The organism is Bartonella sp. CL70QHWL (assembly GCF_042194855.1).
GTDB lineage: Bacteria > Pseudomonadota > Alphaproteobacteria > Rhizobiales > Rhizobiaceae > Bartonella.
Genome location: NZ_JBHINJ010000001.1, coordinates 230,686 through 329,801, shown reverse-complemented (window position 1 = coordinate 329,801; position 99,116 = coordinate 230,686). Strand labels below are relative to the sequence as shown.

Here is a 99,116-nt window from a genome sequence, read left to right as displayed (position 1 = left end):
ACTCAAACTATCAAGCGTTGCCAATTCTCTCGCAAAAGGCATTACATTTGGACATCTATGGAGACATAGAAACTAGATGAGATAAAAAGCAATGGTTCCCGTAACAGACGCCCTTAATACCCATATGACAAAATAACAAGAATATCCAATCCTACAGTAAAAAATATTCGCACTGAAATTGAGCTGTTTTTATAAATTAAAATGGAATAAAAAAGTAAAATAATTACACACAACGTACTTTACTTTATGTTCAAAATAATAATAATGACAACAAATATCAGGATGTATATAACAATAAAAAGAGTCATATTAAAATGAAGTCGATCATTCTTGTAATTTTGATTGCAAACCTTTTATCGGCTTGTGCATTAGCACCAAAGCTAAAACAGCCAAATGATAGGAACCGTGTGCCTATTAATAAAACAATCCCTGCCGAAATTAAGCGAGGAGACAGATGAAAACAAAACAAGCAAAACCAGTGAAAGCCGAACAACTTAGAAGTTATTATGAAGAAAGCCGTGGCTTAGAACGTGATCTTATCAATGAATTTATAAGGTCGCGCAGAACGGCATGGCGTGTCGCGAGTACTGTGGGTCTTTTTGGCTTATTCGGTATGATATGTGGAGTTGTTGGATTTTCTCAACCAGCTCCAACTCCCTTAGTATTGCGCGTTGATAATACGACGGGTGCAGTTGATGTTATCTCAATCATGCGTGAACACGAAGAAAGCTATGGTGAAGTTGTAGATAGGTATTGGCTAAACCAATATGTGCTTAACCGCGAAACTTACGACTACGATACCATTCAACTGAACTATGACACAACCGCACTTTTAAGTGCGGCATCTGTTCAACAAGAATATTATAAAATCTATGATGGAGAAAATGCACGGGACAAAGTGCTTTCCAACAAAGCACGTATCACAGTTAAAGTACGATCAATCCAGCCTAATGGACTCGGTCAAGCAACTGTACGTTTTACGACTCAGCAACTTGACAGCAACGGTGCTGCTACTGGACCAAAACAGCACCAGATTGCAACAATTGGTTACACCTATATCGGTGCACCCATGAAATCATCTGATCGATTGCTTAACCCCCTTGGTTTTCAAGTAACAAGTTACCGTTCTGACCCAGAAATACTGTTGAATGATTAAGGAATTGATTGTTATGAAAAAACTTGCGTTCGTTGTTCTATTGTCTTCGTTTTCTTCTCTTTATACGGTACCTGTGCAGGCGCTCAAAAGTCCATCAAATTCACAATATGATCACCGCATTCGCTATATAACATATAACGAAGCCGATGTGGTTCAAATTGAAACAGTTCTTGGTGTGGCAACACATATTATTCTTGAAGAAGGTGAACAGTATATAACTCATGCCTTTGGCGATTCTGAAGCCTATGCCTTTGCTCATAAAGGGCGGCATATTTTTATTAAACCAAAAGCAGAGCTTGCCAATACCAATCTCATCGTTGTAACTGACAAACGGAGTTACAAATTCCGACTACAGTTTCGGAATGACCGTGCGGGATCAACTTATGAATTGGCTTTCCATTATCCCGATTCAAACGATGAAAAGTCAGAAGAAAACAATCGACGCCTTGCGATTGAACGTGGTTTTCACCAAAGCGTCAACGGCTATAATCTCAGTTATACCATGAGCGGTCACCAAGATATTGCTCCGATAAATGCTTGGGACAATGGGCGCATTACTTATTTCAAATTTCCCGCTAACATGGATATGCCATCGATTTATGTCGTAGATGCTGAAGGAAATGAAAGCTTAATACCACGCACCGTTATCGGCAGTTCTAATGATATTATCGCCGTTCATAAGGTCAATCCTAAATGGCTCATACGGCTTGGTAAACGCGCTCTAGCTGTTTTTAATGAAGCCTATGACCCCAATAGCGGCGTACCAAACACAACAGGGACAGTATCTTCGGTGGTTTATCGTATCAATAAAGGAGGAAAATGATGTTTGACAATAAGGAAGGAGAGGGAAAAGGTACAAAACTGGACAACGTCGAGCAAAAACATATTGAAGGTGCCTATGGAGGGTCCGAACTAGGTTCTGAACGTCGTCCGACAATTCCAGGTACCCGTGCATTGTTAGTGGTAGGACTTATTGTCATAGTAACGATACCGATTGCATTGACTTGGAAAGCTTTTACAATGCGTAATACCGTGGAAGTTGAGGAAGAAAAACCACAACAAATAGTACAGCAAATTATACCAAACTACGTCCCTCGGATTATAGAAGAGCCAAAGACTGTAGAAGAAGCAGAAAAATCAACACAAATAGAAGATTCAAACCTAGATATTCCACCGGCCTTGAGTAAGCTTCTTCAAACAGCCATTCCTCCACATATGCTCCAAGATTCTGAAGAATTAGCACGCAAACGTATGCTCAGTTCTAGCCTTAACAACGGTGGTAGCGAAGGATCTACAGATACGAATAATAAAGCATCGAATAATGATACAGGTAATGGCGCATTATTTGATAACCTTCAGCCCGTGCGTTTAGGTCAATCACATGCGATGCAACTTCGTAACCGTGACTTTTTGATTACACAAGGAACGCAAATAGATTGTACGTTAGAAACAAAGATCATTACATCACAACCCGGAATGACGACGTGCTATTTAACACGCGATATTTATTCCACAAGTGGACGTGTTGTTTTGCTTGACCGTGGTTCTAAAGTCGTTGGTTTTTACCAAAGTGGCATACAACAAGGACAAACGCGCGTGTTTGTGCAATGGTTACGCATCGAAACGCCTTCTGGTGTTGTTGTCAATCTTGACTCACCAGGCACAGGTCCTCTAGGTGAAGCGGGTATTGGTGGCTGGGTTGACAGACATTTTTGGGAGAGATTTGGTAGTGCAATTATGGTAAGCATTATCGGTGATTTAGGAGAATGGGTAAGAGGAAAAGTTAATAAAAGCAGCAAAGAAAATAAAGAGAATTCACAAAATAAAGATGCTCAGAATGCTGAATCTATAGCAATCGATGTTCTTCAAAATTCCATCAATATCACACCAACACTTTACAAAAACCAAGGCGAACGAGTAAATATTTTTGTTGCTCGTGATCTGGATTTCAGCAATGTCTACAGTCTCGTCACACGTTAACCCGATACAGAAAGATCAAGCAGTTTTTCAGCTTCTGCAACCGCTTGATTGTTTCTTAGAAGATCCCACGATCACTGAATTATCGATTTGCCGCCCCTATGAAGTATGGACGAAAAGCTTTAAGGGTTGGCAAGTACATAGCGTACCAGAGTTAACAACCACTTTTTTGCAAACGCTTATTACAGCTATTATCGTTTATAACGGTATGGCTCCCAGAAGTATTAATTATGTGCTCTTGCCTGGTGGACAACGTGGTACAATTATACAAACACCAGCTGTTGTTGATGGTGCTCTTTCCTTTGTAATTCGTAAACATTCTCTTGTAGTTAAGACGTTAGAAGAACTCAAAGAAGAAGGGGCATTTGACGATTTTTCTGATGTAAGTTTTAATAAGCCTTCAGCAAAAGAAGCCAATAACTTGTTATCGAAGCAGGACTTCACACGGTTGGAACCATTTGAAGTTCAACTTTTGCAACATAAACGTGATGGAAAAATTCTTGAATTTTTACAAGAATGCGTCCTTCACAAACGCAACATTATTATTGCAGGTAAAACAGGATCTGGTAAAACAACATTTGCCCGCTCTTTAATTGAAAAGGTTCCTGTAGAGGAGCGTATTATCACAATTGAAGATGTTCATGAGCTTTTTCTACCCAATCATCCCAATCATGTACATATGATTTATGGTAACAATGTAGGCCGTGTTTCAGCTGAAGAGTGTCTAGATGCGTGTATGCGTCAGTCGCCCGACCGAATTTTTCTCGCTGAATTGCGAGGCAATGAAGCATGGGAATATCTCAATTCGCTCAACACTGGCCATCCCGGATCGATTACAACGACGCATGCCAACAGCGCTTTGCAGACATTTGAACGATGTGCCACCTTGATTAAAAGATCAGAAGTTGGCCGGCAACTCGAGTTAGAAATGATAAAAATCGTTCTCTATACAACAGTTGACGTAGTGTTGTTCTTTAAAGATAGAAAACTCTCTGAAGTCTTTTACGACCCAATTTTTGCTAAATCAAAAATCGCTTAAGGGGAGCTTCCTCTCTCGGTAAGATGATACAAACAAACAATAGCCGTAACTAATTGTTACGGCTATTTATTTAACTTTTCCTATTCTCTTTTCTTTTCCAATGGATCTTCTACACTCTTCATGAATAAAAGAAGAAAAAAGTTAATAGACAACAACTCTACGAGAAAAACAAATTATACATAAGGCTCTCTCTATTCTCTTACCTTTGATCATTCTTCCCATTTATCTTTTGAAAAAGTATGTTTAATGCAAAAAAATAGCTATAAAATAAATATTTCAACAAAAGAAAAGAAGAAATTTTGATTCGCATATCAATGAAAGCTTCGTAAAACAGGTCCTTTCAATCATAATAAATAATTATCGTCATCAAGACCAAAACTTATCGTTTAAAAATTCTAAGCGCTATTTTCAAGTGATTAATAAATATGTTTTTTCACCAAACAATCTCCAGATACGGAAAACCTCATACGAAATAAACTATCATTTCGATTTAGCATCCATAAACCACATTCTATTTGGTAATAAAAAGTATAGTGGCATATCGACGTCTTCTTCGGACGAAGAAAGATTCTTAACCTACGGCTGTTCGTAAACAACTAAATTTCTCTTAAGCAAGCTTTGCTAACCATATCACGTAGCTTATGTCCCCATCCTAAAGAGGATATCCATAGACTACACAGGTAAGCTCTACTCTCTGAATATTCCTGCTCTCTTCTCTGCACCTCAAAAAGCAAAAATTCCTAAAAGCACAGATATACAATCCCTCTTCTTAAGCCACGTCACATTGATTTATAAAGAGTGTTCATTATTTTGCGTGTTGGATAAAAGATCTTAATACCGTAAGATTCTCTCATTTCAAAGCTGTCTATTAACCAAAACCATGCTCTTGCACATTACAAGCGAATAAAGCCGTATAGAATGAAACTGTAGAAAAAAGCACTAAAAATACCTTTTATAAACCATCCAAAATGCCAAAAACTGTCGCAACATTGGGAGTTTGCAAAGTGTCTAATGGCACCCAACTTGCTCTTTTATGAAGTGTAAAAATGGAGATGCTCTATAAATTTTATATTATTCATCGGAGCTTTACCATTATACCATCCACGAGCACTGTCGCGAAATGAGCTGGGGCTCCTTAAAGAAAGGTTTCTTTAAAACAAGCGCATAAATTGACAAGCCAGGTGTATTTGGGTTGGGGCGTTCTGTTTTGTATAAGGATTGTGATCTTATTAAAAAACGAGAGAAACAAAAGCGTGAAGCAATGCATAATCTCTATTATTTAAAAGACATTACTCTAGATACTTTTGAAAGTCATAAAACTGAACTAAAAAATGACGGCAAAATAGAAACTGGTTTGCACCTTTACAGCTTCATATTCTCCTCAAATTAGGAGGCTGTATACCGATTTCAAAGATTACGCCAACGAGAGATACGTAATACTCTTAACTCCCATCTGGTAAGTAAAAGCTGCAACAGCAAAAGCTTTTTTAGAAAAACAACGCCATAAAGTCATTAATGAACAGGCAATGAATTGGAGAAATGTTCCAGATTTTTATCAAACACTCTGCAAAGCAACAATAATGATACAACTGGCTTTGCGTCTGCTTATTCTTACAGAGGTTTCTACCATCCCTTGCATCAATTCGTGAAAATCAGATTGAAGGGGATATATGGACAATTCTTGGCTTGAGAATATAAAAGGTCTGCGTAATACTACAGGAGATTTCAGCATACCCTTATGATCAGAAGCATTAAAAATTTTAAAACAAGCGTGCTTGTTTTTTCGCAATGATTTCTTTTTTCTGCAACCGGTCGTGGTCCTTATTAATGTGAGTTTCCTATCACAATATATAAGAGAGATTAGTCTGAAAACCTGTCCACGTAAATTTCGCTCTAGTTTACGTAATTGGCTAACAGACTCCACCTATCACACCTCAAAGGTGAAGCTTTTTACACGCACTGAGCTGCAAATTATCCGCCTCCTCGCCTAGCAGATTTCACCTTCTAACCACTTTAATTACCACATCCTAAATAAGATAGTGTTTTACAGCACAACAGAATAAATATCAAAACAATGACCGATTATACCGTTAATACTTGGACACCTCTCTTTCATGTTAAGAAATATCTTTTATGCTAAAAAATAAAATAAAAAACACTTTTACTACTTAAATAACTTTCTTCAGCATATATACAAGAAAAAATGAAATCCCCTAACATAATAAATGAGACCTAAACCTAGAAACCTCTATTTTTTATAGATAAAAACATATAAAATCAAAACCTATGAAACTCATAAAAACACAACATGTTTTCTTTGATGATTGAATTCATTCAACTCAAACGAACCTATAAACATCCCTATTCCACATTCGCAACACGTGTTCTTAGAATTCTCACTAGCGTTTTCTAAATTTTTGGAAAAAACTATAAATTTGATATTTTTTAAAAACGTCTTATTTTCTCTTTAATGAATTTAAATCTATGACGTTACAATAGTTTTAAATTACAGCCCCCTTAACTGTATGATTATCTCTACACAAAAGAGAGGGATTTTACGTTCTCCATTTTGAGAACTATAAATTTTGTTTTTTAATGCGATTAACAATAAAATCTTTAAAATAAAAAATATGACCTTTATATATAATGCTTTTATCAAAAATTCCTAATCCATGAATATTAGCAATGTTTTCGATATTATAATAAATGTGTCGTAAAATGACGAACTATCATAATAATCACTCCTGTGTATTTCATTTAAATAATTTACATGCGTTTAATGTTTGTATCAGCATTTATTTTTTGTTCTATATTTATACAGAGTTATCATTTTTTATAAAAAATGATTAATTGAATCTGCATCAAAATATAAATTATGATAATAATTTAATAAAAATAAAAACACATAACATATTGATTTTATTGTTTTTACATAGAACGCTATTTAAAGTATAGTCTACCCAAAAGACTATTGCCTTTTTAAAGGCAATAATAACTATGCTAACCGCCTCATAGAAGCCAATAAATTTTTAGAGATTAAGCCTCAAAGAGGCACAAAAAACACGCACAATTTTCTATTTTTCTTTTTACTGTTCGTTAAAAGGTCAGTTTTCAAAGATAATATTCAACTATGAGTTTTCTGCTCAGCCATTGCAAGAATTGCTTAACTTTTTAGGGATTACTTCACTTTTAGAATGATTATAGCTACTGCGCCCCCATAAGCAGCCGATCTTCTTTTAGAGATTTAATTGCTAAAAGGAGATACAATTTTCCACCTTGCGCTTTATTTTCATCAATCAGTAAATTTTCAAAGGCGGCGTTCAACCATGAGTTTTTTAATTTCAGCAATCGCTTTCGCTGGATTTAGTCCCTTTGGACAAGTTTGCGCACAATTCATAATCGTATGGCAACGATAAAGGCGGAAAGGATCTTCTAAATTATCAAGACGTTCACCACACATCTCATCACGTGAATCCGCAATCCAGCGATAAGCTTGAAGCAAAACAGCGGGACCCAAATAACGATCACCGTTCCACCAATAACTTGGACATGAAGTCTGACAACACGCACACAAAATACACTCATAAAGACCATCGATTTTTTGGCGATCGGAGTGACTTTGTAACCATTCTTTTGCAGGTTCAGGAGAAACTGTTTGTAACCAAGGCTCAATAACTCGGTGTTGCGCATAAAAGCGATTCAAGTCAGGAACCAAATCTTTAACAACCGGCATGGAAGGCAAAGGATAGACTTTAATGGGGTGTTTTACATCATCCATACCTTTGGTACAAGCCAATGTATTGGTTCCATCAATATTCATCGCACATGAACCACAGATGCCTTCACGGCAAGATCGACGAAGTGTCAAAGTTGGATCAATGTGGTTTTTAATAAACAAAAGCCCATCAAGAATCATAGGACCACAAGCAGAACGATCCACATAATAAGTATCTAAATGAGGATTTTCCTCATCATCAGGCGACCAACGATACACGTGAAATTCCGTCAGCTTTGTAGCACCTTCAGGTTTAGGCCAAACCTTTCCCGGTTTTACTTGAGAGTTTTTGGGAAGCTTAATTTGTACCATATTTCATTCTCCCCTTAATAAACCCGTTTTTTAGGTGCAATGCGCTTTAAATCGATCCCACCATCAGCTTCAGATGTTAATGGGTCCACATGGACAGGTCGATATGATAATGTCACCTTACCCTCTTTTGACAAATGTGAAAGCGTATGTTTACGCCAGTTTTTATCATCACGCTCTGGATAATCTTCACGAGCATGAGCGCCACGGCTTTCTAAACGTGCTTCGGCAGAATGAACAGTCATGATTGCATTCGCCATGAGATTTTCAAGCTCTAATGTTTCAACCAAATCAGAATTCCATATCAGAGAACGATCTGTGACTTTGAGATCCGACAATTCCCCCCAGATTTTATTCATCCGCTGACATCCTTGTTGCAAAGAATCTTCTGTACGGAATACTGCCGCATCTTCTTGCATCGTGCGTTGCATTTTTTCACGCAATAGAGCTGTTGGTATCGCCCCTTGTGCAAAACGTAAACGATCAAAACGCGCTATAATTTCGTCAACAGCTTCTTCATTGAGGGGTGGAATTTCTGCATTCCGATCAATAACTTCACCCGCGCGAATGGCAGCAGCACGACCAAACACCACAAGATCAATCAACGAGTTTGACCCCAAGCGATTAGCCCCATGAACAGAAGCACATCCTGCTTCTCCTACCGCCATCAGCCCTGGTTGAATACGATCAGGCGAATCAGCCGTTGGATTGAGAACTTCCCCGTAGTAATTGGTAGGAATCCCACCCATATTATAATGGACCGTTGGCAAGATGGGGATAGGCTCTTTTGTTACATCCACACCTGCAAAAATCCGAGCTGATTCCGAAATTCCCGGTAAACGCTCGTGCAAGATTGCAGGATCAATATGGTTGAGAACCAAATGAATATGGTCCTTCTTAGGTCCAACACCACGTCCTTCACGAATTTCAAGTGTGATACAACGCGAAACCAAATCACGTGAAGCCAAATCCTTAAAGGAAGGTGCATAGCGCTCCATAAAGCGTTCGCCTTCAGAATTGATTAAATAGCCTCCTTCACCACGAGCTCCTTCTGTAATTAAGCAGCCAGAACCGTAAATCCCTGTCGGATGGAATTGCACAAACTCCATATCCTGAAGTGGCAATCCAGCACGTGCGATCATTCCACCACCATCACCCGTACAGGTATGCGCCGATGTCGCGGAAAAATAAGCGCGTCCATAACCACCGGTTGCAAGAACAACCATTTTAGCAGAAAAACGATGTATTGTACCATCATCGAGATTCCATGCCACAACCCCCGTACAAACCCCATCCGTCATGATGAGATCGAGTGCAAAATATTCAATAAAAAATTGCGCATTATGCTTTAAGCTTTGTCCATAAAGCGTATGCAAAATGGCGTGGCCTGTACGATCAGCGGCTGCGCAAGTACGCTGAACAGGTGGACCTTCACCAAATTGTGTCGTATGTCCACCAAAAGGACGCTGATAAATTTTGCCTTCTTGCGTCCGCGAAAAAGGAACGCCATAATGTTCTAATTCATACACAGCAGCAGGAGCATTACGCACCAAATATTCCATTGCGTCGGTATCACCCAACCAATCAGAACCTTTCACGGTATCATATAAATGCCACTGCCAATTATCAGGTCCCATATTTGAAAGCGATGCAGCAATTCCCCCTTGTGCTGCAACCGTGTGTGAGCGCGTTGGAAAAACCTTCGTAATACAAGCTGTCTTTAATCCTTGTTCCGCCATACCAAGCGTTGCACGTAATCCTGCACCACCTGCCCCAACAACAACAACATCAAATTTATGATCTACAGTGCGATAAGGGGCGTTACCTGCTTTAGCGCCCAGAGATGATCCTGTACCCGCCATATTTGTTTAACCCCCTAATGCAATTTTCAAAAGAGAAAAAATAATAATACCACCTATGAGAAAACAAAATAAAATATTTAACGTCAAAAAGAATATCCGGAAACCTTCACGTGGAATATAATCTTCAATCACCACTTGCATACCAAGTTTCATATAATAAAGGACCGAAAAAGTCATCAATCCCATCAAAATAGCAACAATAGGATGTGCAAGTCTTGCACGCACAATGCTATAGTCCTTTCCCACAAGCGAAAGAATAAGAACAATAAAAAATATCAAAAGTGGTAGATTGATAAACCCTGTCAAACGTTCCAGCCAAAAATGCTCTGTTCCTTCATGAGCACTGCCACGCCCCCGTACTTTTCCAAGTTCCGTTCGAAAATCTTTTTTCATATCTCTTTTCACCCCCAGCTAAACAACGGTATATCCAATAATCCAAATCGAAAAAGTAACAATAAGAGAAATAAACACTGTCGCCCAAGCAGTGACTGTTGCCTTTTCTTTTGCCAAAAGGCAAGGTTTCAGATCCCAAACAATGTGGCGAACACCACCAACCATGTGATGAACCCCTGCCAAAGTATAAAGAAACAAAATACACAATCCAAACCAAGAACTATAAATCTCGTGAACCGTTCTGAATGCCTCCTCCCCGCACGCAATAGCAATTAACCAAACAGCAAGAAAAACCGTTCCAACATAAAGTGCCATACCCGTAATGCGGTGTGCAATGGACATAGCCATAGTAATTGTCCAACGATAAATACTTATATGAGGGGAACGAGGGCGCTCTTTTATCCTAGTTGTCTCTGTCATAAAATATCCTGACCTGGTTTTTACTGCAACCGCAATGAACGAGAAAGTTCGCGCAAAACGACTAAATATATTCTCTCGTTTTCACTTGTTTGGCATCTCAAGATACCGATACTACAGGTCGGTTGTCTCAAATAACGGATTAAAGGTCACGCATAAAAAAACCGATTACTCCACGGATATGATCCGCAAAACTTGCTTTAATCTAATACAATTTTATCTTCACGTCAAAGGTCTAACATCTTTTCTCAAATATAAACAGGCATTTTTTCAGATTAAACTTATCCTTTTGAGTATCCATGATATATGCAATGGTATCTTAAATTGCACCCATGATTAAGGATAAAAAGAGGAAAAAATTGATAGATTAAACATTTTTATGTCCCCTCCAAGCCTTTTAAAAGGCAAAACGAATCACGAAAGACACAAATAAGCGGCATAAAAGCCGCTTTTGCATAAAGTTTAGCTGATATAATCTTTACTCAGCAACTTTCTTTTCAACATCTGTGCTGACAGATGCTGCTTCTACTTTCTCAATAACCTTTTCAGCTTTTTTCCGATAATCTCTCTTTTCAGCGATACGCGCAGCTTTACCTCTCAAACCACGAAGATAATAGAGTTTTGCACGGCGCACTTTACCACGGCGCACCAGCTCAACACCTTCAATCAACGGAGAATAAACAGGAAACACCCGTTCCACCCCTTCACCATAAGAAATCTTGCGTACTGTAAAGGTCTCATTCAACCCACCGCCTGAACGTGCAATACAAACACCTTCATAAGCCTGAACACGCGTCCGCGTACCCTCCGTCACACGCACCATGACACGAACTGTATCTCCTGGCTTAAAGGCTGGAAATTGGCGCTTTTCTTCAATTTTTGCACATTGTTCAGCTTCAAGTTGTGCGATAATATTCATTTCTTTTATCCTTCATGTTCTTTATCGAACAGTCAGAGCGCTCAACTCTTACCAAAAAAGCCTTTATTAAGAATAAGGAGCTCTTTAGGCTATGTCTTACACAGGAGCGAATACACCATTCCTTCATTTTAATTTTGGAACTACAGAAAACCTTTTATAAAAAACTCTCTAAAAAGAGAGCCATGCAATACACTACCTTATCATATGAATCAAGTTTTCTGATGATTTTTATCATAACGCGCATAAAGATCAGGGCGACGTTGACGTGTTAACAATTCGGCTTGGCTTTGACGCCAATCTGCGATCGCTTTGTGATGACCTGAGAGCAATACAGGCGGAATACCCCGCCCTTCGAAAAGAGAAGGGCGTGTATATTGCGGATGTTCCAGCAAGCCATTTTCAAAACTTTCACACCTTGCAGAAGCTGCATTCCCCATCACTCCAGGCAGAAGACGTATAATAGCATCTAAGATAACCAATGCGGCTGTTTCACCCCCTGAAAGAATATAATCACCAATAGAAACTTCTTCTAATTCTCGTGCTTCTATGACTCGCTCATCAACCCCTTCAAAACGTCCACAAACTAACGTTACACCCGTATCACGAGCCAAGCTATGCGCGTAAGCTTGGTCAAAAGGGCGCCCACGTGGACTCATCAACAATCTTGGCGAATCCTGTGGACAACAATCAAGAGCCGCCGCCAATACATCCGCCCGCATTACCATACCCGCCCCCCCACCAGCAGGTTTATCATCAACGCTATGGTGTTTGTCTAAAGCAAAATCCCTAATCTGCACCGTCTCCAGTGACCAAATTCCGCGCTCTAAAGCTTGCCCTGCTAAAGAATACCCTAAAAAACCAGGAAACATTTCAGGATAAAGGGTTAAAACGCGCGCCTGAAACTTCATTTTATTTCTCATCCTTATTTTCTTAAACAGACTCTTAATAGCAAAAATAGCACAAACAAGATTTTTAACGCTATAGCGTTAAATTGAATCTCCTTGATCTGCGCTTTATTCAATACGATCCTTCTAAATACTTGCACTAAAAAAGACTCTAAAAATTCAGAACTATTTCGAGATAAAGTGCTTACAATATCTGCTCAAAAGTGCATTTTTAATATTTCCACACATTCCACTTTTTATTGACGAAATTCATCTGTTATTTTTTCCTTCATCTTTATTTTTAGATTCAAGCTATTTCCTTTTTATCATTGTCTCCCCCATCAATTAAACCAGCGGCCATGGGATCAACAACAAGAAAACCAGAATCCATACAAATTTCTGGTACCGCCGCCTTACTAAAGGGAATAAGGACTCTTTTACCTGTATTCAAACGTATTTCAAGCAAATCACCAGCCCCGAAATTAAAAAAACCACACACTTCACCTAAGATTTTTCCCCCACAATCTTGGACACACAAGCCTATTAAATCGACTTGATAAAACTCATCCTCCATCAAATCATCAATTAATTGATCACGCGTCACATAAAGGCGAATACCTTTTAAAGACTCAGCCGCATTACGATTTTCTATCCCTTTAAAACGTACAATCGCCTTATTTTTTTGTATGCGAAGAGTTACAATTTCATAAGAACGCCCCATATCATCATAAAAAGTGCTGTAAAACTTGAAACGCTGTGGCTCAGCACTTAGAATTTTAACAAAAACATCTCCTTTTATACCATGAGGCATACCAATAATGGCAAGATAGACTTTATTTTTAAGCTTTTCTTTATTATACTTCATACGAAAATATTATCTCTCAAAAATGAACCCTTCAATCTTATAGTTTTCTATTCAATCTTGTTGCCATATGAGACAATCTTCTAAAAGACCTTTCTTGGTAACAAAAACAAATTAATAAAGGAGAAAGTCTTATGGCAAATATTATGCTATTTTACAAAGATATCACGCCAATCAACAAAGTTTCCCATAAAAATCTAAAATTTGCTCCTCCAAGTGATATGTCTTTTGCCAAGGATACTCACTGGGTTCCTTTAGCAAGTACTGAATATTTTCAAGCAGCACTAGACTATCCTATTTTATTTATGTGCGCCGAAGATGAACAAAAAAAACGGCACTACACATCCGCAGCTCTTGTCGGCCTTTCTAATGACGAAAATGACTATATCGCTTCTGATAAAAGTTGGAAAAACAATACTTATGTTCCTGCTTTTGTCCGTCGCTATCCTTTTGTTTTGGCACAAATTAGCAATGAAAAAGAACTTTCTGTTTGCTTTGATCAACAGTCAGGTATGTTTAATGAAGTTGCAGGAACAGAACTTTTTAATTCCGACGGCTCTATTTCTCCTTTTATGGAAGAACGTATTCGTTTTCTTGAAAGTTTTAAAATCGCTATGGAAAAAACCTCTGAGTTTATTGATGCTCTTGTAGAAATGGATCTTCTAAGCCAAAAATCTATCAATGTGAAAAACGATAAAGGTCTCTCAGCTCAATTAGAACATTTTTGGGTTGTTGATGAAGAAAAATTGAATAAATTATCAGCAAGCCAACTTGCCAAACTTCATAAAAATGGCTTTTTAGGATTAATTTTTGCGCATTTGATGTCAACGCACAATCTTGTGAAAATACTCTCTCTCAAAGGTGAAAAGCAACTTATCAATCGTGAAGAGCAACCCCAAAACAAGAATGGTCATTCTAACGATGAAAAATCTAAAAAGAAAGAAACTCTCAACTAGATAATGCCTATCAAAAACGACAAGAGAAAAGATGAAAATATTCCTCTCATTCCAGCAGACCATGCAATTTTAAACGCAAGGAAAAATTGGTTAGAGTGTCTTACCCAAACACGTCGTATGTCAGCACAAACAGTGCAAGCCTATGAACGTGATACGCGGCAATTTTTGTCTTTTCTCTGTCAACACTTAAGTCATACACCAACCCTTACAGATCTTGCTCATTTACGCATCAGTGACTTGCGTGCTTATCTTGCTTATCGGCGTACAAACAATGTAAGTGCTCGTTCTTTAAGCCGCGGAGTAGCAGGCATCCGTTCTTTTTTCAAGTACCTATCACGTGAAGGAATCGTCAATGTTCCGGCGGCTCAACTTATCCGAAGCCCCAAACACCCAAGATCGCTCCCAAAACCTTTAGCGATCAAATCAGCACTTCACATAGTCAAACAAGAAAACCAGCTAGAAAATGAACCTTGGATTAGCGCTCGTAATGCGGCTGTCCTCATGCTTCTCTATGGCTGTGGAATGCGAATATCAGAAGCCTTAAGCCTCACACCAGAACAATTTTCTGATCCTGAAAAAACAAGTTTATTTATAACAGGAAAAGGTGGAAAAACACGCCTTGTTCCTCTCATCAAAATTGTTTACGAAGCTGTACAAAATTATCTCAAATGTTGCCCATATCCTTTAGTGGATAACCAACCCATATTTCGCGGGGCACGAGGCGGTCCCCTACAGCCCGCCATTATTCAGAAAACTGTACGCAACTTACGAGCAAGCCTTGGTTTACCAGAAACTGCAACGCCCCATACACTGCGCCATTCTTTTGCCACCCATCTTTTATCACGGGGGGGAGATTTGCGCACGATTCAAGAACTTCTTGGGCACGCTAGTCTTTCCACCACACAAATCTATACCCATGTCGATACAGACCATTTGTTAAAAATTTATCAAAAGGCCCATCCCCGTTCCTAAAAGTGTCTCATCAAAAAATTAGAGTGTTTCAACCTCAAGTGCCAAAGCATGAACACAAGTAGCTAACTCTTCTTGTAAAACTTTATAAATCGCTCGATGTATTTCTACGCGTGTCATATTAGAAAAAGAAGAAGATAAAATTTTCACTCGAAAATGTGTTTCTCCTTTACCATCAAAAGCATGTTCATTATGAGAATGCCCCTCATGAAGATGACTTTCGTTAATCACTTCAAGCTTTTGCGGATGAAAAGCATCCTGAAGCTTTCTCTGGATTATTGTTTCTATAAACATTTTTCATTCCTCAAACAAAATGAACGTGCAAAAATACACCTTTTTCATAATAGAATAAGTGTGAAAACAAATTTTTCAAAAGTCAATTCTTGTAAAATTAATCAATTTTGCATAAACCAATAATATGACAATAACATCTAAATTATTCGATTCAATTCGCATAAGCTCAAATAAAAAACAAAACGCTGAGCCAGAAGCACAACAGTGTCAGTGGGAAGGTTGTGAAAAAACAGGGGCCCATAAAGCACCAGCAGGTCGAAATCACGAAGGACAATATTTATATTTTTGTATTGAACACGTACGTGCCTATAATAAAAATTTTAATTACTTCTCTGGTCTTAGCAATAAAGATATCGCAAAATTTCAAAAGGATGCTCTCACAGGACATCGTCCGACATGGCCTACAGATCTGAGCAATGGTACATCGAAAAAAACAGCCGCTAATTATGCAAAGATTCGCTCTGGAACAGCTGCCTATCAAAATCGTATGCGCGATCCCTTCACGCTTTTTACTGGGCAGCATTCAAGCAATAAATTCTCACGAAAATTAAAGCCCTTAGAAGCAAAAGCTTTTGATACACTGGGACTACAGGCAAACGCTTCAGCAGAAGACATCAAAATGAAATATAAAGAATTGGTAAAAAAGCACCATCCTGATTCCAATGGTGGTAATCGTGCTTCAGAAGAGCGCTTTCGTGATGTTTTACATGCTTACAATTTGCTAAAAAAGTCTGGTTTGTGCTGAAAACATGCGCTTATATGAGTCTATTTTCATTTAGACCATCATTATTTGCGCAAAATGTTATTTTTTTTGCAAAACATTATAGAATACGTAAAAAATCTTTCTTCAATATCTAAGGCTCTCATTATAGAGCATTGCATAAATACTCTAACTCTTGTATCGTTTCTAATGAATAAATAGCATCCTCTCCCTTCCAGAAACACAATGACAAATCTTACCGTTGAAAATTTGCCCGATATTACACTTTGTGCTCGCGATCTATTTCATATTGAAACAGATCTGAAAGTCCCTGCTTTTAGCACAAAAAGTTCCCATGTTCCTGATATCGATTCTGATTATCTTTTTGATCAGCAAACAACTTTAGCGATTCTCGCAGGTTTTACCTTCAACCGCCGTGTAATGGTTTCTGGCTATCACGGTACAGGGAAATCAACGCATATTGAACAAATTGCTGCACGTCTCAATTGGCCTTGTCTTCGAATTAATCTCGATAGTCATGTAAGTCGTATCGATCTTGTAGGAAAAGACGCTATCGTTTTAAAAGATGGCTTACAAATCACTGAATTTAAAGAAGGCATTTTGCCATGGGCTTATCAAAATAATATTGCTCTTGTTTTCGACGAATATGATGCGGGGCGTCCCGATGTTATGTTTGTCATCCAACGCGTTCTTGAAACCTCTGGAAAACTAAGCTTACTTGATCAAAGCCGAGTCATCTCTCCACACCCAGCCTTTCGTCTTTTTGCAACAGCAAACACCATTGGTCTTGGTGATACAACTGGTCTCTATCATGGTACCCAACAGATCAATCAAGCTCAAATGGACCGCTGGTCTATTGTTACGATACTCAATTATTTACCCCATGATAAAGAGGTTAATATCATTTGTTCAAAGGTCAAATCCTTTCAAACGACTGAAGGAAAAAAGATAATTTCACAAATGGTTCATGTTGCTGATATGGTACGCCAATCTTTTATCAATGGAGATCTTTCAACTGTCATGAGTCCACGTACCGTCATTACTTGGGCAGAAAATACAACGATTTTTCAAGATGTCGGCTTTGCCTTCCGATTAACCTTTCTCAATAAATGTGATGAACTCGAACGTGCCACTGTTGCAGAATTTTATCAACGCGCCTTTGGACAAGAGCTTCCCGAATCACTCATTCATGGTGTTTCGCCTTAAGGAATCTGTCACTCATGGCTACCGATATTGGCGACAACAAAAATCCGGCAAAAGATTCTTCCAACAACACTCTTAATATTGAAGCTTTTAAAAAAGCACTTTCCACCTGTATGCGTGCAATTGCAGGCACAAACAACCTTGAAGTTTCCTTTAGTCATAACCGACCATCTTTAAGCGAAAGTTGCGCGCGTTTACCAGAATTACCTCAATACGCAACGAATAAAGACATCACCATTACCCGCGGATTAGGTGATTCCATGGCTCTGCGCAAAGCATGGCATGATAACCGCATTCACATGCAATTTTCTCCACTAGAATCAGAAGCACGTGCTGTCTTTGATGCCTTAGAACAAACACGTGTTGAAGCAATTGGTACTTTAGCCATGGAGGGGCTTGCAAAAAATCTTGATATCATGCTCGCCGATAAATACAAAAGAGCCCATTATCATAAGATTAGCAACCAAAGTGAAGCCCCCATCCAAGAAGCAATTGCACTTTTATTGCGTGAAAAAATAACAAAGCGCGCAGCTCCAAGAGAAGCGGGTCCTGTCTTAGAACTGTGGCGTCAAGAACTCGAACAAAAAGCAGCAGCAGAACTCAATGAACTCCCACATCATATTTACAACCAACAAGATTTTGCACAGATTGTTCGCCAAATGCTTGTTACACTCAAAATGACAGTGCAACAAGCTGAAGCTTCTAACAGTGAAAACAATAAAAAATTAAAAAATGCGTGTGAACCTCAAGACCAAGGAGAAGAAGAGAGTAAAAACAAAAAACACGCTCAAAGTGAAGAACAAACCAGCACTGAACAAGAAAGTGATGTGCAAGATGACGGAAAAACACAAGCGACACAATCAAACAACAATGATCAAGCTGACGGCGAGCAAAAAAATGGACCTTGGCAAGAAAAGCCGAGCAAACCCAAACACCTTTTTTCTGATTCGGAACAAATGGAAAGACTTGGCAATTATAAAATCTTCACCCGTCAATTTGATGAAATTTTGGAAGCAACAGATTTTTGTTCTGAAAACGAGTTAGATCACTTACGCCGTTATCTTGATAAGCAAATCAATCATCTCCAAAACATCGTTGGACGTTTAGCAAACCGTCTCCAGCGCCGCTTGATGGCGCAACAAAATCGCAACTGGAACTTTGACCTTGAAGAAGGATATCTTGATACAGCACGGCTTCCACGTCTAATTATTGACCCCATGCAACCCCTTTCTTTTAAAATGGAAAGCAACACCCAATTTCGGGACACAGTTGTTTCACTTCTCATTGATAATTCTGGCTCAATGCGCGGACGTCCCATTAGCGTTGCTGCAAGTTGTGCTGATATTTTGGCACAAACTCTTGAGCGTTGTGGTGTCAAAGTTGAAATTTTAGGTTTTACCACCAAAACTTGGAAAGGGGGCAAATCGCGCGAACAATGGCTTACCCAAAACAAACTCCATAATCCTGGACGCCTCAATGATTTATGCCATATCATCTATAAAAGTGCTGATACCCCATGGCGTCGCGCACGACGCAATTTAGGTTTGATGATGCAAGAAGGATTATTAAAAGAAAATATCGACGGAGAAGCTTTGATTTGGGCTCATCAACGCCTTTTATCACGGCGTGAACAACGTCGCATCCTCATGGTCATTTCTGATGGCGCTCCTGTTGACGATTCGACACTATCGGTCAACGCCAGCAATTATTTAGAAAAACACTTACGCGCAGTGATTCAAGAAATCCAAACACACTCCCCTATCGAACTCATTGCCATTGGAATTGGTCATGACGTCACACGTTATTATCAACGTGCTGTAACAATTATGAATGCTGAAGAACTCGCCGACGCCATAACAAAACAATTAGAAATACTTTTTAGTGATAAAAGAACTCATTTTCATAAGAAATAAACCTGCCTTAAATCAGCAACGATTACATTTAAAACATTATCTCTATCATTAAACCATCGGAATTTGATGACTAACAACCTGAGAAGATAATCCCACAAATTGAATATCGAACTTTAAAGAAGCTTCTACTTTACTGGATGCATTATGAATCCTAAAAGAAATGCTCCAACCATCTTCAAAAATTATAATGAGTTTGTTTTTACTTTCTGGTTTTAGTGCAACTGATAAAACTTTTCTTGGAATTTTTCATTTACGTCCATATCCCAGAGTGCCCTTCAAATTAAAAGACTGAATAATTACCCGTTTTTGTCTCGATCTTGTGTTATTTCATTATATTTAAATATTGAAATACACGTATATAGAAAAATATCTCCACTAGACATAGCTCTAAAGTGCTGCTCTCACAGAAAATATAATGCATAGACTTTCACCTTCAGTAAAACAAAAAGATAAAAGTTGTATTTATTATACGCAAAAGAAGAATCATCCAAAGAGGATATTTTAAACACTAAGAATTATTTTATAAAAGAATCAGCATAAATGGATTCATAGCGATTTTTGCCGAAAAATCGCTAAAGCAAGCGAGAGCCAACCTGTTCCTAACCTTCCCAAAACAGTACTCACCACGGGTGATCTATCAACATAAGCTCCCATCTCCTGGATAAAAGAAAAAATCTTTACTCACATAAAATATAAGAAAAACACGAAAAAAAGAATATTACTTCATTCACGAAAAAGAACACACCATTATATATCTTATCCGCACTCCTACTTTAAAGAAACATTCCTCCTTGCTTCCAAGCTTATTTCACGACAGCGCCCATATATGGCATAATGCAAAATCCAGAATCATCCTTTACTTTACAAGCTACAAGCCAAAAGCAAAATCCTACTTTCAAGCTTCCAATGTTTTTAAGATAAATCAATATACTTCCAGCGCCTAATATTGCACTTCTATTACATTAAAGCTCTTCATAAGAGTATTGCTTTCTCAAATGACGTTGTCCGCACGCCAATTCCTCTTATAACATAGGCAAGCAAATGATTTTTATTAACTCAATATAAGAGTATTTAAAACGCGTAAAATTTTATGATATTGAGCTCTTTCACTCAAATGAAAAATATAAGTTATCATTTTAAATCAATCTATTAATAAACATCAGTTGCAATTTCTGTCACATTTAATCATTTGTAAAAAGTATATTAGCCCCTTCTCAAACAAATGACTTTATCTTTTCCTCACAAGAGAATTTTGAAATAAAAAACGCGTTTTGTGTTGGAACTCTTACTTAAGTTGGCAAATGATAAAGTATCCATTATAAATAACGTGCCACACCAAGCATAGCGTACAATTTTCTTGGCTTCATGAAAAAAAGACAAAAATCATTATTTATGACAAACAAAAGAAGAATCATCCTTTGAATGACTTTGATAAAGAGGAAGCTTTACAATATTAAGAATTGTCCCATAAGGAATCAACATCAACAGGCTCATAATAATTTTTACCGAAAAATCACCAAAAGCAAGCGATAGCCAAACTGGCATGCCTATCCCTCCCAAAACAGTACTCTCCACCAGTGAACTATCAGCATACCCTGTTATCTTATCAAGAACAGAAAACGAGCTAGAAAAAGCAAGAGCAAAAAACAGCACTGTATCCAAAGCTGAACCAACCAACGCTGCTGCTAAAGGTGCTTTCCACCATGTTTTACGTCGTAAAGGAGTAAAAACAACAATATCAAGGAGTTGCCCAAATAAAAATGCAAAACTAGAAGCAAGTGCAAGCCGTGGTGTCGCCAATATCCAAGAAACAAAGACCCCCGCAAAAAAACCAGCATAGACCACACGCCGCGCCGCAGATGGACCATAAAAACGATTGGTTAAATCATTGATCAGAAAAGCAAATGGATAGGTAAAAGCCCCATAAGTCAACAGCTCATTTAAATCAAACCAATAGACAGGATATTGAACCAAAATATTAGAAGCCGTAACAGCAAGGCACATTGCAAAAATAGAAAAAACAACATACCTTTTCTTTTGCTGTTCTAATAAAGGACCGCTTAAAGACATTTTTTTAACCTGGGATATGGAACCAATAAAATGAAACGATCAACCTGCAAAAAACTTAACTTCTAGAACAGAAAACCGAAATCAAAGCGTTAATAAACCAAAAAGAATAGCGCTAACAATTACGCTGCTTGTTCAGCCTTTTGCTCACCTTCTTGCTCAGCTTTTTTCTTAATGATTTGGCGTTTTAGCAAACGCGCACGTTGCGACAACTCTTTATCATCTGCTTTAACTAAAAAACCATCAAGGCCACCACGATGCTCAACAGAACGCAATGCACTTGCTGAAATACGCAAGCGATAACTTTGCTGTAACACCTCTGAAATCAATGTCACATTGCAAAGATTTGGTAAAAAACGACGCCGTGTCTTATTATTCGCATGGCTAACATTATTACCATACAGAACCGTTTTCCCTGTCAATTCACATGCACGAGACATAAACTTCATCCTTAAACTCTAAGAAACTTTCAAATCCCCATACCCAAAGGACACAATGAACGCAAAACACGCGCAATGCAACCTTGAACGGGCATCATTGGGAAGTTTCTTTCTAATAGGGGGTCGACAACAAAAGGTCAAGTCTTTTATAAAACCTTTTTCATCTCTTGTTGGCTCATTTTTCATCTTTTTCCTCAATAAGACGTGCAAATTCTGCCAAAAAGCGTACAAAATGTTTTTTTTAAATACATACCATGTTAGAATAAAAGCCTATTGTCCCGAAAGGAAGCATAAATCATGAGCAAAAAAGGGCCCCCCATGACAAAGCTTCAGGGAAATTCTTGCCGTTTTTCTTCTTTTTTATTTGGAACTTTATGTATTTGTTTTTTTCTTCTCTTCAGTGCATTAGGTATATGGCAAGTACAACGGTTAAACTGGAAAACAAATCTTATCACCAGTGCTAATCAGCGCATTCATTTACCCCCCATAAAAGCCCCCAAAAAAAATCAATGGTCAGATGTTACTTTTGAAAAATATGAATATCAACCTGTTGTTATCACAGGAAAATTTTTAACAGATAAAAATATCTTAGTCACTGCTGCCGCTCAAAATACTACAGGCTATTGGGTTTTGACTCCTTTACAAACTGCTGATAATACACTGATCTTTATCAACCGTGGCTTTATCCCCATGGATGAACGTAATAATTTTCAAAACTCAGAGAAATCGCATACAAATGCCTCATCTCAGCAAAATTCTACCACGGACACAGAACAAACAATGATTATAGGTTTATTACGCATGAGTGAAAAAAATGGATTTTTCCCACGTAAAAATAATCCTGACAAAAATTTATGGTATACGCGCGATCTCCCCGCTATGGCACAAAAACTTGGTTTGTCCACTGTTGCTCCTTATTTCATTGATGCCAGAAAAACATCTCCACAAGCAAATCTTCCCGTCGTTGGTCTTACGATTATTCATTTTCGAAATAATCATCTCGTTTATGCAATCACGTGGTTTATTTTAGCTGCTGGTGTGTTAGGAGGTTTTCTTTTTCTGCTACGGCAAAAAAACTAAAAAAATACCTCTTCCATCTCAAGTAACAAAAATTTTTAGAATCTTGAAAACTGATAAAGAGAATAAAATCTACCAACTTTCACCTTTGTTAAATAAAGATCATAGGCATACAATGGATCTTTATACCATCCACAAAAGATTTACGCGACACTCTTTAAAAAATCATCATAAAACGAGGGTTTATTCATTAAAAATGTAATGCCCAAAAATGTGAAGCAATGCATTATCTCCACTCTATAAAAAATTCACTCTTAAAAAACATTGTCATAAACGCTTTTGAAAAACATAAAGCCAAATTTAAAAATGATAGGAAAGATAGGCACTCATTTTTGCCTTTATAATTTTATATTCTTGTTTCATTAGATTGTTTCCCATTTCAGAGATTATTCCAATTGATATACGTAATACTTTCGCCTTCATATAGTATAAAAGCTAATATAGCAGAGAACATACGGAGGCATTTTTTGTTTCACAACTGCTATGAAGATGAGATGTTGAGTTATAAGCAACAAAAAAAACATTTAATTTCTCAACGCGACTTTTATACCTATCACCACACCTCAAATGAGAGGTTTTTACAGGATAATAGAAAAAGGTGAGCATCCTATATTCTAAAAAGACAGTTTATCCTTTCAGTGTATTTTGCTAAAGGCTTATGCTATAAACGTATAAGCGTGTTTTACTAGAATTTTAACTCTTTCATTTTTAAGGCTTCTGTTATGGGTGTTGTTGCCAAAAATTTTCCCATACCTGATCTTCATCGGGTTCGTCGTGTTCTCTTTTCTGTGTCTGATAAAACGGGTGTGGTTGCTTTTGCACAAGCCCTTCATGCTACTTACAATGTTGAATTAATTTCAACAGGAGGAACAGCAAAAACCCTCATAGCAGCTGGTTTACCCGTAAAAGATGTTGCTGAAGTTACCGGATTTCCTGAAATAATGGATGGGCGTGTAAAAACACTCCATCCTTTGATTCATGGTGCTTTGTTAGGGGTAAGAGAAGATCCTAGCCATAGGGAAGCTATGGAAAAGAACAGCATTCATGGAATTGATCTTTTGGTGGTGAATCTTTACCCTTTTGAAGAGACGATCCTATCGGGAGCCGATGGGCAAACGATTCTTGAAAATATTGATATCGGTGGACCGGCGATGATTCGCGCCGCGGCAAAAAATTATGCTTATACCGGTGTTGTAACAGCGATAAAAGATTATGATTCGATTCTAGCTGAATTAAAGCAGCATAATGGATGTTTAAGCTTATCTATGCGTCATCAGCTAGCAATGCGCGCTTATGCACACACCGCTGCTTATGATACGGCAATAGCATCGTGGTTTGCACGGGATTTAAAAATTGAAATTCCATCATGGCAGAGTTTTTCCGGTCATCTTGAAAGTGTTATGCGCTATGGGGAAAATCCACATCAACAGGCAGCATTTTATCGCAATAATGAAAAACGTTTTGGTATTGCAACAGCAAAACTTTTACAAGGCAAAGCGCTTTCTTATAACAATCTGAATGATACAGATGCAGCCTTTGAGCTTGTGGCAGAATTTGATCCGCAAAAAACCGCTGCTGTCGCTCTTATTAAACATGCCAATCCTTGTGGTGTTGCGGAAGGAGAAAATTTGAAAGAAGCTTATTTGAAAGCTCTTATGTGTGATAATGTATCGGCATTTGGTGGAATTGTTGCTTTAAATCAAACCCTTGATGAGGAATGTGCTGAAGAAATTGTTAAAATTTTCACAGAAGTGATTATTGCTCCTGATGCCACAATGGCGGCACGTGAAATTATTGCCCAGAAAAAAAATCTTCGTTTGCTCATTACAGGTGGAGTTCCTGATCCACGCTGTGGAGGACTTCTTGCGAAAACACTTGCAGGAGGCATTTTAGTGCAATCACGTGATAACGTGGTGGTGGATGATCTTAAATTGCAAGTAGTGACAAAGCGGGCACCAACTCAAGATGAAATGCGTGATCTTCAATTTGCTTTTCGTGTAGCAAAACACGTTAAATCAAATGCTATTGTGTACGCGAAAAATAGCGCAACAGTTGGAATTGGAGCCGGACAAATGAGCCGCATCGATTCAGCAAAAATTGCTGCAAGTAAAGCCGCAGAAAGTGCGCAAAGAGCAGGCTTAACAGAAACCCTTACAAAAGGATCTGTTGTTGCATCAGATGCATTTTTTCCTTTTGCAGATGGTTTATTAGCAGCAGCTGAAGCAGGGGCAACAGCAATTATTCAACCAGGAGGCTCCATGCGTGATGAAGAAGTTATCGCCGCTGCTGATGCACAGGGTTTAGCAATGGTTTTTACAGGAACACGACACTTCCGCCATTAATAATTTTGCTGATTCCCTCTTCGTATGAGACAAATGTTTCAAGGAATTTTTCATAATCATCGTATAACTATTGAAATGGAAGCAGTTATTCAATCCAAAGAATCTACACGTGAAGAAGTTTATCACCGAAGAAAATGCACATAATTTAGCCATTGTTTAGGGAAAGAATATTGTTCTTGTTGATATTTTTAATGGTTGCCCTTTCACATGAGGAAAATGTTAAAGGGATGTTATCTTGTATGTAGATGCATACCTGTTATGATATTATAACACAACTCTTTTTAGTAATATGCTCTATCCTTAAACTAAAGAGTGTAATGAAAAGTTTGAGTAGAGGATATGAATATTCTACGTTTTTATAGTAATTGGCGCCGTTATCGTCGAACCGTTAATGCGTTAAGTCGTCTTTCAACATATGAACTCAGCGATCTTGGAATTTGTCGAGGTGATATTGATTCAATTGCACGACGTTATTCGCGTAAATCTTTATGAAAGTTGTTTGAGATATTTGAGAGAATGCTTTGCTCTGAAAAAGCGTGCATTTTGTGATTTGTTATTACGCCTTCATTTTTAAGAGCAGAAGAGTTGTTTTTCTCAGCCATTGCTGTGTATTGTTTCTCAAATTTTCAGTGTTTCTGTGATATACAACATTTGATTTATAATGATAATTTAGCGTTATTCATATTGAATTAGAACTCCGAATACCGTGAGATTCTTCCATTTCAAATCTATGTATGTTGAATCAACCAAAACCATTCGCCTGCACGTTACAAGCGGGGAGAGCTGTATGGATAAAAACTATTAAGAAAAGGCTAAAAATGCCTCTTATGAACCATCTCTAGTGCCAAGAGTTGTTACAAACATTGGGCACTGATAAATAGTGTGATAGTGCCGAACTGCTCCTTCATAAGCATAAAGATGGGGGGTGCTTAATGGATTTACCGTTATACCCATCACGGGCATCGTCGCAAAATAGGCTTGGAAGCATTAAGGAATTTTTCTTTAAAATGAGTCCGTGAATATACAATACAATAGCGCTCTGTTTTTCGTGAGGAGTGTAGCCCTATTAATGCAACTCTCTCAGAGATAAATATTGATCCCAACAGCACACTTAAAAACTTATCGAAGATACGCAACGGCTTAATTTTCTCTCCATATCTTTAAAGGATCAAAATCTTTAACTAGTACTCATCTGTCAACAATGGTCTTTCAAAAAACTTTTTTTCTGGAGCCAATCCCTTTTAGCATCACCTCATGAGATTCTATGAGCAAACCTTGCCTAAAAACATCCAACCCATACTCTAACAAAACTCTTCATGTATAAAATTGATATGATCTTCAAATTTTGAGAATATTACCACAATAAACGATAATGTTTTGCGACACGCAAGATAAAACGCAATATACTATGGGTTGGAATAATGTTCTAATTTTTTATCAAACGCTTTACGGATAAAACGCCAACGAACTTTTTCCTGAAATGCTGGACGAAAATATAAAACAATCTGTTGTGTCCGTTGTGGACCTGTTAATTCTGCAAAATCAATCGAATCTTCAAGACAAATATCTGCGTCAGGCGATATAAAATACCATACTTGTTCGCTCTTCACGTTCTCATTCTTTACGGCTAAACACACACGTTCGCCATCATAGTTAACTTCAACTTGTGGATGAAGATGAAACCGAACAGCAACATGATTTTTTTCATTTTGCACACTCTTGTGTCTCTTTCCCCCTTTATTGGGCATAAAAAAGCGATCAAAACCCTCAATCATATCTCCATTTGTCGCCAAAATAAGACCACGCTCATGAATAAGATTAAAGGGTCGCATATAACCATTATGACTCGCAATAAAACCCGTCTTCTCTGAATCCTCTATACGGCACACTTGAACATCTGTTGGTCCATCAAACAAAAATGGCGCGCCATTTTTCTTTTTATGATAAAAAGCACCCACTGAACAATCATTAAGCGTAGCTGTTGAATGTGCTGCAGTAACACGCCCTAAATGTCGATAATCTTCCCTCCCATCAGGATTAACACCGGTATTGATAATAAAACGGTGCCCTTGTGAAGACATTTCAAAAGACAAACACCCCGAACAAGCCTGCTGTGCTACAGAGCGGGGTGGAAACTTTCCTGTATCTGCAAGCACTGTTGTTTGATTGGCTTTTAAGCGCTGAAATCCTGAATAACGGGCATAACTAAAAGGATGGCCTCCTGTTTCATCAAGCTCCAAAAGTGATGATAACCGTTCCGATACAAGGGGACCAACCCCATTAAAATGGGCCAACGTTTGATCCTCATGGATAAAGAATCGTAAAGCTGGCAACATACGCTCAACAGAATCAATCAAAATACGGGGTGCTGTTTCATTGCTACGCATAAAAAGATGCCGTAACGACAATAAATCCGATAACAAATTCAGCAAAATAACAGGACTACGGGAAATATGCCCACCATCAACTAGGATTTGACGGGAAAGCTCCTCTATAAGTGTGGTTTGTACCTTTTTTTTCACTGCCGCAGAAACAGGCAAAGCAAGAGATGCGAATGTCAAAGCCACTGCTGCTTGTAAACGTTGATCATTGTGCTCCATACTACAAATTGTTACGCGCAAATAACGAAATTGCAAACCAAGTGCACGTAAAAAGCGTTTTTCAAACCGTTCACTTGCCCCTTCTAACAACATTTTCGAATGACAAATCCATGAAATCAAGCGCCGCGCCACAACAGGATCACTCCAAGCAAGCCCTTTTACCTTCTTACCAGCATGGTCAAACCAGTCTTCTAAAAGAGAGCGTGCATGTGCAGAAGCTAAATCACTTCCTGCTGCCTCCATATGGCGCAACCAATGAAAATCATGTAGAGCCGCTTCCCATTCTAGCGTTGGTGGAACCAATGAAAACGGAGAAACAGCACCAGAATGAACAATGTGACCAGCAAAAGCAAAACGACCATGATAAAATTCATGCGCCATCATCGGATCAGCTACATGCAAATCCATGGGATGCGCTAAAATTTTATGAGGACGAAACCCTGAAAACCGCCAACGAAACAATGGTCCAACCCATAAACGCCGCATAACATTCTGTATCGTATCGATACAGGCTGCCACTTTTACCTGAGGAGCTTTTACCGCAACCGCCAAAATTTTATCTCCATTTATGCTGAATCAAATACAATTTCGACCATTTTTGTAAATGAAGCGTTAATTAAGCAATTTTTCGTAAGCGCGCAGCAAAAAAACCATCCATTCCTAAAAATACGGTTTTCTCAGCATCAAAATTTTTATGACAAAAATCCGCAGGCGTTGTCCGTAACATCCCCCCACAAAGCAAATGTTCCAGTGCTCCCATTTCCTCTGGATAAATAGGGTCTAAAACAATGTCATTGCGTGTCGATAAAATTTTTTCAATAAGATCTTCACCTTCTTCTCTTGCCAATGAACAATTGGAAAAAACAATCCGTCCCCCCTCCTTTACCAAAGAAATTGCTGCGACAAGCAAATCATATTGCAACGCCACTAACTTGACGATATCTTCCCTCGATTTCGTCCATAAAATATCCGGATGACGACGGATTGTTCCTGTAGAAGAACAAGGAGCATCAAGAAGAACTGCATCAAAAAGCTGTGTGGGATAGAAATTTCTCACATCGCCCTGCCAAATGTGAACTGAAAAATGAAGCCGTTCCATATTTTCTTTTAAACGCTTTACGCGGTTAGCAGAAAGCTCAATTGCTGTCACCTCTGCCCCTTGCAAAGCCAATTGTGCTGTTTTTCCCCCAGGGCTCGCACAAAGATCAGCAACGCGTTTACCCTCAATACTCCCAAGTAAACAAGCAGGCAAAGCTGCTGCAAAATCTTGGACCCACCAAGACCCTTCACGATAGCCTGGTAAATCAGAAACAGAACACTCCAGACGCTTCAATCGAACAGAACCATTGGGCAATACCACACCGCCAAGCCTTTCAGCCCATCCACCACTATCAGATTTCACTGTCAAATCGAAAGGAGGTTCCACACTTTGAATTGCGATAATCTGATGTGCCTTTTCTGTTCCATAAGCTGATATTAAAAGCTGTCCAAACCACGCTGGCACACCTTCAATGGTAGGAACTTGTTGACGTAAAGGCTCTGCCTCACGTGCAACATTGCGCAAAAGAGCATTCACCACCCCTGAAAAACGGCGCATTCGAGGATCAAGTTTCGCCACACGCACAGCTAAATCAATAGCCGCATGATCGGGAATATCAAGATAAAGAATTTGTGCAACACTGATATGCAAAAGATGCTGAAGTGAAAGTGCTTGTGAAGGCAAAGGACGCGCCAAAAAGCGTGAGAGAGCCGCCATAATCTGCCTTCGATGACGCAATGAAGCTGTTAAAATAGCCCGACATAACAAACGATCTCGTTGTGAAAGCTTCAAATATTGTGGATGTCCGTGTTCATTATCCGTCAAACCAGACAGAGGCGTGTACTTATCAACTACCGCCCCCAAAAGACGCACACACACCTGTCGAACAGCTAATCCTGGAACATTTTTTTCAGACACATGCCCCGCTTTTTTGTGTTTCAAACCACCACCTTTATATTATTGCTTCCTTAAAAACTCCCTCAATAACTCTATGAACGAGATCTTTTTGAATTTTCATAACGAAGCCAAGAAGGACGTTTTGTAACACGCTGAAAAGAACTATTTTCTTTCTCACCTAATGCATGAGCCTGACCACTATGAAAATCTCCATAGTTCATCCCGCTGCTTTTTTCATGTATAGCGTCTTCTTTATTCCATCCCACACTTTTGGCAAGAGCCCCTTTCATCTCTTCTGCTTGCTGATAAAGAGCAGCAATACGATTTGCAGTTGCTGGATGTGTCGAAAAAAGACTATCCGCTCCCTCACCGCTCAAAGGATTAATAATAAACAGATGCGCGGTTGCTGGATTATGCTCTGCTTCTTCATTATATACCCCACGTCCCCCATCAGCAATCTTACGCAATGCCGAAGCCAACCATAAAGGATTACCACATATTTCAGCCCCTCTCCGATCCGCAGCATATTCCCGTGTACGGCTAATCGCCATTTGCACCAGCATCGCTGCAAAAGGCGCCACGAGCAATGCAATAAATCCTCCAATTGCCCCAGCGCCATGAGAATCTTCTGAAGAGTTACGCTGTCCTCCCATAAAGAAAGCAAAATTACCAAGCATTGAAATTGCCCCTGCAATCGTTGCGGTCAGAGTCATTGTTAACGTATCACGATGCTCAATATGTGCGAGCTCATGCGCCATAACGCCGGCAATTTCCTCAGCGCTTAACCGCTCTAACAACCCAGTACTTGCAGCAACAGCTGCATTTTGCGGATTACGTCCCGTTGCAAAAGCATTTGGCTGTGCATTCTCAATAACATAAACCTTTGGTTGAGGAAGAGAAGCCTTTTGTGCTAAATCGCTTACAATCTTATAATAAACTGGTGCTGAATGCTGATCAACTTCACGCGCCCCGTACATGCGTAAAACGATTTTATCTGAATTCCAATAAGAAAAAAAGTTTAAACCACTTGCCATCAAAAGAGCAATGACCATGCCACCGCCCCCTCCAACAAGATAACCAACTCCCATAAAGAGAGCAGTTAAAAAAGCCAAAAGCATAGCTGTACGCATTATATTCATTACTCAAAAAACTCCATGATAAAAGTCAATCAATACTATATGATGGTGTTTTCTTTCTGCTTCTTCAATGGAATAGGTGTAAAATGAATAAAAAAGATGAGAAAACAAGCAAAAAAAATGCAACTGTCGTTAAACAGCAATCTCTTTCTCCCGCAGCACAACGCGCCCTTAAAGAAGCTGAAGAAAGACGAAAACGCGCAGCAAAAAAAGAACAACCTTTAGAAAACGGCGGACGCGGCGGCAAAGACCCTTCCCGCTATGGAGACTGGGAAATTAAAGGCCGCGCCATTGATTTTTAAAACCATTGATTTAAAAAAAACGGCGCAATTTAAACAAGCAGCTTTTTAATGAAAATCCGTTTTTGATAGACAAAAACGGATAATATTTATTTTTCTAAAGCTTTTAAAAACACATTGATTAAACAATCATGCTTCTTATGCTGAAGCAGATTCTGCTTCAGCCGCTGCCGCTGCTTCTTCTGCTGCTTGCTTTGCTGCTGCTATACGTTCTTGTGCTTTTTTACCCGGTTCACCTTTATGTGGATTATTACGAGTTGGACGCTTTTTCAAGCCAGCTGCATCTAAAAACCGTAAAACGCGATCTGTTGGTTGAGCCCCTTGCCCAAGCCAATATTGGATACGTTCTTCATTAAGTTTCACCCTCGGTCCATCTTTAGGCAACATTGGATCCCATGCACCAACACGTTCAAGAAACCGCCCATCGCGCGGACTACGAACATCTGCAACGACGATATGATAGTAAGGACGTTTTTTTGAACCTCCACGGGACAAACGAATTTTCAATGCCATATTTTATCTCCTATTGTCAGCTCTGGCTTTCGTTTAAATTGACTTTTTTTGTTTTTTGCTCTTCAGCAATAACTTCATGATGACTCACAACTTCTTTAATAATAAATTTTAAAAATCTTTCAGCAAAATCAGGATCAAGATCACTATCCATAGCCAATTGCCGCAAACGCGCTACCTGATATTGCTCACGCAGAGGATCTACTTTAGGCAAATCATAACGGGCTTTTAAGCGCCCAACAGCTTTCGTACAACGAAACCGCTCTGCTAAGATATGAATCAAAGTTGCATCAAAATTATCAATGGATGCTCGTAAATGTGCCAATTCGTTTAATACTGTTTCCTGCATTATATTCCTTTCCCTCTTTACATCTTATTTTTTCTTAGGATGCTGAGGAAAATTTCCCCCATCGACAATGCCATTGGAAAGACCAGGAAAAGTAGGTCCACGCTTGGGAAGTCCGGGCAAGAGCTTCCCTCCATTACCATTTTCAATTTGCTTTTGAAGCGTTGAGAATTGCTTTGGATCCAATCCCGACAAATCCGGCATAGCTGGAGAATCCCCTCCCAAGTTTCCCATACCACCAAAACCCATTTTGGAACCAAGGCCTCCCAACATCTTTCCCATAAAACCACTTTTTCCTTTACCACCCATGGCTTTCATCATATCAGCCATTTGGCGATAAATCTTCAAAAGTTTATTAATATCAGCCGCCGTCGTACCAGACCCCTTAGCAATTCGTTGTTTGCGGCTATGTTTTAAAAGCTCTGGATTCGACCGCTCTTTGGGTGTCATAGATGAAATAATGGCCAATTGACGATCAAACAAACGATCATCAAACCCCGCAGCCGCAATCTGCTCTTTGACTTTCCCCATTCCTGGCAACATGCCCATAATACCGCCCATTCCACCCAGTTTTTTCATTTTCTGCAACTGTTCTGCAAGATCATTCAGATCAAATTTTCCGGCTTGCATTTTTTTTGCAAAAGCAGCAGCTTTCTCATGATCCATTGTTTCAGCAGCTTTTTCAACCAAAGAAACAATATCCCCCATTCCGAGAATACGATCAGCAATACGACTGGGATGAAATTCTTCTAAAGCATCTATTTTTTCACCAGTTCCAATTGCTTTAATTGGTTTACCTGTAACAGCACGCATAGAAAGAGCAGCGCCACCACGCCCATCACTATCCATCCGTGTTAAAATAATCCCCGTAATCCCTACACGCTCATCAAAAGAACGAGCAAGATGAACGGCATCTTGCCCCGTCAAACTATCAGCCACCAACATAATCTCATGAGGAAGGGAACATGCTTTAATTTCAGCCAATTCGAGCATCAAAGCTTCATCAATATGATTACGTCCTGCTGTGTCAAGAAGAAGCACGTCATAACCACCTAATTTAGCAGCCTGCACGGCACGTGATGCAATATCAACGGGCAGCTGACCCGCAATAATAGGCAAGCTTGCAAGTTTTGCCTGCTCTCCCAATTGGCGCAATTGCTCCTGTGCAGCGGGACGGCGTGTATCTAATGACGCCATGAGAACTTTTTTATTGTGCTTATCAGTAAAACGTTTTGCAAGCTTTGCTGTTGTAGTTGTTTTTCCGGAACCTTGCAAACCAGTCATCATGATAACAACTGGAGCTGGTGCATTTAAATCACTCAGAACGCTTTCATTTCCAAGAATATGAACCAATTCATCATGAACAATTTTAACCACCATTTGGCCTGGTTTAATTGATTTAACGATTTCGGCCCCAACAGCTTTTTCCCGAACTCTATCGGTAAAAGAGCGCACAACATCAAGAGCAACATCAGCTTCCAATAAAGCGCGACGAATTTCACGCAGCGCCTCTACAACATCCTGATCCGATAAAGCGCCACGTCCCGTCAAATGAGACAGGATAGAACCAAGTCGCTCTTGCAAGGATTCAAACATCATTTACCTCATTGTTGCATAACAAACAAACCACAATAGCATCCGAGAACGCATCGCGCCGTCGGATGTTGACCTCTGAGATCTCTTTATACCCTTAAACTGGGGTCTCAGTCGGTGGCTCCAAGTTAATTTTGTCACTGAAAGCTTGCTCCTTCAAACAATAAAACCCCAGCTTTGTCAAGTTTTATCATAAAATATCTTTTTATACGAAGAAATAAAAACAACAAATACTATACTTCAAAACTTTCAACTTCAACACGCATAAAACAACCTGTTTCCTGTTCCATGCTCCATAATTTTCCGCTAGAGATATCAAACCAAACCCCATGCAATGTCAAAAAACCTTGATCTTTGCGAAGCTTAATCCACGGAAACGTCTCTAAATTTCTCAACGAATGGCGAATAGAAAGCTGCTCTAATGCCGTCTGTTTTTCTGGCCAAGACAGCGACTTATTATTCAAAACGATTTCTGCTGCTGGTGCTAAGAGACTTATCCATTGACCGATAAAATCATTTGATAATAAAGATTTATATGTCTCATTAAGAGCAGTACGAATGCCTCCACAATGGGCATGACCAAAAACGACAATATGTCTCACCTCAAGCAATTGCACAGCATATTCAAGAGCTGCTGATGTTGCGTGATATTGGTCATCAGGAGAAAAAGGAGGAACCACATTCGCCACGTTGCGCAGGGTGAAAATTTCCCCTGGCTTAGCATCAAAAATCATTTCTGGTACTGCACGCGAATCACAACAAGCAATGACCAAAACTTCAGGTTTCTGCCCCTCAATCGCCAATTGCTGATAATCTGCTATTTTATATAAAAAATGATTGTTTATAAAGTTTTGGTAACCACTTAAAAGTCTTTCTGGTAAACGCGCCATTCTCTCTTTACTTTTGCTTCTTTTTTTACTTTCATTTTGTATATTTTAAAAAACAAACTATTAACATACAAAAATACTAAAAGTGCCCTTTCCTTGAAGCAAAATATTTCTTTAAAGTGCAAAATATTACTAAAAAATAGCAAAAACAAACTCATTCTTTCCAAATAAAGAGCTATTTTCTTTAGAAAGAAGGTGTTACAGTATATAAAAAATATAATGGTCTGCTTTTAAAAAGAGAAGAAAAGACTCCTTAAGAGCAAAAAGGGAGAGTGAATGTGTTGCAACAAAAAAAAACAGAGACAAAAAACACCCAAGATAAAATAGAACAAATCCTTTTTGCCCAAACCGATAAAGAAGATATTGCTTATTACGAAAATGAAGAACTTCAAAAAGCCACAGCCATCGCGGTAAAAGCTTTTAATCTTCATCAGACGGGAAAAAATACCATCTGCTTTGAGCAAAATTTAACCCGTAGTAACAGACCTATAACCGTTATCACGCTTGTCAATGATAACAAACCCTTTCTTCTTGATTCTATTTTAAATGTTTTTAATCAACACAAAAACCATATCTATTTGATTGCACACCCCATTATTGATTGTGCTTCTGGAAAACGCATCAGTCTGATGCAAATTCACATCGAGTCATTAAACAAACAGCAAATACAAAAACTTGAAAATGAACTCACCTTAGTTCTTGAACAGGTTAATGCTGCTGTACAAGACTGGAAACCTATGCTTGAAGAAGTTGAAAAGCAGATTCATGCCTACCAAATAAGTCTTCCCCCACACTACAAACAAGAAGGCGAAAAAGCTATTGAATTTCTTCACTGGCTAATGGACGATAATTTCATTTTCCTTGGTATGCGCACTTACAACTTCATCAAAGACCAAAAACCCCTAAAATCCTTTACAGCCAGTAATATTGAACTTGGTATACTCACGGATGCTTCTATTCATATTGTTGACGATAAAAGCATGAAAGAACCTCCTCAAGAAGTTTTATCCTTCATGGAAAGCGATAATCTGTTTATCGTGACAAAAGCGAACAGCCGCTCCAAAATTCACCGTTCTGTTTGGCTCGATTATATTGGTCTTAAAATCTTTGATAAAGAAAACCAACTCTGTGGAGAATTACGCATTGTAGGGCTTTTTACCTCCTCAGCTTATACACGTTCTATTTTGCAAATTCCTTTCTTAAAAGAAAAAGCCCGAACTATTATTCAACGACTTGGACACAATCACGCCGATTATTCAGGAAAAGCACTCATCAGTGCTTTAGAAACCTATCCAAGAGATGAAATGTTTCGCTCTGATGTTGATACATTGACAGAAAACACTAAGCTTATTCTACAATTAGATGAGCGCCCACGTTTACGGGTTCTTGCCCACACTGATTCTTTTGGACGCTTTGTTTCTATCCTTGTCTACGTACCGCGTGACCAATATAGCAGCAGCTTGCGTGAAAAAGTTGGCGAACATTTTGTTGAGCTTTATAAAGGTGACTTTTTTGAATCTTATCCGCTATTTTTGGAAAGCACCCTTATACGTGTCTATTATATCATCCATCGCAAAGGAAACGAAACTGTTCCCCTTCATGAGCGCTCCACACTTGAACAACATGTACGTTCGATTGCACGAAGTTGGGAAGACAGGGTTCAAGCCATCGCTCTTACCCAGAAAATAACAGAGCAACAAACACGTCTAGCCAGTGAATTCCCCAACAGCTATCGTGATTTATTTTCAGCTGAAGACGCTATTAACGATGCCGGACATATTCTAAGTCTTCATGATGAAAAGCCCCTTTTCGTGATCTTTTATCACGCACAAAACAAAGAAAAACAGTACATTTCTCTTCGGCTTTTTCACCGCCATGAAGCTCTTGCCCTTTCCAAACGTGTACCACTCCTTGAAAATATGGGGTTTCGCGTTATTGCTGAACAAACCCTTGAATTACCAGATGGCAATGGGCGCTCTGTGTATCTTCATGATATGCAGCTGGAAAGTACTTTCCAGCGCTGTATCGATTTTGAAAAAGACGGGCAAAAACACGCCGAAACCTTTGAAGCCATTTGGGCACAAAATGCTGATAATGACGGCTTTAATGCTCTCACACAAACAGCTGAGCTTGATTGGCATGAAATTGTTATTTTGCGCCATTATGGGCGCTATCTCCAACAAGCTGGAATTCCTTATTCGCAAGATCGCGTTGCCCAAACTTTAAATGCTTATCCTGACATTACCCAAGATCTTTATGCTTTATTTCATTTAAAATTTCATCAAAGCCATACAGAAAAAGAACGGGAAAAAAACCAACAAGTTATTCAAAAGCGCATTGAAGAAAAATTACGGAAAGTCTCTGGTTTAGATGATGACCTGATCTTACGCCGTTATTGTAACCTTATCGAGGCGAGTTTACGAACGAATGCCTTTACGCCTCTTCCTGATGGAAATCCACGGCGTATTTTAGCCACCAAATTAAATCCACGCCAGATTGAAGGTTTGCCTGAACCGCGCCCTTACCGAGAAATTTTTGTTTATGGACCAGAAGTTGAAGGGGTCCATTTGCGTTTTGGACCTATCGCTCGTGGCGGCATTCGTTGGTCTGACCGTGCATTAGATTATCGCACCGAAGTGCTTAGCTTAGTCAAAGCCCAACAAGTTAAAAATGCAGTTATCGTTCCTGCAGGTGCAAAAGGTGGATTCTATCCCCATCGGCTTCCCCAAACAAATGACCGTGCTGTCATCATAGAAGCAGCACGACAAGCTTATACAGACTTTATCACAGCTTTGCTCTCCATCACAGACAATCTGATTAACGGCAAAATAAGTTCTCCCCACAATGTCATCTGTCATGATGACCCTGACCCCTATTTTGTTGTCGCGGCAGACAAAGGAACAGCAACTTTTTCTGATACAGCCAACGCCATCAGCCAAGCAAATCACTTTTGGCTCGATGATGCTTTTGCCTCTGGAGGCTCAGCAGGTTACGACCACAAAGACATTGGTATTACAGCTAAAGGTGCATGGGAAGCCGTCAAAAGACATTTTAGAGAATCATTTAATCACGATATTCAAACAACGCCCTTCACCTGTGTCGGTGTTGGCGATATGTCTGGTGATGTCTTTGGCAATGGAATGCTGCTTTCCAAACAAACAAAATTGATTGCCGCTTTTGATCACCGCGATATTTTTATTGATCCAGATCCGAACATAGACGAAAGCTATGCAGAGCGTACGCGTCTCTTCAAACTGCCTCGCTCAAGCTGGCAGGATTACGACCAAAGCAAATTATCAAAGGGCGGTGGTATCTTCTCACGAAAAGAAAAAACCATTACTCTCTCACCTGAAGCATCACAAGCCATTGGTTTCGAAAAACAAACAGGAACACCCTTTGAAATTATCTCTGCTCTTCTCAAAGCCCCTGTTGATCTTTTATGGTTCGGTGGCATTGGTACTTATATCCGTGCTGCAACAGAAAACGATGCCCAAGTAGGTGATCGTGCAAATGATGCAATACGCATTACCGGAGAACAAGTGCGTGCAAAAATTATTGGCGAAGGGGCTAATCTTGGTGTTACACAACGTGGACGAATTGAATATGTCTCAAATGGTGGTCGATGCAATACGGATGCCATTGACAATTCTGCTGGTGTTAATTGTTCTGATATTGAGGTCAATCTCAAAATTGTTCTTGCATCAGCACTACGTGCCAAAACGTTAACCCGCGAAGATCGCAATAAGCTCTTGAAAAAAATGACGCCTCAAGTCGAGCAACTCGTCTTGCGCAACAATTATCTACAACCTCTTGCGCTTTCTTTGGCGGAAAACCAGAGCACTGCTGATTTGCCCTATCAAATACGCTTTATGCACGACTTGGAACAAAAAAAGCTTCTAGATCGCAGAGTTGAAATACTCCCTGATGAGCAAATTTTACGACAAAGAACAACCCAAGGCAAAGGTCTTCTCCGTCCAGAACTCGCCGTTATTTTTGCCTATGCTAAATTGACCTTAAAAGAAGAAATTGCTAATAGCCCCATTGTTGATGATCACTATTTCAATACAACCTTGCTGAACTATTTTCCAACCCAAATTCAAGAAAATTTTAAGAAGGAAGTTATTAACCATCAATTGCGTCGTAATATTATCGCAACGCTGATTGCCAACGATATTGTAAATCGTGGAGGCCCCACTTTTGTTAATAGACTACACGATGCAACAGAACAAAAGACTGAAAATATTATTCGCGTTTTCATTGCTATCCGCGATGGTTTCGAAATTCCTCAATTATCTGAGCAAATTGATAAGCTTGATAATAAAATACCCGGTCTTGTCCAAAATAAATTCTACGCAGCAATGACCCCAATGCTCTTTGAAACAACCAATTGGGGTTTGCACAACATAGATCTCTCACGTCCATTAGAAGAAATTGTAAAAACAATAAAGCAAGCCCGTAGCGTTATTGAAAAAGAGCTTATGCATTCTCACGGCAACGATATTAAGCAAAAGATTGAAGAAAAAGCATTACACTACAGCGAAGAGGGAGCACCAAAAGCATTAGCGAAACAATTAGCCCTCTTGGAAGCTGCTTCAACAATATGTGATATTTCTTTAATTGCAAAAAAAAGCAACAGTGATCTTATTAAAACCGCAGAGATCTACTTTTCACTTGCGCAAATCATTCGTATAAACCGCATTAACGAAGCAAGTCGTATAATCCCTGTAGTAGATTATTATGATAGTATGGCTTTAAGCCAAGCCAAAGAAAATGTTTCTGAAAGCTTTCGGCAAATCGTTATGAAAATCCTCAAAAATTATGGAAAGAAAAAAGATCCTTTTGACACTTGGAAAAAAACAGAAGAAGATCATATTCACAACATTACAAACCGCATTAGCGCCCTTATTGAAAATGATCTCAATATTTCTCGTTTTACTTTTGCAGCAGGATTGATTTCTCAACTTCAAAATATTGGCTTTCAAACCTAAAGCAAATACAAAACGACCCACTCAATCTCCCGTTCTATCCCACCACCACGACAAACCAACTAAGACAGAGCAGAAGTTTGCATTTTAGACATAACACCAACAATAAAAATCTCGCTATTTATCACAATAGAATTGTTTGCAACAATTTCAAAAAAACAGTAGGATTGATTTCTCACCCTAAAAACATAAACTTTCAGACTTAAAAGCAGTACAAAACAGCTAAGCTTTTGCTCCGTTCTATCCCCCCATGACTAATCAGCAAGGGAAGAACGAAAGCCCTATCCTGCATTTTTAGACAGAGCACTCAAAATAAAAAATAAATTCAGATTTTACTGTCAAATATCCTTCATCATAAAAATATAATATATTGATTTACAATCATAATTTTATCATTTTTATGATAACTGATAATCCGATATTCTAAATTTGTCTCATTTAAAATCTGTTTATATTCAATCAATTAACCCCATTTCCCCTTGCATATTGCAAATGGGAAAGCCGAATAGATAAAAACAGTAAAGAAAAGACTAAAAATGCCCCTCATAAACCGCCTCAAATGCCAAAATCCGCAGTAACATTGGGAGTTAGCAAATATAATATGATGGTGTTGCCCCAGCTTATTACTCCATAACCGAAAAGATGGTAGCCCTTAATGGCTCTATCGTTATACCATTCATAGGCGACATCGTAAAATAAGAAGTACTGAGAAATATTTTTTTAACAAATGCGTAAATATGCAATACAAATATATTCTGTTTTACGTGGAAGACATATAGCTTCATTAAAAAACATCAGAAAAAAAAGGATAAGCTTAATCTATCATTTAAAATGATATAACTGTAACTGCTTTTGAAATGCGTAAAATCGAATAAAAAATGACAGTAAAGATGGATGTTGATTTTCCCTTTACAACTTCATATTCTCCTCCAACTAGGCTATTTACTTATTTTAAGAGATTACTCCCAAACAGATATATGCAATATACTCATTCCATATATAAAGAAAAAGGTTCCTAACAAGCACCACACCACCTGTATAAAAAGGCAATTCAGCATACTTTAAAATGCCACTTTTTCCATACAAACACTGTTACTATATGTAGTTTGATATAAGATTTTGTACTAAGTGAAAAGAGGTTGGACGAATTAGGAGTAGGTGGTAATTTTTTATTTTTATAGCTATTTTTTTTACCATTAAATACGCATTTTGTTAAAATAGATTTTGACACTCTAAAATTGCAAAAAAGTATGAAAATCAGAAAAAATCGAAATTTTGTGGTAAAAATTAAAAAAGGCTTTGGTACAACACCTAAAGCGGAGCAAGACGACCAAGTTTTAAAAAGCCTAATTTTACCCACCCATTGTTAATGAGCAAGGAAAGAACGGGAGCGCCGTCCGCATTTTTAGGCAAAGCACCTAAAATAAAAAATAACGCTTGAAGATTATTGGTTTGCGCGGGAAATAAGCGCTGCAGAGTGTCAAGAAGCTTCATAGACTGAATAAGGACAAGTTCAAATTTTGCTGTCAAATATCCTTCATCATCAAAAGAAAAAGGTCCACTAATACGCACTGCACCACCTGTATGAAAAGTCAATTCACCTTGCTTTAAAAGTCCACTTTTTCCATACAATCGCTGTTGCCAATTTTTTTCTTCATGTTCAAACAGAAGAGAGGCATCATTTAAAATCCATCTCAAATTGCCATCAATTTTAGGAATATCAACAAAAGAAGATTTTAAAAAGGGAGAAGCATCAAAACCGTCAAAAGTTATATGTCCCGATAAATCATTCTTTTCATGTTTAAGATCAAGTCGAAAAAATTCTGCCGTTATTTTTGGGGAAGCTTCTTTTGGCTCTAACGGCTGAATAATCACGTTATGCGTATTTTGCAAAGATGCCTGATCTTCAATATTTTCTTGTGTCGTTTTTTTATCTGTCGTTTGTGCTCTTAATGCTTCTTGAAGCTTTTGATCTTCAGGGGAAGAGGAAAAAGGTGAAATCTCAAGCCCTTCAGCTATAAACTTCAATGTCTTACCCGTTTTCCAATAAGGTTCTGTTTCAATCATCAAATTGCGCCAACTGGATACTATGGAAGTTTTTCCAGAAAAAACAATTAATGCAGGGGAATGAACATTAAACTCGACCAAATGAGGTGCATAAATTGGTGCACCAGCTATCAAACGCCCCGTCGATAAAGAAACCCCATGTAAAGGCCAAGAAAATTGAAACTTGTCACAAACAACACCGACACGTAAAGGATAACCATCCTTGTGCACATTCTCACATACCGCCACCATATTATGGGAAGATATTTTTGTGAATATATCAGAAACATAGTCTTCTATTTTACGTGAAAAAAAAACCAGAGCGCGCTATAAATAAATACCAAAGCAAGACAAAAGAGCCCACAAATTAAATAACTCAAAGAAAAACTTTTTTGTGATGATGGTATTTGAAAGGATTTAGACAATATTCAAACTTTCTTTATCTCTTAACTTCCTCCCCACCCTAAAAAGGATAAAGATTCCCAACCACGGTCAGTTTATACACAATCCAACTTCTTAATCGACCGGATTTTATCTACTGGTCACTTCAAGAAGTCCCTATACATCGTTCTAAAGTACAGTATCTCATAAGCTCAACAAACAAGATTTTCTTAAAAAACCCTTTACACCCTTTAACAAAAAACACCTCATGTGTAAAGTTTTACATAGATTTTCTACCTCTGCCTTAAACCATACTGTTTTACAGCACAAAAAAATGATAATGAATAGTGTTTCTTAACGATAAAACCATTGAGCACCCCCATCTTTACGCTTATTGAGGAGCAAAGCCAGCACCATCATTATATTTGGCTACCCCCACAATTTTGCGATAGCCCTTGGCACTTAAGACAGTTCATAAGAAGCATTTTTAGTCTTTTCTTATACAGTTTTTGCCCACACGCCAGCCCTACTTGTGACAGCAAGCAAGAGGTTTTTATTGAGTCAACATACACAGGTTTGGAATGAGAAAACCTTACGATATTCGGGGTTCTCATTCAATATGCAAAACAGTAAATTATTTATATAAATCAATGCGTTGTCAATAATCACACAAGTACGGGCGGTGTACAAAAAATCTGGTGTAATGCGCTTTCAAACCATTGGCTCAAAGCTCGATCATAGATTAAACGACCTTTCAAATGTGCACAAGCAGGTTGAGCACCTTTTTCAGTCAATTTATGTGCCGAACGCACGACCAAACGCCGCATCATAGCGCGTGTAAACTCAGCATGAAACTGCAAACCCCATGCATTGTTTCCATAACGAAAAGCTTGTGTAGGATATGTATTCCCTGTTGCCAAAAGCATTGCCTCTTTCGGTAAATCATAAATACCTTCATCATGGAAATGGTAGACCATTTCTGGCCAATTCATCAATTCCTTCCCTTGTGGGGTTGCTTCTAGTGGATACCAGCCGACTTCAACAGTCCCATCACTTCTTGTACCAACGCGCCCCCCTAGATTTCGCGCTAACATTTGTGCTCCAAGACAAATACCCAAAAAAGGCTTATTTTCCTTTAGTGATAACGAAATCCAATCAATTTCCTCACCAATATAAGCTTCGCTGTCATTCACACTCATCGGCCCCCCTAAAATAACAACACCGGCATAATGCTCTAATGTATCAGGGAGTTTTTGTCCAAAAATAGGACGATAAATATCAAGAACAAAACCTTTTTGTTGTAAAAATTTTCCCAAACGACCAGTATAGGTAGACCGCCGATGAATAACGACAGCAATCCTTGGTTTGTTATTTTTTTGTTTTTTATCAAGACATCTCTGATTTAAAAACATTTTTTAACCAATCACCTCTGCTACCAAGCAAAACTTTATTTTTAAAGCATAAGAGAATAATTTTATTGGAAAAGACTAACGATATTTTTTCTTCTAGGTCAATTGTTTCTTCTGAGAAAACATTCGTATTATCACATTGGTGCAATTTAAAATAAACGAAACTTTTTCCTCGATAAAGATGTGTCTTCTTCTGTTTTAACCCCTGGATCATCAACATTTAAATGAATTTGACTGAACATTTTTACATCTTGTTCTTTTATATCTTGTTTCTCCACCTGCGCATTATGCAAAAGAGAATTATCTATAGGTGTTAATTTTTCAAGCTTCTTATCTTCAACATCATCACTTTTTCCCATAACATACTCTTTGTCTTGCTTTTTCGGCACAATATTGTCCGCCTCTAATGTGAGAGAAGGCATACAGGGAGGCGCCTTCCATTCAAAACAGCCCAAACGTCCACTGATTGGAGAAACCGCTGACCAAGAAGAAAAAATGGACCCATCACACATCCATACTGGATCACGTTCAGCACGAAGTGCTAAAGAAAGCCATTGACGCACAGCACCTTGATTGTTTCCCTGTGCCTCTTCAATATCTGCCAACAATAAATAAACACTTTCCCGTGGATGACATTGTAATGCTTTTTGTGCCTTCTCTCTTGCTAATGCTGTTTCACCAGCATCCAAAGCTGCTTTAGCAATAAGGAAAGCCGACTCAAATGCATCTTTATTATAAGAAGCAAGTGTCTTAGCCCTTTTCAATCGCCCAATGGCTCCTTCTTCTCTTTCAAGATAAAGCGTCCCCAAATCAGGATGAGGATTCTTTTGCCAAGCCGCTATAATCATTTTATCCGCTTTACGCGTTTCATTTAACTTATAAAGAATATCAGCAGCAATAACTATTATTGGAACAAAATCAGGCGCCAATTTATGGGCTTTCAAAATAGCTTCACGTGCTTGTACAGGATGTGTATCAAACAAAGAAAGTGCCTGCCCACTTAGTAGTAAAACCTGTATATGCTGCCGCTCTGGAGTCGCGCGAGCAGAACGCGGGAGAGCTTTTTGCGTTCTTTCAAAAACAGTAAGTGCCTTATCCCATTTACCTTCAGCACTTAACCGATCAAGCACCGCCTTATGCGCCCATAAAAGTGCTGGCGATAAGGTCAGTGCCTCTTCGGCATATTGTTGCGCTGCCTCATAAGCTTTACTCTTCATTGCTTCACGAAACAAACCATAAAGTCCAACCAGTTTTGTCGGATCTTCCTTTCTCATCTCTTCATAAAGACCAATGGCGCGAACAGAATCATTTTGTAAAGACAAGGTTTGCGCTTGTAAGAGTTTTACCAATGGCTCTTGTTTTCCTGCAAGATATTTAGCAACCCGTTCTTCCATTTTTTGCGCAACCATACTATCACCAGCAAAAGTTGCAAGAATCCCCTTTGAAAGAGCTTCGTAACCACGCTTTTGATGGCGTTTATAAAAATAATTGGAAAGAGCACTCGGTATGGAAAAAAAGAAAGATAATAACCACCATAAAAGCACCAGCGTTATAAAAAACAAAATAAGCACACTTAACACTGTAAGAAATGAAGCAGAAAATCTGAAATGCAAAAATGTGAGAACAAAAATACCATTGTGATTAGCAACCCACGTGAAAGCTAAACCGAGGATACAAACAACAAAAATATAAATAAAAACACGTATCATCTTGGGCCTATTTACATCTTTGTTGCTTTAAAAGATCCTTGTTGCACAGACAATAACAATTGCTGCAACAACTGTTGAATAGCAATATGTCTTTCAAGCTGCTTAACAAAATCCATTGAAACATCTTTTGCACTTTGAGGCAATGATTGCCATTCGCTCAAAGCCTTTTCGTAATCACCAGCTTGAATGGCAACTTCCATGCGTGCCGCAATAGCCTCCAGCGTTGTCCCTTCAACATTTCCAATCGGTCGCGAAACAATGAGCCCTTTTATCCACGCTAAAATTCGGTCAAAAAAACCAGCATCTGACGCAACAAGATTTTGCGTACCAACAATTGCATCGGCAACATGAGCAAAATCAACTGAAAGTTGTGCTGAACTTGGAAGACCCACAGTAGCTGTTTTTTGCAACACATCAAGTCCATTAATTGAAGGCGATAATTGTTGTAATAGCTTTAATTCATTATTATAAGATCCACCACGCTCTACAGCATTTTTTAATGAACTAATTGCAGTAAAGAGCGCGGTATCTATTTCTTTTTTCTTACTATTTTTAACAGCAGTTTCTTCCTGTAGTGCTTCTAACTGTTGTTTTAACGCAGCAAGATCATTTGCATTGCTCTGCCCAACAGACAAAGCCGTCTCTATCTCTTTCGACTCTCTAACAAAAGTTTGTACAGTTTCTTCAAGAGCTTTTACTTTTTCCTCTAAAATCGCAAAAGCTTTTTTGCTTTCTTCTTTCGATAGTTCATCATTTTTCGTTGTTTTAAACTGTTGTGATGAAAAAGAAGACAGCTCTGTTTTTAACGCATCGATTTCTTGAAAGACCCGCCTCAATTGTTCCTTTGTGTCTTCACCTTGACTTTTTGCGGCTTCAGCAATCTGCAAAGCTTTTTCTCCTCCAGCAGAATTTTCCACAAAAGGAGAAGGAAAAAAACCAGCCCATTGAAGCCCCATAAAAATTCCCAAAGCAATGAATCCTCCCAAAATCCCAGAAAGGGACAAGAAAAGCCAAGTTGTACTAGAGGTACTTTTATCCTGACCTTGCATATTCTGTTTTTCTCGCGCATGAGCTTCTACAGAATTGTGGATTTTTCCCTCTGAATCATGGGGAACAGCTTCATGTTCAATAACTGGTTTCTTACGGCGCGTACCAGCATAATGTGGTTTAACTTTTGGTTTTGAAGAATCGACCATCTCTGTCACTTTTCGTGCACACTTTTTTTAATGATAAAATAATAAAATGAAAAAAGTTTTAAAAACGCAGCTTTTCTCAATAATATTTACAAGTATCGCCTTTAATAGACAAGTTTTTAAAAAAACATTTGCATTTTATACTCGAAAATACAGCTTTATTTTTTAATCAACGATATCATAAAATTCAAAGAAATAGAAAAAATAATTCTAAGAGAAATACTTTCCATCTTTTTCTGTTCATGGTACGCACGCAAGAAAGAAGCTTCAATATAAGGTTTTGTTTAAAATGCGTCTGCTGGGAATAGAAACAAGTTGTGATGAAACGGCAGCAGCTGTCATTGAATATAACAATGAATCAAACAGCCGAATTCTTTCCAATGTTGTTTGGAGTCAAATTGATCACCATGCACCTTACGGCGGTGTTGTTCCTGAAATTGCTGCTCGTGCCCATGTTGAAGTTCTTGATCATTTAATTCTGCAAGCACTAACAGAAGCAAACACAAAATTAAAAGATATTGATGGCATTGCAGCCACCAGTGGTCCTGGTTTGATAGGAGGATTGTTGGTAGGCGTTATGAGCGCAAAAGCACTCTCTCTTGCCACTGGCAAACCATTTATTGCGGTAAATCACTTAGAGGGACATGCTTTAACAGCTGTGTTAACGCACAACGTCAGCTTTCCTTATTTATTACTTTTAGTTTCAGGAGGTCATACACAAACAATCATTGTTCATGGAGTAGGCAACTACCAACGTTTAGGAACCACCATTGATGATGCATTAGGAGAAGCCTTTGATAAAACTGCAAAACTTTTAGGTCTTCCCTATCCTGGTGGACCAGCACTTGAAAAAGCAGCTTTATTTGGTGATAAAAATCGCATTCCCCTTCCACGACCTTTAAAAGGTGAAAAACGGTTAGATTTTTCTTTTTCCGGACTAAAAACTGCTGTTCGACAAGCCGCAACAGCCATAGCTCCCCTTACAGAAAATGATATTGCAGACATTGCCGCAAGTTTTCAAGCCGCCGTGACCGATACAGTACATGATCGTATTCACCTAGCCCTACAACACTTTGCCCACCAATATCCTCTCTCTCATGATCAAGAAAAGCGTTCTCCTGCTTTGGTTGTCGCAGGCGGTGTTGCCGCAAACCAAGCCATTCGCTCTACGTTGCAAGAACTTGCCCATCAACATGGTTTTGAATTTATAGCCCCTCCTCTTTCCTTGTGTACCGATAATGCTGCAATGATTGCTTTTGCCGGTGCACAAAAACTCGCACGAGGAGAAACAAGCTCTCTTGACATTGCACCCCGCTCACGCTGGCCATTAGATGAAAAAGCCGCGCCCTTGATCGGGATGGGACGCCGTGGAACAAAAGCATAATAAAATTGACGTCCCACACACACCTTAAAGAACGAAGATTTCTACTCAATCCGGTTTATAGATAGCCCGAATTCTCTATCGAGCAGATTCCAACCTGCTTCCCATTCACACAATTCACTTAACCCAAAGCTCGACACGTAAACCTAAATATTCACCACATATTCTGAAAACCTTCATGTTTCAAGAAACTGCCTTATATCATTACATTTCAAATGACGGTATTTTACAGCATAATAAGATCTACTCTCTCCCACGAAGCATAGATATGAATGCCATTCGTTGACCTCTTCATCTTTGACCATTCATTCGTTTCATTATCATTGTAATCTTAAAGCTTTTTAGAACCAATTTTCTTCATTTTTTCCCAAAAACTCTTATAGTGACCGCATTTCAAACCATAGCTGAAAAGATAAGAAAAGAGCAAAATACCTTTATACAACATGAAATATCAATGGAGCGCGTCTCTCTATTTTGAAACAAGAAAAAACAGATAATAGCCGTTCTTTACCCCATTTTAAAAATCATCGTTGATGGTATTACAAAGATACTTATAAAAATGCATAACAATCTATGAAAAAGGAGAACTCATGGCTTATTGGCTTTTTAAATCTGAACCCCATAAATGGTCATGGGAGATGCAAAAGAAAAAAGGAGTTAATGGCGAACAATGGGATGGTGTACGCAATTATCAAGCCCGTAATAATATGCGCGCTATGAAATATGGCGATAAAGGTTTTTTTTATCATTCAAATAAAGGTTTAGAAATTGTAGGAATTGTAGAAATATGTGCTGAAGCGCACCCTGATTCTACAAGCTCTGATCCACGCTGGGAATGTGTGGACATCCGTGCACTTTGTGACATGCCAACACCTGTTTCATTAAAACAAATTAAAGCCAATCCCAAACTAGCAAATATGGTGCTGGTCAAAGCCAGCCGCTTATCAGTGCAACCCGTAACAGAAGATGAATGGAAAGAAGTCTGTTTGATGGGCAACCTTAAGGAGGAAATGCTTTTATCTTAAAACAATAGTTTTTTATTCATTAACTCATATAAAAAGATGCTTCGTAGCGCAGAAGAATAAGCTCAACACATCCTTCTGTTGAGGTATTCTTATGCTAAATGCATAAATATGATATTTTTTTGTCATTTTTTATCCTGCACTCTTTCTCAATACAGTCTCCTTCCAAATTACACAAAAAGCCTCTTTATGATGCATCTTTTCGGCATTGCTAAAGGCAAAGCTTGCTCAACGATTATAATAAGCACCACCACGAACATAACACACAGCCCCCTTCACACACAAATGCAACAAAAAAACAAAACTGAACGTGGATAAAAACAATAAAAACGATCGTGAAGTTCTCCTAAACAGTGCATATGTGCTAGGTGTTGCACAATTCTCTTCACGCTTAAAAAACGCATCATATTGCGTGTTCATTGTTTTGCATGTTGGACGAGTGCGCCTCATGCCGCAGGATTCTCTCATTCCCAACCTGTTTATATTGAATCAATCAAAAGCTATTTGCTTGCACATTACAAGCGGAGAAAGTCCTGTATGGATAAAAACCGTGAAAGAAAGGACTAAAAATTCCTCCTATGAATCGTCTCAAGTGCCAAGGACTATCCGCAACACCCACGAGCTGGCAAAGTGAATGATAGTGCTAGCTTGTTTCTCCATAAAGCGTAAAGATGATGACACTCAATAGCTAAAACACGTTCTAGAACATAAAAAACGCTTCCAACCAATACGTAAAATACTCTGCAGACGGAATATCTTCTTTTCAGCAAGCAACCATTAGAAATTATAAAAGTTTATTTTTTAGAAACGCTCTTTTTTAATTTTTCTCTTTTAATTTTTCTTGCATGAAATCTCATTTTTCATGAAACTATACCAATCAGTGCATCAACATGCCTATAAGGAACAACATGAACCACTATACTCTTTTAATCGTTGAAGATGATGATCTACGCCCCATTTTAGTAGAACAATTGCAAATGCATCAAGAGTTTAAAATTTTCCAAGCAAAAACAGCAGAAGCGGGAATGAAAATAATCCAAGAAGAAAATATTGATCTCACTATTTTGGGACTTCAACTTCCTGATCTTGATGGTTGCAAAGCAGTTAAACAATTACGCTCCCAAGGATTTCGTGCCCCCATTATCATGATAACGAATTATGATACAGACTGCGATAATATTTTAGATCTTGAAACAGGCGCCAATGATTATGTGACAAAACCCTTTCGCTTTGCGGTGTTATTAGCGAGAATTCGAGCACAGTTGCGCCAATATGAACAAAATGAAGACGCAACCTTTCATATTGGTCCCTATACTTTTAAACTAAGACAAAAACTTCTTCTTGATCAATGCAACAATAAAATCTGTCTCACAGAAAAAGAAGCAGCGATCCTTAAATGTCTCTATTATGCCAATGATAAAATTGTCAGCCGTGAAACATTGTTAGAACAAGTTTGGGGATATAATGAAAATATTGTCACCCATACTTTAGAAACCCACATCTATCGTTTGCGACAAAAAATCGAAAACGATCCCTCCAATGCACAAATTCTCATGACAGATCAAAATGGTTACCGTTTAAATCTTTAATTCGAGATTTACTGTTTCAAAAATAATTTTAATATCCTAAATGAAAACAGAAACGAGATGAAAAAAACTTCGCGTATAATTCAAATGCTATTACATAAAACTTACTCTTATCTGTACTCTTATAACAAAATATATAACATTATGAATAAAAAACGAAATATTCAACATGAGAACCAGAAACAAAAATGCTTTCAAACCTCACGATATACTTTGTAACTTCTGTTTCACATACTTTTGTTCTTTCTAAAATTTTTAATATGTTCCGCATATAAATAATCGTGATATCTTTTAGCAACATTCTTGATCATAACTATCATCTTTAGATGAGTGCTATTTATGATTATTTTTTTCAGAAAAACCGCTCCACGCAATGCTTTATCTCATATTCACTAGCCTAAATTGAGAGATGTTTTTTATCTTTATAGTTTTCCTCCATTCTTTATGATTTTATCTCCTCTTAAGAGGTTGTATAATTAATGATATAACGCTAAATGTTTATCCTAACGATAAAGCCACTGAGCACCACCATCTTTACCCTTATAAAAGAACAAGCCGGCACCATCACACACTTTGTTAGATTTCAATGTTGCAGAGGAGCCCTTGACACTTGAGAGATGGTTCATAAGAAGCATTTTAATCCTTCCTTGTACAGTTTTTAACCACCATGAACCATATTATGCAAGATCCCTTGGACTCTGCTATTTTTATGCTTACGAAGATACCAGCATTTTTTCTTTTAAAATGTTTCCACTATTCATGAAATATGGTTCAGTATATAGATACTTGAGATTTTTTATTCACATGCCAATTCCACATATAATGTACAAAAGAATATTTTTTAATTGTAAATGCAAAAAATTGAAATAAGAGAATCCTTCTATATTTGCGGTTCTTATGCCAAAGGCAAAATGATTAATTATCTTTATAAATTAAAATATTTCGCACTTGTGGTGATAACGCAGGAATAAAAATACGTCGCGACTGACGACGCTGTACGAGCAAACCCTGATAAACACGTTTTTGTGCCTGACACATTAAGAGTCCACCAAAATAAGGCAAAAGATAGCGTGCAAATGGCTCATAAAAAAATGAGAACAACCGCGAAACATAACCCGTAGAGGGCATATAATGTACAATTTCTTGTATTGGCCCAGAAACAAAATTTGTTTTTTCAAACAAACGAGTAATTTGTTGCCGACTATAGGGTTCGCCATAACCAAAGGGCGTAGTAATATTGCGCGCCCAAAAGCCAGAGCGATTAGGTACAATAACGATCAAGTGGCCATTGGGTGCTAAAACACGCCATATTTCATTCAACGTTTCAAACGAATTTTCTGTATATTCTAATGCATGTACCAATAAAATACAGTCAACTGACGCATCAGGAAGTGGCAAATCTTCTTCAAAAACAAGCGCTGTAGCAACTTGCTCAGCACAAGGCCAAGGCGAAGCACCCTGAGAAGCTGGCATAAAAGCAAAACATTGTTGGGCACGTTCACGCAATGTAGAAAGATAAGGAAGCGCATAACCCAACCCCATAATCCGTTTATCCGTAAGATCAGGCCACCATAAATTCAATTGGTCACACAGCGTCTTTTGCACACGCAGCCCAAGTGCAGAAGCATAAAAATCTTTCAGCGTAACGATATCCAACTCAACATACCATGTAGAAACAAATTTCAAACATTACAGATTTTCATATACCAAACTTATATGGACTTCTGCTCTTTTTCCGCAATAGCGAACATTTTAATATTTCATATTTTAAACTTAAATGATCAAAAAATCAGTACAGCAGGATAATTATTGCCTTACAAGCACTTTAATCATTTTTTGGGAGATGAACTCCATAGAGGTTCTTCATACACTGTTTTTGACATCAATTAAGAAAAAAGCCAACATTGGTTAATTAAAATGAAGCAATCTTTCAAGATAGTTTTTTTCTTCTTCTGAAAGATGCTCTTTACCAAGACGTTTGCGAATTTCATCCAAAATCTGCCGCGTACGCATTTGATCACTTTCTTGTGGTAGTGCCTCACCTTCTTGTTCTTCATCTGTTTTTGAAGAAAGTGGACGTCCTAACGGATCTTTAGGACCAGAATCAGCATTTTGATCATCTCCCGTTTCTTTGAGTGTTTCGCGCATTTTTTTCAAAACATTTTGTGCACCTTGCCTCAAAGATTCCAAAGCATCAGACTGATTTTGTATAGATACCTGATGATTTCCATTATCAAGAGCATTTTCCGCAGAATTCATTTTTTCTTCTGCCCTTTTCAACGCGCCCCCTGTTTCAAATCCTTGTTCTGATAATTCTTTTTCTAATGTTGATAATTCAGACTGCAATTCAGCTTGACGTTTTTTTAAAGATTTTTTTTGTGTTTCTGGCACATCTTCTCCGCGTTTTTGTTCCATCTCTAACTGATGTGTTTCATTGAGAATTTCTTGCTGACGACGCATTAAATCTCCAAGCTGGTCCATCTTTTCTTTCATTTGTGCAGATTGGCTTTTTTCTCCCTCATTTTGATTGCCTTTTTGCACATGCAAATGATCAAGCGTCTGTTCAACTTCCGCCAAGAGTTGTTCAGCTGCTAAAGAAGAGCCCGTTTTAGCCATTTCCTCAATTAAATTTAGCTTTTCTTGTAATGTAGATTCAGAAAGATTAGGACTTTTTGAGCTTTTAGAATTTTTAGAAACTTGACTATCCGGTGCTTTTTCAGCCAAAGCACGAATATACTCATCCATAGCTTGACGTAAATCTGCCATAAGCCGTTCAATTTCTGCCGCTGAAGCACCATAACGCAGTGCATCACGTAAAGCAGCTTGTGCTTGTTTTAACTTTTTTTGCACGGATTCAAGCTGATTATCTTCAATACCCAAAGCAATTTGCCATAAATAATCCACCACATCGCGCAAATCCTCGTCTGTTTGTGCTAAAGAAAGTCTTGTCCACGCACTTTGTAGAACAATAAAATGCGATGCATTTTGCAACCCCTTTTCTGGACGCACAAGCAAAGCAGAAAGCATATCCAATACACGCTCTTTCACAGAAGCATCAAGAGCTAATAGACGACGCAATTCAACCACTGCGCGTGCAACAGGATTCGAAAAAACACGCTGTGGTAATATCATAACAAAAGTTTTGCTACGCCCTTTCTGCCCCGCACCATCTTCTGCCACCAAAGTAATTTTGACTTGCGAACCTGCCCATGGATGCGCTGATATATCCTGCACCATTCGCATTTTCCCCTTTCCACCACGCGGAAGAAGAAGCTCTATTTCCGGAGCATTATAAAGAGAAGAAGCACTTTTATTCTGAGGAAGAAAAGGCTCTATTTCAACAAAAGCCTTTGTCACACCATAATCATCATCCACCACATATCGTAATTCCAACGATCCCGTTAAAATCCTCCCTGGTTTTTCTAACCAATGAATTGTCGGAAGCGTGTCCTTAATTATCTGCAAATGCCACTGCTGTTTTTTACGACGTGATGATACAAATAAATTTATTGAATGCTTTAAATGTGTTTCAAAATGAACGATTGGATCATTCAAAGCTGTTTGTTCCGTTTTCTCTAAAAACGAAACTTCCCTCCCATCTTCTACAGACTTTGCTTTTACTGTAATACCAGCTCCATTGACAACACGCACAACAACATTACTCCCTTCAGGGATTTCTAGTTGTGTTTTCTCATCTTTTGTCAAATAAATCGGTGCCACACCGGTATAAGCTGGGGGTGTTACCCAAGCATCAATCCGCATGAGTTTTTCATCAACGACAGGACGAAAATCAAAGGCATCAGCCAAACGCCCCCCTTGTGAACCAAAAGAAAAACTAAAAGCGCACACAAAAAGAAGAGCACACAAAGCCCTCAAAGCCAAAGGATCATAATCCGCACTATTAAGAGAGATAAATCCAGTTTTTAAATGGTATAATTGCTTTACCATTCGGCGTTGATGTTCACGCCAAATAACAGCACTAAAATCTTCATCATTTTCAGAACATAAACGATCTGTCTGAATATTCAAAGGCTGGTGTCTAAGATCATTGACGCGTTCAAGGCGGCAATTTACTTCCCGCATTGTGGGAAACCGAAAACGAATAAGAAAAAACAAACTTGCCCCAGCACAAACAAGTATAACCCCAAGTAAGAGCAAATGTGACCAATAGCCCAAAATGCCAAAAAGTCCCAACCAGCTAAACGAACAAAAGAGACTAAGAACGAGGAAAAATGGCAACAACCGTACCCACATCCGTTCAAATGAAAGGATCCCCCACATCAAAATGCGCACACACAAAAGCTTCATTGCAAAACCTTTGATGTTTTTATTTTTCATAAACAAGCATTTATCCCCTTTTATCGTGGTGCATTAAGATCATAAACCCCATACAAAACAATTTCTAGAAAATAAATTGTTTCATCAAAGTTTAGTAAAAATAAGACCCAAAATATTTAATAATGCTCAATCTAATTTGGGCTCAATCCAATCTGGAATATGATCACAGCCTATCAATTGTTCATAATCAAGGCGTGGACGAATGACTGCATAACGTGTATCCTGAACCAAAACTTCCGGCACCAAAAGTCGACTATTATAAGTGCTTGCCATCACTGCGCCATAAGCCCCTGCTCCTGTTAACATCAAAACATCACCCGCTTTCAACACTGGTAAAGAACGTTCCAAACCTAAATAATCACCAGTTTCACAAATAGGACCAACAATATCAGCATTAATCAGAGGGGCATCTACTGGTGTTTTTTTCACTGGCATTACATTTTGCCACGCATCATAAAGCGTTGGACGCATGAAATCATTCATCGCCGCATCAACAATAACAAAATTTCGTCCTTCCCCCTTTTTTAAATACACAACCGATGTTACCAACACACCAGCCTCACCAACAATACTACGCCCAGGTTCTAAGATAATATTAATCCCTAAAGGCGCAATATGTTTCTTTACCAGTGCTGCATACTCAAAAGGAGAAGGTACTGGATGCTGCTCATAACCATAAGAAATACCAAGCCCGCCCCCAATATCGATATGGGTTATCGCATAACCATTATTCCATAATTGACGCACAAAATCTGCAACAATAACAAATGCATCTTCAAACGGTTTTAAATCACAAATTTGACTGCCAATATGGAGATCAACACCACACACATGAAGACCGGGCAATTGGGCTGCTTTTTTATATGCATCACCCGCCAAAGACAGTGGAATACCAAATTTATTCTCAGACTTACCTGTTGTAATTTTCTTGTGAGTCTTAGCATCCACATCAGGATTAATACGTAAAGAAATACGAGCCGTTTTTGAAAGCGCAGCAGCCCGCGCCGATAATTGTTCAAGTTCTGGCTCTGATTCAACGTTAAAACAATAAATATCTTGTGCAAGAGCAAAATCTATTTCTTTCACTGTTTTACCAACACCAGAATAAACAATATTCTGCGCAGGAATACCAACAGCAAGTGCACGCCGTAATTCCCCTTCTGAGACCACATCAGCTCCCGCTCCATTGTTAGCTAAAAGTTGTAAAACCGCTTGATTGGAATTCGCTTTAACCGCATAAGCAATTAAACTCGGCATATCATGAAATGCATTCTGATAATCTTTAAAATGTGCAACGATTGCGCTAGCTGAATAACAATAAAAAGGTGTTTCAACTTTCCGCGCAAGTTCCAAAAGCGAAAGACCTTCAGCGTGGAGCACACCCTGATGATAAGAAAAAAAACGCATAAAAATCCCTATTGTATCAACCTATCAAGAATAAAAGGTTTATCTGTTTTGCCTTGAGGAACAAAAGTTCCTTGTGAAGAATTCACTCCTGTTGAAGGAGGTAACTCTAATGACCCTTTACGCCCACACCCAACGATACCCAAGCCCCCCAAAAGGACAATCATCACCCCCTTTAATATAATTTTCATCTGTCCTCTTTCCTCATCTCGATCTCTTTTTTACCTTTAAAATACAATCACTCAAGCGCTCACGAGACGCTTTTTCCAATACGCAATTTGCCGAAAAACCTCTGAAGGCGCTGTTCCCCCAAAGCTTTTGCGACTTTCAACAGATTTTTCAACGGTCAAAACATCAAAAAGTGTCGCATTGATATCAGGACAAATTGCTTGAAGTTCATCTAATGATAAATCATGGAGGCGACACTGTTTTTTTTCTGCCAATGCCACAGCACACCCTGTGATATGATGTGCTTCGCGAAAAGGAATCTCTGATTCGCGTACAAGCCAATCAGCAAAATCTGTAGCTGTTGCATACCCTAAATCCGCTGCTTGTTTCATGGCTTTTTTATTCACTTTCAAATCAGCAATCATCCCTGTCATTGCTGCTAGTGATAATTCCAAACTCCAAGCCCCATCAAACACATATTCTTTATCTTCTTGCATATCCTTTGAATAAGCAAGCGGTAATCCTTTCATCACCGTTAACAATCCCATAAGCGCACCATTCAATCGACCTGCTTTCGCTCGTACTAACTCTGCCGCATCAGGATTTCTCTTTTGTGGCATAATAGACGAACCCGTTGAAAAAGCATCTGATAAATGAATAAAACAAAACTGTTCACTTGACCAAAGAATTATTTCTTCTGCTAAACGTGAAAGATGTGTTGCACAAAGAGCGCCAGCGCTTAAAAATTCCAATGCAAAGTCACGATCTGAAACACTATCAATTGAATTGCGTGTAGGTTCGCGAAAGCCTAGCGCTTTTGCTGTCATAAAACGGTCAATTGGAAAGCCTGTCCCCGCTAAAGCAGCCGCTCCTAAAGGCGATTCATTCATTCGCTCAAGAGCATCACGCATCCGCGATAAATCTCGACCAAACATTTCAACATAAGCCATCATATAATGACCCAATGTTACGGGTTGAGCCAATTGTAAATGCGTAAAGCCTGGCATAAAGGTATCAACATGTTGTTCTGCGCGAATAAGTAATTGCTCTATCAATCCTTTTAAAGCTTGTGCTATCTTTTGCGTTGCTTCACGTACCCACAAGCGAAAATCAACAGCAACTTGATCATTGCGTGAACGCGCCGTATGCAAACGCCCAGCTACAGGACCTATCAATTCGCTCAGCCGCGCTTCAATATTCATATGAATATCTTCAAGCTTTCGTGAAAAAACAAATTTACCGTCTTCAATTTCTTGGCGAATAAGTTTCAAACCATGAACAATTTTTTCATAATCTGATTGTGAAATGATTTTCGTTTGCGCTAACATAGCTGCATGAGAAAGAGAACCTTCAATATCTTGTCGATAAAGTTTTTGATCAAAATCAATAGAAGCATTAATTTCTTCCATAATTGCAGCAGGGCCTGCCGCAAACCGACCACCCCACATTTGGTTCTTTAACTTCTCATCTGTCATATTCTGAAAACACCCATCCAAAGGACAAAATTATGATTTTTCAAATTTTCATCAGCAAAAAAAACAATAAAAAAAGGCAACTTTCCCTTGCATTCTTTATCATTGCATTGAGTTTATACGCAACCATAAACTACGATACCAAAAGAGAGTTTTTTCTTTTCAATTTCATTTCAGCAGCACAAGCACAAGAAATAAACATTAATAAAGCACGAGCAGAAAAAATGATGGCGATACGAAAAGCAGCAAAAGGCTTTTTTAGCCACATACGATTTGCTGATACGCCCTCAGATATGAATAAACTCTCTTTCAAGGATATTCTAGGAAAAGAGCACACACTCAGCGAATTTACTGGAAAACCAATGCTGGTCAATCTATGGGCTATTTGGTGTGCACCTTGCCGCACAGAAATGCCTGAACTTGCGCAATTAAAACGTGAATTAGGTGGAGAAAACTTTGATGTCATAGCTATTAATATCGATAAAACTGCTTCTCCTGAAAAAATTCAGCAATTTTTACAGAATATTCATTCAGATAATTTGCTTTACTATCGCGATGAAACAATGGATATTTTCAACAATGTTAGAAAACAGGGGCTCGCTTTAGGACTCCCCATTACATTGCTCATTGATAAAGAGGGATATCTCATTGCTTCTTTCAATGGTGCAGCTCCATGGGCCAATGACGATGCCAAAGCACTTATAAAAGCAGTCATTAAAGAAGCCCTATAACTTTAATAACCGCGTCTTTTTAAACGTTGTATAACAAGATCCAGTGCTGACAAAAAAGCAGAACGGTCTTTACGAGAAAAAGGACGGGGACCACCTATTATACTGCCCTGTCCACGCAAATCTTCCATCAAATTGCGCATCGCCAAAGCCTGACCAATTGAATTTACATCAAAAATACGCCCCGTTGGCGAAAGACAAAAACCCCCAGCTTGCACAACCCGTGCTGCTAAAGGAATATCACTGGTAATAACGATACTTGCCTCATGCACATGTTCTACAATCCAATCATCAGCACCATTGAATTCACCAGCAACGACCACTCTTTCAATGAGTGCTTCATCTGGAAGGGACAAAGAACGATTTGCCACAACAAATGTCTTAAGCTGATAACGATTCATCACACGATAAACTTCATCTTTTACAGGACAAGCATCCGCATCAATCAACAAAGTGATAGCAGGCTTTATTGGGATATTCATACCTTGGCTTTCAAGCAATAATAAGCTCTTTCATTCATCTGAATGTTGCAAATCCTTGCGATAAAACATTATCGCCGCGTTTATTTCTCCTCCCAAAATAAAAATTGCACTCAATATGTAGAGAAAAATAATAGCAACCATAATAGATGCCAACCCTGCATAGGTAGAAATATAATCAAACATCGTTAAATATTGCGCAAAAGCGATAGAAGCCATAAACCATATAAACATTGTCACCACTATTCCTGGTAAAATATCTATAATTTTCCGCCGCCCTGCTGGAAGCCATTTATGAACAATCAAAAGACTGATAAACAAAATAACGATTGCAACTGTATAACGCCATACACGAATAACAGCAATATATTCAGTCATAAAAAAAGAATGATTTTGCATAATTTTGATCAACAAAGGCGCCAGAATCAATAAAAAACTAATCACAACAAGACCAACAGCTCCAAGGATTACAAAAAACAGACTTTGAAAACGACAAAATAACAAACTCCGTCGATCAGTAACACGGTAAGCTTTATTTAAAGCCGTACGCAAAGCCTCTATCCCATTAGAAGCAAAATAAGCCGCTCCAATGACAGAAAGCGTCAACACACCTCCTCGATGAATGGTTAAAACATTGACAATTTCCTGAGATAAAGGCTCTGCAATAACATCAGGCAATAACTGCACCAGTGCTTTAATTTTTTGCGGTGTATAGGTAAAAGCCCCTAGAAAACGAGCAAACGATGTTCCAAAAATAAAAAAAGGGAAAAATGCTAAAAGCCCCGATAGCGCAACATGGCTTGCAAAAGCACTCCCATTATCACGCCAATAATGACTTACTGCGTCACCCAAAATACGATAGCTATACCAAAAGATATTTTTTAACAAAACTCAATACTTTCTGGTAAAACTCTTCCTCAGTCTATTTCAAGTTTTATAAAAATCATCAAAACTCTGCAAATAAACATTTTGCAATGTTGCAATATAAAGGTCAATAATCAATACGGTCAAGCCCGACTTTATACCAAAACAAAAACAATAACCCACTCTATGAAGTTCTACAACGACCTCATTTTTTTGTTACTTCTACAGATCAGTAACCTCTTCTGTACATCATATGCCCTATAGAGAGCTAAGCAAGATGATCGTGCACACATAAAACCTTTTGAAGTCATGATTATCTGTATCGGAGCAATCGCCCCTCCTTTTTATTGCAATCTATGACTGAATAAAGAAAAAACTTCTTATCGATTTCTAGAAAAAACCAACGAAATTCAACAAAACCCCCTTGCTTTTATTCACCCTTTTTTAGAAACACTCTGACGTCCAAAATCAGGAGCATCAATTTCCTGTCCAGCATCAATAATATTGCGACGTACAGCACGCGTACGTGTAAAAAAGTTAAACAGTGTCTCACCATCTCCTAAATGAATTGCCCGTTCTAAAAAAGCAAGCCCCTCACTAAAACGGCTCAACATTTCTAAAATAGCATCCTTATTATGCAAACAAATATCTCGCCACATAACGGGATCAGAAGATGCTAAACGCGTAAAATCACGAAAACCGGAAGCGGAATAAGCAATCACTTCCGAATTTGTTACTTTTTCTAAATCACTCGCTGTCCCAACAGTATTATACGCAATCAAATGGGGTAAATGTGAAACAATAGCCAAAACAAGATCATGATGCTTAGGTTCCATCTTTTCGACACGCGCACCACAAGCTTCCCAAAACGCTGTTAATTGTGCGACAGCAGCAGCATCGCTATCCGCAAAAGGCGTTAAAATACACCAACGATTCATAAATAAATCAGCAAAACCAGCATCCGGTCCTGAATATTCCGTTCCAGCAATTGGATGCCCTGGAATAAAATGAACCGTTTTTGGCAATAAAGGTGCCATTTCCGCAATAACCAACGCTTTCGTAGAACCAACATCACTCACAATCGCTCCAAGTTTTAAATGATCACGAATAGTTTTTGCCACTTCTGCACTAGCTCCAACAGGAACAGAAAGAATAACCAAATCTGCTCCTTCAACAGCTTTTGCATTATCTGTCGTATAAAAATCCCCAAGCTCCAATTCACGCGCTCTTTTCAGGGTTTCTGGACGACGTGTTGCAATAGAAATCTGAGCCGCAAGATTTTTCTTTTTAATCACTCTTGCTAAAGAAGACCCAATCAGACCGATCCCAATGAGTGCTATTTTTTCAAACTGAATATGGAGCATCTTTCACCTTCTAAGATTCTTTGCAAATGGCAATAAAGACAATTGTAAAATCACAATTTTCTTGTTTGTTTGTTCAAGAGTTATGCGTAAAACATTAAAAACGACAACTAGGGAATAAAGAATAACGCAGCTTACCAATTATCACCTGCGCAAGCTGACAACAGATCACTTTACCTAGAAAACACATAAAAAATAAATGACGAGAAATCTAACATCACGCTCTAAAACTCCCTCTTAATTACTGATCAAAGCGCATCACCGAAACAAAATAAAATGCACTCTCAATTAGGATAACAACGACTCTACATAAAATCCCATCAGTTTACTTTATCTTACTAATTTACTCACAAAAAAACACATCAAAAGCGTAAGCAGACACTAACTCTTCTCCAATTATCCCGATACGTTCATTAATTTGTACATTAGACCTATATAAAAACGTATTACGACTCCACCTACAACATCAACATAAGTTTCGCGAATATTGAAAACACCGTAAAACAACGCATACCAAAAGATACCATTAAAAACATTTTCCTCTCCCGATTCCGGATACCATAAATAAAATAAATATGAGAAAAACACGCCCTCTCAATAAAGAAAAAGTTTGATAACAAAAACACTGAACATCCCTTTAATGGAATCACACCCCTCGCGTAAAATAGAACGCCCTAAATAGAATAGATTTGGATTACAAATTCATGCGTTTGTTTTAAAAAGGCATCTCGCTCCCCAGCCTATCTCACGACAATGTTCGTAAATGTTATAACTATAAATCCATTAAGCACGACCCTCTTTACACTTAATAAAACACTATTATTATATTTTCCTACCCCCAATGTTGCAAAAAACCTTGGAATTTGAGAGCATTCATAAGAGGCATTTTTAGTGCTTTCTTGCACAGTTTTTATCCACACGCCCCCACTTATGACGTGTAAAAGACATTGTTCTGATTGATTCAATATAAAAAATAATAAATTATTAATAATAAACAATGGCTAGCTTTGTTTATGAGACACATTCATTGCTAAGATAATCATCTCTGTATCAAACATAAAAGTTTCCCCATAGGTGCTGTCGTTTTCATCATAATCTATTTTGACCTTCTCCTCATCCCACGAAGATTCTTAATTCATACAGATCTGCACACCGTTCATTTTCTTGTCTAAAAGATTCCTCTGGCTCACTATTTTATGTGATTCAATTAATCTATAGTATATTGATTTATAAAAATAATAATTTTTTTCAATTTGAATCATAACTTCGAATACTGTAAAATTCTTCCATCACAAACCCTCTTATCAATTAAAATCTCTTGTCTACACATCACAAGAAGACATGTGAGCAAAATGATGAAAAACGCTCTCTAATGCTAAAAACTGTAGCAACATTAGAGGCTAGCAAAGTATATAATGAGTGTCGACTTGCACTTTTATTAAGCGTAAAGATAGAGTTGCTCTATGGGTTTTATATTCTTCACAAGGAACTTTACTTCTACACCATTCATAAACACCGCCGCGAAATAGATATGACGCGCATTGAAAAATATTTCTAAGAAAGCGTATGAATCTACCATACAAGTGTCTTCTGTTGTTTGAGATACTCTGTTTTACATGGGGGTGTTACTCCATTAAGACTCTATGAACCAACCTAATATTCACCAAATATCCACACAAAAAAACATCGAATACATAAAATTTGATATGAGCCTCGTATCACTACTCTAAAAAACAGTACTTTACGATACAACAAAATAATAAAACTGTTTCAAAATGGCCTTTTGAAAATAAACTATTTCTTTTGAAGAAAAATTTCTATCAAGCTTTCAAGCTCCTAAAATGCATCCTCAAAAATACAAGTTCCACCAACCTCTACTTGATAGCATAACAGTTTTAATTGCTGAAAATGCCTCTGTGGTATACCAAAAATAAAAAATCATTATATTTCTAGGCGGTTAAGCTGCCATCTGGCGTCGTGCAATAATTGTAAGCCCTAACAAAACTTGACGAATGATAGCTTCGCCCAAAAGTGGATTTTTACGACTGTCTAAAACAGCACTCTGAATTCTTTCCATTGCATAAGAAATTTGTTCTAATTTCCAATATTTTAAAGCTTGTTCAACGATCTTTTTCCGTTGAAAAAAAATGGGAGGACGAGCTTCAGAAACCACCGTAAAAGGCGATTTTCCTTCAACCTCTACCTGATAACGCAATAGCTGTAATTGCTGAAAATGCCTTTGAGCTGTACTCAAAATTAAAAAAAGTGCCCCATGCACTGCTGCATGTCGATTAAAATGCACTTCAAAGCCTGATATATCGCCCAATAAAAGAGCATCAATGACTTCATCTTGAGAAAGAGCACTGACATCGCTTACAACAGCTTTCACATCTTCAAGAGTAACGTGAGCATTTGCAGCGTAAAGACAAAGCTTTTCTAATTCACCTCGTGATACAAGGCGATCCGCCCCTAAACTTTCATGCAACCATCTACGTGCATCCAAAGAAATAGTCTTCTTAAACTGTCCTAAAACCTCATCAATCAAACCGTCAAGAGAACGCATATCATCGGCAAAACAGGGCAAAGCCATCGCTTTTGATGCCGTTTCAACAGCATTGCGCAACCCTGTTCCTTTTTTTAAATCCCCTGATTCAATGAGTATAAAACAAGCTTCTGGTGGCTTCTCAATTAAAAGTTTTAAAGCAGCAAGAAAACCTTTTTGGTTAGCAGCATTAGAGATCCATATCAAACGATCTCCCCCAAAAAGCGATAACGTACGCGCTTCATTTTCCAAACGCGCAGGATCTTTATCAATTTCAGCAGCATCCAAACGAATTGTCGAAAATGGATCTTCTATTGCTACCTGTGTAAGTTTTGCAAAACATTGTGCACGCTCACAAACAAGACCACGATCTGGCCCATAAATGAGAACAATAGGAAAAGCACGTGAAAAACGCGTTAAAAACTGATCAACTTCATGTGCTTTTTTCTGAGCCACACTATTAATCCATTAACAGTTCATCATCATCAAGAACTTCCCCGCGAACTTTCTGAAACATGCCAATTAAATCATTGACATTCAAGCCCTTACGCTCTTCATGACAGACATCCAAAATCACTTTTCCACCATGCAACATCAAGGTGCGATCGCCATAATCAAGAGCCTGACGCATAGAATGAGTCACCATGATAGTCGTTAATTTTTTCTCTTCAACGATTTTTTCAGTCAACCGCATCACAAAATCAGCCATTCCAGGATCAAGTGCTGAGGTATGTTCATCAAGCAATAAAACATCCGCATGTGCTAACGTTGCCATCACAAGACAAACTGCTTGGCGTTGCCCACCTGATAAACTATCCATAGGATTATGAATATATGCTTCAAGACCAATGCCTAATTGAGCAATTTTCTCTCGAAAAAATTGCCGTTTCTCATAATTTAAAGCCGCACGCAAACCACGACGACTTCCTCGAAGAGCAGCAAGAGCCAAATTTTCTTCAATTGTTAAAGAACCACAACTTCCCTCTAACGAATCTTGAAAAACACAAGCAATTTTTCCAGCGCGTTCACTGACTGATTGCCTAGAAACATTTTGTCCATTGATAACCACTTTCCCTGTTGAAGGAAGCGTTGCACCCGCTAAAACACTGAGCAAAGTTGATTTACCAGCACCATTTGAACCAATAACCGTAACAAAACTACCCTGATCAATTTTCAGGTTAATATCAATTAAAGCCTGTTTTTCCAAAGGTGTTTGCGGTTTAAATGTGACCCCAACATGAAAAAATTCAATCACGTTTACGCCTCCTCCAATAGCGTGGCACAATAAGGGTTAAAATAACCAACAGTGAAGTAATCAACTGAAGATCTGTCGACGTATCAATACCAATTCCATTTGCTTCAAATGCAAATTGCACCGCCACACGATAAAGCACAGACCCTACAATACAGCTGATTATAATCCAAAAAATATTGCGCGTACGAAAGAGAGTTTCACCGATAATCACGGCTGCCAATCCAAAAACAATTGTTCCAATTCCACCGGTAATATCTGTTGCAATCGCAGTTTGAATATAAAGAGAACCACCAAGTGCCACACACGCATTGGAAAGCCCCATTCCAAAATATATCAATGCTGATGTATGAACACCTTGCGCCGTCGCCATGCGTGGATTAGCTCCCATTGCACGCATAGCAAGACCAATTTCACTTTCCAAAAAGCGCCAAATCAAAAACGCCATAACGAGCAACACAATACCAACGAAAAGAGGGCGCACAAAAATATCAGACAAACCAAACAGATTATAAAAGGGCGTTAACGCCGTATCAGCAAGAGCTAAATTAACATTAGACCCTCCCATAATTCCCATAATACGAAGATTAACCGTATAAAGTGCCGACATTGTTAAAATAGAAGCTAAAAGATTCAAAATGCCAAAACGCAAATTCAACATAGCCGTTAATAAACCAGCCACCATACCTGCACAAAAAGCACATGCCATAGCTGTCCATGCATTGAAACCCAAGAGAATCAAAACACCACAGACACAGGAACCAAGAAGAAACGATCCATCAACTGTTAAATCAGGAAAATCTAAAACCCGAAATGAAAGATAAACCCCTATAGCAACAAACGCATAAATAAGGCCTAATTCCACAGCACCAGAAAACGCAAATATATTCATGTAAAAACAATCTCCATGAAAACTTAACGTATTTTTATAGGATCAACACTTTGATCAATAAAAGTTATTGAATCACTTTTGTTGCACGGTCAATAACTGCCTGCGGAATAACAATCCCTGCTTTTTGGGCTGCTTTCAAATCAATTCGAATGTCATTATTAGCTGCCTGTACAACATCAATATCACCAGGTTTTTCACCCTTTAGAATACGCACGACCAATTTTCCAGCATCAACCCCTACATCATAGAAATTCACACCTTGCGTCATAAAAGGCCCGCGCCCGATAGTATTAGCATCAACAGTAAATACAGGCATATTGGCTTCCTCTGAGACCTTTATTGCACCTTCTAAAACAGATAAAATCGTATTATCAGCAGGAACAAAAATAATATCGACCTTACCGATTAAAGCGCGTGTTGCTGCCTGCACATCTGAAGGCTTTGGTGCCGATGAGGGAATAATTTCAATTCCAGCTTTTTTTGCTACATCCTTTAACGTTTTAAGTGTCGAAACAGAATTTGCCTCAGAAGCATTATAAAGATAACCAATTTTTTTCAAATCTGGTTTTACTTCTTGTAAAAGTCTAACACTTTCTGCAACATCTATACGATCAGAACTCCCCGTCATATTACCGCCAGGTTTGGTAAGTGAAGAAACGATTTTAGCTCCGATAGGATCAGAAATCGCTGCAAAGACGATAGGAATTGTTTTTGTTGCCGCAAGCATCGTTTGTGCTGAAGGCGTGGTAATTGCTACAATAACATCGGGTTTATCACCAACAAATTTACGTGCAATTTGCGTTGCTGTTGAAATATTACCCTGCGCTGATAAAAAGGTAAGTTGAAAATTTTCACCTTGCTTATAACCATTTGCTGCAAGCACATCTTCCACACCTTTACGAACAGCATCCGCAGCAGGATGGACCATAATTTGCGTTATTGCAACTTTAACGTGTTTAACTTGGTCATCGGCCTTTGCAACACTGTTCATCATAAAAACAGTTGCAATGATAATCCCTAATATATTTATTCTCTTCAACATTATATTCCACCCCTCTCCATGCAAAAATTAAAAAAGGAATAATTTATTACTGAAGAATTTTCTAAAATCAATCTTTATTTCATTTTATTTAAACATGGACAAAATAAATCAAACTAAAATGATATTTTTTTGTTGCAATTCGTAGAAGCCTACGCCATACAGACAAGACATATATCGAATCGGTAAGCGGGTGTAGCTCAGGGGTAGAGCACAACCTTGCCAAGGTTGGGGTCGTGGGTTCGAATCCCATCGCCCGCTCCATTGAATTTTGTATTTATTCGTTCTTGTATGGAGTTATAGCTTGTCATCGGTTGTTGTAGCTGTATGTATCTTGCCAGCAGGTTTTGTATATTTTTCCACTCGGTTTTGTATCAATTTACTTTTTTCAAAGTTTTTCTAAGATTCGTAATTTCTTGTGAAGCATCTATTGGATTGGGGCTTAGATCTAAGATAATAATTTTTAACTTAGACGGATTTTTTACAGCCCCCGTATAAAAGATTAATTAGAAATGATGAGCAATAACAAGAAAAACAAATGTTAAACAAATCAAAAATTGACTTATCATTAGAGAATAATTTTTGTTCAAAAGTACGTTTTTTACCAAAATTGTGCCCTAAAATAAAGGTTGTTGATTTTTAAAATGGCGTTTCTTCTATTAATTCAACATTTGCTTCAGATACATTCAATATTATCTCTGCTAAAAATTTACAAGAAACTATACCTGTAGAGCAGACAAAATCTATAATCGCTTTCTTGTAATGCGCAGAAACTACCTTTAGCTTGGTGGGTTGGACCTCATTCGTCTCATTATAAAGTTGATGAAGTTCTCTTATCTATTAGCTTAGAGCATGTTGAAACAGAGGTAGGCATGGCAGCTTTAGCGCAAGATATAGACTCACATGTTACTTCTATGCCGGATAACTTCAAAATCAAGGAAGTTGAATCACTTCAAGATTTTAGAGATTATGGAAATGTTATGGCATCAGTCTTCGAGCCTTTTGATGAAGAAGCAGTTATATTTTATGAAACAATAGGCCGTTGTTATAAATAAAGACTCTGATGTAGAGATGTTCGTTGGTTATATAAATAACAATCCTGTAGCAATATGTTTTTGTATTAAAGCAGATGGAGTTGGTGGAGTGTATGATATTGTCACCAATCCAGATTTTCAGAAAAGAGGTGTTGGGTCATTCATGACAAAAATTGCTATTGAGCATTTAAAAAGAAAGAAATGTCATGTTATTGGTATGCAAGCCTCTCACGAGGGAATTGGCATTTATAAAAAATTGGGCTTTACAAACTTTGGTGAATTTAAAATTTATTCCAATAAACACATGATCATTGAGTGATGAATTCTTTTTTGCTCATCAACTAAAAGAATTTATTATTTTCAGCAGAGCTCAAATATGATCAAGCAATCGATACAACCAAGGAAGCTTGGCCAATCCCCTTTACTACTGATAGTGAAAAGCTAAAATCATTACAAATATAATTGTTTTAAATGACTCACTCAAATTTTCTTATTTTCTTACTTTGTCTTAAATAAAGATATCTATCACAAATCTAAGTTGAATAAGTGTAAATTTTTTATATGATCAATAATCTACTGTTTGTTACTGATAATTATGAAGAACTCGAAAGCAAATATTTAGAACGACAGTTGCATTATAGTTTGTTAGATGGTTAGTCTGTTAGTTAATTAATAGAAAAAATTTTCGCTTTATAAAATAACCAAAGGAGCTTAAAAAAACTTTCAAAGAGCATTTAAAGGTCCTTTATGTGTATTGTTTCTTTTTTATATCACAGTTGATGATCAGAAATTTCTCACGCTAATTGTATTATTTTTACACGAAATAAACTATTTTCACCTATTATGTAGAGTGAATTAAGTTTTTGGGATTTCTAGCACATCATTTGAAAGACAAAAGAAATTTTCCCTTGTACTTGTGCAAACAGCGTGGACATCATTTGGTAATCCTCTTGCTTGAACAAATTCTTATCCAGAATAATCTTAAACACAAAAATAAATTAATAACTTGATTTATAAAGATAATTTATCATTATTCATATTGAGCAAGCGTCTCAAATATCATAGGACTATCTCATTTCAAATCTCTATACATTAAAATCACTCACAATCATCTGCTCACGCATAACAGGCAAAATTGACGTATCGATAAAATTCACTTGAAGAAAGGAATAAAAACTCTTCTTCTGAACGCTCTGAAATACCAAAGATTATCGCAACATTGGGAGCTAAAATAGTATAACCCCTTTCACCTTAAAACGTAAAAATGGGAAGCATAATAGTTTTATACACTTCATAGAGGCTTCAGACCATTCACGAACATTATTATAAAATGGATGTTACACACCTTGAGAGAAATCTCTTTAAAATAAACATGTGAATTAACAATATAAGTGCATTCTATTTTACATGAGGAACGTAACTTCAATCAAGATAAGGTAACATAAGGTGTTGAAACCGTCATAGCGCACAATAAAATCAGACCATTTTAAATGTTTAATGGTAACATCTGCTAAACAACAGAATAAAAATTCAATTTTGAAAAGATTAAACCATACGCTACAGGTCTATTGAAACTCCGATTGTACGATCGACTATCTTCTCGCTAAAATTTAATCACTATAAATATAAAAACCTTAAAACCCGCTCTAAATGCGTGAAAGTTTCTAGATCTTGCTGTATTAAATATTGAAACTCCTCATGGCTACTCATCTGAAACGCCAATAATTCCATAAAGCAGTTCCATAAAAAGGATAATGACGTTGTAATATCCGAAAAAAATTTACCACATCACCTGAAAGATCATTGATAATTCCATCAGAAAGCATCAATTTCTATTTAGAAAACCCTATCCATGCCGACAAAAAACTCTGTAAATGTTAGATATCTTCAATAATTTTGATAACGATTTTGGCTCATCCTGTTTTGCCACCAATATAAGAAACAGCAAATATAGTGGGATCAGCCAGCTTTAATATTGGTCTTTCCCTCTATCCTTTTTTCTATCAAATCCTGATTTTACAATTCCTTTCTCTCTCTTTTTTTATACTCAAAATTGCCTCTGAAACAGGATAGATTAATCGTAAAAAATATATAAAAGAAACAAATTATAACATTTTTTTCTCATCCTTCTTAATACAAAATAACTGTTAAGCTACAATGCGCTAACACTTATAGTCATAAGTCCAAAACAGCATATAATGACGAAACAAATTCATAGAGTGAAGATTTTTCACTATCAATCGTTGTATTAATCTTTCCATAATGCATAAAAATGATGAAGCGGCCCTCGCCCTTTCCCTACTTTTAAAGCATCTGAGGCAGTTAAAGCGCCATGCAAATAATCTTTTGCTTGTTTAACAGCGCAATCCAAAGGTTGGGTAGGTAACAGAGCTGCAATGGCAGCAGAAATGGTACACCCTGTCCCATGATCATGAGTGGTTGAAAGACGAGAGGCTTCAAGTATAACAAGGTTTTCACAATCACAATAAAGATCTGGACTAGAACAATCGTAATTTTCTGTACTATTTCTGGTAAGCGTATTCAAATGTCCCCCTTTTAACAAAACTGCACGACACCCTAGCGCCAAAAGTCGTGGAGCATATTGATACATAGTCTCTAAAGACCATTGCACTTCACATCCCAATAACAATGCAGCTTCAGGCAAATTTGGCGTGATCAAAGTTGACATCGGCACAAGAACATCACGCATAATTTCAATTGCATCAGACTTTAAAAGAACATCACCACTTTTTGCAACCATAACCGGATCAAAAACAATGAAACGCGCTTTATGATAAGCAAGACGTTCTCCAATAACCTGTGCAATCTGAGCATTTGCAACCATACCAATTTTAACAGCATCAACATGGATATCCTCAAAAACAGAATCAATTTGATCTGCAACAAAAGAAGCATCTAATGCCTGAAAAGAACGCACACCCTGAGTATTTTGTGCAACAACAGCTGTAACCACACTCATACCATAAGTTTTCATAGCTGAAAAAACCTTCAAATCCGCCTGCATTCCAGCGCCACCAGAAGGATCTGTTCCCGCAATAGATAAAATCCGTGGAATAAAAAGTTTATCTTTTTGTAATTCCATCAACCTCTTTCCTTCTGTTTTTAAATATCGGAAAATGAGTTACCGAAAAATAGATGCTTGAAAAAATATAAAGAAGATGTTTTCTCATGTGAATTATATTATATACGAAGTCTTCTTATAGATATAAAATGGAAAATGTAGTGCTTATCCTTCGTTCTATTCTTTTTACGTTCGCTTTTTATACAACAACTTTCATACAAATGATTCTTTACGCTCCCGTTTATTTTTTAATGCCCCGCAAAAAGGCATGGATTGTCCCTAAAACATGGGCGCGCGTTACTCTCTTTTTGCAAAAATACATCGCAGGCACAAGTTATGAGATTGAAGGTTTAGAAAATCTTCCCAAAGGACCCTACATCATTGCTCCAAAGCATCAATCGGCTTGGGAAACTTTCAGTCTTGTTCCCTATTTTGATGATCCCACTCTCATTTTAAAACGTGAATTGATGTGGATTCCATTGTTTGGCTGGTATATGGCAAAAACGCAAATTATCCCCATTAACCGCACAACACCCATCAAAGCCTTAAAAATGATTATACAAAAAGCAAAAGAGAAAGTAAAACAAGGGCGCCAAATCTTGATTTTTCCCGAAGGAACACGCCGACAACCCGGTCAAGAACCAGATTATAAGTCAGGAATTGTCGCGCTCTATAATGAATTAGGACTTCAAGTTGTTCCTATTGCACATAATGCGGGTTTATATTGGCCACGCAATAATTTTCGCCGCTATCCTGGAACAATTCGTGTCCGTATTCTTCCCCCGATAGAGGCTGGTTTAAGCAAACGTGATTTTCTAGATCAACTTGTCCAAAAAACTGAAAAAGCGTGTGATGAACTGCTTCTCTTAGCAGCTCAAGATCCTACCCCTCCTCCTATGCCACCATACGCTGTTCAGAAACTTCAAAAACTAAATCATCATGAAACAATGCACTGATTGATAAGAATAATGCATCACTTTGTATATTGAGCGGAGTATAGGAAACAAAAATATAAGAAAGATACTTCAAACTTTCTAATTCAAAATTATAAAACACATGTACATGATAAGAAATAATCAATGTGTAAATTTTTTTGAAAAAGAATTCTTCCTCTCTTTAAAATCATTTAAATAACTTATATCTCATTGATTTATAAGGATATTTTAGCGTTATTCAACTTGAATGAGAACCCTGAATACCGTAAGATTTTCTCATTTCAAATCTACTCTAGGTTGAATCAATTAGAATTATTTTCTTGCACATTACAAGCGGGGATACCTCGTGTGAATAAAACGATACAAGAAAAGATTAAAATACTTTTTACGAACCGTCTCAAATACCAAGGGCTGTCCTAATAGGAAAGCAAGAAAAATGTATGATTATGCAGATTCGTTCCTTCCTAAGAAACATCAATCCCCCAAGAATCTGAAATCTTGTACAATCTTCATTATTTAAAAAGTATTTCTTGAGATACTTAAGTCATCAAACCAAATTCAAGGGGAAAATAAAAATGAGTGTTGTTTTTTATCCCACATACACAACGGATACAGCAATTAACCATCTTTCCTCCCTATCCTAGACTTAAAAGCTTTGTGTGCTACATTAAAAAAATTCTAAATAACGAATAAGAGGGAACTAGATTTAAATTAATGCAACGTCTCTTCTATAATTTATTTTTTTCTGTGATTTTGAGTTTATCCAGCGCTGTTGCTCTAGCGCAGCCTTTTATTTCTGTTGATGTTACAACGAGGCGTATCTTAAAACATAATCAAGCTTTTGAGCGTTGGTATCCTGCTTCCTTGACAAAATTAATGACCGCTTATGTTATTTTTCGTGCCATGAGCCGAGGGGAAGTTTCACCAAACAAACATATCACCATCAGCGAATACGCCGCAAAAGCTCCCTCATATCGTTCAGGCTATAAAGCTGGTTCTGTACTCACACTTGATACAGCCTTAAGTATTACCATGGTTAAATCTACCAATGATTTAGCCATTGCCATGAGTGAAGCTATTGCGGGTTCACAGAAAGATTTTGTACGTAAAATGAATAGCGAAGCTAAACGTTTAGGCATGTTTGGCACCCATTTTGCGAACGCAAGTGGTTTACCAGATCCTCAAAACTACTCCACGGCACGCGATATTGCTCTTTTAGCCGTTCAAATACGTCGAGAATTTCCACAATATGCTCATTATTTTTCTATTCCAGCCATTGATTTTGGTAATAATCGAAAAATCCAACATAACTCAAACAACCTCATTGGCCGTTTTTATGGGATAGACGGTATGAAAACAGGCTTTATTTGTGCCTCTGGTTTTAATCTTGTTGCCTCAGCCACCCGCAATAAACGTACAATTATTGCTGTCATTCTAGGGGCTAACAACATAAGTGAAAGAGAAGAAAAAGCTGCACAACTTCTTGAAACAGGATTTTTGCACCAAGGAAACCCCCAATTAACACTAGCAACATTAAAACCTTATGGGAGCAACATAACACAAGCCAACAATATGAGACAACAAACATGCACACCTGAAGCCATAAAAATGCATGCAAATTCATATGATGATCAAGGAAATATTATTCTCACCTCACCTTTTATCACTGCTCCACCTTCTTTTTCTCATCCTTTATCAGTACATCTCATTCGTACGCCACAAACACCTAAAATGACAGTAAAACCACTAAGAAAACCCTATATTCCGTATAAAAGGCACGCAAACCATTCTATAAAAAGTCATAAATCATAATCTAAAATTAATTATAATACTTTGATTTATAATGATAATTAATTATTTTGTACCTTATGTCAGAACCACAAGTATTGTAAGATTCTCTCATTTCAAATCTGTATTTGTTGAAGCAATAAAAACCAGTTTCTTGCCACCACAAGGTGGATGAACATGTAGATAAAATAATTAAAACAAAGAATAAAAATTCTTCCTATAAGTCCTTTCAAGAACTAAGAATTATCGTAACATTGACGCTAAAAAGTGTATGATATACCCACGTGCACCTACCTTTATAAGCGTAAAGATAGTGGTACAATGGATTTCATGGGGGATTAACCATTATATCCCTCACGGACACCATTATAAATTGGTTAGACATACTGAGATATATTTTTTAAAAACAAAACTATGATTGATGATTAACATGAAAATAAAGCGCATCCCCCTCACGCTTATTACAGGTTTTTTAGGCTCTGGCAAAACAACTTTGCTCAACCGTATGCTACAAGACCCTCTTTTAACAGAATGTGCTGTTATCATCAATGAATTCGGCGAAATCAGTATTGACCACCTTCTGGTTGAAAAAACGACAGAAGGAATTATTGAGCTTGCCAATGGCTGCTTATGCTGCAATTTACGCAGTGATCTCATCGACACATTAATTGATTTAATAAATCGCGTTCAGACAGGACAGATCAAACAACTCCATCATATTATCATTGAAACCACAGGGATGGCTGATCCCGCCCCTATTTTACAAATACTTTTAAGCCACCCGTTGTTTATTCAAACATTGTCCATAAATGCTGTTCTTGCAACATTTGATACATTAAGCCCGCTTTCCATATGTGAGCGCTATCCTGAAATATATAAACAATTAATATTTGCTGATAAAATCATTCTCACCAAAACAGATCTTAGAGACCCACAAACGCTTTCAGATACACTCCTTAGCACACTTAAAACAATGAATCCTACAGCACAAATCATTGACGCCCATTCTGAAGATTTCTGTTCAAATCTATTAATAAATAACACATTATGGGCTGAAAAAGTAGAAAATACAAAACTTAAACAAAATCTTACGACTACCCCGCATGATCATACCCCCCATAAAACCATTCGTACCTTTTCACTAAACTGTGAGGGTCCTGTTGATTACGCCACAATTGAAGTCTTTTTAGATCTCCTACAAGAGCGTTATGGTACAAAATTATTACGTATTAAAGCAATTATCGCATTGCGTGATGACCCTTATCGCCCACTCGTATTACATGGCGTACAAACATTTTTTCACCCTCCCATAAGATTGCCAGCATGGCCAAAAGGAATAAAACAAACACGTTTCGTCATCATTGCCGATGGTGTTGAAAAAGAAGCTATACAAAAACTCCTCAATGCTTTTTTTAATAAACCAGCAATAGATACTGCAGACAAAACAGCTCTCTTAGAAAATCCTCTGGTCATTCCAGGAATAAAATTTTAATTTTTTCTCCTCTTCAATGATATAGCATTAAATTCATTGACACCACCATCTTTATGTTTTTAAAGGAGCAAACCGGCACATCATTACACACTTTGCTAATTCCCAATGTTGAAATAGCTTTTGGCACTTGAAACGGTTTGTAAAAAGCATTTTAGTCTTTCTTGTACAATTTCACCCACGCAGCAATCCTCGCTTGTAATGTGCAAGCAAATGGTTTTAATTTATTCAACATGCAACAGCTTTGAAATGTGGAATCTTACGGTATTCAGGGTTCTAATTTAACTTGAATAACACTAAATTATCTTTATAATCAATATGTTATAAATTTATAAAAAACTTTCATAAATATTTCTATTCAAGTTTATTAACATAATGGAATAAAAAATAAGAAAATACACATTTTTAACAATGCTTTCTGCACAATAATGCCTCTCATAAAATTATTCGTACCTTTTCACTGAGCGGCAAAATCCCCATAGACTACCACAATTGAAACTTTTTAGCTCTCTTACAAAATCACATGCCGGAAAATGACTATCTATTAAAACACTCCAGCGCTAACATATTACCCTTATCTGTAAAATCGTCGCCCTCACACAAAATAGAATACCATTGTATCACGAATTCACGCACTCGTTTAAAAACACCGTCTCTCAATACGCATTATTCCTATTTCAAGACGCTACCCATAAATAATATAATACAAAATTCTCCATGAAATGTATAAGGCCCATTCTCCATCTTTACTCTATAAATATGTAAACTGATCGCCTCATACTTTTGCCAGTTAAAAATGTTTTGAAAAAACTTGGCACTTTAGAGTACTCATGAGAACTATCTGTACTCCTTTCTTTAAAAATTTTATTCACATGCCAATCCAATTTTATGGCGTGCAAAAAATGGTTTCGATTGATTCACCATAAACAAATTTTAAGATAAAAGGATCTTATGATATTTAGTCCCTAATTCAAACTGAAGAATTATAAACTATCATTATAAATCAAATTGTTATGATAAAAATTTTCAATATCCATCAATCTGTAAACAGATTGTTTTCTCTCTAAATGCGCTTCATCTGCAAACCACTTCATGTGATTCATTTCACAGACAGATTGGCCAAATTCTTGGTTCTAAAATATTCTGCTCAACTCTATATTTATTCAAGCTAATTGAAATCAAAATCCCTGTTAAGAAAAAACCAAAATCAGACAGAGGCAATATCGCATTTTAAAATATGTGAATGTATCTTATATAACAGCACGACAAGACAATATTTTACAGCATAAAAGAATAAAACTCTTTGAAAGAAATAAAAAGAGAGGCACATTCCATGTTAACTTACTCTTCACTAAAAACGAAGATTGACACCAGTGCCGATGTGCAAACAATCCAACTTCTTTGAGAAAATTCCTCTTGGCTTCCCACTTCATCTGATTTACTTACATAAGGCTCTATGAAAAAACTCTGCGCTTTAAAATATTGACTACTCACTTAAACACCTTATGTGCAAAGTTTTTGCATATCCTGTATCGCCATTATTAAGTGATAGTGTTACAGTGCAATAGAATACAATAACACTCACGGCATTCGAGAAACTGAAGTTTTATCAATATCGCGATTAAAAACGTAACGTTTTCCATAAACCTCAACAGTTGGAGGTTGACGATTTTTTTCAAAAAAATCATAACCTTTCTTAAGCATAACCCAGAATTGATAATGAGGATCCTTGCTATGACGTGACATATTATCCTCGGTCATGCGGAAAGGAAAAGCCTGTAACTGAAACTCTCTTTGTCCTCCTTTAAAAGCATCCCGTGCAAACGCATAAATCTGAGCCATGTTCTTATCACTCATAGAATAACAACCTGCGGAAAAGCAAGAACCATGCACCATAAGATTGCTTCCTGTGCGACCATTTTCTTGATCATAAAGGTTAGGAAATCCTATATTAAAAGAAAGATAATATTTTGAATAAGGATTCATTTGGTTTGCGCTAATAGTATAAAAACCCTCTGGTGTCTGAAGATCCCCTTCTTTATATTTAGGTCCAAGCTTACCAGACCATTTGCAAATACCATAGCGAGCAACCAAGATAAAAGGTCCTGAACGAGATTGTTTCCAAACTTCAGCAAGATTTTCTTCCTTGAAAAATCGCATTACAATTGGTGCATAAGGATCAATATCGTACAAAGCCATTCTATTCTGGATTTCTTGCGGCAACGGCTGCTCAACCTTAGCACGAATAGAAGCTGGTAATCTTCCTTCACATGCTGTCAATATTCCCATTACAAACAACATGCACACAGCGAGGAATCTGCTAAATGTCATCGAATAAAACTCCAATCAATCCCCTCACAAAAAATGACCTATGTTAGAGATCGACCAATTTGAAGGTATTTTTCTCTTCGCTCTTGTTTAAGAACTTCACCATCTTTTCCAGCCATAGCTTTTAAAGCCTCTGAAATAACATCACCCGTTGCATCAATGGCAATCTCTTTGCCACGATGTGCTCCCCCTAAAGGTTCCGAAATAATGCCATCAATAATCTTTAAGCGATACAAATCTTGAGCGGTAATACGCATATTCATTGCAGCATCTTTCGCACGAGCTGGATCACGCCATAAAATAGAAGCTGCTCCTTCTGGTGAAATAACAGAATAAATTGCGTGCTCCAACATATAAACTTTATTGGCAGCCGCGATTGCTATCGCCCCTCCAGAACCGCCTTCTCCAATAACAACGGAAACTACAGGAACTTTCAAACGCAAAGTTGTAGCTGTTGATTGGGCAATTGCTTCTGCCTGCCCCCGTTCTTCAGCACTCACACCAGGATAAGCGCCTGCCGTATCAACAAAAGTGAGAAGTGGCAAACCAAAACGATCAGCCATTTCCATAATACGTACAGCTTTACGATAGCCTTCTGGACGTGCAGAACCAAAATTATAGCGCAAACGTGTTTGCGTGTCATAACCTTTCTCTTGACCGATATAAGCAACGGCCTCACCTTTAAAGCGTGCAAACCCCGCTTGAATAGCCTCATCTTCAGCAAACTTGCGATCTCCGGCCAAAGGCGTAACGTCACTCAATAGGCGTTTAGAATAGTCCATAAAATGGGGACGATTAGGATGACGAGCGACTTGCGTTTTTTGCCACGGCGATAATTTTTTATAAATATCGCGCAAGGCTGTTTGGGAACGCGTTTCAAGGCGAGCAATCTCATCGCTCATATCAAGACTGCCTTTTTCCTGAGAAATTTTTTTTAATTCAAGAATTTTCCCATCAAGATCAGCAACTGGTTTTTCAAAATCAAGATAATTATACATTTGTGTCAACTCATTCAGTGTCACTTATACACTTATAATTTGCTTTATAAAGTCTTTTTCAAAAACATCACCTTTTCTTTAACGAGCCTTTTGCTCATCGGCAAGTGGATGATGCTCATTGACTAAACGATAAAGTCCCTCTTCCAACACATGGGTATAAATCTGAGTAGTAGCAATATCAGAGTGACCTAACAAATGTTGAACGGCACGCAAATCAGCACCATTTTGCAAAAGATGACTAGCAAAAGCATGACGCAACACATGGGGAGAAAAGCTATCACTTTCTATTCCTGCTCTTCTAGCGAGATTTTTCAACTCCCGCGCAACGACTTGACGAGCAATATATCCTGTCTCGGAATGCGCGGGAAAAAGATAAGAACTCGTAGCACCCTTTCCCTGATCACGCAAGTTTAACCACTGTGAAAGAACTTGGCATGCTTTTTTTGATAACAGCACCATTCGTTCTTTTTTGCCCTTACCACGAACCAAAACGCTGTACTCCTTCCTTCGAACAGACTGAACCGGCAGACTCACCAACTCACTGATGCGTAATCCCGTTGCATACAGCATTTCAATCAATAGCTGAAGACGCAGTGCACGGAAATACTCTTTGGACCCATAATCTGCTTGATTGACTTCTAACTGTGCCAAATCAAGCAATTTTATCACTGCATCTTCACTCATGATTTTGGGCAAAGGACGCCCCTGACGAGGTGCATCAATATCATGAGAGGGATCATCTGCTCTCAACCCTTCAGCATAAAGAAATTGATAAAACTGACGCAAAGTCGATAAACGGCGCGCTTGCGATGATGCCGCAAAACCAAAAGTATGCATAAGCGACAAAAGGGTAATTAAATCTTCTTTTTGTGCTGAAAAAAGCGAAACAGAGTGTGAAGACAATTCGTCTTGTGCCCACTGCAAATCATGCTGATAAGCCGCAAGTGTATGAGGTGAAGCCCCTCTCTCCGCGCTCATCATCTCAAGAAAATGATCTATCACAGCACCACTTTTCATTTCATTGATTCACTTCCGTAGAAAGATTCCATGAATCCAAGGGAACATCAATGTACATATCCACAGTTACTGGTTCAACCCAAACCACAAGAGCACCCATTATAATGAAAAAAACAGAAAACAAAATGAAAAGAATCATCAAAAATCTAGTCAATGTTGGCATAAGACAATAACCTACCCAAAAATATTCTATCTCGTATAATGCCTCACAAAGATTAACAGGAATTGACTTTAAGATGGATAAATGCCGAAATAAAGTTATGAAAAGCAATCGACCAAAACGAATCCCCATAACACAAATAAAGAATCAGCTCTTATCGTCCCTTGATAAAAGAGCACTTGTCCTTGTTGGCCTTATGGGGGCAGGCAAATCAGTGATCGGAAAACGCGTCGCCACCATGCTTCGTTTACCCTTTTATGATTCTGACCAAGAAATTGAAAAAGCTGCACAAATGACAATCACGGAACTCTTTGAAATTTATGGTGAATCCGAATTTCGTGCTCTTGAACAGCGTGTTATTCTAAACCTCATGAAAAAAAGTCCCCTTATTTTAGCAACAGGTGGTGGTGCCTACATAAATGAAAATATCCGAAAAGCCATTCAAAAAAATGGTATATCTATATGGCTAAAAGTCGATCTTGATATCCTCATGCAACGTGTCTCAAAGCACCCGACACGTCCCCTGCTTAAAACAGCCAATCCTAAAGAAACCATGCAAAAACTCATGGAACAGCGTTATCCTATCTATGAAAAGGCAAACTTAACAATTAACAGTCATAAAGAAAGCCGTCATACCGTAGCACAAAATGTTATACGATCCGTACAGCACTACCTATACACAGAAATTAACAATAGGGATAACCAGCATGCAAACCAAAACCGTCACTGTTAAACTGGACAAACACTGTTACGATATCATCATTGGTCCGGGTCTGATTACACAAGCTGCTTCACAGATTAAACATGCTCTTAACAAAAAAGATCCTTATCCAACGCGCTTTGCACTTGTTACAGATACAAATGTTGCTTCCCTTCATTTGGAGATATTGCAAGCAGAATTAACAAAAAATAAAATTCATACTGTCCCTATTATTGTAGAAGCGGGAGAACAATCAAAATCATTTTCAACCCTGCAAGTTGTCATCGATCAAATTCTTGCTGCGCGTTTAGAAAGAGGCGACTGTGTTATTGCTTTTGGCGGTGGTGTCATTGGCGATCTAGCAGGATTTGCGGCAAGTATAATCCGCCGTGGTATGAACTTCATTCAAATGCCCACAACGCTTCTTGCACAAATTGATTCCTCTGTTGGTGGAAAAACGGGCATCAACAGCCGATATGGCAAAAATCTTATTGGTGCTTTTTTTCAACCGCAATGCGTTATTGCTGACACCTGTGTCCTTGATACCCTATCACTGCGTGAATTTCGTGCTGGTTACGCGGAAATGGTCAAATATGGACTCATTAACCAGCCTGATTTTTTTGAATGGCTTGAAAAAAATGGACAAGAAGTCTTTTCTAATGGCCCTATGCGAACAGAAGCCATTGTCCGCTCATGCCAATTTAAAGCTGCCATTGTAGCACGTGACGAACACGAAACAGGAGAGCGCGCACTCTTAAATCTCGGCCATACATTTGGACACATGCTTGAAACAGCAACCGCTTATGACTCAAAGCGTTTAATTCACGGTGAAGCTGTAGCAATTGGAATGATTCTAGCGCATCAATTTTCTGCTCAATTAAATTTAATAAGCCCCACGCTTACACAACGCGTTGAAGCACACCTTAAAGCAATAGGATTACCTACACAATTAAAGGATATCCCAGGGTGTCTACCAGATGCTGAAACTTTAATGACTCTCATTGCCCAAGATAAAAAAGTTTTACAAAATAATTTGACCTTCATCTTAACGCGCGGACTTGGCCAATCATTTATTGCAAAAAATGTTTCACCAGATGCAGTTTTATCCTTTTTGGAACAAAAATTAACAGAAATTCGTTAATTCATATTGAATATAATTGATTCGTTTTTATACTTCTATTAAAGATTAAATATGATGATGTCTGCGTAGCTCAGTAGGATAGAGCACAGGATTCCTAAAGAAATTGGGCACTTTGAGGAGAAATCCTCAAAGTGAATCTGCTCAAATTCGGGGAAAGCTTCATGGGCGACTATATGCCAATCCCGAGCCAAGTCTCTCTTCAAATGAGAGAAAGGTGTAGAGACTGAACGGGCAGCACCTAAAGAGCAAAAGCTTCAAGGTGAAGAGACAGTCCAGACCACAAACAGCCGATAAGGCTGGCGGTGAAAATCGAAGTGGTATGAATCCTGGGGTCGCAGGTTCGAATCCTGCCGTAGACACCATCGTATCAGTCAAATTATTCTTTGTGCACAATATTAGGAATATAGGGAAGCATCATGAAAAAAACTTTGCACATTTTAGGATTTTTCACCGCTTTAAGTTTATCACTCTTCAGCTCAAACAATAGCTTAGCTGGTTCTTTAATCATTGAAGTACCAGACAATCCAGAGCCCAAAACAGAGATCATTACCTATCAGTGTGATACTGAAACAGGTAAAGAGCGCGTTGAGGCAGTCTATCTTAATGCTGACAATATTTCGTTGGTTGATTTCAAATGGAACGGTGATCGTGTCATTGCTGCTAATGTCATCGCTGCGACAGGAGCAAAATTTGCAGGAGCTCAGTATATCTGGTGGGAGAAGAACAAAGAAGTCACGCTTTATGACCTTGCTCAGGATCCAGAAGAAAAAAAACCTATCCTCTGTAAAGATGAGTCAACATTATTATTTTAAATAACACGGGAAATATTATGAAAAAAATTTCTTTTACTAAACAATTTTTCATTACTTTAAGTGTGTTCCTCCTCGGTTCAATTAATGCATTAGCAAGTTCTTTAGTCATTAAAGTACCAGATGATCCAGAACCAACAACAGAGACCGTCTCCTATCAATGCGATATGGGAACAAGCAAAGAGCATGTTGAAGCAACTTATCATAATGCTGGCAATATTGCGCTTGTTGATTTAAAATGGAACGGTAAGCGCATCGTTGGTTCTAATGTAATTGCCGCTTCTGGAGGAAAATATGTGGGTGGTCAATACATTTGGTGGATAACTAAAAATGAAGCCATATTTTACGATCTTATTAATGATCCAAAAGAAGAAAAGCCCATCCACTGTGTAGAAGAAAAAAGCACAGAATAAGGAAGGTTCTTACATTTCAAGAACCGCGCTGGCTCTCATCTCTTGATGTTCCTTCTGATGTGGGTAACTTTTCCTCCGTCTGGTGTAATAAAAGAGCCAGCGGTTTTTCTGACTGTTCTTCTGAATGATGTCGATAAGCTGCTGTATGTGAAAGCAACATAGAAGCTATCGGCGCTGTTAAAAACAAAAAAAACATCAGCAACGCTTCATGAAAAACAAAATAATGGTCCACAAATATTGAATAAAGAAATGAAGAAATAAGAATACTACCAACGCCCCAACTCGTACATACTGAAAGCATATGCAAACGCTTATAAAAATTGGAAAAACGCACCAAACCTATTGTTGCGATCAATGTCAGTCCCGACCCTAATATTAAGAAAATCGTGATAGCAATAGCAACCACAAGCGATACATCATCTTTCATTCAATAATCTCCCCTCGCATGAGAAATTTCGCCAAAGCAATACTCGAGACTGGACCCAACAACCCAATAATGAGAGCTGCGACAAAATAAATGGTTGTTCCAGAACGAATATCGAATGTAAGAAACAAAAGAATAGTGGTTATATAAAGGGCATCCAAACCAACAATTCTATCCTGTGCCCGTGGACCACGAATCAACCGAAACAGCGCGAAAATCACCGCTAAACTTAAAAAAAACTGTGAAAAGAAAAGCCCCCAATAAAGAATCACCATACTCATAAAAAAATCTCCAAAAGCAATTGCTCATACCGTTGTTTGATCAACTGTTTGTAATCATATCCATTTTTTAAATTTAAGACATGAAGCAAAAGTTCACCCTTTTTACTATTATAGGCAACCCAAGCAGTTCCAGGGGTTGCCGAAAGGATGCACGCTAAAATAGCCAAAGCAGTGCGATTATGAAGCAGAAGAGGTACTACAATAAAACCAGACTTCTGCTCTCGAGACCTTTTTGTTAAAACAAACCAAGCCACCGAAACATTTGAGAATATAGAATCTATAAATACTCGAAAAACGAGACGAAAAACCGCACTCCAGCTTTTAATAACAGCCTTCTCTGGCTCCAGAAGCCGTATCATCCAACCACAAAACAAAGCGGTTAAAATCCCTAAAAGCAATTGCCCTAAACTAAAACCATTTAAAATAAGCCACATAAGGACAATGCCACCACTGAAAAAAGGGGAAGTATAAAAACGATTCATTTACTCATCTCCCCGAGAGAAAAATCCGTTAAAACGCTCCCAATATAGTTTTGAGGTTCATACAAAGTCTTAGCGGTTTCAGACATATAATGACTAACAGGACTGGCTACAATTGTTATAAGAAAACACAAGGCAAGAAGAACGGCAATAGGTGCAAATTCTATCACCTGCACACGTGGAACGCGACCTTCAAGAGAAATCCAAAAAGTTCGGATACCCGTTCGTGTCAGTGCAATCAAAGCTGCAAATCCAGAGAGGGTGACAAAAACTACAAAAAGCCAATCTTGGTAAACCGGAAGAGAGGCAAAAAAATCCTCTCTACTATGGTTTAAAATTGCCATGAACATCATAAGTTTAGCAACAAAACCAGAAAAAGGTGGCAATCCAATAATCAAAATGGCACAGATACCAAAACAAGCCCCAAGAATTGCCAAGGTTACAGGGAAATATGTGCCAACTTCATCTTCTTCCTCCTCTTCATCGTCGCCATAAACCTCCATTGTGACAGCAAGAACATTAGCAGCCACATCTTGACAGCGCTCAACCAACTCTACCAAAAGAAAAAAAGCTCCCAGTGCTAAAGTTGAAGAAACAATATAAAAAAGTGCACCTGCTGTCAGTGCTGCATTGCCGATGCCGATCGCGGCCAACAATGTACCAGAAGAGACAAGGACACTATAAGCTGCCAAACGCACCAAAACTTGACTCGCCAATACCCCAATAAAACCAACAATCATAGTGGCAAGCCCACCATAAAACAAAACCGTATGACCAAAATGGTTAAAATATTCACTTTCAGGACTAAACCATAGCAACGTTAAACGTAAAATAATATAAATACCCACCTTGCTCAAAAGTGCAAAAGAAGCTCCAACGGGTGCTGCTACTGCACTGTAAGTTGGCACCAACCAAAAATTAAGCGGCCACATACCCGCTTTAAGCAAAAAAGCAATACCTAAAAGTGCAACACCTATTTCGAACAAAACAATATCTGTAGAAGATATATATTTTATTTTAACAGCCAAATCGGCCATATTAAGAGTACCAACGACTCCATAAATGAGCGCTATACCCACTAAAAAAAATAATGAAGCAACAAGATTAACCACAACATAATGCAACCCTGCGCGCACGCGTGTCTGACCAGAACCATGCAAAGCAAGCCCATAGGAAGCCGTTAACATAACTTCAAAAAACACAAATAAATTAAATAAATCGCCGGTCAAAAAAGCACCATTTATTCCCACCATAAAAAATTGCATTAGTGACTGAAAATGAGAACCAGCTTTGTACCAATGAGCCCGCGCAAAAACCAACACGCTAGTCACCAACAAGCTGGAAAGTAAAAGCATCATAGCGCTTAAGCGATCAAGGACTAAAACAATTCCAAAAGAAGACGGCCAATTACCAAGTCGATAAACATCGCAAGCCGGTGCTATTTCAAGAGTACGTATAATCAATAAAATGGCAGTAACGACCAACAGTCCCGCAGAAGAAAGACTGATGAATGATTTAAGTTTTGCACGACGTTCATCATAAAAAAGAAGAAGTGCTCCAGTGATTAACGGCAAAAGAATAGGCAAAATAAGGAGATGATGCACCCCTACTCCCATTATTGCACCTCACGTCCATCAACGTGATCAGAACCCGTTAAACCACGTGAAACCAACAAGATAACTAAAAATAAAGCTGTTGTTGCAAAACCAATCACAATCGCAGTTAACACCAAGGCTTGTGGGAGAGGATCGACATAATTAGCTGGATTAATAACAGTGGTAGGATCAACAATTGGAGCAGCATTACTACGCGGTCTACTCATTGAAAATATAAAAAGATTAACACCATAAGAGATCAAGGACAAACCAAGAATGACTTGAAAAGTACGTGGACGTAAAACAAGCCAAATACCTGATCCGACAAAAACACCGATACCCAAAGAAAGAACAATTTCCATTAATTTTCCTTCTCTTTTAAAATAGGCTTCTTACCGATTCGGTAACTCCGAATTGACTGGTGTGCAAGTGCAATTAAAATGAGAACAGTTGCTCCCAACACAAGAGAAAGCACACCAAAATCAAACAAAAAAGCAGATGCCATGGGAACTTTCCCAATTAACGGAAGATGAATATATCGAAAAAAGGATGTTAAAAAAGGATATCCAAAAAACCAAGAGCCCATCCCCGTTACAACTGACAACAATAAGCCAAAGCCTATCCAACGCAAAGGTAAAACTCTCAAATGCGTTTCCACCCACCGAATATCGCGTGCAAGATATTGTAAAATAAACCCTATCGCCAAAGTAATACCACCGACAAATCCACCTCCTGGCAGATCATGCCCTCGCATGAATAAATAAATAGCAAAAGCAATAATAATCGGAAAGAGCCAACCCATAATAACAGCAGGAACAGCTAAATAATTTAATACTGTATCTCCCACATTTCGATTAGGCTGTGCTATATCAAAGGCTTTCTGGATACGTTGTTGAAAAGGCGCATCAATACTCTCAGGCGCAGGACGAAAACGTCGTAAGAGGGCAAAAACAGTAAGGGAAACAACACCCAAAACCACAATTTCTCCCATGGTATCAAAACCACGGAAATCAACCAACAACACATTCACAACATTGCGACCACCAGCATCTGAGTAAGCATGCGTTAGAAAAAAATCAGAAATCGTTGTACCTTGAGGACGTGTCATCACTGCAAAAGAAAGCCATGCTACACCAGCACCTCCTACAAGGGATATGATGAAATCACGGAAACGACGCAAGCGAATCCAAAAATGAACAGCAGCTGGCCCAGGATCATGCAAACGTTTAGGCAACCACCGTAAACCAAGCAATAATAAAACGACTGTAACAACCTCAACAACCAATTGTGTTATTGCTAAATCAGGAGCAGAAAGCCATAAAAAGGTTGCACAAGTCATCAAACCAGCTCCCCCTAAAAGCATAAGTGAAGCAAGACGATGAAACTTTGCTCGCCAAGCAACTAAAAGCGCACATAATCCGCCAACCAGCCAAAGAGCGAGAAAAGGAATATCAAGTGGAAAAAGCGGTAATGTCCCCACTGGAATGAAACCATCGCACCAAAGTAAAAGACCAACAAATGCAAAACAGACCCAAAAAATCCAATGCAACTGGATCTGCAAACGGCGTGTTGACAAAGCAGATTCCACCGCACGGGCCCATTTCCAAGAAATAATTACGAGAATGCGTTCAAAAATACGCGGTCCTTTTAAGTGACGGAAAAAAGGAGCCCCATCATCACAGGATAAAAAATAACGATGCCCGACAGCATAGAGCAATCCGCCCCCTAATAATGCAACAAAACTCATCACTAATGGAGTGTTAAACCCATGCCAAACAGCCAAACTATAAGGAATTGTCATTGGTCCTAAAACAGACACGACCGCATTATCTAAAATAGGCCCTATTGTTAAATTAGGGAAAATACCAACCGCTAAACAAATAAACACCAAAAGCTCCATTGGTAAACGCATAAAATGCGGTGGTTCATGGGGAGTCTTGGGTAAATTGTCAGGCTTTGGTCCTAAAAAAACACCGTGAATAAAGCGTATAGAATAAGTCACACTAAACAGACTAGCTAGCGTTGCCACATAAGGCGCAATCCAATCGAGCCATGATTCCATATGCGTTTCAACAGCTTCAGCAAAAAACATCTCTTTCGATAAAAAACCATTCAACAAAGGAACCCCAGCCATCGCTGCACTCGCAACTAAAGCAAGAGTTGCTGTAATAGGCATAGAACGATAAAGCCCTGACAGTTTACGCATATCACGTGTTCCTGTCTCATGATCAATAATGCCAGCAGCCATAAATAAAGAAGCCTTAAAAGTAGCATGATTGGCCATATGAAAGATCGCCGCAACACATGCAAGTGGACTACCAAGACTTAAAAGCGTTGTAATTAATCCAAGATGACTAATAGTCGAGTAAGCAAGCAGTCCTTTTAAGTCTTGCTGAAACATGGAAAAATAGGCACCTAGCAGCAATGTCGAGAGTCCTGAAAAGCCAACCAGCCAAAACCAAGATTCTGTTCCAGAGAGCACAGGCCATAAACGAACAAGCAAAAACAATCCCGCTTTTACCATTGTTGCCGAATGCAAATAAGCCGATACGGGGGTTGGAGCAGCCATCGCGTTGGGTAGCCAAAAATGAAAGGGAAATTGCGCGCTTTTTGTTAACCCTCCCAATAAAATACAAATAAGGATAGGACTATAAAGAGAACTTGACCGGATCATATCTCCAGACTGTAGCACCTTATCCAAATCAAAACTGCCAACAGTATACCCAATCAATAAAACTCCAATAAAAAGGGCAAAGCCGCCAAAACCTGTGATCGTTAGAGCCATACGCGCACCCTCACGCGCACTTGCATTATGGTACCAATAGCCGATCAACAAAAAAGAAAAAATACTGGTGAGTTCCCAGAAAACAACCAAAAAGACGAGATTACCTGATAAAACTATTCCTATCATTGATCCCATAAAAGCCAAAAAAAAGGAAAAAAAACGAGGTACAGAATCCGCTGGATCCATGTAATAACGTGAATAAATGACAACAAGCAGCCCAATCCCTGTAATGAGCAAGCAAAAAAGCCACGATAAACCATCTATACGAAGAATCAAATCGCTTCCCCATTCTGGAAGCCAAGAAATATCTAAACGCACTATGTGGTTTCCGCGAACTTCCGGATAAAGCATTATTGTAAAAATAAGACAGAAAAGCGCGACAATCCCAGCAAACCAGGCTTCATTATTTTTTGCTGTCGAACGAAAAAAGCCAATGACAGCACTTCCACCAAAGGGAAGCAAAACGAGCAATACCAACATTGCTTCCCGTGTTGTCATTCTTTAAACTCCATTTTGCCTTAATATTTTGTCATCGACAAAAACTTATATTCTCACCCCCCATTCCACACTTAATGATAATAAGATTTAATAAAACTTAAAAGCATTTAAAATTTTAAAAAAAACAATGCTGGCATGAAAATACTGCGCACCACACAAGTCTTCTCTTTATTTTAAGAACAATAACGCCCACGACAAGAAGCAATTAAAATTTTATTTAATAATTTCTATCCTTTAAAAAAGCGTGATAAACACTGCTTACGCCCCCCATGAAAAGGCTGAAAACTATTATCATTTTTATTATAAGAGCGATAACGCGCAAGGCAAGATTCAATATGTTGTTTAAGCATCCATGGCTCTTTTTTTTCTAATTTTTCCGAAGAAGAAGTTAAAAACACTTTTTTAGCATCTGGTACAACTTTTAATGATGCGCCTTTTGTGCTTAAGTGCGGTGATGTAATAAATGCCACTTCAGGATACCACCAATTATCACTGTATTTACGATAACCACGCCGATAATGACGATAACCTTTAAAACCATTAAGTTCTCTACGCCCCGTAAAAATCAAAGGCACCGAACTATCTTGGAGAGAGGTCTGAGTAACCAGTTTGGCTTTAGCATCACTCCTATTTTGCCCCCAATTAACAAGAGTGGTTATTATAATGAAAAAACTGCTAACAAATACAAAAGCTAAAGCATAATATAATTTTTTTTTCATACTCATAACAAAAAACTCAACATAATAAACAACAGTAATTACAGAAAGCCTTTCTCTTGCTGGACAGAAACAGATTCTTTTCTTAAGATTCTTTTTTCTTGAGACATTCTGTTACTCTTTGTACTAAACGTTGATCTTGGCAATAAGATCCTACAAAAAAGAATGAATAAATAATGATAAAAACCCCCTACTATCTTATAGACAAATCGAAACTCATCAAAAACATGCAAACAATTTCTCGTTTACGGGAAATGTCCGGAGCTAAAATTTTACTTGCTTTGAAATGTTTTGCCACATGGAGTGTTTTTGATTTAATGTCTGAGTTCATGGATGGAACCACATCATCATCCCTTTATGAACTGCGTTTAGGAAGAGAAAAATTTGGCAAAGAAACCCATGCTTATTCAGTGGCTTGGGCAGATGATGAAATTGATGAAGCCTGTGGTTATGCAGATAAAATCATCTTTAATTCCATCCAACAGCTTCAACGCTTTTCTGATGCAACAAAAACCATTCAAAGAGGTTTAAGGTTAAACCCAGGAATGAGCGCATCAAATTTTGATCTTGCCAACCCCTCTCGCCCTTTTAGCCGCTTAGGAGAAACAAACCAAAGCGCTATCAAAGAAGTTCTGCCTCTTATCAACGGATTGATGATCCATAACAATTGTGAAAATGCTGACTTTAATCTTTTTAACCAAATGCTTGGGTATATGGAAGAAAAATTTGCAGAACTTTTTTCTGCTGTTGACTGGATAAGCCTTGGCGGCGGAATCCATTTTACGGCTGAAAATTATCCTCTAGAAGCTTTCGCAAAACGCTTAAAACAATTTTCTAAAACTCATGGTGTCACTCTTTTTCTAGAACCAGGAGAAGCTGCTATTACCAAAAGCACCACACTGGAAGTAAGCGTTCTTGACACATTGTATAATGAAAAAAAACTTGCCATCGTTGATAGCTCCATTGAAGCTCATATGCTTGATCTTTTAATTTATCGTGAGAATGCCAAATTAGAACCCAATCAAGGTCCACACGAAATTATGATTTGTGGAAAGTCTTGTCTTGCCGGCGATATTTTTGGAACATTTCAATTTCAAAAACCTCTTAAAATAGGCGATAGACTGTCTTTTCAGGATGCAGCAGGTTATACAATGGTCAAAAAAAACTGGTTTAATGGCGTTACAATGCCTGCTATTGTTCTCAAAGAGTGCGATGGTACATTAACACTTCAACGCCAATTCAGCTATAACGACTATCAGGAAAGCCTTTCATAAAGATAAACCATAAAAAACGTCATACAACAGTATTAAAAAGGAGATGGACCTACAATGAAAAAAAATGTTCTCATTATTGGTGCCGGAGGTGTTGCACAAGTTGTTGCGCATAAATGCGCTCAAAACAACGATATTCTTGGTGAAATTCATATTGCTTCACGAACACTCAAAAAATGTGAGGCCATCATTGCTTCTATTAAAGAAAAAAACACAATGAAAGAACAGGGTGTTCTCAAAAGCCATTCGCTCAATGCCATGAATGTAGAAGAAACTATAAAGCTCATCCAAAAGACCAAATGCGAAATTGTCATTAATGTTGGTTCTGCCTTTCTTAATATGTCTGTTCTTTCAGCTTGTATTGAAACCAAATGCGCTTATATCGATACCGCAATTCATGAAGACCCATTGAAAATTTGTGAAACACCTCCTTGGTATGGCAATTATGAATGGCCTCGACGTCAAGAATGTGAAAAAGCTGGTATAACCGCTATTTTAGGAGCAGGTTTTGACCCAGGTGTAGTGAACGCTTATGCTGCATTAGCGCGCGATGATTATTTTGATAAAATCACAGATATTGATATTATTGATATTAATGCCGGAAATCATGGGCGTTGGTTTGCTACAAATTTTGATCCAGAAATTAACTTCCGTGAATTTACAGGACAAGTATGGTCATGGCAAAATAAAAAATGGACTTCTAATAAAATGTTTGAAATCAGCCATGAATGGGATCTTCCCGTTGTGGGAAAACAAAAAGCCTATATGACAGGACATGATGAAATTCATTCACTTTCCAAAAATCTTGATGTAGAGAATGTCCGTTTCTGGATGGGATTTAGTGATCGTTATATCACTGTTTTTACGGTTCTAAAAAACCTCGGACTCTTATCCGAACAACCAATTAAAACGGCAGAAGGTCAAGAAGTCGTGCCCTTGAAAGTCGTGAAGGCCGTCTTACCCGACCCTTCCTCTCTCGCCCCAGACTACACAGGAAAAACCTGTATCGGAGATCTTATTAAAGGCGAAAAAGATGGAAACTCGAGAGAAGTTTTTATCTATAATATAGCCGATCACAAACAAGCTTTTCATGAAACTGGGGCACAAGGCATTTCCTATACAGCTGGCGTACCAGCAGCCGCAACAGCTCTTCTTATTGCCACAGGCGAATGGGATGTTAAAACTATGGTCAATGTAGAAGAATTACCACCCCACCCTTTCCTTAAATATCTTGATCATATGGGGCTTCCCACTTTTATAAGAAAACAACAAGAAGATAAAAAATTACAATTTTAATACCTATAGAAAGCATATGCTTGATTTTTTAAGTTATCACAAAACTGCCCAATGAAAACAAACTTAATATTCTCGTGTAATTATGGTTTTCAAAAAAATTTTAGCTATTCGTTATATTTTGGCAACATTACGATTTCTTAACAACCTTAAAGAAGAGACATATCATCTTTTTAAGACATAGCAAGCAATGATCAAGAAAAGCAGAGAAGAAAAAACTAACTTAATCACACTGTATGACTTGTCATTATCATCAAAAAGATAGTGTCATAAACAAAAGATATAAAAATACCGCTTTTTTAAAGAAGAGCGGTATTTTGTAGAATATCCAATCCCTCCCCTCTTCATCTTAAATGACAAAGATCCTTAACCCACACCAATCATTAAACAATTCAATTTCTTTGGGTGAATTCCTCTTGGCTTCTCTCTTCATATGATTCATCATCATATATAACACATTGATTTATAACAATAAAATATCATTTTCAACTTGATTCATAACGCTGAATACTGTAAGATTTTCTTATCACAAACTTTCTCACATTGAAGCAATTAAAATCTTTTGTCTGCACATCACAAACAAAGCGAGCGTGTGAGGTAAAATGATAAAAGAACAGAATAAAAATTCTCTTATGAAAACTCTCAAATAATAAAGAGCTTTAGAAATATTGAGAACTGAAAAAGTGTATTATCAATGTCAGCGTGTACTTTTACTAAACATAAAGATGATGGTGCACAATAGGTCTTATAACAGTTTGAATGAATTTCATATATTTCAAGAGAAACTTTACAGCTATACCATTCACGAGCACCATTGCGAAGTAGATTTGGGCATTTTGAGAGATGTTTTCTTAACACAAAGCACGCAGATAGGCTCAGAATCCTATCTTAAATATTTTATAACAGTATAAAAACTACCCCATATATAAAACTTTACATAGACTAAACACCACCGCTCTAAACGATAGTGCACAACAGAATAATCAATCAAAACTGCACAACAGATATCTAAAACAGTAATTATCGAAAAGCATACAACAAATGGAACATTTTAATACAATTGGTTATATTCCTTTTTAAAGTTTTAAAATGCTGTTGCATGCTTCACTAATATTTTCCGCCTCATGTGCCTTTTAAAATGTACTTTTTAAAAGCTTTTTAAATATGAAGTGGTTTAGCAAATGTTGCCAAAGCTGCCTCACGCACGGCTTCTGATAAGGTAGGATGTGCATGGCAACAACGTCCCAGATCTTCTGATGAACCACCAAATTCCATTAAAACTGCAATTTCATGGATCATTTCACCAGCACCAAATCCAAGAATATGCCCCCCTAATACCCGATCTGTTTTTTTATCAGAAAGGATTTTAACGAACCCATCACTCTTTTGCATTGCACGTGCACGACCATTAGCCATAAAAGGAAATTTGCCAACATTATATTCAATACCAGCAGTTTTTAGCTCTTCTTCTGTCCTTCCTACACTCGCAATTTCCGGCTGTGTATAAACAACACTAGGAATAACATCAAAATTAACATGTCCTTTTTGACCTGCCAAAATTTCTGCCACAGCAACGCCTTCTTCCTCTGCTTTATGTGCTAACATTGGTCCTTTTACGACATCACCAATTGCATAAATTCCTGGAACATTCGTCTGCCAATGAGCATCAATTGCAATAAATCCGCGTTCATCTAACTGAACACCAGCCTCTTGTAAGCCAAGCCCCTCTGTATAGGGAGAACGTCCAGTAGCAATAAGCACAACATCAGCCTCTAAAGTTTCAGATTCACCACCTTTGACAGATTCAAAGCTCACCTGAGCAGTTGAGCCAGATTGTGTAACAGCTGTCACCTTTGCACCCGTTTTATATTCAATTCCCTGTTTTTCCATTAATTTCTGAAATTGCCGTGAAACTTCACCATCCATTGAGCCCAAAACTTTATTAAGATACTCAATAATGGTCACCTTAGCACCTAAACGGCTCCAAACTGATCCAAGTTCTGAACCAATAACACCAGCACCCACTACAATCATATGCGCTGGTACTTTTTCAAGTGAAAGAGCTCCCGTAGAAGAAACAATAGTCTTTTCATCAATTTCAACATTCACCCCTGGAATGCCTGAACTCTCTGAACCGGTAGCAATAATAATATTTTTTGTTTCAATTGTTTGTTTATTACCATCTCTGGCAACAACTTCCACATGACCCGCACTCAAAATTTTGGCTGTCCCAAAAAAAGTATCAACTTTATTTTTTTTCATCAAAAAAGAAACACCACTCGTATTGGCTGTTACCACAGCTTTCTTATGAACCATCATTTGTTCAAGGTTAAGCTTAGATTTACCAATAGAAATACCAAGCGTTTCAAAACCATGCTGGGTTTCAGAAAACACTTCTGAAGCATGCAACAACGCTTTAGAAGGAATACAACCAACGTTGAGACATGTTCCTCCTAATGTTGTACGCTTTTCAATAATCGCTACTTTAAGTCCCAGTTGTGCCGCCTTTATTGCTGCTACATAACCACCTGGACCCGCTCCGATCACAGCCACATCATAAGACATCCGTTTCTCCTTTCATCCTGAAAACTGTATTTTACAAATCAAGAACAAGGCGTTCCGGATCTTCTAAGCTTTCCTTAACACGCACAAGGAAAGTCACAGCTTCTTGCCCATCCACAATACGGTGATCATAAGAAAGCGCTAAATACATCATGGGACGAATCACAACTTGGCCCTCAACAACCATTGCTCGCTCTTTAATCGCATGCATTCCCAAAATACCAGATTGTGGTGCATTCAAAATCGGTGTTGACATCAACGATCCATACACACCACCATTGGTAATGGTAAAAGTTCCGCCCTGCATATCAGAAACGGCTAATTTTCCATCACGCGCAAGACGTCCCAAACGACCAATCTCTTTTTCAATCTCTGCCAATGACATTTGATCTGCATCTCGCACTACTGGAACAACAAGCCCTTTATCCGTTCCAACAGCAATTCCAACATTGACATAGTTTTTGTAAACAATATCTGTCCCATCAATCTCGGCATTAACAGCAGGAAGTTCTTTTAATGCATGACAAACAGCCTTGGTAAAAAACCCCATAAAACCAAGTTTAACACCATGTTTCTTTTCAAAAAGATCTTTATAACGCTTGCGCAAATCCATCACAGCTGACATATCAACCTCATTAAATGTGGTTAACATCGCTGCTACATTTTGTGCATCTTTAAGACGGCGAGCAATTGTTTGACGCAATTTCGTCATACGAACCCGCTCTTCACGTGTTTCTTGGACAGGAGTTGCCGAAGAACTCGTCGTAGAAGAAGAGGGTGTAGGGGCATTTGTACTTTGTTTTAATCCACCAAGAACATCTTCTTTAAGAATTTGTCCACGTTTTCCAGAACCTAAAATATCGCTTTTTGCAACATTATTTTCAGCCATCAATTTTGCTGCTGAAGGAGAAGGAGGCATTGCACTGCTCAAAGCAGGCTTCTCCGATTCAGATGAAGCCGCTGGAACAAGCGTAGCAGAAGGTGAAAATGATTGGGAGACACCAGCTTCTCCAGCTTTCACCACTCCTAAAAGAGCATTTACTTCAACCGTATCGCCTTCTTTTGCAATGATTTCAGATAATTTCCCAGCAACAGGAGAAGGAACTTCAACGGTTACCTTATCAGTTTCTAATTCAACCAAAGGCTCATCCATAGCGACAGCTTCGCCAAGTTTTTTAAACCATTTGCCAACCGTTGCTTCGGTAACCGATTCGCCCAAAGTAGGAACACGAATTTCAGTAGTCATAATATTTTTCCATACATCAGAGTAGTAATAAATTAAGAACCTAACGCGTCTTTAAGAAACGCAGCCAGTTGTTCAAGGTGTTTCACCATTAACCCAGAGGCCGGTGACGCACTCGCAGGACGTCCTGCATAACGAGCACGTGAATATTGCGCATTAATATGCGTCAAAACCCATTCCAAATAAGGCTCAATAAATGACCAAGCCCCCATGTTTTTTGGTTCCTCTTGGCACCAAAAAACTTCCGCCTGCAAAAAGCGCGATAACACATTTACCAAAACTTTTGCAGGGAAAGGATAAAGCTGTTCAATACGAAGGAGATAAACATCATCAATACCCTTTTTTTCACGTTCTTCATAAAGGTCGTAATAGACCTTACCAGTACAAAGAACGACACGGCGAATTTTATTATCTTTTTGCAACTTAATGACAGAATCTTTGAGACATTCTGCATCATCAAGCAACACACGACAGAAACTTGTTTCTGGCCCCATTTCATTGAGAAGAGAAACCGCTCGCTTATGACGTAAGAGTGATTTCGGTGTCATCAAAATCAATGGCTTACGGAAATCACGCTTAATTTGTCGACGCAAAATATGAAAATAATTTGCAGGGGTTGTACAATTAGCAACCTGCATATTATCTTCCGCACAAAGTTGAAGAAATCGTTCTAAACGTGCAGAAGAATGCTCCGGCCCTTGCCCTTCAAAACCATGAGGCAATAAACACACAAGACCAGACATACGAAGCCACTTACGCTCTGCAGATGAAATAAATTGATCAAAAATGACCTGTGCACCATTAGAGAAATCACCAAATTGTGCTTCCCAAAGTGTTAATCCTCGTGGTTCAGCAAGAGAATATCCATATTCAAAACCAAGAACAGCTTCTTCAGAAAGCATAGAATTAACAACGTCATAAAGCGCTTGCCCCTTTTGTAAATGATTCAAAGGAATATAACGCGCCTCATTTTCTTGGTCATAAAGAACGGAATGACGTTGTGAAAAAGTTCCCCGCTCAACATCTTCACCGGAAAGACGAACCGGTGCACCTTCCAAACAAAGTGAACCAAAAGCTAAAGCTTCAGCGGTTGCCCAGTCAACACCCTCACCGGTTTCAAAAATTTTAGCACGATTATTTAAAAAACGTTGAATGGTTTTGTGAACATGAAAATTCGCCGGAACTTCAACAATTTTCTGACCAATTTCCTTTAAAGTTTTTAATTCAACACCGGTTGCTCTAGAATGCTGCTCATCAGAACTACTAAAAGCTTTGAGTCCCGTCCAGCTTCCATCAAGCCAATCAGCCTTATTAGGCTTATAAGAAGCACTCGCTTCAAGTTCACCTTCAAGCTTATCGCGCCATAATTTTTTTTGTTGCTCAATCTCTTCTGAAGAAATCATTCCTTCTGCTACCAATTGGTCACTATAAAGTTGAAGTGTTGTTTTATGATTACGAATTGCTTTATACATAAGCGGCTGCGTAAAGGAAGGTTCATCACCTTCATTATGCCCATAACGGCGATAACAAAACATATCAATAACCACTGGTTTATGGAAAATTTGGCGAAACTCTGTTGCTATTTTGGCAACAAAAACAACCGCCTCAGGATCATCACCATTCACATGGAAAATTGGTGCATCAATCATTTTTGCGACATCTGATGGATAAGGCGAAGAACGTGAAAAACGTGGAGATGTTGTAAAACCAATCTGGTTATTGATAATAACATGAAGTGAGCCTGCAACACGATAACCTTTAAGACCTGAAAGACCAAAAGTTTCTTGGATAACGCCTTGTCCTGCAAAAGCAGCATCACCATGAATAAGCAATGGCATCACTTTTGAACGCTCACTTAATGGGAGTAAATCAGTATGCGCAGGTCCCATAAGTTGATCTTGTTTAGCACGTGCTTTCCCCATAACAACCGGATCAACAATCTCAAGATGAGATGGATTAGCCAACAGCGATAAGTGAACTTTTTTACCATCAAAGTCCAGATCAGCGGTAGTTCCCAAATGATATTTGACATCACCGGATCCCTCCACATCATCAGGCTTATAAGATCCCCCTTTGAATTCATGAAAGATAGCCCTATGCGGTTTGGCAAGAACTTGTGAAAGAACATTTAAACGACCACGATGTGCCATTCCTAAAATAACTTCCTGCACCCCCAAAGCACTACCACATTTGATAATTTGTTCAAGAGCGGGAATCAGCGCCTCACCACCATCGAGTCCAAAACGCTTTGTACCTTTATATTTAGTGTCTAAAAACTGTTCGAATCCCTCTGCCTGAATAAGCTTATTCAGAATAGCTTTCTTGTCTTGTTGTGTGAAAGAATTTTTTTTATCTCGCCCTTCAATGCGTTCTTGAAGCCATGCTTTCTGAACTGGATCAGAAACATGCATATATTCCACACCGATTGTTGAACAATAGGTCCGATTGAGAATCTCAAGCATTTGCGGAATAGTTGCATATTCCAATCCTAAAACATTATCAATAAAAATGGGACGCTCGTAATCAGCTGGAGTAAAACCATAAGCTTCTGGAGAAAGTTCCTTATAATCTTCTTGTTTTTCGGCCAATTGAAGAGGGTCAAGCTGCGCATGAAGATGTCCCCGTTCTCGAAACGCACGAATCATCATAATTGCATGAACGGAATCACGTGTTGCACGAATAATATCTTGTTTACTGGAAGTTTTTCCCTTTTGTGCAGCACCTGTTATTGCTTTTTCCTTTAATTTATCGCCAAGATATTTTTCAAGAGAAGACCAATCACCATCAAGAGCAGAAACCAATTCACCCTCTGCTTTTAACGGCCAATGATCACGCTGCCATGTTGCTCCTTCAGCATTTTTAAGAACATCTTCTTTATTATCATGAAGTCCTTCAAAAAAAGCACGCCACTGTGAATCAACACTGGTAGGATCTTTTTCATA

At 38.2% G+C, this 99,116-nt stretch carries 79 protein-coding genes and 1 tRNA gene (1 of these 80 running past the window's edge); 31 read left to right on the top strand and 49 right to left on the bottom strand.

Annotation, left to right across the window (positions count from 1 at the left end):
- Nucleotides 1–314: 314 nt before the first annotated feature.
- Genes ACFIJZ_RS01220 through virB11 form a run of 5 tightly spaced genes read left to right on the top strand, consistent with a single transcriptional unit; the run spans nt 315 to nt 4,172 of the window.
- Nucleotides 315–458, top strand: coding sequence for a TrwH protein (locus ACFIJZ_RS01220; protein WP_273791747.1), 144 nt, complete (start codon nt 315–317; stop codon nt 456–458).
- Entirely contained in the window at nt 455–1,156 is a 702-nt protein-coding gene (locus ACFIJZ_RS01215; RefSeq protein ID WP_273790051.1) for a virB8 family protein, read from the top strand. The genes ACFIJZ_RS01220 and ACFIJZ_RS01215 overlap by 4 nt, the downstream gene beginning before the upstream one ends.
- Before the next feature lie 13 nt (nt 1,157–1,169).
- Entirely contained in the window at nt 1,170–1,979 is an 810-nt protein-coding gene (virB9, locus tag ACFIJZ_RS01210) for a P-type conjugative transfer protein VirB9 (RefSeq protein ID WP_375630721.1), read from the top strand.
- Nucleotides 1,979–3,136: a type IV secretion system protein VirB10 gene (gene virB10, locus ACFIJZ_RS01205; protein ID WP_273790053.1), complete on the top strand. Its 1,158-nt coding sequence runs from the start codon at nt 1,979–1,981 to the stop codon at nt 3,134–3,136. Before virB9 ends, virB10 begins: the two co-directional genes overlap by 1 nt.
- A complete protein-coding gene (virB11, locus tag ACFIJZ_RS01200; protein WP_273790054.1) occupies nt 3,111–4,172 on the top strand; it encodes a P-type DNA transfer ATPase VirB11 in 1,062 nt (353 codons plus the stop codon). The genes virB10 and virB11 overlap by 26 nt, the downstream gene beginning before the upstream one ends.
- Before the next feature lie 3,307 nt (nt 4,173–7,479).
- Here virB11 and ACFIJZ_RS01195 read toward each other — a convergent pair.
- From ACFIJZ_RS01195 to rimM, 7 genes are all read right to left on the bottom strand, one after another.
- Nucleotides 7,480–8,259, bottom strand: a complete 780-nt coding sequence (locus tag ACFIJZ_RS01195) for a succinate dehydrogenase iron-sulfur subunit (protein ID WP_273790055.1) — start codon at nt 8,257–8,259, stop codon at nt 7,480–7,482.
- A gap of 14 nt (nt 8,260–8,273) precedes the next feature.
- On the bottom strand, nt 8,274–10,118 hold the full coding sequence (sdhA, locus tag ACFIJZ_RS01190) for a succinate dehydrogenase flavoprotein subunit (RefSeq protein WP_273790056.1): 1,845 nt from the start codon (nt 10,116–10,118) through the stop codon (nt 8,274–8,276).
- Nucleotides 10,119–10,124: 6 nt separating this feature from the next.
- Nucleotides 10,125–10,511, bottom strand: a complete 387-nt coding sequence (gene sdhD, locus ACFIJZ_RS01185; protein ID WP_273790057.1) for a succinate dehydrogenase, hydrophobic membrane anchor protein — start codon at nt 10,509–10,511, stop codon at nt 10,125–10,127.
- Nucleotides 10,512–10,529: 18 nt separating this feature from the next.
- Entirely contained in the window at nt 10,530–10,931 is a 402-nt protein-coding gene (sdhC, locus tag ACFIJZ_RS01180) for a succinate dehydrogenase, cytochrome b556 subunit (protein ID WP_375630718.1), read from the bottom strand.
- A gap of 475 nt (nt 10,932–11,406) precedes the next feature.
- Nucleotides 11,407–11,847 (bottom strand): 50S ribosomal protein L19, encoded by a 441-nt coding sequence (gene rplS, locus ACFIJZ_RS01175; protein WP_273790058.1) that lies wholly within the window; start codon nt 11,845–11,847, stop codon nt 11,407–11,409.
- 209 nt (nt 11,848–12,056) lie between these two features.
- Nucleotides 12,057–12,755, bottom strand: coding sequence for a tRNA (guanosine(37)-N1)-methyltransferase TrmD (trmD, locus tag ACFIJZ_RS01170; protein ID WP_273790059.1), 699 nt, complete (start codon nt 12,753–12,755; stop codon nt 12,057–12,059).
- Nucleotides 12,756–13,038: 283 nt separating this feature from the next.
- Nucleotides 13,039–13,596: a ribosome maturation factor RimM gene (gene rimM / locus ACFIJZ_RS01165; RefSeq protein ID WP_375630715.1), complete on the bottom strand. Its 558-nt coding sequence runs from the start codon at nt 13,594–13,596 to the stop codon at nt 13,039–13,041.
- A 131-nt stretch (nt 13,597–13,727) separates the two neighbouring features.
- Between rimM and ACFIJZ_RS01160 the strand changes: the two genes are divergently transcribed.
- Together ACFIJZ_RS01160 and ACFIJZ_RS01155 are read left to right on the top strand one after the other, a co-directional pair.
- Nucleotides 13,728–14,549, top strand: coding sequence for a SapC family protein (locus ACFIJZ_RS01160; RefSeq protein WP_375630713.1), 822 nt, complete (start codon nt 13,728–13,730; stop codon nt 14,547–14,549).
- A 3-nt stretch (nt 14,550–14,552) separates the two neighbouring features.
- Nucleotides 14,553–15,521 (top strand): tyrosine recombinase XerC, encoded by a 969-nt coding sequence (locus ACFIJZ_RS01155; RefSeq protein ID WP_375630711.1) that lies wholly within the window; start codon nt 14,553–14,555, stop codon nt 15,519–15,521.
- 18 nt (nt 15,522–15,539) lie between these two features.
- On the opposite strand, the gene ACFIJZ_RS01150 is transcribed toward ACFIJZ_RS01155, so the two are convergent.
- On the bottom strand, nt 15,540–15,812 hold the full coding sequence (locus ACFIJZ_RS01150) for a BolA family protein (RefSeq protein WP_375622119.1): 273 nt from the start codon (nt 15,810–15,812) through the stop codon (nt 15,540–15,542).
- Between the two features lie 124 nt (nt 15,813–15,936).
- On the opposite strand from ACFIJZ_RS01150, the gene ACFIJZ_RS01145 reads away from it, so the two are divergent.
- The 3 genes from ACFIJZ_RS01145 (at nt 15,937) to cobT (ending at nt 19,649) form a co-directional block, all read left to right on the top strand.
- Nucleotides 15,937–16,557: a J domain-containing protein gene (locus tag ACFIJZ_RS01145; RefSeq protein WP_273790064.1), complete on the top strand. Its 621-nt coding sequence runs from the start codon at nt 15,937–15,939 to the stop codon at nt 16,555–16,557.
- Between the two features lie 201 nt (nt 16,558–16,758).
- Nucleotides 16,759–17,739, top strand: coding sequence for a cobaltochelatase subunit CobS (cobS, locus tag ACFIJZ_RS01140; RefSeq protein ID WP_273790065.1), 981 nt, complete (start codon nt 16,759–16,761; stop codon nt 17,737–17,739).
- A gap of 14 nt (nt 17,740–17,753) precedes the next feature.
- Nucleotides 17,754–19,649: a cobaltochelatase subunit CobT gene (gene cobT / locus ACFIJZ_RS01135; RefSeq protein WP_375630708.1), complete on the top strand. Its 1,896-nt coding sequence runs from the start codon at nt 17,754–17,756 to the stop codon at nt 19,647–19,649.
- A 48-nt stretch (nt 19,650–19,697) separates the two neighbouring features.
- Here cobT and ACFIJZ_RS01130 read toward each other — a convergent pair whose 3' ends face one another.
- The 3 genes from ACFIJZ_RS01130 to rpmB all read right to left on the bottom strand — a co-directional run bounded on the left by ACFIJZ_RS01130 (nt 19,698) and on the right by rpmB (nt 22,156).
- Complete coding sequence (locus ACFIJZ_RS01130; RefSeq protein WP_375630741.1) at nt 19,698–19,892, bottom strand: HaeIII family restriction endonuclease; 195 nt, start codon at nt 19,890–19,892, stop codon at nt 19,698–19,700.
- Nucleotides 19,893–21,035: 1,143 nt separating this feature from the next.
- The gene (locus ACFIJZ_RS01125) at nt 21,036–21,719 is read right to left on the bottom strand and encodes a VUT family protein (RefSeq protein WP_375630706.1); all 684 of its coding nucleotides are present in this window, start codon (nt 21,717–21,719) and stop codon (nt 21,036–21,038) included.
- Nucleotides 21,720–21,838: 119 nt separating this feature from the next.
- On the bottom strand, nt 21,839–22,156 hold the full coding sequence (gene rpmB, locus ACFIJZ_RS01120; RefSeq protein WP_273787609.1) for a 50S ribosomal protein L28: 318 nt from the start codon (nt 22,154–22,156) through the stop codon (nt 21,839–21,841).
- Nucleotides 22,157–22,453: 297 nt separating this feature from the next.
- On the opposite strand from rpmB, the gene ACFIJZ_RS01115 reads away from it, so the two are divergent.
- From ACFIJZ_RS01115 to ACFIJZ_RS01105, 3 genes are all read left to right on the top strand, one after another.
- Complete coding sequence (locus ACFIJZ_RS01115) at nt 22,454–23,236, top strand: SURF1 family protein (RefSeq protein ID WP_375630704.1); 783 nt, start codon at nt 22,454–22,456, stop codon at nt 23,234–23,236.
- A gap of 719 nt (nt 23,237–23,955) precedes the next feature.
- Complete coding sequence (purH, locus tag ACFIJZ_RS01110) at nt 23,956–25,575, top strand: bifunctional phosphoribosylaminoimidazolecarboxamide formyltransferase/IMP cyclohydrolase (RefSeq protein ID WP_375630702.1); 1,620 nt, start codon at nt 23,956–23,958, stop codon at nt 25,573–25,575.
- A 339-nt stretch (nt 25,576–25,914) separates the two neighbouring features.
- Entirely contained in the window at nt 25,915–26,067 is a 153-nt protein-coding gene (locus ACFIJZ_RS01105) for a DUF1127 domain-containing protein (protein ID WP_273790070.1), read from the top strand.
- A 914-nt stretch (nt 26,068–26,981) separates the two neighbouring features.
- On the opposite strand, the gene ACFIJZ_RS01100 is transcribed toward ACFIJZ_RS01105, so the two are convergent.
- From ACFIJZ_RS01100 to htpX, 3 genes are all read right to left on the bottom strand, one after another.
- Nucleotides 26,982–28,727 (bottom strand): heparinase II/III family protein, encoded by a 1,746-nt coding sequence (locus ACFIJZ_RS01100; RefSeq protein WP_375630700.1) that lies wholly within the window; start codon nt 28,725–28,727, stop codon nt 26,982–26,984.
- 64 nt (nt 28,728–28,791) lie between these two features.
- On the bottom strand, nt 28,792–30,156 hold the full coding sequence (locus ACFIJZ_RS01095) for an RsmB/NOP family class I SAM-dependent RNA methyltransferase (protein WP_375630698.1): 1,365 nt from the start codon (nt 30,154–30,156) through the stop codon (nt 28,792–28,794).
- 47 nt (nt 30,157–30,203) lie between these two features.
- Nucleotides 30,204–31,250, bottom strand: coding sequence for a zinc metalloprotease HtpX (gene htpX / locus ACFIJZ_RS01090; protein ID WP_375630696.1), 1,047 nt, complete (start codon nt 31,248–31,250; stop codon nt 30,204–30,206).
- A gap of 83 nt (nt 31,251–31,333) precedes the next feature.
- Between htpX and ACFIJZ_RS01085 the strand changes: the two genes are divergently transcribed.
- A complete protein-coding gene (locus ACFIJZ_RS01085) occupies nt 31,334–31,549 on the top strand; it encodes a DUF1674 domain-containing protein (RefSeq protein ID WP_273790074.1) in 216 nt (71 codons plus the stop codon).
- 135 nt (nt 31,550–31,684) lie between these two features.
- Here ACFIJZ_RS01085 and rpsP read toward each other — a convergent pair whose 3' ends face one another.
- From rpsP to ACFIJZ_RS01065, 4 genes are all read right to left on the bottom strand, one after another.
- Complete coding sequence (gene rpsP / locus ACFIJZ_RS01080; protein WP_273787601.1) at nt 31,685–32,059, bottom strand: 30S ribosomal protein S16; 375 nt, start codon at nt 32,057–32,059, stop codon at nt 31,685–31,687.
- Nucleotides 32,060–32,075: 16 nt separating this feature from the next.
- Nucleotides 32,076–32,405, bottom strand: a complete 330-nt coding sequence (locus ACFIJZ_RS01075) for a chorismate mutase (protein ID WP_273790075.1) — start codon at nt 32,403–32,405, stop codon at nt 32,076–32,078.
- 24 nt (nt 32,406–32,429) lie between these two features.
- Nucleotides 32,430–33,998: a signal recognition particle protein gene (gene ffh / locus ACFIJZ_RS01070; protein WP_375630739.1), complete on the bottom strand. Its 1,569-nt coding sequence runs from the start codon at nt 33,996–33,998 to the stop codon at nt 32,430–32,432.
- Between the two features lie 230 nt (nt 33,999–34,228).
- The gene (locus ACFIJZ_RS01065) at nt 34,229–34,885 is read right to left on the bottom strand and encodes a carbonic anhydrase (RefSeq protein WP_273790076.1); all 657 of its coding nucleotides are present in this window, start codon (nt 34,883–34,885) and stop codon (nt 34,229–34,231) included.
- 275 nt (nt 34,886–35,160) lie between these two features.
- Between ACFIJZ_RS01065 and ACFIJZ_RS01060 the strand changes: the two genes are divergently transcribed.
- Entirely contained in the window at nt 35,161–39,870 is a 4,710-nt protein-coding gene (locus tag ACFIJZ_RS01060) for an NAD-glutamate dehydrogenase (protein ID WP_375630694.1), read from the top strand.
- A 1,308-nt stretch (nt 39,871–41,178) separates the two neighbouring features.
- Here the strand turns inward: ACFIJZ_RS01060 and ACFIJZ_RS01055 are convergent.
- From ACFIJZ_RS01055 to ACFIJZ_RS01040, 4 genes are all read right to left on the bottom strand, one after another.
- Nucleotides 41,179–42,165 carry a DUF2125 domain-containing protein gene (locus tag ACFIJZ_RS01055; protein WP_375630692.1) on the bottom strand — a complete coding sequence of 329 codons (987 nt, stop codon included), beginning with the start codon at nt 42,163–42,165 and terminating at the stop codon, nt 41,179–41,181.
- A 794-nt stretch (nt 42,166–42,959) separates the two neighbouring features.
- Nucleotides 42,960–43,706, bottom strand: a complete 747-nt coding sequence (locus ACFIJZ_RS01050) for a glutamine amidotransferase (protein ID WP_273790078.1) — start codon at nt 43,704–43,706, stop codon at nt 42,960–42,962.
- 146 nt (nt 43,707–43,852) lie between these two features.
- Complete coding sequence (locus ACFIJZ_RS01045) at nt 43,853–45,412, bottom strand: heme biosynthesis protein HemY (RefSeq protein WP_375630690.1); 1,560 nt, start codon at nt 45,410–45,412, stop codon at nt 43,853–43,855.
- Nucleotides 45,413–45,423: 11 nt separating this feature from the next.
- Nucleotides 45,424–46,608, bottom strand: a complete 1,185-nt coding sequence (locus tag ACFIJZ_RS01040; protein ID WP_375630688.1) for a COG4223 family protein — start codon at nt 46,606–46,608, stop codon at nt 45,424–45,426.
- 286 nt (nt 46,609–46,894) lie between these two features.
- Between ACFIJZ_RS01040 and tsaD the strand changes: the two genes are divergently transcribed.
- The 3 genes from tsaD (at nt 46,895) to ACFIJZ_RS01025 (ending at nt 50,597) form a co-directional block, all read left to right on the top strand.
- The gene (gene tsaD, locus ACFIJZ_RS01035; protein ID WP_375630686.1) at nt 46,895–47,989 is read left to right on the top strand and encodes a tRNA (adenosine(37)-N6)-threonylcarbamoyltransferase complex transferase subunit TsaD; all 1,095 of its coding nucleotides are present in this window, start codon (nt 46,895–46,897) and stop codon (nt 47,987–47,989) included.
- Between the two features lie 587 nt (nt 47,990–48,576).
- Nucleotides 48,577–49,011, top strand: a complete 435-nt coding sequence (locus ACFIJZ_RS01030) for an EVE domain-containing protein (RefSeq protein ID WP_273790082.1) — start codon at nt 48,577–48,579, stop codon at nt 49,009–49,011.
- Between the two features lie 905 nt (nt 49,012–49,916).
- The gene (locus ACFIJZ_RS01025) at nt 49,917–50,597 is read left to right on the top strand and encodes a response regulator transcription factor (protein WP_375630684.1); all 681 of its coding nucleotides are present in this window, start codon (nt 49,917–49,919) and stop codon (nt 50,595–50,597) included.
- Nucleotides 50,598–51,097: 500 nt separating this feature from the next.
- Here ACFIJZ_RS01025 and ACFIJZ_RS01020 read toward each other — a convergent pair whose 3' ends face one another.
- The 6 genes from ACFIJZ_RS01020 to argH form a co-directional block, all read right to left on the bottom strand.
- Nucleotides 51,098–51,229 (bottom strand): DUF4102 domain-containing protein, encoded by a 132-nt coding sequence (locus ACFIJZ_RS01020; RefSeq protein WP_375630682.1) that lies wholly within the window; start codon nt 51,227–51,229, stop codon nt 51,098–51,100.
- Nucleotides 51,230–51,509: 280 nt separating this feature from the next.
- Nucleotides 51,510–52,280 (bottom strand): class I SAM-dependent methyltransferase, encoded by a 771-nt coding sequence (locus tag ACFIJZ_RS01015; RefSeq protein ID WP_273790085.1) that lies wholly within the window; start codon nt 52,278–52,280, stop codon nt 51,510–51,512.
- A 222-nt stretch (nt 52,281–52,502) separates the two neighbouring features.
- On the bottom strand, nt 52,503–54,932 hold the full coding sequence (locus ACFIJZ_RS01010; RefSeq protein WP_375630679.1) for a TIGR02302 family protein: 2,430 nt from the start codon (nt 54,930–54,932) through the stop codon (nt 52,503–52,505).
- 126 nt (nt 54,933–55,058) lie between these two features.
- Nucleotides 55,059–56,339 carry a diaminopimelate decarboxylase gene (lysA, locus tag ACFIJZ_RS01005; protein WP_375630678.1) on the bottom strand — a complete coding sequence of 427 codons (1,281 nt, stop codon included), beginning with the start codon at nt 56,337–56,339 and terminating at the stop codon, nt 55,059–55,061.
- Nucleotides 56,340–56,347: 8 nt separating this feature from the next.
- Nucleotides 56,348–56,527 (bottom strand): LPS translocon maturation chaperone LptM, encoded by a 180-nt coding sequence (locus ACFIJZ_RS01000; protein WP_273790088.1) that lies wholly within the window; start codon nt 56,525–56,527, stop codon nt 56,348–56,350.
- Nucleotides 56,528–56,578: 51 nt separating this feature from the next.
- Nucleotides 56,579–57,979, bottom strand: a complete 1,401-nt coding sequence (argH, locus tag ACFIJZ_RS00995; RefSeq protein WP_375630676.1) for an argininosuccinate lyase — start codon at nt 57,977–57,979, stop codon at nt 56,579–56,581.
- Nucleotides 57,980–58,011: 32 nt separating this feature from the next.
- On the opposite strand from argH, the gene ACFIJZ_RS00990 reads away from it, so the two are divergent.
- A complete protein-coding gene (locus tag ACFIJZ_RS00990) occupies nt 58,012–58,707 on the top strand; it encodes a TlpA disulfide reductase family protein (protein ID WP_273790090.1) in 696 nt (231 codons plus the stop codon).
- 2 nt (nt 58,708–58,709) lie between these two features.
- On the opposite strand, the gene ACFIJZ_RS00985 is transcribed toward ACFIJZ_RS00990, so the two are convergent.
- From ACFIJZ_RS00985 to ACFIJZ_RS00955, 7 genes are all read right to left on the bottom strand, one after another.
- On the bottom strand, nt 58,710–59,186 hold the full coding sequence (locus tag ACFIJZ_RS00985; RefSeq protein WP_273790302.1) for a YaiI/YqxD family protein: 477 nt from the start codon (nt 59,184–59,186) through the stop codon (nt 58,710–58,712).
- A gap of 30 nt (nt 59,187–59,216) precedes the next feature.
- Complete coding sequence (locus ACFIJZ_RS00980) at nt 59,217–60,071, bottom strand: YihY/virulence factor BrkB family protein (protein ID WP_273790091.1); 855 nt, start codon at nt 60,069–60,071, stop codon at nt 59,217–59,219.
- A 410-nt stretch (nt 60,072–60,481) separates the two neighbouring features.
- Nucleotides 60,482–61,411 carry a prephenate/arogenate dehydrogenase family protein gene (locus ACFIJZ_RS00975; protein ID WP_375618338.1) on the bottom strand — a complete coding sequence of 310 codons (930 nt, stop codon included), beginning with the start codon at nt 61,409–61,411 and terminating at the stop codon, nt 60,482–60,484.
- A gap of 1,954 nt (nt 61,412–63,365) precedes the next feature.
- Nucleotides 63,366–64,406, bottom strand: coding sequence for a DNA polymerase III subunit delta (holA, locus tag ACFIJZ_RS00970; RefSeq protein WP_375630674.1), 1,041 nt, complete (start codon nt 64,404–64,406; stop codon nt 63,366–63,368).
- A 4-nt stretch (nt 64,407–64,410) separates the two neighbouring features.
- Nucleotides 64,411–65,205, bottom strand: coding sequence for an ABC transporter ATP-binding protein (locus tag ACFIJZ_RS00965; protein ID WP_273790094.1), 795 nt, complete (start codon nt 65,203–65,205; stop codon nt 64,411–64,413).
- Nucleotides 65,198–66,094 carry an ABC transporter permease gene (locus ACFIJZ_RS00960; RefSeq protein WP_273790095.1) on the bottom strand — a complete coding sequence of 299 codons (897 nt, stop codon included), beginning with the start codon at nt 66,092–66,094 and terminating at the stop codon, nt 65,198–65,200. Before ACFIJZ_RS00960 ends, ACFIJZ_RS00965 begins: the two co-directional genes overlap by 8 nt.
- A 64-nt stretch (nt 66,095–66,158) precedes the next feature.
- Nucleotides 66,159–67,136: an ABC transporter substrate-binding protein gene (locus ACFIJZ_RS00955; protein WP_273790096.1), complete on the bottom strand. Its 978-nt coding sequence runs from the start codon at nt 67,134–67,136 to the stop codon at nt 66,159–66,161.
- 186 nt (nt 67,137–67,322) lie between these two features.
- Here ACFIJZ_RS00955 and ACFIJZ_RS00950 point away from each other — a divergent pair.
- The 3 genes from ACFIJZ_RS00950 (at nt 67,323) to ACFIJZ_RS00940 (ending at nt 68,486) form a co-directional block, all read left to right on the top strand.
- Nucleotides 67,323–67,397: transfer RNA gene (locus ACFIJZ_RS00950), tRNA-Gly, on the top strand.
- Between the two features lie 608 nt (nt 67,398–68,005).
- Nucleotides 68,006–68,188 (top strand): hypothetical protein, encoded by a 183-nt coding sequence (locus ACFIJZ_RS00945; RefSeq protein ID WP_375630671.1) that lies wholly within the window; start codon nt 68,006–68,008, stop codon nt 68,186–68,188.
- Nucleotides 68,189–68,204: 16 nt separating this feature from the next.
- Nucleotides 68,205–68,486 carry a GNAT family N-acetyltransferase gene (locus ACFIJZ_RS00940; RefSeq protein WP_375630669.1) on the top strand — a complete coding sequence of 94 codons (282 nt, stop codon included), beginning with the start codon at nt 68,205–68,207 and terminating at the stop codon, nt 68,484–68,486.
- 1,929 nt (nt 68,487–70,415) lie between these two features.
- Here ACFIJZ_RS00940 and thiD read toward each other — a convergent pair.
- Nucleotides 70,416–71,270, bottom strand: coding sequence for a bifunctional hydroxymethylpyrimidine kinase/phosphomethylpyrimidine kinase (gene thiD, locus ACFIJZ_RS00935; protein WP_375630667.1), 855 nt, complete (start codon nt 71,268–71,270; stop codon nt 70,416–70,418).
- Nucleotides 71,271–71,398: 128 nt separating this feature from the next.
- Between thiD and ACFIJZ_RS00930 the strand changes: the two genes are divergently transcribed.
- From ACFIJZ_RS00930 to ACFIJZ_RS00920, 3 genes are all read left to right on the top strand, one after another.
- The gene (locus tag ACFIJZ_RS00930) at nt 71,399–72,205 is read left to right on the top strand and encodes a 1-acyl-sn-glycerol-3-phosphate acyltransferase (RefSeq protein ID WP_273790137.1); all 807 of its coding nucleotides are present in this window, start codon (nt 71,399–71,401) and stop codon (nt 72,203–72,205) included.
- Nucleotides 72,206–72,898: 693 nt separating this feature from the next.
- Entirely contained in the window at nt 72,899–73,996 is a 1,098-nt protein-coding gene (locus tag ACFIJZ_RS00925) for a D-alanyl-D-alanine carboxypeptidase family protein (protein ID WP_375630665.1), read from the top strand.
- Nucleotides 73,997–74,402: 406 nt separating this feature from the next.
- Entirely contained in the window at nt 74,403–75,464 is a 1,062-nt protein-coding gene (locus ACFIJZ_RS00920) for a CobW family GTP-binding protein (protein WP_375630663.1), read from the top strand.
- 1,578 nt (nt 75,465–77,042) lie between these two features.
- On the opposite strand, the gene ACFIJZ_RS00915 is transcribed toward ACFIJZ_RS00920, so the two are convergent.
- From ACFIJZ_RS00915 to ACFIJZ_RS00905, 3 genes are all read right to left on the bottom strand, one after another.
- Entirely contained in the window at nt 77,043–77,792 is a 750-nt protein-coding gene (locus ACFIJZ_RS00915; RefSeq protein WP_273790140.1) for a murein L,D-transpeptidase family protein, read from the bottom strand.
- 38 nt (nt 77,793–77,830) lie between these two features.
- Nucleotides 77,831–78,787 carry an acetyl-CoA carboxylase carboxyltransferase subunit alpha gene (locus tag ACFIJZ_RS00910; RefSeq protein ID WP_375630737.1) on the bottom strand — a complete coding sequence of 319 codons (957 nt, stop codon included), beginning with the start codon at nt 78,785–78,787 and terminating at the stop codon, nt 77,831–77,833.
- 78 nt (nt 78,788–78,865) lie between these two features.
- Nucleotides 78,866–79,804, bottom strand: coding sequence for a site-specific tyrosine recombinase XerD (locus ACFIJZ_RS00905; RefSeq protein WP_273790142.1), 939 nt, complete (start codon nt 79,802–79,804; stop codon nt 78,866–78,868).
- Between the two features lie 260 nt (nt 79,805–80,064).
- On the opposite strand from ACFIJZ_RS00905, the gene ACFIJZ_RS00900 reads away from it, so the two are divergent.
- From ACFIJZ_RS00900 to ACFIJZ_RS00885, 4 genes are all read left to right on the top strand, one after another.
- Nucleotides 80,065–80,697, top strand: coding sequence for a shikimate kinase (locus ACFIJZ_RS00900; protein WP_375630735.1), 633 nt, complete (start codon nt 80,065–80,067; stop codon nt 80,695–80,697).
- The gene (aroB, locus tag ACFIJZ_RS00895; protein ID WP_273790143.1) at nt 80,672–81,805 is read left to right on the top strand and encodes a 3-dehydroquinate synthase; all 1,134 of its coding nucleotides are present in this window, start codon (nt 80,672–80,674) and stop codon (nt 81,803–81,805) included. The genes ACFIJZ_RS00900 and aroB overlap by 26 nt, the downstream gene beginning before the upstream one ends.
- 416 nt (nt 81,806–82,221) lie before the next feature.
- Nucleotides 82,222–82,617: an MliC family protein gene (locus ACFIJZ_RS00890; protein WP_273790144.1), complete on the top strand. Its 396-nt coding sequence runs from the start codon at nt 82,222–82,224 to the stop codon at nt 82,615–82,617.
- Nucleotides 82,618–82,634: 17 nt separating this feature from the next.
- On the top strand, nt 82,635–83,027 hold the full coding sequence (locus ACFIJZ_RS00885; RefSeq protein WP_273790145.1) for an MliC family protein: 393 nt from the start codon (nt 82,635–82,637) through the stop codon (nt 83,025–83,027).
- A gap of 16 nt (nt 83,028–83,043) precedes the next feature.
- Here the strand turns inward: ACFIJZ_RS00885 and mnhG are convergent, their stop codons facing one another.
- From mnhG to ACFIJZ_RS00850, 7 genes are all read right to left on the bottom strand, one after another.
- Nucleotides 83,044–83,454 (bottom strand): monovalent cation/H(+) antiporter subunit G, encoded by a 411-nt coding sequence (gene mnhG / locus ACFIJZ_RS00880; protein WP_273790146.1) that lies wholly within the window; start codon nt 83,452–83,454, stop codon nt 83,044–83,046.
- Nucleotides 83,451–83,732 carry a K+/H+ antiporter subunit F gene (locus ACFIJZ_RS00875; RefSeq protein WP_273790147.1) on the bottom strand — a complete coding sequence of 94 codons (282 nt, stop codon included), beginning with the start codon at nt 83,730–83,732 and terminating at the stop codon, nt 83,451–83,453. The genes mnhG and ACFIJZ_RS00875 overlap by 4 nt, the downstream gene beginning before the upstream one ends.
- Nucleotides 83,729–84,214 (bottom strand): Na+/H+ antiporter subunit E, encoded by a 486-nt coding sequence (locus tag ACFIJZ_RS00870; RefSeq protein WP_273790148.1) that lies wholly within the window; start codon nt 84,212–84,214, stop codon nt 83,729–83,731. Before ACFIJZ_RS00870 ends, ACFIJZ_RS00875 begins: the two co-directional genes overlap by 4 nt.
- Nucleotides 84,211–85,827 (bottom strand): monovalent cation/H+ antiporter subunit D, encoded by a 1,617-nt coding sequence (locus tag ACFIJZ_RS00865; protein ID WP_375630659.1) that lies wholly within the window; start codon nt 85,825–85,827, stop codon nt 84,211–84,213. The genes ACFIJZ_RS00870 and ACFIJZ_RS00865 overlap by 4 nt, the downstream gene beginning before the upstream one ends.
- Nucleotides 85,827–86,168, bottom strand: coding sequence for a Na+/H+ antiporter subunit C (locus ACFIJZ_RS00860; protein ID WP_273790150.1), 342 nt, complete (start codon nt 86,166–86,168; stop codon nt 85,827–85,829). The genes ACFIJZ_RS00865 and ACFIJZ_RS00860 overlap by 1 nt, the downstream gene beginning before the upstream one ends.
- Nucleotides 86,168–89,089, bottom strand: a complete 2,922-nt coding sequence (locus tag ACFIJZ_RS00855; RefSeq protein WP_375630658.1) for a monovalent cation/H+ antiporter subunit A — start codon at nt 89,087–89,089, stop codon at nt 86,168–86,170. The genes ACFIJZ_RS00860 and ACFIJZ_RS00855 overlap by 1 nt, the downstream gene beginning before the upstream one ends.
- A 227-nt stretch (nt 89,090–89,316) precedes the next feature.
- The gene (locus tag ACFIJZ_RS00850) at nt 89,317–89,814 is read right to left on the bottom strand and encodes a BA14K family protein (RefSeq protein WP_273790152.1); all 498 of its coding nucleotides are present in this window, start codon (nt 89,812–89,814) and stop codon (nt 89,317–89,319) included.
- 167 nt (nt 89,815–89,981) lie between these two features.
- Here ACFIJZ_RS00850 and ACFIJZ_RS00845 point away from each other — a divergent pair, with 167 nt between their 5' ends.
- Nucleotides 89,982–91,079, top strand: coding sequence for a carboxynorspermidine decarboxylase (locus tag ACFIJZ_RS00845; RefSeq protein ID WP_273790153.1), 1,098 nt, complete (start codon nt 89,982–89,984; stop codon nt 91,077–91,079).
- Nucleotides 91,080–91,133: 54 nt separating this feature from the next.
- Nucleotides 91,134–92,372, top strand: coding sequence for a saccharopine dehydrogenase NADP-binding domain-containing protein (locus tag ACFIJZ_RS00840; protein WP_375630655.1), 1,239 nt, complete (start codon nt 91,134–91,136; stop codon nt 92,370–92,372).
- A 1,155-nt stretch (nt 92,373–93,527) separates the two neighbouring features.
- Here ACFIJZ_RS00840 and lpdA read toward each other — a convergent pair.
- The 3 genes in view from lpdA to ACFIJZ_RS00825 are tightly spaced (at most 32 nt apart) and all read right to left on the bottom strand, a layout consistent with a single transcriptional unit that may run on beyond the window.
- Nucleotides 93,528–94,934 (bottom strand): dihydrolipoyl dehydrogenase, encoded by a 1,407-nt coding sequence (gene lpdA / locus ACFIJZ_RS00835; RefSeq protein ID WP_375630654.1) that lies wholly within the window; start codon nt 94,932–94,934, stop codon nt 93,528–93,530.
- A gap of 31 nt (nt 94,935–94,965) precedes the next feature.
- Nucleotides 94,966–96,177: a 2-oxoglutarate dehydrogenase complex dihydrolipoyllysine-residue succinyltransferase gene (odhB, locus tag ACFIJZ_RS00830; protein WP_375630652.1), complete on the bottom strand. Its 1,212-nt coding sequence runs from the start codon at nt 96,175–96,177 to the stop codon at nt 94,966–94,968.
- A 32-nt stretch (nt 96,178–96,209) separates the two neighbouring features.
- A protein-coding gene (locus tag ACFIJZ_RS00825) for a 2-oxoglutarate dehydrogenase E1 component (protein WP_375630650.1) crosses the window boundary here: on the bottom strand, nt 96,210–99,116 show its 3' portion. The gene runs 93 nt beyond the window's last position; 2,907 of the gene's 3,000 nt are visible here — the last part of the coding sequence; its start codon lies beyond the right edge, outside the window; it ends in the stop codon at nt 96,210–96,212.

Bases quoted from the DNA above. Each gene is read 5' to 3' on its own strand.
- ACFIJZ_RS01220 (WP_273791747.1), top strand. From the start codon at position 315: ATGAAGTCGATCATTCTTGTAATTTTGATTGCAAACCTTTTATCGGCT.
- ACFIJZ_RS01215 (WP_273790051.1), top strand. From the start codon at position 455: ATGAAAACAAAACAAGCAAAACCAGTGAAAGCCGAACAACTTAGAAGT.
- virB9 (WP_375630721.1), top strand. From the start codon at position 1,170: ATGAAAAAACTTGCGTTCGTTGTTCTATTGTCTTCGTTTTCTTCTCTT.
- virB10 (WP_273790053.1), top strand. From the start codon at position 1,979: ATGTTTGACAATAAGGAAGGAGAGGGAAAAGGTACAAAACTGGACAAC.
- virB11 (WP_273790054.1), top strand. From the start codon at position 3,111: ATGTCTACAGTCTCGTCACACGTTAACCCGATACAGAAAGATCAAGCA.
- ACFIJZ_RS01195 (WP_273790055.1), bottom strand. From the start codon at position 8,259: ATGGTACAAATTAAGCTTCCCAAAAACTCTCAAGTAAAACCGGGAAAG.
- sdhA (WP_273790056.1), bottom strand. From the start codon at position 10,118: ATGGCGGGTACAGGATCATCTCTGGGCGCTAAAGCAGGTAACGCCCCT.
- sdhD (WP_273790057.1), bottom strand. From the start codon at position 10,511: ATGAAAAAAGATTTTCGAACGGAACTTGGAAAAGTACGGGGGCGTGGC.
- sdhC (WP_375630718.1), bottom strand. From the start codon at position 10,931: ATGACAGAGACAACTAGGATAAAAGAGCGCCCTCGTTCCCCTCATATA.
- rplS (WP_273790058.1), bottom strand. From the start codon at position 11,847: ATGAATATTATCGCACAACTTGAAGCTGAACAATGTGCAAAAATTGAA.
- trmD (WP_273790059.1), bottom strand. From the start codon at position 12,755: ATGAAGTTTCAGGCGCGCGTTTTAACCCTTTATCCTGAAATGTTTCCT.
- rimM (WP_375630715.1), bottom strand. From the start codon at position 13,596: ATGAAGTATAATAAAGAAAAGCTTAAAAATAAAGTCTATCTTGCCATT.
- ACFIJZ_RS01160 (WP_375630713.1), top strand. From the start codon at position 13,728: ATGGCAAATATTATGCTATTTTACAAAGATATCACGCCAATCAACAAA.
- ACFIJZ_RS01155 (WP_375630711.1), top strand. From the start codon at position 14,553: ATGCCTATCAAAAACGACAAGAGAAAAGATGAAAATATTCCTCTCATT.
- ACFIJZ_RS01150 (WP_375622119.1), bottom strand. From the start codon at position 15,812: ATGTTTATAGAAACAATAATCCAGAGAAAGCTTCAGGATGCTTTTCAT.
- ACFIJZ_RS01145 (WP_273790064.1), top strand. From the start codon at position 15,937: ATGACAATAACATCTAAATTATTCGATTCAATTCGCATAAGCTCAAAT.
- cobS (WP_273790065.1), top strand. From the start codon at position 16,759: ATGACAAATCTTACCGTTGAAAATTTGCCCGATATTACACTTTGTGCT.
- cobT (WP_375630708.1), top strand. From the start codon at position 17,754: ATGGCTACCGATATTGGCGACAACAAAAATCCGGCAAAAGATTCTTCC.
- ACFIJZ_RS01125 (WP_375630706.1), bottom strand. From the start codon at position 21,719: ATGTCTTTAAGCGGTCCTTTATTAGAACAGCAAAAGAAAAGGTATGTT.
- rpmB (WP_273787609.1), bottom strand. From the start codon at position 22,156: ATGTCTCGTGCATGTGAATTGACAGGGAAAACGGTTCTGTATGGTAAT.
- ACFIJZ_RS01115 (WP_375630704.1), top strand. From the start codon at position 22,454: ATGAGCAAAAAAGGGCCCCCCATGACAAAGCTTCAGGGAAATTCTTGC.
- purH (WP_375630702.1), top strand. From the start codon at position 23,956: ATGGGTGTTGTTGCCAAAAATTTTCCCATACCTGATCTTCATCGGGTT.
- ACFIJZ_RS01105 (WP_273790070.1), top strand. From the start codon at position 25,915: ATGAATATTCTACGTTTTTATAGTAATTGGCGCCGTTATCGTCGAACC.
- htpX (WP_375630696.1), bottom strand. From the start codon at position 31,250: ATGAATATAATGCGTACAGCTATGCTTTTGGCTTTTTTAACTGCTCTC.
- ACFIJZ_RS01085 (WP_273790074.1), top strand. From the start codon at position 31,334: ATGAATAAAAAAGATGAGAAAACAAGCAAAAAAAATGCAACTGTCGTT.
- rpsP (WP_273787601.1), bottom strand. From the start codon at position 32,059: ATGGCATTGAAAATTCGTTTGTCCCGTGGAGGTTCAAAAAAACGTCCT.
- ACFIJZ_RS01075 (WP_273790075.1), bottom strand. From the start codon at position 32,405: ATGCAGGAAACAGTATTAAACGAATTGGCACATTTACGAGCATCCATT.
- ffh (WP_375630739.1), bottom strand. From the start codon at position 33,998: ATGTTTGAATCCTTGCAAGAGCGACTTGGTTCTATCCTGTCTCATTTG.
- ACFIJZ_RS01065 (WP_273790076.1), bottom strand. From the start codon at position 34,885: ATGGCGCGTTTACCAGAAAGACTTTTAAGTGGTTACCAAAACTTTATA.
- ACFIJZ_RS01055 (WP_375630692.1), bottom strand. From the start codon at position 42,165: ATGGTGGCGGTATGTGAGAATGTGCACAAGGATGGTTATCCTTTACGT.
- ACFIJZ_RS01050 (WP_273790078.1), bottom strand. From the start codon at position 43,706: ATGTTTTTAAATCAGAGATGTCTTGATAAAAAACAAAAAAATAACAAA.
- ACFIJZ_RS01045 (WP_375630690.1), bottom strand. From the start codon at position 45,412: ATGATACGTGTTTTTATTTATATTTTTGTTGTTTGTATCCTCGGTTTA.
- ACFIJZ_RS01040 (WP_375630688.1), bottom strand. From the start codon at position 46,608: ATGGTCGATTCTTCAAAACCAAAAGTTAAACCACATTATGCTGGTACG.
- tsaD (WP_375630686.1), top strand. From the start codon at position 46,895: ATGCGTCTGCTGGGAATAGAAACAAGTTGTGATGAAACGGCAGCAGCT.
- ACFIJZ_RS01030 (WP_273790082.1), top strand. From the start codon at position 48,577: ATGGCTTATTGGCTTTTTAAATCTGAACCCCATAAATGGTCATGGGAG.
- ACFIJZ_RS01025 (WP_375630684.1), top strand. From the start codon at position 49,917: ATGAACCACTATACTCTTTTAATCGTTGAAGATGATGATCTACGCCCC.
- ACFIJZ_RS01020 (WP_375630682.1), bottom strand. From the start codon at position 51,229: ATGCTTCTTATGAACCATCTCTCAAGTGTCAAGGGCTCCTCTGCAACA.
- ACFIJZ_RS01010 (WP_375630679.1), bottom strand. From the start codon at position 54,932: ATGAAAAATAAAAACATCAAAGGTTTTGCAATGAAGCTTTTGTGTGTG.
- lysA (WP_375630678.1), bottom strand. From the start codon at position 56,339: ATGCGTTTTTTTTCTTATCATCAGGGTGTGCTCCACGCTGAAGGTCTT.
- ACFIJZ_RS01000 (WP_273790088.1), bottom strand. From the start codon at position 56,527: ATGAAAATTATATTAAAGGGGGTGATGATTGTCCTTTTGGGGGGCTTG.
- argH (WP_375630676.1), bottom strand. From the start codon at position 57,979: ATGACAGATGAGAAGTTAAAGAACCAAATGTGGGGTGGTCGGTTTGCG.
- ACFIJZ_RS00990 (WP_273790090.1), top strand. From the start codon at position 58,012: ATGATTTTTCAAATTTTCATCAGCAAAAAAAACAATAAAAAAAGGCAA.
- ACFIJZ_RS00985 (WP_273790302.1), bottom strand. From the start codon at position 59,186: ATGAATATCCCAATAAAGCCTGCTATCACTTTGTTGATTGATGCGGAT.
- ACFIJZ_RS00975 (WP_375618338.1), bottom strand. From the start codon at position 61,411: ATGCTCCATATTCAGTTTGAAAAAATAGCACTCATTGGGATCGGTCTG.
- ACFIJZ_RS00960 (WP_273790095.1), bottom strand. From the start codon at position 66,094: ATGAATATATTTGCGTTTTCTGGTGCTGTGGAATTAGGCCTTATTTAT.
- ACFIJZ_RS00955 (WP_273790096.1), bottom strand. From the start codon at position 67,136: ATGTTGAAGAGAATAAATATATTAGGGATTATCATTGCAACTGTTTTT.
- ACFIJZ_RS00945 (WP_375630671.1), top strand. From the start codon at position 68,006: ATGGCAGCTTTAGCGCAAGATATAGACTCACATGTTACTTCTATGCCG.
- ACFIJZ_RS00940 (WP_375630669.1), top strand. From the start codon at position 68,205: ATGTTCGTTGGTTATATAAATAACAATCCTGTAGCAATATGTTTTTGT.
- thiD (WP_375630667.1), bottom strand. From the start codon at position 71,270: ATGGAATTACAAAAAGATAAACTTTTTATTCCACGGATTTTATCTATT.
- ACFIJZ_RS00930 (WP_273790137.1), top strand. From the start codon at position 71,399: ATGGAAAATGTAGTGCTTATCCTTCGTTCTATTCTTTTTACGTTCGCT.
- ACFIJZ_RS00925 (WP_375630665.1), top strand. From the start codon at position 72,899: ATGCAACGTCTCTTCTATAATTTATTTTTTTCTGTGATTTTGAGTTTA.
- ACFIJZ_RS00920 (WP_375630663.1), top strand. From the start codon at position 74,403: ATGAAAATAAAGCGCATCCCCCTCACGCTTATTACAGGTTTTTTAGGC.
- ACFIJZ_RS00915 (WP_273790140.1), bottom strand. From the start codon at position 77,792: ATGACATTTAGCAGATTCCTCGCTGTGTGCATGTTGTTTGTAATGGGA.
- ACFIJZ_RS00910 (WP_375630737.1), bottom strand. From the start codon at position 78,787: ATGTATAATTATCTTGATTTTGAAAAACCAGTTGCTGATCTTGATGGG.
- ACFIJZ_RS00905 (WP_273790142.1), bottom strand. From the start codon at position 79,804: ATGAAAAGTGGTGCTGTGATAGATCATTTTCTTGAGATGATGAGCGCG.
- ACFIJZ_RS00900 (WP_375630735.1), top strand. From the start codon at position 80,065: ATGAAAAGCAATCGACCAAAACGAATCCCCATAACACAAATAAAGAAT.
- aroB (WP_273790143.1), top strand. From the start codon at position 80,672: ATGCAAACCAAAACCGTCACTGTTAAACTGGACAAACACTGTTACGAT.
- ACFIJZ_RS00890 (WP_273790144.1), top strand. From the start codon at position 82,222: ATGAAAAAAACTTTGCACATTTTAGGATTTTTCACCGCTTTAAGTTTA.
- ACFIJZ_RS00885 (WP_273790145.1), top strand. From the start codon at position 82,635: ATGAAAAAAATTTCTTTTACTAAACAATTTTTCATTACTTTAAGTGTG.
- mnhG (WP_273790146.1), bottom strand. From the start codon at position 83,454: ATGAAAGATGATGTATCGCTTGTGGTTGCTATTGCTATCACGATTTTC.
- ACFIJZ_RS00875 (WP_273790147.1), bottom strand. From the start codon at position 83,732: ATGAGTATGGTGATTCTTTATTGGGGGCTTTTCTTTTCACAGTTTTTT.
- ACFIJZ_RS00870 (WP_273790148.1), bottom strand. From the start codon at position 84,214: ATGAATCGTTTTTATACTTCCCCTTTTTTCAGTGGTGGCATTGTCCTT.
- ACFIJZ_RS00865 (WP_375630659.1), bottom strand. From the start codon at position 85,827: ATGGGAGTAGGGGTGCATCATCTCCTTATTTTGCCTATTCTTTTGCCG.
- ACFIJZ_RS00860 (WP_273790150.1), bottom strand. From the start codon at position 86,168: ATGGAAATTGTTCTTTCTTTGGGTATCGGTGTTTTTGTCGGATCAGGT.
- ACFIJZ_RS00855 (WP_375630658.1), bottom strand. From the start codon at position 89,089: ATGACAACACGGGAAGCAATGTTGGTATTGCTCGTTTTGCTTCCCTTT.
- ACFIJZ_RS00850 (WP_273790152.1), bottom strand. From the start codon at position 89,814: ATGAGTATGAAAAAAAAATTATATTATGCTTTAGCTTTTGTATTTGTT.
- ACFIJZ_RS00845 (WP_273790153.1), top strand. From the start codon at position 89,982: ATGATAAAAACCCCCTACTATCTTATAGACAAATCGAAACTCATCAAA.
- ACFIJZ_RS00840 (WP_375630655.1), top strand. From the start codon at position 91,134: ATGAAAAAAAATGTTCTCATTATTGGTGCCGGAGGTGTTGCACAAGTT.
- lpdA (WP_375630654.1), bottom strand. From the start codon at position 94,934: ATGTCTTATGATGTGGCTGTGATCGGAGCGGGTCCAGGTGGTTATGTA.
- odhB (WP_375630652.1), bottom strand. From the start codon at position 96,177: ATGACTACTGAAATTCGTGTTCCTACTTTGGGCGAATCGGTTACCGAA.